Raw genomic sequence first — 115,343 nt, forward strand, 5'->3', positions numbered from 1 at the left:
CACAAGCCGCTGATGATCACCAAGGTGTTCGACAAGTCCTCGCCGCTGATCTTCAACGCCCTGACCTCCGGCGAGCGTCTGAACAAGTGCCGCCTGGAGTGGTACCGCACCTCGGCCACCGGCACCCAGGAGCACTACTTCACCATCGAGCTGGAAGACGCGGTGATCGTCGACGTGCAGTCGCGCATGCCCAACTGCCAGGACCCGGCCATGTCCCATTTCACCCACCTGGAAGACGTCTACTTCACCTACCGCAAGATCGTCTGGACTCACGAAGTTGCCGGCACCTCCGGTTCCGACGACTGGCGCACAGCCAACGTCGGCTAAAGCCAGGCACCCTTCGGCCTTTCCCCCCGCAGGCCGAAGGGGTTTTACGGACGATTCATTCACGGACGATCACGAGGTACCGCCCATGTTCGCGCCCGCCAATCACGCCCAGTTTCGCCTGAGCCTTCCCGGCGTCGGGCACGACTTCCAGGTGCTGGCCTTCACCGGCTTTGAGGCCATCAGCCAGCCCTATGCCTTCGAGCTGGAACTGGTCAGCGAGCGCGCCGATCTCGACCTGCCCAGCCTGCTGCATCAGCCGGCGTTTCTGGCCTTTGCTGCAGACGGCAGCGGCATCCACGGTGTGATCGAACAGCTTGCCCAAGGTGAAGCGGGCCCGCGCTTGACCCGCTATCGCATGACCTTGGTGCCGCACCTCAGCCAGCTGGCTTACCGACGCAACGCGCGCATTTTCCAGCAGCAGACAGTGCCGCAGATCATCGCCCAGTTGCTTGAAGCGCACGGCATTCAGGCCGATGCCTACCGGTTTCAGTTAGGCCCAACGGTTTATCCCGAGCGCGAGTACTGTGTGCAGTACGCCGAGAGTGACCTGCACTTTCTGCAGCGCCTGTGCGAAGAAGAAGGCATCCACTATCACTTTCGGCACAGCACACAAGGTCACGTGCTGGTGTTTGGCGATGACCAGACGGCGTTTCCTCAGCGGTGTCAGCCGACGGCCTATCGGCCCGGCAGTGGCCAGGTCGCGGATGCACCAGCCATCCACCGCTTCAGCGTACGCGTGACAAATCGCACTAGTCGGGTCAGCCGGCGCGATTACGATTTTGAAAAACCGAGTCTGGTTCTGGACAGCGCCGCCCTTCTCGACGGCAATAGGCTGCGTGAGGATTATGGCTATCCTGGGCGCTTCGTTGATCGCGAACGCGGCCGGCACCTCAGCCAACGCGCATTGGAACGCCACCGCTGCGATGTCCGCCAGGCCGAAGGCCAGAGCAATCAACCGCACCTGCTCAGCGGTCACTTCCTGGCGCTGAACGAGCATCCGCGCGATGTCTGGAACAATCTATGGCTGCTCACCGAACTTCATCACGAAGGCAAACAGCCCCAGGTGCTGGGAGAGTTTGCCTCTGGCGATACCGCAGCGGCCGATGGCTTCAACCAGGGCTACCGCAACCGCTTCACCGCCACACCGTGGGATCTTCCTTTCCGACCAGCGCTGCGCCATCCGAAACCACAGCTCTTCGGCAACCAGAGCGCTGTAGTCACCGGCCCCAAGGGCGAAGAGATCCACTGCGACGAATACGGCCGCATCAAGGTGCACTTCTTTTGGGACAGGGAACATGGAGACCGCGACAGCCCGGCCGACGACAAGAGCAGTTGCTGGCTGCGCGTGGCCAGTGGCTGGGCCGGCGAACGCTACGGCGCAGTTGCCATCCCCCGTGTGGGTATGGAAGTACTGATCAGCTTTCTGGAAGGCGATCCCGACCAGCCGCTGGTCACTGGCTGCCTGTATCACACCGAAAACCCGGTGCCCTATGACCTGCCGGCCCACAAAACCCGCACGGTGTTCAAAACGCTGAGCTCGCCCGGCGGTGGCGGTTTCAATGAGCTGCGTATCGAAGACCGCAAGGATGCCGAGCAAGTCTATATCCACGCCCAGCGTGACTGGGAGCAGCACATTCAACATAATCAGATTGTGCACGTCGGTCATGAACGCCACGACCACGTCGGCGCCAACAGCTACACCGAGCTGAACGCCGAAGAACACCGCCTCACCCATCGCACACGCAAAACCGAACTCAAGGCCGACGATCACCTCAGCGTCGGTCAGAGCCAGCACATCAAACTGGGCACCGCCCACCTGCTCAACGCTGGCCAGGAAATCCACCTCAAGGCTGGACAGAAACTGATCATCGAAGCCGGCGACGAACTGACCCTCAAGGCCGGTGGCAGCTTTATCAAGCTCGACCCCGGTGGCGTTAGCTTGGTTGGCCCCCAGGTGAAGATCAATGCGGGTGGGAGTGCGGGGAAGGGATCAGGGGTTGAGCTTTTATTGCCGACCCTTAATCAAGGTGCGACGCCTGATACTGCGCGCCTCACCGAGACTGGATATGGCGAATCCAATATCAACGCTCAGCCACCAACAATAACGCAGGGTAAAGTAACTTTTGATGCTGAAGGCAATAACAGCCCTGCATCTGGCTATTACAGCAGAGTCATTCATTGGCCAGGCAATAAACTTTCTGGAGTGACATTAGGTCGTGGCTACGATATGGGATCAAGAAGCGAGTCCGAAGTATATAATGACATGAGAATGGCTGGCCTAGAGCAAGACCAAGCGGAAAAAATATCCAAAGCTGCCGGTCTGAAGGGCAGCGCAGCCGAGAAATTTGTTCACGAACAGAAAGATCAAATCGGAGAAATAACACAAGATCAGCAAATGTCGTTATTTATCAACTCGTACCCTACCTACGTGTCACGGACGATTGATAATTACAACAAATGGACCCTGGGCGAAGCTGAACGAGTTGAGTGGCAGCATCTTGACCAGCCCATCAAGGATATCTTGGTTGACTTTGTCTACCAAGGATTCACCAAAGGACCGAACCCAATGAAAGCTGGCATGCGCAATAACATCACTGCGCTTATTCATTATATTGAAAACACGCCCGGAATTAGTCAATATGAGCCTGGCCGACATCGCGCTCGTTACCTTAGAAACAGCCAAGCAAGTACACAAAAATGAAATCAGTCATTCTAGTTTTTCTTGCAGCACTCCAATTACTGACATTGCAGGTGGCTCACAGCGAAAGCTCACTGAATCCTTGTGACAGTCTGAATAATAGCCATCAAGTTTTTATGTGCTCAGAGCACAGCAAGAAGCAAGCGGACCATAAGTTAAACGAGTCATATAATCGACTTCTAAGAAGGGTCGACACACAGTATTCACCCGACCCGGAAATTCGGATCAGTTTCATTTCAACAATCAAGAAATCCCAGCGAGCCTGGATAGTGCTACGCGACGCAAACTGCGCGGTCGAGTCTTTTGAAATCGAAGCCGACTCTGAAGCCCACACGACAACCATTAATAACTGCGTAGCAAGAATGAGCCAGGAGCGTGCCGACTACCTGGATAGAATATCCCCTCAAATTTGAGGAAGCAGTTGCAACCGTTCCCCTTACCCCAGCACCCACTCCAACCCCATCGCCACGTGTTCCTCGGCGCTGTCGATCAGCGCCAGCGGGCTTTCAACTCCTTCCAGTAACAACCCGATCTCGGTGCAGCCGAGAATGGCTGCCTTCGCGCCCGCCTGGCGCAGTTGCGCCAAGGTTTCGAGGTAGAAGTCACGGGTTGAGTCGATGAATTGGCCGCGACACAGTTCGGCAAAAATGCTGCGATCGATTTCATCCATGGTCAATGCATCGGGCAGTAACACCTCGACGCCGAAATGTTGAGTCAGGCGCTCGCGATAAAAATCTTCCTGCATGGTGAAGCGTGTGCCGAGTAATGCGGCGCGTTTGATCCCGCGTTGTTGCAGCGCTGCGCCGACCGCATCGCCGATATGCAGCAAGGGCACCTTAATCGCCGCTTCGATGGCCGGAGCGACCTTGTGCATGGTGTTGGTAGCCAGCAGCAACGCAGTGGCTCCGGCGTGTTGTAGCCCAAGGGCGGCAGCGGCGAGTTGGCGTCCCGCCTCGTCCCACTCACCTCGACTCTGCAAGTCGGCGATTTCGGCAAAGTCCACCGAGTGCAGCAGCAAGGGCGCCGAGTGCAGCCCACCACGGCGCGCGCGTACGCCCTGGTTCAACAAACGGTAATAACTCACCGTTGACTCCCAACTCATGCCACCCAGCACGCCCAAACAGTTCATGGTCACCTCCGCTTTCCTTTGATCAAGCGTAGCGCTGCAGCGCCGCTCACGATGCGCGTACTCACCCGAACAATCAAACTTAAAGGAATATAAATCTTCCAAAACAGTCTTAGACGCTCTAAGGAAATTCTTTTACCGTCCCTTGCCGCTATACAGCGCCTGTTCTACAACTCACTGTCAGGCCCCGCATGAAAATCCGCAGTCTGGACCTCAGCCCAAGTTCGCTAAATGCTGAACACGAAGCCTTGAGCCTGCCTCCCGTCGAAGCCCTTATTGCCCACCCGGCTAATCACCCGGTGTTACGCGCTGCCATGTGGAGCGCCGTGCTGATTCTGCTGGGCCTGCTGCTTTTTCTTGCCTGGCGGGTGTTCTTCGCCAACGGCCTCGACAACGGCTTCGCCATCGTTGACCGTGTGCTGCACAGCCCGGCGTTCTGGAGCGCGGTGGCCGTTGGTTTCCTGGCTCAGGTGATTGATGGCGCGCTGGGCATGGCCTATGGCATTACCGCCACCACCTTTCTGCTCTCCACTGGTGCCAGTCCCGCAGCAGCCAGTGCCAGCGTGCATATTGCTGAAGTGTTCACCACCGGGTTGTCAGGCATTGCCCATGTGAAATTGGGCAACGTCAACAAGTCGCTGTTCCTGCGCCTGCTGCTGCCCGGGATGATCGGTGCGATTCTCGGCGCGGTACTGATTACCCAGTTCGACGGCGCGGTCATGAAGCCCTTCATTGCCGCCTATCTGTTGCTGATGGGCCTGTACATCCTGAGCAAGGCCTACCGCCACATCGTGCAACGCAAGGAGCCCAGGCATGTCGGCAAACTGGCCCTGTTTGGCGGCTTCGTGGATGCCGCCGGCGGCGGTGGCTGGGGGCCGGTGGTGACCAGCAGCCTGATCGGCTCGGGCAGCGACCCGCGAACCACCATTGGCTCGGTGAACTTCGCCGAGTTCTTCCTGACCATCACCAGCGCCGCATCCTTCATTCTGCTCGCCGGTGAGCCCGATACCTGGGCCATGGTGGCCGGCCTGGTGTTCGGTGGCCTGTTCGCCGCGCCCTTTGCCGCGCTGCTGTGCAAGAAGCTGCCGGCGCGCACGCTGTTGATCATCGTCGGCGTGCTCATCACGCTGATGAGTGCCTACAACATTTACAGCGCGCTGAGCTGAGATAAAACCGGACCGGTAGCGGCGTTTGTAAAAGGTTCTAAGCAAACAGGCCGTTTATTGCTTTGAGCCATTGACCGATAGCGGACGTTTTCCCATGCTGGGCGCTTACTCTCTGCCGCAAGGAGCGTCGCATGAAAGCCGAAACCCTCGCTATCCACGCCGGCTACAGCCCGGACCCGACCACCAAGGCCGTGGCTGTGCCGATCTACCAGACCACCTCCTACGCCTTCGACGACACCCAGCATGGCGCCGACCTGTTCGATCTGAAGGTGGCCGGCAACATCTACACTCGCATCATGAACCCTACCACCGACGTGCTGGAGCAGCGCGTTGCGGCACTGGAAGGTGGCGTGGCAGGACTGGCCGTGGCCTCTGGCATGGCGGCCATCACCTATGCGATCCAGACCATCACCGGCGTGGGCGACAACATCGTCTCGGTGGCCAAGTTGTACGGCGGCACCTACAACCTGTTCGCCCACACCCTGCCGCGTCAGGGCATCGAGGTGCGTTTCGCGCCCCACGACGATATCGCCGCCCTCGAAGCACTGATCGACGACAACACCAAGGCGGTGTTCTGCGAATCCATCGGCAACCCGGCTGGTAACATCATCGACCTGCAGGCCCTGGCCGACGCCGCGCACCGCCATGGCGTGCCACTGATCGTCGACAACACCGTGGCCACACCAATCCTCTGCCGGCCGTTTGAGCACGGCGCTGACATCGTCGTGCACTCGCTGACCAAATACATCGGTGGCCACGGCACCAGCATCGGCGGCATCGTCGTTGACTCTGGCAAATTCCCCTGGGCCGACAACAAGGCACGCTTTCCGCTGCTCAACACCCCGGACCCGTCCTACCACGGCGTAACCTACACCGAAGCGTTCGGCCCGGCCGCGTTCATTGGCCGCTGCCGCGTGGTGCCGTTGCGCAACATGGGCGCCGCGCTGTCGCCGTTCAACGCCTTCCTGATCCTGCAGGGTCTGGAAACCTTGGCGCTGCGCATGGAGCGCCATTGCGAAAACGCCCTCAAGGTCGCCGAGTACCTTCAACAGCATCCGCAGGTTAGCTGGGTGAAATACGCCGGCCTGCCCGACAACCCGGAATACGAACTGGCGGTGCGTTACACCGCGGGCAAGCCGGCGGCGATCCTGTCCTTCGGCATTCAAGGTGGCATCGAGGCTGCGGCACGCTTTATCGACGCACTCAAGTTGGTGGTGCGCCTGGTAAATATTGGCGACGCCAAGTCCCTGGCTTGCCACCCGGCGTCCACCACCCACCGTCAGCTCAATGACGAGGAATTGGCTCGTGCCGGCGTATCCCGCGACCTGGTGCGCCTGTCCATCGGCATTGAGCATATCGACGACATCCTCGCCGACCTGAGCCAGGCGCTGGAGGCTGCGCGCGGATAAGCCGCGCTTGTGAAAGGCCGGGTCTCGTTTTGTAGCTACTCCGTTGCACTGGAAGTCAACGGATCAACCTCTGAATGAGACTCCGCCGCCGCATTCAGCCGCTTAGACCGATCGCCATCCTCCTGCAAGCTGAAATTCAACAAGGCACATGCAGGAAATAATCTGAGCTTTCGGACATTTCAATAGCAACATTGTGCACCGGAGCACACGTTCCAAGCGCGACTACCAAAGCGGCTCGGCCGCTCCATATACTCCCGGGTTTTGTATTTCATTAGGATGATGTCATACCGATGCTAAGCCGTCCTCTGGTTGTTGATCTTGATGGAACGCTCCTCAACAGCGACATGTTACTTGAAACGGGACTGGCCTATCTGCGTCAGTACCCCTTGTACTTCTACAGGCCCTTTCTGTGGTTATTGAAGGGGAAGGCACATTTAAAGTCCAAACTTGCTCAAGCCACCAATCTGGATGTCAGCGTTCTGCCCTACAATCCAGATGTTATTGCTCTTATTGAATCGGTACGTAAACAAGGCCGGCGCGTTATCTTGGCAACGGCAAGCCATCGGGTGTTGGCACATAACATTGCCGAGCATCTCGGTCTGTTCGACGACGTGCTGGCTTCGGATGAACAATGCAACCTATCGGCTGTAAATAAGCAGCGAACGTTGGTTGATGCTTTTGGAGAAAGGCAATTTGATTACATAGGCAATTCTGCGGATGATCTCGTCGTCTGGCGTTCAGCCCACTCTGCCGTTGTGGTCAGCCATCCAGACAGCCGTTTAGTACGGCAGGCCCAAGCTCACGGCAACACTGAACAAGTAATTACCCCGGCGAGAGTTCGAATTCGCCATTGGCTTAGAGCCTTGCGCCTACATCAGTGGCTCAAGAACTTGCTGATCATCGTTCCGCTTCTAGCCTCGCATCAGATTACCAATCTTGAGCTTTTATCACACTCCATACTGGCCTTCCTGCTGTTCGGTCTATGCGCCTCCAGTGTCTATATTCTCAACGACCTTCTGGATTTGGCCGACGATCGCCACCACCACCGTAAACGTCGTCGTCCGTTCGCTTCCGGTGATCTCTCCATCCAACGCGGACTCGTGGCATTTCCGCTGCTGCTCGCGCTCTCCTTCACTGGCGCGATACTTCTCCTGCCCTGGACATTTGCAGTGGTTCTAGCGGGCTATTACCTACTCACACTGGCATATTCGTTATTCCTGAAGCGTCAGATGAGCCTGGATGTCATCACCCTAGCCCTGCTCTACACCACACGCCTCGTTGCAGGAGCGGCTGCTTGCCAAATTGCCTTGACGTCGTGGATCTTGGCCTTCTCCATGTTCATTTTCCTCAGCCTGGCGCTGGTCAAGCGGCATACCGAACTCTTGGCCGAACGCAATAAGGGCAGCACAACCCGAACACGTGGGCGCGGTTATTACGCCAGTGATCTAGAAATAATCAGTGCACTGGGTGCCGCCTCAGGCTACTTATCTGTCATGGTGCTGGCCCTGTATATCAATGAGCCAACCACCGCCCTGCTCTACAGCCACCCACACATCATTTGGCTCGCCTGCCCGCTAATGCTCTTCTGGATCAGCCGCATCTGGATTCTTGCGCATCGCGGTCAGGTGCACGATGACCCGGTCGTCTTTGCCGTGAGAGATCGCACCAGCCTCGTGACTGGAATGATCCTGGCAGGTGTGTTTTGGCTGGCCGTATAACGCCATTAACTTTCAGGAGTCATACATGAGTCCCTTGTCGATCACCCTGTTGATAATGGCCATCATTGCTAACGCACTGGCAAGCATCCTGCTCAAGAAGTTTTCCACTCAGGGCGACGCCAGCCACCTGAGCATGTCGACACTGCTCCACTTGGGTGGCTCTGTATTCTTTTACGGACTCGCCTTCCTGGTTTACGCCGCGCTGTTGAAAACCTTGCCTGTCAGTAAGGCCTATACCCTGATGACTTTCGGAGCGCAAACAGCGCTGATTGTGTGCGGTATTTTCTTCTTTGATGAGAAATACAGCATGACAGCCTGGATAGGCCTGGGGCTCGTCGTCGTCGGGCTGCTACTCGTCAGCAAGGGTGCTTTGCAATGAGGAGTCTGCTAATTGATCGCTCGGCGAGCCCCTTCAACAATCTCACGTTAGCCCGGTCCTCTGACGTTGTTGCTCTCTTGCTCATCAGCACTGTTCTGCTTGTGATGGCGTTTATGATGAACCCCATCCGGACGGGCGATGGTCAGTATTACCTTGCGATGCTGGAAGGCCTAGCGAACCACTTCAGTCCGGCCATTACCCATGAGGTAGCCCAGACTGTATTTGACCGAACAGGATTAGATACCCAAGCAGGCATGGTGCTCCGGGGGACAGATGGCAATCTGTACGCCTGGCACTTTTGGGCGTATTCGCTCGCATGCGTACCCGCCTACTGGCTATTAAAGGCATTGGACCTGGATACACTCCAGGCCTTTCAAATAACCAACGCCTTTCTGATTATATGGTCGCTCCGTTTTCTCGTGCTGCGTTCCAGTCTTGGTAGGGCGGTGCGCTGGTTAATTGCCGGTGGCTTTATCTTGTCCACCGCCACGCTCTATTTCCAATGGACACACCCAGAGGTCTTCACGGCCTCATTACTGCTGATTGCCTCCGTTCTAGCGGCCAGTCGCCAATACTGTTCGGCGGCCCTACTGGCAGCCATCGCGTCGTTCCAGAATCCTTCGGCCAGCTTCCTGATTTTCCCCCTGGTCCTCGCTCAACTTGTTGAGCTTCGGCACACCGGGATTAGCAAGGACTCGCTTCGCAAGCTCGCCTACACCGCCTGCGCGGCATCCCTAACACTGGTGCCCTATGTCTGGAGCTTGTACCAGTTCCAGCTACTGAATCCTATCGCCGCAAGCGGCCACTACATTGCTTATTCGGATATCAACCTATCCCGGCTAATGTCGTTTATCTTCGACCTGAATCAGGGCCTGACGGTGGGTATGCCTATGCTGGCGTGGTCCTTCCCATTGGCCCTTCTTGCCAGACTCCGCCGTGATCGAGGTATCCGACTTCGCCAGGAAGACCTTCTGTTAGTCGCCTTCGTGATCATGGTGCTGCCCACCCTGGCACAGGCCAACTGGAACGCAGGGCAAAGTGTCTTCTTGCGCTATGCCGCCTGGGCAGGGATGCCAATACTGGTGTGGACGGGCATCACGCTTGGCCGAGCGACGTCCAAGAAAGGATGGTTGATCGCTGTAATTCCCGCCGTGTGCCTGCAGATCGCGCTGTTGGGATACAGTGGTGGCGCCTATGCCAAGAAACACCCGTCCTACGTCAAACTCGCTCCATGGGTACTGCCGCTCTGGAGCGTTAATCCTCATCTCTACCACCCCTTGCCGGAAATCTTCCGTGAGCGTGTTCTACGCAGTGATGGCGCTTCACAAAGCCCTGTCCTGCTTCGCAGTGCGCAAGGCAGCATCCTTCGAGTGCTCACCCAACAACCGACCCTGGAAGACGCGCAGGAGGAGGTGTGTGGCGCCGGCAGAACACTGATACCGATCGATACTCGGCCCACCAGCCAACCCCGCCTTCATAAAACCGAACATGACACCATCTACCTGACCGGCCGTCTCACCTGCTCGACATCATTCCCACTCACCGTGCAGGCGTCGCTTCATTCCGGGGGAGAGATCCAACTACTTTCAGGCTGGTCATTTCCCGAGTCCTGGGGCGTTTGGAGTGTTAATGAAACGGCCTCGCTCAAGCTTAACGTAAACATCCCGGACGTCCCTGGTACGGTCAATGTAACCCTCCAAGGTTGGGTCTTCGTAAATGACCAGCACCCCAAGCAAATGGTGTCGTTCTTCGTTAACGGCAACCTGATACAGCAGGCAACTGTCAATTGGCCCGAAACCACCTTGGAAGTTTCTACCCCCATTCCTCTTGAAACGTTGAACGACACTGTCTTCGGTTTCCACTTCGCGTCCCCGACGTCCCCTTACTCACTAGGTATGTCTAGCGACACGCGCCCGCTCGCCTTTGGGTTGCAGTCTATTAGGCTAGACCGATAGGTCGAGGTCCCCTTTTTTCGCTTCAGATCACTACCACACCGGCATAACAGCCATCCCGTAGCCCATCCATACAACCGCGGTCTCCATAACCTTGATATTCACCGCGGCGAGCGCCACATTCAGGCCATTCAACTGTGGAGCCCCTCATGTCCGAATCCCTGCTGGTCCCCTGCCCTCACTGCAACGGCATCAATCGTATCCCTACTACTCGCCTGGGCGACACGCCGCATTGTGGGCGTTGCAAAAACGACGTGTTGCCGGCTGCGCCGTTCGACCTGACTCAGGCCAGCTATGCCAGTCAGATCAAGGGCGACCTGCCGTTATTGGTGGATGTATGGGCGGCCTGGTGTGGGCCGTGTCGCAGCTTCGCACCTACCTTCGCGCAAGCCGCCACGCAACTGCAGGGCCGTTGCCGGCTGGCCAAGCTCGACAGCGAGGCCAACCCGCAACTTTCGGCGCAACTGGGCATTCGCTCGATACCCAGCCTGATCCTGTTCAAGGCTGGCCAGGAAATCGCCCGGCAAAGCGGCGCACTGCCGTTGCCCCAGCTACTGGCGTGGTTGCGTCAGCACGCCATCTGAGCGCATCGGTCAACATTCACGGGCGACTCGATCATTTGCTGGCCGCTTCGGGCCTCTTAGGCTGGGGACTGACTTATCAGCCGCGGAGCTGCACCATGTCCATGCCCATCGAGCTTGCACGTCAGTTGATTGAAGAACAGATCGCCTTTGTCCAGCGCAGTGGCCTCAAGGCCGAGGTGCTGGAGCCCGGCTTTGTGCGCCTGCGCATGCCTCAGGCCGGCAATCAGAACCATATCGGCAGCCTGTATGCCGGCGCCCTGTTCACGCTGGCCGAGGTACCTGGCGGCGCTTTGTACGTTACCAGTTTCGACGTGCAGCGCTTCTACCCCATCGTTAAGGCGCTGGACCTGCACTTTCTCAAGCCGGCGCTGGGCGATATCCAGGTCGACGCGCGTCTGGATGCGGCCACCGTCGAGCGATTGCAGGCAGAGGCCGCTGCGAACGGCAAGGCGGGATACCGTCTGGAACTCGAACTGACCGACCAGCACGGCGTTGTCGTAGCCCGCAGCAACGGTCTGTATCAACTGCGCAAACGCTGAGCCACGACAAGGCCGGCGACGGTCGCTGCTGCTAGGCTGTCGAATCATCCGCGCCAGAGGCCCTGCCCCATGCACATCCTAATCGCCCATGACCTGAGCCCCGAAGCCGACCTGGCCCTGCAGCGCGCCGCCCAACTGGCCGCTCAGCACAACGCTCGCCTGACGCTGCTACACATCGTGGACCGCCTGCCTGCCGACCCTGCCATCGAGCGCCAACTGACCGAACAGCTCGCGCGCTTCAACCTGCCCGACGCCCAGGTGCGCCTGGCCGGCGGCCAGCCCTCCCAGGCCATCGCCGCACAAGCCGACGGTATAGGCGCCGACCTGTTGGTCCTCGGCGCCCATCACAAGTCTCGGCCCGAGCTGTTCACGGGCACCACCCTGGAACGTCTGGCGCGCACCAGCACACTTCCAGTGCTGCTGGCGGTGAATCAGAACAGCGAGCCGTATCAACAAGCCGTAGTCGCTCTGGATTTTTCCCAGTGCGCCAATGCCGCCCTGCACCAGGCCCATCGCCTGTTGCCGGCCAGCGCCGAGCTGTTTGCGCTGAATATTTGCGAAGTGGCGCCGTCCCGCGCACCTGAAGATCAGGCCGAGCTGGAAATGCAGTGCCAATTGTTCAGCCGCATGGTTGCCGACGAACAAGCGCGGCTGGCTTCACCGGGCCGAGTCGTGCAGTACGGCATTCGCCATGGCGAACGGCAGGATTGCTTACAGGCGGTCATTGGCGAGCGAAGCCCGCAACTTCTCGCCCTCGGTCGCCACACGCGCAACCTGCTGAGCGAAGCGCTGCTGGGCAGCCTGACCCGGGACATGCTGCGCCAGCCGCCCTGCGATGTGTTGGTGGCGCGAGGGTGAAGACCCCGCCTTCGCTCCGGATACGCGCCCGCGCTAGTAGAAGTACCAGCGCGCTTGCACCTGGACTTCGGTGGCCGGCGCCGACCATTGGCCAAACTCGCGCTGCGCGCTAACCCTGACACCGAGGTTGTTACTCACCTCCAGATGCTGAGTGAGGCTGAGACGGCGACGCACTTCACCGTTATGGAAGTAGTCGCCCTGGGCTTCGAGCAGTAAGTTGCCGACCGCGTTCCGCCAGAGCAGACCGGTATCGAAACCGGCTGCCGGACTGAGTGCTGCGGCAAAGTCGCGATTGTGCTCAAGGCGCACGGTGCCCATGGCAAACCCGAGCAGCCCTTCGCCAAGGCTCCAGGAAAACCCACCTCCCCCGGTGAGATAGCCTGCCAGGCGTTCATCATCGCCGAACCCCGGCACCCGCTCGGCGCCTGTTGCGACCTGCCAGGACCAGGGCTTGAGCAGACGGGTGCGCGGCGTCAGCGAGCGAATGCTGATCAGGTCAAACTGCTGTACCTGCCAGTGGTTGCCCTCGTATTGGCGCAGCTTCAATTCACCCAGTTCGATCTGTGCCCCGAGCGGAAAACCGTCGAGGTTGTCGAGCAGGTCATGGTACGCCATGCGCAGACCGTACTCGGCGAAGGCGCGATCTCCACGGTTACCGACACCCAATTGCAAGGCTCGCGAGCGGTGGCCGTCCTCGGGCAACAGCGGCCGCTGAACATCCAGACGTGGCGGCGGGTTGCGGTTGATCGCCTGTAACAGGCGATAACTGCGCTCGGCGCTGGCGGCATCGCGCTCCGCACCGGTCTTCCGATAGCGCAGCAGGCGGTAGGCGCCATCCTGAATCATCGCGCGGCGCTCGGCCGGTAGGGCAAGGTACTCGGCATCCTGGAGCCAGGCGTCGTTTTCGGCCAGGCGTTGCACCCACTCCTGCTCGCGCGCATCCAGCGGTGCCACGCGTGCCAGCAGCTCGTGTTCACGGGAGGGACGATAGTCGATGCGCTCGATCAACCCGGCGTCCTTCACTGCACGCACGGTGTCGGCAGGAATGGCGGTCAGCGGAAATTGATCGGTCAGCTCAAGCCCCGGCCGGGCAATTTCCAGCAGCTCGAGCAACCGGTAGGAGCAGTTTTCGTCGAAGAAGAAATAGTCGAACTGGATCTGCCGCAACTCCCACACATGTTCGAGCATGCGTGCGGTTTCCACCGGGGTGAGGCTCAGGTGGTACTCCCACAGGTCGCGGTTTTCCAGGCGGCTGTACTCACCGATTTTCTCACGGTAGGGCATCAGCGAGAACAGGCCGGGATAGCCGCCCATCAGCCCTTTCCAGGCATACAGGATGCTGTTGTCCATGCCTTCGATATAGGCACCGAAGTTGATTGCATAACTCAGCAGCGGACTGCCTTCGCGGTCGATGTCCACGGGGTCGATGCGCAGCAAGGTATGGCCGAACATCGAGGACGGGCTGTTCAGGTAGGCCGCCGGGAACACCAGCACGGTGCTGTGCGGTGCGATGTCGGTGTACCAAGTGTCGTACTCCGCGCAATTTACCTTCGGCAAATCGTCCAGTGACAGCTGGTCGCGCAGCCAGCGGGTGCGGGCCGGATAGATACACTGCGGATGGCGGTTACCGAGCGCGGGGTCGCGGTACAAGGCCGGGACGGTCGCTTTCAACTCGGCAAGCGGGTCCTTCTCGCCCTGTTCGGCGAGGAAATATTCGTCATCGTCGACATAGCTGTGCCAGCCGCCCAGCGTGCCGCGCTCGTAATGGCCCAAAGAAAGCCAGAACGGTTCACCGGCCAGGGCCTGCAGACGGTCGGGGGCAATGTGCGGGGCAGCCTGCAACAGGCTGCAAGCGCCACTCAGCAAGAGTGGAAGCAGAACTCGAAACATGAAAAGCCAATGGCGAGGGCATAAAAGTATGCCCGCCGTGGCGGGCATACAAAAAAGAGTCGGGCGTCCGGAGAACGCCCGCAGCCTTGTTAGGCCTTGTCGGCGTACTGAGCCAGACGTGCGTCTTTCTTCAGCACGGCCAGGGTAGCGGCATGGACCTGCTCGGCGGTGACGTCGGCAGAAGTGAAGATCTGCTCGAAGTGGCTGTGGGTCACCGCGGAGAAGTGTGCGCGGTCTTCCGGCTGCACGCCCAGTACTACGGCGAAGGTGGTCAGCGCTTCGCCTTCACCCTTGGCCATGTCTTCGGACAGCTCGTTCATGATGCTGCCCAGAACCAGCATCGGCTTGCCGCCGTAGGTCAGGGTGCCATCGGCGGAGCAGCCGTTGGTGCCGGAGGTCATGCCGAAGGTAGCGTTGCCGGAGGTGCCGTTGGTGATCGAAGCCACTACGTGCGAGGGCAGGCCGCTCTGGCCTTCGAACAACATGTTGCCCCAGCCGCAGTTCGGGCCGCCCGGCGCTTCAGCGAAAGCGTTCAGGGAGGCGGCGGCGATCAGGGTACCGAGCAGAATCCGTTTCATGTTTTTTTCTCTTCTTCGAGGTATTCAAGGAGGCGTCGGCCAATCCGACTGCCGTTATAGCTTTCGGCAATAACCCTACAAGTGTCAAGGCTCATCCCGTGCGTATCACACGCCGTTCTCAGCCACGCTGCCGGGGCTTGCCCCTGATCAAAAAACCATACTACTTTAGCGGCGCGTCTGTGCCTCGCGGGTCACCAGATCAACGAACGCCTGGGCCAGAGGGGAATGTTCCAGGCGACGCTTTATCAACCACACCGCGGTCGTGGCCTCAGTGTCGAGCAGTGGGCGAAAGACTACTCCGTCGATGCGAATGCGCCGAAATGACGCAGGTAACACCGAGACCCCCAACCCCGCCGCAACCAGTCCGATAATGGTCAGCGCCTCATGGGCCTCCTGGGCAATGCGCGGCGTAAAGCCGGCCTGGCGGGCCAAGCCGACAAGCTGATCGTAAAGCCCTGTGCCATGGGTGCGCGGAAAAAACACAAAGGGTTGCTCAGCCAGCTCACTGAGCTGCAGACCAGCATCACCCGCCTCGGCCAATGGGTGATCGGCATGCACCAGGGCCACCAGCGGCTCAGTGAACAGCTCCACCGCTTCCAGCGTATCAGGCAACGCCAAGGGGCGGATCATGCCAATCTGCAAACGCTCGTCGAGCACCGCCTGGCTCACCTCGCGGCTGTTCATCTCTTCCAGATTCAGATGCACCGCCGGAAAGGCCTGCCGAAACGCAAAGATCGCCCGCGGAATAATCGACACAAACGGCGCCGACGCCGTGAAGCCGATCTGTAGCTCACCCAGTTCGCCCTGTTCCGCCCGCCGCGCCACGTCGACCGACTTGTTAACCTGCGCCAGGGTCTGCCGGGTTTCGTCCAGGAACAACCGACCCGCGTCGGTGAGCGATACGCGCCGGTTGGTGCGATCAAACAAGCGCACGCCCAACTCCTGCTCCAAGGCTTGAATCTGCTGGCTCAAGGGTGGCTGGGAAATCCCCAGCACCTCGGCCGCACGGCCAAAGTGCAGCTCTTCCGCAACCGCCACGAAATAACGCAAATGTCGCAGTTCCATCGCCACTCCAATAAGTCGCAAAACATATCAATTATGTCGAATAATATATTGGAAAGATTAAATCAAGCTGCTTATCCTTTACAGCCATAACCCACCCCTAAGCCGCCTACTGCAGCTGCGCGAGATCGTCGTGTGCCTGTTACGGACCGGCTGTGGCCGCCAAAAGCGCCCTAGAGAGGACCTTGTGAGCAACATCCAGAGTTCGCCCCGCGAACTGGTGTCACCCAACGAAATACCCACCCCTGCAAATCCGGCCGTGCAGCCCATCGAGACGTACACCGAAAAAGGCACCCGGCACTTTCTACTGACCGCCGTAGCCCTGTTCTGCGGTGGCTTTGCCACTTTTGCGCTGCTGTATTGCGTGCAGCCGATGATGCCGGTGCTGTCCGCCACCTTCGGCATCAGTGCGGTGCAAAGCAGCCTGGTTTTGTCTATTTCCACCATCACCATGGCGATCGGCCTGCTGATTACCGGACCGATCTCCGATGCCATTGGCCGTAAGCGAGTGATGGCCGTGTCGCTGCTCGCAGCCGCCGTGTTCACCATCATCAGTGCCTTCATGCCGACCTGGGAAGCCGTGCTGCTGATGCGCGCCCTGGTGGGCCTGGCGCTGAGTGGCCTGGCGGCTGTGGCCATGACCTACCTCAGCGAAGAAATCTATCCCAAGCACTTGGGCTTCGCCATGGGTCTGTATATCGGCGGCAACGCCATTGGTGGCATGAGCGGCCGCTTATTGACCGGCGTTCTGGTGGACTGGATGTCCTGGCACGCAGCCCTCGGCATTGTCGGCGGGCTCGCACTGCTGGCTGGGCTGCTGTTCTGGCACCTGCTCCCCGAATCCCGCAACTTCCGCCCACGGCCGTTGCGCCTGCGGGGCCTGATCGATGGCTACGCCCTGCATGTTCGTGACTCGGGCCTGCCCTGGCTGTTCGTGCAAGGCTTCTTGCTGATGGGCAGCTTCGTGACCCTGTTCAACTACATCGGTTACCGGCTGATCGCCGACCCCTTCCAGATGAGCCAAACCAGCGTGGGCCTGCTGGCCGTGGTCTACCTGTCGGGGATCTACAGCTCCGCACAAGTGGGCGCGCTGGCTGACCGGCTGGGGCGCGGCAAGGTGCTCTGGGTGGTCATCGGCCTGATGCTGGCCGGGCTGGTCTTGACCTTGTTCGACGCACTGCCCGCCGTGCTGCTCGGCATGCTGATGTTCACGTTTGGCTTCTTCGGCGCGCACTCCGTGGCCAGCAGTTGGGTCGGCCGACGCGCCAAGCAAGCCCGTGGGCAGGCCTCATCGCTTTACCTGTTCTGTTACTACGTGGGCTCCAGCCTGGCGGGTACCCTCGGCGGCGTGTTCTGGCAGGCGGCCGGCTGGGATGGGGTCGGTCTGTTTATCGGCTCGCTGTTGTTGATCGCGCTGCTGGTAGCCCTGCACCTGGCCCGCGTTCCAGCCTTGCCGGAAGCGGTGCAGCGCCCGGCGCACTGATTCGCACACTGCAGAATGCAAAACGCCCCGCAATGCGGGGCGTTTTAGTATCAGCCGATGACGCTATTCAGACGTGATACTGCGCGGACAACTCGTGAACTGCTTCGATAAAGGCACCCGCGTGGGCCGGGTCGACCTCCGGAGTGATGCCGTGGCCGAGGTTGAACACGTGACCATTGCCGTGACCATAGGCCGCGAGGATGCGCCCCACTTCCCCACGGATTGCTTCCGGCTTGGCATACAACACGCTGGGGTCCATGTTGCCTTGCAGCGCCACCTTGTCGCCGACCCGAGCGCGAGCAGCACCGATGTCGCAGGTCCAGTCCAGACCCAGCGCTTCAACGCCGGAATCCGCCATGGACTCCAGCCACAGGCCGCCGCCCTTGGTGAACAGGATCACCGGCACGCGGCGCCCGTCATGCTCGCGGATCAGACCATTGACGATCTTCTGCATGTAGGCCAGGGAGAACTCCTGATACGCCGCAGCCGACAAGCTGCCACCCCAGGAATCGAAGATCTGCACCGCCTGGGCACCGGCGAGGATCTGGCCGTTCAGGTAGCTGGTCACCGATTGGGCGAGTTTGTCCAGCAATGCGTGCATGGCCTGCGGGTTTTCATACAGCAGCGCCTTGGACTTGCGGAAGTCCTTGCTTGATCCGCCTTCCACCATGTAAGTCGCCAGGGTCCAGGGGCTGCCGGAGAAGCCGATCAGCGGCACGCGGCCGTTCAGCTCGCGGCGAATGGTGCGCACCGCGTCCATGACATAGCCGAGGTCTTTGTCCGGATCTGGGATCGGCAGCGCCTCGATATCCGCCATCGTGTTGACCACTTTCTTGAAACGCGGGCCTTCGCCGGTTTCGAAATACAAGCCCAGGCCCATGGCGTCAGGGATGGTGAGGATGTCGGAGAACAGGATCGCCGCATCCAACGGATAGCGTTCCAGTGGCTGCAGGGTCACCTCGCAGGCGAACTCGGGATTCATGCACAGGCTCATGAAATCACCCGCTTTGGCGCGGCTGGCGCGGTATTCCGGCAGGTAGCGACCGGCCTGACGCATCATCCAGACGGGAGTGACGTCGACAGGTTGCTTGAGCAGGGCACGGAGGAAGCGATCATTCTTCAGAGCAGTCATGTCCAGGTTCCAGCAAAAAAAGTGCCCGCATTGTCGCAAAGCCCACCACAAAAGGCACGGTGGGGCCCCCGCCTTTTGTCTTTGGCTTGATCCACGGCAAGCGGCAAGCCTAGGTCAGACGAATAATCCGCGAGGGAAATGGCGTGTTTTATAGCCACTTCCCGCCTTTTGGCGGGGCCGCCGGCGCTGCTCAGCGCGCCCTTATACGCCGAGGTAATCGAGGATGCCCTCGGCGGCGGTGCGCCCTTCATGGATCGCGGTGACCACCAGATCGGAGCCGCGCACCATGTCACCGCCAGCGAATATTTTCGGGTTGCCGGTCTGGAACTTGTACGGGCCCTGCTCGGGTGCGACAACGCGGCCCTGGGTGTCGGTAGCGATATCGAAGTCGCCAAACCAGGCCGCCGGGCTGGGGCGGAAACCGAAGGCAATCACCACCGCGTCGGCCGGCAGGATCTGCTCGGAACCGGGGATCGGCTCAGGACTGCGCCGACCACGGGCATCCGGTGCGCCGAGGCGGGTTTCGACGACTTTCACGCCTTCCACCTTGTCCTCGCCGACAATGGCGATGGGCTGGCGGTTGAACAGGAATTTCACGCCCTCGTCCTTGGCGTTCTTCACTTCCTTGCGCGAGCCCGGCATGTTCGCCGCGTCACGGCGATAGGCGCAGGTCACACTCTTGGCGCCCTGGCGGATCGAGGTGCGGTTGCAGTCCATCGCCGTATCGCCGCCGCCGAGCACCACCACCTTCTTGCCATTCATGTCGATGAAATCAGCAGGCGATTGCTCGAAGCCCAGGTTGCGGTTGACGTTGGCCACCAAAAAATCCAGCGCGTCATGCACGCCCGGCAGGTCTTCGCCGGGGAAACCGCCCTTCATATAGGTGTAGGTGCCCATGCCCATGAACACTGCATCGAACTCGTCGAGCAGCTGGGCCATGGTCACGTCCTTGCCCACTTCGGTGTTCAGGCAGAATTCGATGCCCATGCCGGTGAACACTTCACGGCGGCGGGTCAGCACGGTTTTTTCCAGCTTGAATTCCGGGATACCGAAGGTCAGCAAACCGCCGATTTCCGGGTTCTTGTCGAACACCACCGCACTCACGCCGTTGCGCGCTAGCACGTCGGCGCAACCCAGGCCCGCCGGACCTGCACCGATTACCGCCACACGCTTGCCGGTCGGCACGACCTTCGACAGGTCCGGGCGCCAGCCCATGGCAAAGGCGGTGTCGGTGATGTACTTCTCCACCGAGCCGATGGTCACCGCGCCGAAGCCGGTGTCATTCAAGGTACAGGCACCTTCACAGAGCCGGTCCTGCGGGCAGACGCGACCGCAGACTTCCGGCAGGGTATTGGTCTGGTGCGATAGCTCGGCCGCGGCAATGATGTTGCCCTCGGTCACCAACTTCAGCCAATTGGGGATGTAGTTGTGCACCGGGCACTTCCACTCGCAGTACGGGTTGCCGCACTCCAGGCAGCGGTGGGCCTGCTCGGCCGCTTGATCGGGCTTGAAGGGTTCGTGAATCTCGACGAACTCCTGCTTGCGGCGGCGCAGCAGTTTTTTCTTGGGGTCCTGACGGCCCACTTCGATGAACTGGAAGTCGTTGTGCAGACGTTCGCTCATTGCATAAACCTCTTAACGGCAGCGGCACTTCAAGTTGCCGCTGCAGGACAATCACGTTGAACCGGCAAACCCTGCGCTGCTTTTCGCTTGCACCGTGGGGGCTTGCCGCTTGCAGCTGCTTTATTGCGGGTTGGCCCGAGTGCTGGCGAGCAGCGTCTTCAGGCTCGCGGCCTTGGGCTTGACCAGCCAGAAGCGACGCAGGTAGTCGTCCAGGTTCTCGGCCAGCTCCGCGCCCCAAGGGCTGCCGGTTTCCGCCACGTATTCGGCGAGCACCTGCTGCAGGTGGCTGCGATAGCCTTCCATCGCCTCGCCGGTGATGCGCTGGATTTCCACCAGTTCGTGGTTCACCCGGTCAAAGAAGCTGTTGTCCTCATCCAGCACGTAAGCAAAGCCGCCGGTCATGCCCGAGCCGAAGTTGTAGCCGGTCTTGCCCAGCACACACACGAAGCCGCCGGTCATGTATTCGCAGCAATGATCGCCTGTGCCTTCCACGACGGTATGCGCGCCGGAGTTGCGCACCGCAAAACGCTCACCCGCCGTGCCGGCAGCGAACAGCTTGCCGCCGGTAGCGCCATACAGGCAGGTGTTGCCGATGATCGCGCTCTCCTGGGTCTTTAATCGGCTGCCGGCCGGCGGGGTGATAACGATCTTGCCGCCGGTCATGCCCTTGCCCACGTAGTCGTTGGCGTCGCCTTGCAGGTACAGGTTCAGGCCGCCGGCATTCCACACACCAAAGCTCTGCCCGGCCGTGCCCTTGAAGCGGAAGGTGACCGGCGCGTTGACCATGCCCTGGTTGCCATGGCGACGGGCAATCTCGCCGGACACCCGTGCGCCAATGGAGCGGTCGCAGTTGCAGATGTCCAGTTCGAATTCGCCGCCCAGCTTGTCGGAGATGACCCCACTCGCCAGCTCGACCATGTGCTCGGCCAACAGGCCCGGATCGAACGGCGGGTTGTTCTCGACCTGGCAGAACTGCGGCTTGTCGTCCGGAATATGCGCGCTGCCCAGCAGCGGCGACAGATCCAGCTGGCCCTGCTTGTCGGTCTCGCCGGGCAGCAGCTCGATCAGGTCGGTGCGGCCGATCAGCTCGCCGAGGCTGCGCACGCCCAGCCTGGCCAGCCACTCGCGGGTTTCCTCGGCGATGAAGGTGAAGAAATTCACCACCATGTCCGCCGTCCCGATGAAGTGCTCCTTGCGCAGGTTGTCGTTCTGGGTGGCCACCCCGGTGGCGCAGTTGTTCAGGTGGCAGATGCGCAGGTACTTGCAGCCCAGGGCGATCATCGGCGCGGTGCCGAAACCAAAACTTTCAGCGCCGAGAATCGCCGCCTTGACCACGTCCAGGCCGGTCTTCAGGCCGCCGTCGGTCTGTACCCGCACCTTGCCGCGCAGGTCATTGCCACGTAGGGTCTGGTGCGCTTCGGACAGGCCCAGTTCCCAGGGCGAGCCGGCGTACTTGATGGACGTCAGCGGCGAAGCACCGGTGCCACCGTCGTAACCAGAGATAGTGATCAGGTCCGCGTAGGCCTTGGCCACACCGGCGGCGATGGTGCCCACGCCCGGCTCAGCCACCAGCTTCACCGAGACCAGGGCCTGCGGATTGACCTGCTTGAGGTCGTAGATCAGCTGCGCCAGGTCTTCAATGGAATAGATGTCATGGTGCGGCGGTGGCGAGATCAGCGTCACGCCGGGCACCGCATAGCGCAGCCGGGCAATCAGGCCGTTGACCTTGCCGCCGGGCAACTGACCACCCTCTCCAGGCTTGGCACCTTGAGCAACCTTGATCTGCAGCACTTCGGCGTTGACCAAGTATTCCGGGGTCACGCCGAAACGGCCCGTGGCCACCTGCTTGATCTTGGAACTCTTGTTAGTGCCGTAACGGGCCGGGTCTTCGCCACCCTCACCGGAGTTGGAGCGCCCACCGATGCGGTTCATCGCCTCGGCGATGGCTTCGTGGGCTTCCGGCGACAGTGCGCCCAGTGAGATACCGGCAGCATCGAAACGCGTAAAGATCGATTCCAGTGGCTCGACTTCGTCGAGGGACAGCGGCTGGGGCGCTTCCTTGACCTTGAGCAGATCGCGCAGCATCGACACCGGGCGGTTGTCCACCAGTGCGGTGTATTCCTTGAACCTGGCGTAGTCGCTCTGCTGCACAGCCGCCTGCAGGGTGTTGACCACGTCCGGGTTGAAGGCATGGTATTCGCCGCCGTGCACGAACTTGAGCAGACCGCCTTGCTGGATGGTCTTGCGGGTATTCCAGGCTTCCAGGGCGAGCAGTTTCTGCTCGGCTTCGATGTCGACGAAACGCGCACCCTTGATGCGGTTGGCCACGCCCTTGAAGCTCAGCTCGACCACGTCGTCGGCCAGGCCGACCGCTTCGAACAATTGCGCACCGCGGTAGGACGCCACGGTGGAAATGCCCATCTTCGACAGGATCTTCAGCAGGCCCTTGGAAATACCCTTGCGGTAATACTTGAAGACTTCGTACAGGTCGCCCAGCACTTCGCCGCTGCGGATCAGGTCGGCCAGCACTTCGTAGGCCAGGTACGGGTACACGGCGGTGGCGCCAAACCCCAGCAACACGGCGAAATGGTGCGGGTCGCGCGCCGTGGCGGTTTCCACCAGGATATTGCAGTCGCAGCGCAGACCGGTTTCGGTCAGGCGATGGTGCACCACACCGACCGCCAGCGAAGCATGGGCCGGCAACGTGCCCGGCGCAATGTTGCGGTCGGACAGCACCAGCAACACCTTGCCGGCACGCACCGCCGCCTCGGCCTGATCCGCGATGCTGCGCACGGCCGCTTCCAGGCCGATGGACTCGTCATAATTGAGGTCGATGACGTGGCGATCGAAGCCGGGACGTTCCAACTCCATGATGGTCCGCCACTTGGCCGGGGAGATCACCGGGTTGCTGAGGATGGCACGGTTGGCGTGTTCGGGAGTTTCCTCGAACACGTTGCGCTCGGCGCCCAGGCAGGTTTCCAGCGACATCACAATGGCTTCACGCAGCGGGTCGATCGGCGGGTTGGTGACCTGCGCGAACTGCTGACGGAAGTAGTCATAGGTGGAGCGCACGCGACGCGACAGCACCGCCATCGGCGTGTCGTCGCCCATCGAGCCGACCGCTTCCTGGCCCTGTTCGGCGAGCGGGCGCAGCACCTGGTCACGCTCCTCGAAGGTGACCTGGAACATCTTCATGTACTGCTTGAGCTGCTCGCCGTTGTATTGCGGACCACCGTGGTCGTTGTCGTCCAGGGTCGACTGAATGCGCAGGGCATTCTGGCGCAGCCACTTCTTATAGGGATGGCGCGATTTCAGACGGCTATCGATATCCTCGGTGTGCAGCACTTCGCCGGTGTGGGTGTCGACGGCCAGAATCTGTCCCGGCCCGACACGGCCCTTGGCGATGACGTCCTCGGGCTGATAGCCCCATACGCCGACTTCCGACGCCAGGGTGATATAGCCATTGGTGGTGGTGACCCAGCGCGCAGGGCGCAGACCGTTGCGATCGAGCAGGCACACGGCGTAGCGACCATCGGTAAGTACGATACCGGCGGGACCGTCCCAGGGCTCCATGTGCATGGAGTTGTATTCGTAGAAGGCGCGGCGGTCGGCATCCATGATGTCAACGTTCTGCCAGGCCGGCGGCATGATCATGCGCAGGCCGCGAAACATGTCCATACCGCCCGTGACCAGCAGCTCGAGCATATTGTCCATACTCGACGAGTCTGAACCGACGCGGTTGACCAGCGGGCCGAGCTCCTGCAGATCGGGGATCAGATCATTGGCGAACTTCAAGCGGCGTGCCAGCGCCCAGTTGCGGTTGCCCGGGATGGTGTTGATTTCACCGTTGTGAGCCAAAAAGCGGAACGGCTGGGCCAGCGGCCACTTCGGCAGGGTATTGGTGGAGAAGCGCTGGTGGAACACCGCGATGGCGGTCTGCAGGCGCTCATCGCCCAGGTCCGGATAAAAGGCCTGCAAATCCTTGGGCATCATCAGGCCCTTGTAGATCAGGGTCTGCGCCGAGAAGCTGCACACGTAATGATCGCTGTCAGCGGCGTTGGCCACCGAGGACCGGCGACGCGCGCGGAACAGCTGTACGGCAAAGTCCTGGTCCGACAACCCGTCGCCGCCGACGAATACTTGTTCGATCTGTGGCAGACGCGCCAGCGCCAGCTCACCCAGCACCGAGGTATCCACCGGCACCTTGCGCCAGCCAATCACCTGCAAGCCAGCGGCGAGAATCTCGCGCTCCATGTTGGCGCGAGCAGCGGCGGCCTTCACCGGGTCCTGGTTGAGGAACACCATGCCCACCGCATATTGCGCCGGCAGTTCGACCGCGAAGGTGTCGCGCGCCACAGCGCGCAGGAACAAGTCAGGCTTCTGGATCAACAGGCCGCAGCCGTCCCCGGTCTTGCCGTCTGCGTTGATGCCGCCACGATGGGTCATGCAGGTCAGGGCCTGGATAGCGGTCTGCAGCAAGTGATGACTGGCCTCGCCCTGCATGTGGGCGATCAGGCCGAAGCCGCAGTTATCCTTGAACTCTTCCGGATGAAACAGACCTGCTTTCATAGGGGACTCTCGCCATGCAGCCTTAAAGGCAAATTACTTTAAATTCAATCACTTACATCGCTAAAACCTCTTCTTGAGAGGTCGTTTGCAGGGATCGCGGTCGGCCATATTACACAGCGACTTTAGGCCAAACAATAAAAAAGCGACTGAAATATGAAAGTTAATGTCGCAAAAGAGAACGATGACAGGACAGGTACGTGATAACCAAATTAACGATCCAAGGGCGTATTTTCGACAGCTGACCAGCCTTCTGGGCAGATTCCCAAGCGAGCTTGCTTTACCACTCCCCTTTCCGTCACGGGTGCACAGCGCCTATCTCTCGCTACGAACCCACAAAAAAAAGCCCCGCCGCCCTTCATCCAGATGCTGGACGGAGGGCGGCGGGGCCTTGGGTTTGACGCACCGCCGCGGGCGGGCGAAGCGGTGATTAGCGGCTCTGGGCGATTTCCTGCTGGATACCCGCGAAGGGACGTGCCCAGGGTTTGGCCTCACGCACCGTGGCGGGCAAATTGGCGATTGCGGCCCTGGCTGCAGCCTGGGACGGGAAAGTGCCCATGGTCACCACATACAGCGGCTTGCCCTGATGCAGTTTGCGGTAATAGCGGTACTGACTCCCTTGTGCGCGTACAAAATCACGGGCGGCCGCCTCGGTACTCAAGGCCAACACTTGCAACGCGTATTGCTTTCCGTTCTGCGCCAAATACCAATCACTGTCGAGTTCGGTTGCCACCGTCGATGGCAGCGGCAGCGGTGTGGTCTTGGCGACGGTAGGCGCAGGTGCTGGCGCCGGCGTAGGTGCTGGCTTGGCAACCGGTGCAGGAGCGGGAGCGGTAACCGGTGCCGGTGCCGGTGCTATGGCCTCTGCCGGTATCGATGGCAAGGGCAAGGCTGTGGTCGCCGATGCTTGCGGAGCGGGATCGATCGTCCACGTCTGTTCGTCCGGCGCTGGGGCATCGGCGACCACGGCGTTTGGCTGCGCCTCAATGTCGCTACGTGATGGCCGGGGCAACGGCAATGCCTGGCTGCTGGTCGCACTTACGGTACGCGGCGGTGCCGGTTGACGGTTATCGGCAAGCGGGGCAGTCGTCGGCGCTTGCTCGGCGTCATCGCCGCCCAACAACAACCAGCCCACCAGCACCACCAGGAGGATGCCGAGCAAGCCAAGTTGTTGTTGGCGTGGCAGGTTGAACGTGAATCCGGGCGGACGCAGCAGGCCGCGCTCGGTCTGCATATCTTCGATGAGAATTTCGTACGCGACCTGATTGATCGCGCCTGGCCAGCCGCCAGACCGTTCCTGGATCTCGGCCAGCTGTTCTGCACTGAACACGGCCAGACTTTGCCCGGCGCCTTCCAAGCGCTGCGCCAGATATTCGGCAGTCTCTTCCTCGGTGTAGGGTTGCAGCTCGATGGTGTGGAAGCGCTCTTCGTCCCCTTCCTCGCTGAGCGCCTGCAGCCGCTCGGCGGTGTCCGGCTCGCCGAACAGGAAGACATGGGCGCGACCTTCGCGGCGCTCCTGGGCCAGGGCAAGCAATTCGGCCAGTGCCTCGCTATCCAGCCGCTCCGCGTCATCGACCAGCAGATACACCTCCTGCCCGGTCAGCGCGCACTGCTCCACATGGGCGCGGATCGCCGCAGCGTCCGCTGCAGGCAGGCCCAGGACCTGGGACATCTGCAGCAACAAGCTCGCTGCGCTGCCCGCCTCACTGGCGCTGACCACCACCGGCAATACGCTCTGCTTGTTGGTACTGGCTACCAGGGCTTGGCGCAGCAAGGTCTTGCCACTGCCCAGCGGACCACTGACCAGCAGGAGCAACTGGCTGTAGCGCGCCAGATGGTGCAGTTGGCCAAGCACGGGTTTGCGCTGTGCCGGGAAGAACTTGAAGCCGGGCACCCGTGCGGCGAAAGGATCGTGACTGAACTGGTAGTGACTGAGGAAAACTTCCTCGGCATGTAGGCTGGTCATGATGGCTCAGGCATCTCCAAGCTGTTCGACGAGGGCGCGATAATCGGTACTCAGGGTAGCCTGCAATGCGTCCTGGGCATAATCGGCGGTGACCACCGCTTCCCCCAAGCGCTTGAGCAGAACCAGGCGCAGCTGTCCATCGAGTACCTTCTTGTCCACAGCCATGTGTTCAAGAAAATGTTCCGGGGTCATCTCCTCAGGCGGGACCACCGGCAAACCTGCGCGCTGCAGCAGACGAATGCCGCGATCACGCTCGGCGGCGCTGATCCAGCCCAGGCGATGGGACATCTCCAAGGCCATGACCGTGCCCGCGGACACCGCCTCACCGTGCAGCCAAACGCCGTAGCCCATGTGGGTTTCGATGGCGTGCCCGAAGGTGTGGCCCAGATTCAGCGTGGCGCGGATGCCTGACTCACGCTCGTCGGCGCCGACCACGCGCGCCTTGGCCTCACAGGAGCGGGCAATCGCCGTGGTCAGTGCGGCATTGTCGAGCTCTCGCAAGACATCCATGTGGGTTTCCAGCCAGCCGAGGAACGGCTCGTCGCAAATCAATCCGTACTTGATCACTTCAGCCAGGCCGGCGGAGAGCTCGCGAGCCGGCAGGGTGGACAGGCTGGCAATGTCGATGAGCACGGCTTGCGGCTGGTAGAAAGCGCCGACCATGTTCTTACCCAGCGGATGGTTGATGCCGGTCTTGCCACCCACCGAAGAATCCACCTGGGACAGCAGCGTGGTCGGCACTTGAATGAAGTTGACCCCACGCTGGTAACAGGCGGCGGCGAAGCCGGCCATGTCGCCAATCACCCCGCCGCCCAGGGCGATCACCGTGGTACGGCGGTCATGGCGAGCCTGCAACAGGCCATCGAAGATGCTCTGCAGGGTTTCCCAATTCTTATGGGCCTCGCCATCGGGTAACACGATACGAGTGACCTGATAGTCTTTCAGCGCTTGGGCTAGCCGCTCCAGATACAGGGGCGCCACCGTCTCGTTGCTGACAATCGCTACCTGCCGGCCAGCGATGTGCCGGGCCAACAACGCGCTGTCGTCAAGCAACCCGGAACCGATGTAAATGGGATAACTACGCGTGCCGAGATCGACCTGAAGAGTCTGCATGGAACCCCCATATTGGATAGGCCCCTAGGATAACCCAGTTCGCGGCGGCCTTTAACGGTGGGGCAAGTCATCCAGGCGGGCGAGAATTTCCTGCACCACCATGCGCGGTGGGCGCTCGTCGGTTTCGATGATGATGTCGGCAATCTCGCGGTACAGCGGATCGCGGATTTCCAGCAGGTCGCGCAGCACCTGACCCGGGTTGGCAGTGCGCAGCAGGGGCCGGTTGCGGTCACGGGCGGTGCGGGCGATTTGTTGCTCGACCGAGGTATGCAGATAGATCACCCGCCCGCCGGTCCGCATGGCCTGGCGGTTTTCGGGTCGCAGAATCGCACCGCCGCCGGTGGCGACCACCTGGCCTTGCTCCAGGCACAGCTCGGCAAGCACGCACTGCTCGCGGTCGCGAAACCCCTGCTCACCCTCGACGTCGAATATCCACGGGATATTCGCGCCGGTGCGCTGTTCGATTTCCTTGTCGGAATCCTTGAAGGCCAGCCGCAATTCCTTGGCCAACAGCCGCCCGATGGTGCTTTTTCCAGCCCCCATCGGGCCCACGATGATCAGATTCTGCACAACATTAACGACTCACTGCTATCGCCTGGTTGTGCATGATACGCGGAGTGAGGAAGACCAGCAGCTCGGATTTCTTGTCCTGCACGATATCGCGGCGGAACAGGCGGCCGAGGAACGGCAGGTCGCCCAGGAAGGGCACTTTTTCCACACCCTTGGTCTGGGTGTTGGAGAACACACCACCGATAACGATGGTTTCACCATCCGCCACCAAGACCTTGGCATTCACCTCGTTCTTGTTGATCGGCGGCACGCCATTGAGGGCATTGGCGAAGTCCGGCGCATCCTTGGTAACTTTCACTTCCATGATGATGCGGTTGTCCGGGGTGATCTGCGGTGTCACTTCCAGCGACAGCGCGGCTTCCTTGAAGGAGGTAGAGGTGGCGCCGCTGGAGCTGGCCTCTTGATACGGAATTTCGGCCCCCTTGAGGATCTTGGCGGTTTCCTTGTCGGCGGTGACCACCTTGGGCTGGGATACTACTTCGCCGTTACCGCTCTTTTCCATGGCTGTCAGTTCAAGGTCGAGGATCAGGTTGTCGGTCAGGTAACCAATGCCGAACCCTGCCGTGCGGTTGGCTACGCCCAGGTCGACGAAGGGGACGTTACCGGTCATGTCGTCTCCTGTATTACCGCCCTCATCGCCACGGTCATCGTTGCCGTAAAACAGGCCGCGGCCATTGGCGAACGTCTGGCTACCACCCCAACGCACGCCCAGGCTCTTGTCGTAGTCGACATTGGCCTCGACGATGCGCGCCTCGATCATCACCTGGCGTACCGGCACGTCGAGCAGGCTGACGATGCGACGCATCTCGTCGATGCGCTCCTGCGTCAAGGTCATCAGCAGGCTATTGGTGCGGTCGTCGTAGATCACCGAGCCGCGCATGTCGTCCTTCAAGGCGCCTTTCTGCGACTCGCTCTCATACAGCTTGGCAATGTCGGACGCCTTGGCGTAATTGAGTTGGATGACGTCCTTGCGCAGCGGCGCCAGTTCCGCCACCTGGCGCTGGGCCTCAAGCTCCTGACGCTCGCGGGCAGCAATCTCATCAGCCGGCGCGACCAGCAGCACGTTGCCGATCTGACGCTTGTCGAGCCCCTTGGTCTTGAGTACCAGATCCAGCGCCTGGTCCCAGGGCACATTCTGCAGGCGCAGGGTAATGCTGCCCTGCACCGTGTCACTGGCCACCAGGTTGAGGTCGGTGAAGTCGGCAATCAGCTGCAACACTGAACGCACGTCGATGTCCTGGAAGTTCAACGACAGTTTTTCGCCGGTGTAGGCAAAGCGTTCAGCCTTGCGCTTTTCCAGGTCATCGCGCGACAGCGGCTTGATGCTTACAGTCAGGCGGCTGTCCGTCTGAAACGCCATGTAGTCGTAATGACCGGTCGGCTCGATGAGCACCACCACACGATCACCCTGGCTACTGGCACTGACGAATTGCACAGGGGTGGCGAAGTCCTTGACATCCAGCCTGACGCGCAACGCTTCTGGCAGGTGGGTTTTGGCGAATTCCAGGCGGATCTTGCCGCCTTGTTCCTGAATGTCCGGAGCGGTGGTCGGGTCGCTCAGGTCAATGATCACATTGCCTTCACCTTCGGTGCCGCGCTGAAAGTCGATGCCGCGGATGGTCTTGCCCGCGACCGCCTGGCTCTGCGGCTGCCCCTGTGCCGGGGGTCTCACGGTTGTACTGGGTGCTGCCGAGGCAACGGCCGTATCACCCAGCACCAAGAAGAGATTATTGCCTTCGGCACGCGTGCTGTAAGGCGCCAGTCCCGACAGGTTGACGATCAGCCGCGTGCGGTCCTTGACCTCCACCACGGTGACACTGCGCGCGTTACCGATTCCCAGGTCACGGGTCTTCACACCCAGCTTGTTGCGTACCCCGGGCATGTCCAGGGCGATGCGCGCCGGCTGGTCGATGGTGTAGCCACGCGGCACGGCGACCGGCTCGTCGAAACTGAGCTTCAGCTCGACGCGGTTGCCCGGTAGCGTGGCAACATCCAGTGCCTGCAGATCGGCAGCCATCAGGTGCGGAGCAAGCAAAGCAGCCAGGAGTGGCAGGCCAAAGCGCGGCAGGGTGCTATTCATTGTGTACTTCCGTTGTGCAGACTGGCGTGTTGTTCTCATGTGTACTTCTCCGCCCAATTAGGAACGCTCCTTGAGCGTCATGCTTCGTGGGCGCTCCAACCAGCCCCCTTCTCCATCTGGAACAATTTCCAGCACATCGATCTTCGCCTCGTTGATGGCGATAATCTTGCCGTGGTTGCGCCCCAGATAATCACCAATACGGATCCGGTGAACCCCGCCCGCACCGCGCACCAGGGCGTACATGCCGTCCTCGTTGGACAGACTGCCGACCATCTCGAACAGCTCGATGTTGAACCCTTCGAGGAATTGGCGGATACGTGCCTCATCCGGCTTGATGTCCTTGGACCCTTTCTGCTGATTGGCCAGGTCGATACGGATGGGCGGCTGGAACGGGCTGCGTAGATTCGAGGCACCGTAGGTAAAGGCCTCATAGGGTTGGAAGGTGGGCAACGGCTCGATGGTGCCTTTGGGCCGTACGCGCACCTCATCCATGAAACTTTGCAGATCATTGAAGTCATGATTGCCGCTGCAACCGCTGAGCCCGAGGATCAGCGCCAGGCAGACCAGGCTGTGGAAGCGCTTCATTTCTGCACCCCCTTGTCGTTATAGCGGTAGGTTTTGGCTGTGATGCCCATGCGCAGCTTCGCAGCGCTGTCGGCTGACAGCGGCTTGATCTCGAAATCATGCAGAGTAACGATGCGTGGCAGGCTGGCCGCGCCACTGACGAAGGTGGCCAGGTCGTGATAGGCCCCCACCACGCTGATCTTGATGGGCAGTTCGATATAGAATTGCTGGGCGACCTCGGGCATCAGCTTGATTTCCTCAAACTCAAGCCCGCTGCCAAGACCCGTACGCGTGATGTCCTCAAGCAGGCCCGGCACTTCGGTGTCGCTGGGCAGTTGGCGCAGCATGGCGCCGAAGGACTCCTCCATCTCTACCATTTGCGCCTGGTAAGCCTCGAGGTTCGCTGCCTGAAACGCCTTGGTGGTGAACTGTTGCTTGAGGGTGACTTCCTCAGCTTCGCGCTGGGCCAGCTGCGACTGCAGGTCCTTGAGGTGAAAGTGGTAGCCCAAAAACAGCACCAGGATCAGCAGCAAAATGCCGGTGATGACCCTGACCGGCGCCGGCCATGAACCCAGATTATTGACATCGAGATCAGCAAGGTCGACCTTGCGCAGACTCTCTAGCGATGCGGCCAGATTCATTTCTTCTTGACTCCTTGCTCTGCAGGTACGGGCTGCGTTTGCTGCACAGTCAACTGGAAGTGGTTGGCCTGCTCGACTGCGCCGGAGGTGACCGCCTTGACCTCGGTGAGATTGGGCGCGGTCAGCCAATCCGAGGCGTCAAGGTTACGCATCAAGTTGGAAACCCGGTTGTTCGACTCCGCAGCACCCTTGATGGCGATGTTTTTGCCGGTCATTTTCAATTCAGAGAAATGCACGCCATCGGGCAGCGTACGCACCATCTGATCGAATACCCGGGCGATGATCGGCCGGTTGCCCTGCAGGTCCTGAATGATCTTCATCCGCTCCAGCAGTTGCTGGCGACGGGTGCGCAATTCGCTGATTTCCTTGATGCGTGCATCCAGGACGGCGATTTCCTTACGCACGAATTCATTGCGGGCAGTCTGGCGGTCGATGGCGGCCGAAAAATATTGATCGGTGAGGAAAACCACGCCGCCTGCTATCAGCAGCACGCCGATCAGAGAAGCGAGAAAACGTTGCTTGCGCTCTTCGCGAAGCTGCTCACGCCACGGCAATAGGTTGATACGCGCCATCAGTCGAAACTCCTCATCGCCAGGCCGCAGGCGATCATCAACGCCGGCGCATCACTGGCCAGCGCGCCAGCGTTGACCTTGCTGCTCAGGGCCATGTCGGCGAACGGATTGGCGATCAGAGTGGGTGTGCCGATTTTCTGCTCGACCAACCGATCCAGTCCGGGGATTGAGGCGGTGCCGCCGGCCAGCATGATGATGTCGACCTGGTTGAACTGGCCTGCTGCGAAGAAAAACTGCAAGGAGCGCGACACTTGCTGCACCACGGCGTCCATAAAGGGCTGCAGCACTTCCCGGGAGTAATCCTCAGGCAACCCGCCGCGCTTCTTGGCCAGGCCTGCCTCTTCGACGGACAAACCGTAGCGCCGCTGGATTTCCTCAGTGAGCTGACGACCGCCAAACAGCTGTTCACGGGTATAAAGCGTGCGCCCGTTGTGCAGCACGCTGAGCGTGGTCATGGTGGCACCGATATCCACCAGCGCCACGGTCAAATCATCGGCCTGATCACCCAGCTGGGCTTTCAGCAGGCTGTAGGTACGCTCCAGCGCATAGGCCTCGACATCCACCACCTTGGCCGTCAGCCCCGCCAAGCCCAGGGCGGCTTCGCGGACCTCGACATTTTCCTTGCGGCAAGCGGCCAGCAGCACATCGACCCGCTCCGGATTGCGCGTCGAGGCGCCCTGCACTTCGAAATCAATGGCGACTTCTTCCAGGGGGTATGGGATGTACTGGTCAGCTTCTAGGGTGAGCTGGGTTTCCAGCTCGTCATCGCTGAGGCCGGCATCCATTTCGATCAGTTTGGTAATGACCGCCGAGCCCGCCACCGCGACCGCAGCTGACTTGGTGGATACCTTGGCCTTGGCGAGCACGCGGGCCAAGGCCTGACCGACGCCGTCCAGTTCGATGATGTTCTTCTCGACGACTGCGTTGGCTGGAAGCGGCTCGACCGCGTAAGCCTCTACTTTGTAGCGGTTTCCCGAACGACTCAATTCGAGGAGCTTGACCGAGGTCGAACTAATATCGACACCCAGCAGCGTGTTCCCCTTCTTATTGAAGAGACTTAGCACGAGCGTATTCCTATAGCTATCGGTTACTTATGAAGTAATCGTGTTGTTTCACATTAAATAGCGCACTTGACACGGGCGTAAATGGTTCACAGGGATGAAAATGCTTATAATGTGACCAGCTTTCCTCTTTCGCCTTTAGCGATGTCCTAACTGCTTCTTGAACCTGGAAATCCGAACACTTGATCCGCCTGCTGAAATTCCTGTCCTGGTCATGTGTTGCTGTTGTGTGTGCCCTGGCACTCAGCATCAGCGGCGCTTTTCTGTATCTGAGCCCCACGCTGCCTTCAGCGGATGCACTGCGTAGCATCCAGTTGCAGATCCCTCTGCGCATCTACAGTAGCGACGGCAAGTTAATCGCCGAATATGGCGAAATGCGCCGGTCGCCTATCGAATTCACCGCTATTCCCAAAGAGTTCATCGATGCGCTGTTGTCAGCCGAAGATGACAACTTTGCGAATCATTATGGCGTCGATGTCACCGGCCTTATGCGCGCTGCCACGCAATTATTGAAGTCAGGGCATATCCAGAGCGGTGGCAGCACCATCACCATGCAGGTGGCGAAAAACTACTTTCTGACCAGCGAGCGCAGCTTCTCGCGCAAGATCACCGAGATCCTCCTGGCCCTGCAGATCGAGCGGGAATTGAGCAAGGACGAAATCCTCGAGCTGTACGTGAACAAGATCTATCTGGGGAATCGCGCCTATGGCATCGAAGCGGCGGCGCAGATCTATTACGGCAAGTCCATTCAAGAGCTGAGCCTGGCGCAGATGGCGATGATCGCCGGCCTGCCGAAGGCGCCGTCGCGCTACAACCCGGTGGCCAACCCGGAGCGCAGCAAAGAGCGCCGTGACTGGATCCTTGGGCGCATGTACCGCCTGGGCAAGATTGATCACGAGCGCTATCAGGCGGCACTTGCCGAGCCGGTAGAGGTCCGCCTGCAGTTGCAGGAACCGGAACTCATGGCCCCGTATATCGCCGAAATGGCGCGCGCGGAAATGGTCGGCCGTTTTGGCAGCGACGCCTACACCGAAGGCTTTCAGGTCTATACCACCGTGCCCAGCCAGCTCCAGGAGTACGCCAACACCGCGGTGCGCCAAGGCTTGATCGACTACGACCAGCGCCACGGCTATCGAGGTCCGGAGGCTCGCTATCGCGGCCAGTCCCTGGAAACCTGGAAGCACAAGCTGTCGGAACACCGCACTCAAGGCGGTCTGCAGCCGGCCATCGTCACTGAGTTGAATGACACCGGCATCCAGGTTCTGACGCAACAAGGCGAAGAGGAAAGCGTTGATTGGGAAACCATGAAATGGGCGCGCCCGTATCTAAATACCAACAGCGTCGGGGAATGGCCCAAGAAACCCGCCGATATCGTGCAGCCGGGCGACCTGATTCGCCTCCTGCGCGAGGACGATGGCCGTCTCGTCTTCAGCCAACTGCCCACGGCGCAAAGCGCGCTGGTATCACTCGATCCCTATAGTGGGGCGATCCAGGCGCTGGTCGGGGGCTTCTCCTTCGAGCAAAGCAATTACAACCGCGCCATCCAGGCCAAACGCCAGCCGGGCTCCAGCTTCAAACCCTTCCTTTATAGCGCCGCCCTCGACAAGGGCTATACCGCAGCGACCCTGGTCAATGATGCCCCCATCGTTTACCACGACTCGAGCATGGATGAAGCTTGGCGCCCGCGAAACGACAACAATACCTTCCTGGGTCCGATCCGCCTCCGGGAAGCGCTGTATCGCTCTCGCAACCTGGTATCGATCCGCCTGTTGCAAAACATAGGCATGCAGTACGCCCTGAATTACTTCAGCCGCTTTGGCTTCGACACCCAATCAATGCCTCGTGACCTGTCTCTGGCACTAGGCACCGCAGCGCTTACGCCACTGGAAATCACCAGCGGCTGGAGCGTATTCGCCAACGGCGGCTACAAGATCGAACCCTACCTGATCGAGCGCGTGGAAAGCCGTGACGGCGACATCCTGTTCGCCGCCAATCCTCCCCGCGCCCCCCGGTCCGCACCCGCTGCCGACGCCGTTCCGCATGAAGAAGGCATTGTTCCGGCCCAACCGGTGGCCTTCACAGAACCCGAAACCCAGCTGGCCGAGCAGATCGTCGACTCGCGTACCGCCTATATTCTCAACAGCATGTTGCAAGACGTGATCATCCGGGGCACCGGCCGCCGCGCACTGGCGCTGGAGCGCGACGACCTGGCGGGCAAGACCGGGACGACCAACGACTCCAAGGACGCGTGGTTCAGCGGCTACAACGGTGACTATGTGACTACCGTCTGGGCCGGTTTCGATCAACCGGAAAGCCTTGGCCGCTGGGAGTACGGCGGAACTGTCGCCTTGCCCATCTGGATGAATTTCATGGGTCCCGCCCTGCAAGGCCGTCCGTCGCACCAACTCGCCGAGCCCGAAGGCCTGCTCTCGCTACGCGTCGATCCGCTCAGTGGCCGCGCCGCCTCACCCAGCACGCCGAACGCTTACTTTGAACTGTTCAAGGCCGAGGACTCGCCACCACCCATGAGCGAATTCGACTCCGGCTTCGGTGTTCCGGGCAGCCCGCTGCCAGCTGACGAAGTCGCCCCCATCGACTTGTTCTAAAGCAGCCCCAGCGAGCCAATCGACCCCACAAAAAAACCGCCCTAAGGCGGTTTTTTTGTGGCGGCCGGTTTAACCGTTGAACACATCATCCACTGATTTCAGCGGATAGTTCGACGGGTAGGGGAGCGTGGCCACACCCGACTCGATCGCGGCCTTGGCAACCGCATCGGAGACCAGGGTGATCAGGCGCGGGTCCATCGGCTTGGGAATGATGTACTCGCGACCGAACTGCAATTCGCCCAGACTATAGGCTGCACACACATCCGCCGGCACCGGCAGCTTGGCCAGGTCGCGCAACGCCAATGCGGCTGCGATTTTCATTTCCTCATTGATGCGCGTTGCGCGCACATCCAAAGCACCCCGGAAAATGAACGGAAAGCCGAGCACGTTGTTAACCTGGTTCGGGTAATCCGAACGCCCTGTAGCCATGATTACATCGTCACGGGTGGCGTGGGCCAGTTCGGGGCTGATTTCCGGATCGGGGTTGGAGCAGGCGAAGACGATGGGATTGACAGCCATGCGCTTCAAACCCTCGGCGCTGAGCAGGTCTGGGCCGGACAGACCGACGAACACATCGGCGCCGTCCAAGGCATCTTCCAGCGTGCGCCGGTCAGTCTCATGGGCAAACGCTGCCTTGTACTGATTGAGGTCGTCGCGGCCAGCATGGATCACGCCCTTGCGGTCGACCATGAAAATGTTCCCGACCTTGGCGCCCATGCTGATCAACAGTCGCATGCAGGACGTCGCGGCCGCACCCGCACCGAGGCAGACGATCTTAGCGTCCTCAAGAGTCTTGCCGGCGATCTCCAGCGCATTGAGCATACCGGCCGCCGTGACGATGGCGGTACCGTGCTGATCATCATGGAACACCGGAATGTCGCATTGTTCGATCAGCGTCCGCTCGATCTCGAAGCACTCGGGTGCCTTGATATCTTCCAGGTTGATGCCGCCAAAGGTAATGGAGATGCGCTTGACCGTATCAATGAACGCTTGGGGGCTCTCAGCATCCACTTCGATGTCGAACACGTCGACACCTGCGAAACGCTTGAACAGCACGCCCTTGCCTTCCATCACCGGCTTAGAGGCCAACGGGCCCAGATTTCCCAGACCGAGAATCGCGGTGCCGTCGGAAATCACCGCAACCAGGTTACCCTTGCCGGTATAGCGATAAGCAAGCTCGGGATCGCGAGCAATCTCGCGCACCGGCTCAGCCACTCCAGGGCTATAAGCCAAAGCCAGATCACGGGCGGTGGCCGTGGGCTTGGTCAGCTCGACGCTCAGTTTCCCGGGGCGGGGCTGAGCATGATATTCGAGGGCGGCTGTTTTCAGATCTGACATGGTGGGAGTCCCGCTTTTTTTTCTAGTTAAACCGACTGATCAGCGAGCATACGCAAGATAAATACACCTCACAAGGTCGTCTTGACGCTGCTGCAACCACATGCAAAGGGCGGTCTGGCGCAGCCTGTGGCGTGGACGCAACAGTGCGACACAGCGTCGCTGCCAGCGTGCGTTCTAAAGCAACAGCACCATGATTTGGGACCAGACAAGCAATCAGCCCCGCTCCACTTGATAGCGCAATAATGGCTCGCCACATCCAGCTATCGGCCTCAATGTCCCCCAAGGCAACCCGACAACCCGCCGAAAACCACAAACGACAGGCACAAAAAAGGCGCCACCAGGGACGCCTTTTTCATCAGCCTGGAAAAGCCCATCAGGCTTTCCCGGCTTGCTGCGCTTATTTGGCGCTGAAGCCACCGAAACGCTGCTTGAAGCGGTCGATACGGCCACCGGTATCCAGCACTTTCTGCTTGCCGGTGTAGAACGGGTGGCACTCGGAGCACACGTCCAGGCTGATGTTCTTAGCAATCGTGGAGCGGGTCTTGATCACGTTACCGCAGGAGCAGGTAGCTTCGATCGCGACATAATTCGGATGGATATCGGCTTTCATAGCAAAGTCCTCAGTCGGCGCGCCGCCACCCGGCCCTATGCCGAATACCGCACGCAAAACAGGCGGCGGATAATACCAGACGATTGAATCGATGCAAATCTGTCTCGTCCGTGAAACTGACAAGATTTGCACCCGCTTCCTTGAAGTGCGATAAGGGTACCGGCGACATGACCATACGTCTGTAAAGTCTGAACGAAGTTGCCCGACCTTTTTTTTGGTTATATTTTATTCAGTTATTTCATAGCTAGCATTCAATTCGCCAATGAAGCCAACCATTTTACGCACGCCGCTGTATCCAAAAAGCCACCTGCTGGCGGCCAGCGGCGTAGCTGCATTGCTCAGCCTGGCTCTGCTGGTGTTTCCCTCGCGAGAAGTCGAAGCCAAGAAAACTTACCTGACCCAGGAATTGGAATTGGGTTCGGCTGCTTATCTCGAGAAAGACACCCTAGCCAATCCAGCCCCTGAGCTGACTACTGCGGACACCGCGCCCTTCTCGCACGACGCTGAAGCAATCGACCTGGCGAGCGACACGCCCACTGACCCGCTGCTAAGACAAGTTACCGTCGGCAGTGGTGATACGCTTTCCACTTTGTTCAGCGGCCTGGGCCTTTCTGCCAACACGCTGCATGAAATGCTCAACAGCAGCAAAGAAGCCAAGCAGTTCAGCCGTATCCGGGCAGGTCAGCAAATCGATTTTCGACTCACCCCTGACGGCCAACTGGAGTCGATAAGTTCATCGCTAAACAGCCTGGAAACCATTCGCCTGTCCAGAACGGACCAAGGTTACCAATTCGAGCGCGAGCGCCTCGAACCGGAAACCCGCCAGGCCTATGCTCACGCGACGATCAACAGCTCCCTGTTTGGCGCAGCCCAGCAAGTCGGCCTGAGCCATACCGTCATCATGGATCTGGCCAACGTCTTCGGTTACGACATCGACTTCGCCATGGACATTCGTGAAGGTGACGAATTCGACGTGCTCTACGAGGAGAAGGTACTGGACGGCAAACCTGTCGGCACCGGCAATATCCTCGCGGCTCGCTTCGTAAACCGCGGCACCACCTACACGGCGGTCCGTTATACCGACACCAAGGGGCAAACTAGCTACTACACCGCCGACGGCACCAACGTTCGCAAGGCATTCATCCGCACCCCGGTTGATTTCGCCCGGATCAGCTCGCGATTCTCCACGGGCCGCAAGCACCCGATCCTCAACAAGATCCGCGCCCATAAAGGTGTCGACTACGCAGCGCCACGTGGCACGCCGATCAAGGCCGCCGGTGATGGCAAGGTGATCTTGGCCGGCAACAAGGGTGGTTATGGCAAGACCGTGATCATTCAGCACGGCAGCCGCTACCGCACGCTGTACGCGCATATGCAGGGCTTCGCCAAGAACGTGCGCAACGGCAGCACGGTAAAACAGGGCCAGATCATTGGCTACATCGGTACCACGGGCCTGTCCACCGGGCCACATCTGCACTATGAATTCCAGGTCAATGGCACCCACGTTGATCCGCTGAGCCAGAAGCAGCTGATGGCCGATCCGCTCACCGGCAAGGAAAAAAAGCGTTTCCTGCAAATGAGCCAGCCGCTGGTTGCACACCTGAACCAGCAGCGCACCACTGTATTGGCTGAGAACAAGCAGTAAACCATGCCTCTTTATCTAGGCGTCATGTCCGGTACCAGCCTGGATGGGCTGGACATCGCCCTGATCGAGCAACTGCAACAACCCCGGCTGCTTGCCTCGCTGTATCGCCCCATGCCCGACACCCTTCGCCACGAGCTACTTAGCCTATGCGCCGCGGGCAATGACGAACTGGCGCGTGCCGCCCTGGCGGAGAACCGCTGGGCAGAATTGGCCGCCGAGGCGATCACCCACTTGCTGCAGCGCGAAGGCTTGGAGGCAACCGCTATCCGCGCCATTGGCAGCCATGGCCAGACCGTTCGCCATGAGCCAGCTCGCGGCTTCACGGTCCAGATTGGCAACCCCGCGCTGCTCGCCGAGCGCACCGGCATCAGTGTGGTTGCGGATTTTCGCCGCCGCGATGTAGCCGCCAATGGACAGGGTGCACCACTGGTTCCGGCGTTTCATCAGGCCGTGTTCGACGCGGGCGATATGCCCCGCGCAGTTCTAAATATCGGCGGCTTCAGCAACGTCACCCTCCTGCAACCCGAACAGCCTGTTTGTGGCTTCGATTGTGGCCCGGGCAATGCGTTGCTGGATGCCTGGATCGGGGTTCAGCGCGGCCTGGCCTACGATGACCGCGGCGCCTGGGCAGCCAGCGGCCACGTGGTCCCCGCCTTGCTACAGCGCCTGCTGGCAATGCCATTCTTCCAGACCCAAGGCCCGAAGAGTACAGGCCGTGAGCTGTTCAACCTGCCCTGGCTACAAGAGCACCTGAACGCCCTGCCGCCCATTGCAGCAGAAGACGTACAGCGTACGTTGCTGGAATTGACCTCACTCAGCATCGTTCACGCCCTGCAGGCGGCCCAAACCGATTGCCGGGAAGTCCTGGTGTGTGGGGGCGGAGCCCATAACCAGACACTCATGAGCCGTCTGGCCGAGCTGTTACCGGGTGTCCATGTGGCCACCACGGCACATTACGGCATTGATCCCGACTGGGTAGAAGCCATGGCCTTTGCCTGGCTAGCGCACTGCTGCCTGGAACGTATTCCCGCTAATCGGCCCAGCGTGACCGGCGCAAGTGGTCAGCGAATACTGGGCGCCATTTATCCCGCCTAACTCAGAGCCCCAACGGCTATTCAAGAGGCACTATCGGCGGTCGCTTCTTCCCTACGGGACTCGCACCACTTAACGCAGAGCCAAAAAAAACGCCGTGTCGAAACACGGCGTTTTTTAAGCAGGCAACGCGCATCAGATTGAGAATGACTGACCACAGCCACAAGTGGTGCTGGCATTCGGGTTGTTGATCACGAAACGTGAACCTTCCAACCCTTCCTGGTAATCCACTTCCGCACCGGCCAGGTACTGGAAGCTCATCGGATCGACCACCAAGCTGACCCCCTCGCGTTCGACGATGGTGTCGTCCTCGGCCACCTCTTCATCGAAGGTAAAGCCGTACTGGAAACCGGAACAACCGCCTCCCGTTACGAAAACCCGCAATTTTAGGCGGGGATTACCCTCTTCATCGACCAAGTTCTTCACCTTGCTCGCCGCACCCTGGGTGAATTGCAAGGGAGTGGGGGTGAAGGTTTCAACGCTCATGCTGTAGATCTCCCGGCAGCAAGCCAACTACATCGTGATGCGCATTATCCGCTTGTCCGACAAATTTGGTCAACTATTCCTCAACGAGCTCCGCATCCAGCGGTGCCGGCAGTTCTAAAGGAGCCGCGCCATCGCGGGTCGCAAACAAACGCCCCTCTACCTGAGCGCCGATGGTCATTTCCATCAGTCCGTAGTACAGGTTGCCGCGTACACGGGCGTCAGCGCCAAGCTCGACCTGCTCGCTGGCATGCACATCGCCAGTCACTTCGCCGTCCAGGATGACATGCTTTGCATGAATTTCCCCTTCGACCAGACCACCGGCACTGACACGCACCAGTCCGTCCTCAGCGATCAGATTGCCCTGCAAGCGACCATCCAACTGCACTGCACCTTTCACGCGCAGGTCACCAACCAACAGAGCACCCGCTGCAATGATGCTGGTCTTGCCATTGAACTGCTGCAGATCGGCAGCCACTTTCTTCTTTCCCCACCTAGACATTATTTTTTCTCTTCAATCCAGTTATATGTGCGTTCCAGAGGTTTGCGCTGTCCGGAGATCTCGGCCTGCACATTGACCTGACTGGGGGTGAAATCCTCAGGCAACTGCAACTCGGCGAATCGCCCCCCCTCGGGGATTGCCTGCATATGCTTGAAGGAAAAAGGTGTCGCACCCTGCCATTCCGGCGAGAGTTCGGCCATATCAAGGGTTACGGTTTTGCCGGCTTGCTTGCCGATCACCGTAATCTGTACCTTGCCCTTGAGCGGCTTGTTATCCTCACCAACTCGGCTGAGCAGCAGCTTGTAGCGGAAGTTCCGGGGCGAATCAGTGGCTTGCAGCTCAAAAGAGCGAATTCGCAGCCCTTCCTTGCGACTGGCCGGGGCCAGTACCCCCTTGTAGAACGCCAAATCCTGCTGCAGCTTGTAGATCTGCTCTTCCAGCGACTTGATGGTGAGGCGACTTTGTTCGTTGGCCTGACGCACGAGGCGCTCGCCACTGGCCAGCACCACTTGCATCTGCTGCGCCTGCTCCAGCTCATTGGCGCGTTCCTCGAACTGCTCCTGCATGGCTCGCAGCTCGAGCAGCTCGGCACGACTGTTGTGCCCACCCAGCCAGTACGCCACCGCAAACATGGCCGGAAGGGACGCTATCGCAAGCACGATCAATACCCTGACCTGACGCTGCCGGCGCGGGTTGCGCGCCCGTACTTCCCAATCAGCCATCAGGGCATCATCCCCGCATGGGCGAGCCCCATTCGCTCATCGAAACCAAACAGAATGTTCAGGTTCTGCACTGCCTGGCCGGAAGCACCCTTGACCAGGTTGTCGATCACTGACAGCACGACAACCAGATCACCACCCTGTGGGCGGTGTATGGCCAGGCGGCACACGTTGGCGCCCCGCACGCTCCGGGTTTCCGGATGGCTGCCAGCCGGCATCACATCCACGAAGGGTTCATTGGCATAACGCTGTTCGTACAACGACTGCAGATCGACGGATTTATCCGCCACAGTGGCATACAACGTGGCGTGAATACCGCGAATCATGGGAGTCAAGTGCGGTACGAAGGTCAGCCCGATATCGCCCCCAGAGGCGCGACGCAGACCCTGACTGATTTCCGGTAGATGGCGATGGCCCTTTACCGAATAGGCCATCATGCTTTCCCCGGCTTCGCAGAACAGCGAACCGACCTTGGCACCTCGCCCGGCCCCGCTGACACCCGACTTGCAGTCAGCAATCAGCCGTGAGGTGTCGGCCAACCCAGCCTCCAGCAAGGGCAGCAGCCCCAGCTGAGCCGCTGTCGGATAGCAGCCCGGCACGGCGATCAAGCGTGCTGCCTTGATCTTTTCCCGATTGACTTCCGGCAAGCCATAAACCGCCTCGCCCAGCAATTCGGGCGCACCGTGGGGCTGGCCGTACCAGTTGGCCCATTCTTCGGCGTCCTGCAGACGGAAGTCGGCAGACAGGTCGATTACCTTGGTGCCGGCGGCCAGTAGTTCACCTGCCAATGCGTGGGCAACGCCATGGGGAGTTGCAAAGAACACCGCATCGCAGGCTCCGAGGGTGGCAGCATCCGGCACGCTGAAGGCCAGTTGATCATAATGACCACGCAGATTGGGATACATGTCGCTGACCTTGATACCCGCTTCCGAGCGCGACGTAATGACCGCGACGTCGACCTGCGGGTGCTGCGCCAGCAAACGCAACAATTCAACCCCGGTGTACCCCGTACCCCCGACGATTCCAACCTTGATCATGTTGCGTACCTCAAATACGTGTCAGAAAAAACCGCTGATGATAAGACCGCTGCACACACCAGCCAACCGTTGAGGTGACGCCTGACAGCTTTGTCACTACTATCGGCCGCCCCCTGAAAAACCTTAGGACATCCATCATGCTCTACTTGTGGCTCAAAGCTCTGCACGTTATCGCCATGGTCTGCTGGTTTGCGGGCCTGTTCTATCTCCCGCGCCTGTTTGTCTACCACGCCATGAGCGACGACCAAATCAGCCGTGACCGTTTCTGCACCATGGAGCGCAAGTTGTACCGCGGCATCATGCTGCCGGCCATGCTCGCCACGCTGATTTTCGGCATTGCCCTGTTGGCACTCAATCCCACGCTGTTTCTCGGCGGCGGCTGGCTGCATGCCAAGCTGGCCCTGGTGGTGTTGCTGATCGGTTACCACCATGTCTGTGGTGCCCAGGTGAAACGCTTCGCCAAGGGCGAGACACCACGCAGCCATGTGTTCTACCGTTGGTTCAATGAAGTTCCTGTTCTGGTTCTGATTGCCATCGTGATTCTGGTCATCGTCAAGCCGTTCTGACTCCCCTGTCGGCCGCTTGCCTGCCGCAGTAGGGCAGGTCGGCCGCAGCACCATTACACTGAAGGCTCTTCTCGCGATTTGGAGCCTTCTGTGGAATGCCTCTTCTGCAAGATCATTACCGGTGAGATTCCGGCACGCATTTTCTACGAAGACGACCAGGTGGTCGCCTTTCATGACGTCAATCCACAAGCGCCTGTGCATTTTCTGGTCATTCCGAAAAGACACATCGCCACCCTTGATGACCTGGCTGATAACGACACCACACTGGCCGGCCATATTCTTCTAACCGCCCAACGCCTCGCCGCGCAACAAGGCTGCAGCCAAGGGTTTCGGGTGGTCATGAATTGCAACGAACACGGCGGGCAAACGGTCAGTCATATTCACATGCATGTTCTTGGCCAGCGGCAGATGCATTGGCCACCCGGCTGACCTGCCAGCCAGTCGTCCCTGATGCGGGTCAAATCACCGCCTCGACAATGGGGTAAACTGCCGTATCTGTTTCCGGAGGTGCCCATGGCCAGCGAACGCCACTATTCCCCTGCCGACCGCCTGCTGCTCCAGGCTGATGCCGCACTGCGCACCCTGTTGCCCTTCAGCGGCCCCTCGACCCGGCCTTCACCCGCCATTTTGCAAACAGAAGCGACGCTCGACCCGGAAACGGCCCGCCACGTCGCCGGCCTGATGCGCGTCAACCATACCGGCGAAGTTTGTGCCCAGGCGCTCTATCAGGGCCAGGCGCTGACCGCCAAGCTGTCGCATATCCGCGATGCCATGGAACACGCCGCCGATGAAGAAATCGACCACCTGGCCTGGTGCGAACAGCGCATCCGGGAACTGGGCAGCCATACCAGCCTGCTCAATCCCCTGTTTTACGGAATGTCCTTTGCCATCGGCGCGGGTGCCGGCCTGATCAGCGACAAAGTCAGCCTGGGCTTCGTCGCCGCCACCGAGGACCAGGTGGTCAAGCACCTGGACGAACACCTGGCGCAGATCCCCGCCGAAGATGCCAAGAGCCGCGCCGTGCTTGAGCAAATGCGCATCGACGAAGAACAACATTCCAGCAATGCCTTGGCGGCGGGTGGCTATCGTTTCCCCGCGCCAGTGAAATTCGGCATGTCGCTGATGGCCAAGGTCATGACCAAGACCGCCTATCGGATCTAGGCTCTGCATGAACGACAAAGGGCGCCCAGGCGCCCTTTGTCGTTCATGCAACAGCAGTCGTCTCAACCCAGCTCGACGATCTCATAGCTGTGGCCCATGTCTACGCCCGCACGACCGAGCATGATCGACGCCGAGCAATATTTTTCTGCCGACAGGTCCACCGCACGCTTCACCTGAGGTTCCTTCAAGCCACGCCCCTTGATTACAAAGCGCAGGTGAATTTTCGTGAACACCTTGGGGTCTTCATCAGCCCGCTCGGCCTCGAGAAAAGCCTCGCAACTTTCCACAGCCTGGCGTGACTTCTTGAGAATGCTCACCACATCGAAACTGGCACAGCCACCCAGGCCCAGCAGTAGCATTTCCATCGGTCGCACGCCCAGGTTACGACCGCCATTTTCCGGCGGACCATCCATGACCACCACATGGCCGCTACCCGACTCACCGAGAAACATCGCCTCGCCGGCCCACTGAATGCGCGCTTTCATCGCTACCACTCGCTCTCACCTGTTGAAAGGCGCGCAGCTTATCACAGCTGTTTGAGCCGCCCTGACCCGCGACTTTTGCCGAAACCAAGCGCAGGATGAGAGGCTGGTCACGAAATGCCGATACCAAAGCAAGGGTGACTGTTAAGTTGCCAGCTGTTAAATGGCACACTCCGCCTATAACTAGAACAAAGGGCTGTTCGCCAGAACGCACCTTACATTTTTGGGAACTTGAGCATGGTCGCTATCAGCATTCCGTCAAAAAACAAACACCTCGATAAACTTTTGGCACATTGCCACCGACGCCGCTACACCGCGAAAAGCACCATCATTTATGCAGGTGATCGCTGCGAAACCCTGTTTTTCATCATCAAGGGATCAGTCACCATTCTTATCGAGGATGATGATGGTCGCGAGATGATCATCGCCTACCTGAATACGGGCGATTTCTTTGGCGAGATGGGCCTGTTCGACCAGAACGGCGCCGAGCAGGAGCGCAGCGCCTGGGTACGCGCCAAGACCGAATGCGAAGTCGCCGAGCTGAGCTATACCAAATTCCGCGAACTCGTCCAGCAAGACCCGGACATCCTCTACGCCCTGGGTAGCCAGATGGCCGAGCGTCTGCGCAACACTACACGCAAAGTGGGCGACCTGGCATTTCTCGACGTGACCGGTCGCGTGGCGCGCACCTTGCTCGATCTGTGCAAGCAGCCCGACGCCATGACCCACCCGGACGGCATGCAGATCAAGATCACTCGCCAGGAAATCGGCCGCATCGTCGGCTGCTCCCGCGAAATGGTCGGTCGCGTGTTGAAGGCTCTGGAAGAACAGGGCCTGGTGAACGTCAAAGGCAAGACTATGGTGGTATTCGGCACACGCTGAGCCAACACACCAAAATAAAAAAACCGGCCAATTAGGCCGGTTTTTTTATGTCCGCTGCGCCACTTAGGGAAAGAACAGTCGCTTGAGCTCCGCACCCGGATCCTCGGCACGCATGAACGCTTCACCGACGAGAAAGGCATACACATCGTTGGCGGCCATCAACTCGACATCCGCACGCCCGAGAATGCCGCTTTCGGTTACCACCAGACGATCCGCCGGCACGCGGCTTTTCAGCTCCAGCGTGGTGTTTAGGCTGACCTCGAAGTTATGCAGGTTGCGGTTGTTGATGCCCAGCAACGGCGTGTCGATGCGCAAGGCACGCTCTAGCTCGTCACCGTCATGCACTTCTACCAGCACATCTAGATGCTGCTCTTTGGCCACCGCAGCCAGCTCAGCCATTTGTCCGTCTTCCAGGTTGGCAACGATTAGCAGCACGCAGTCCGCGCCCAGCACACGGGACTCGACGATCTGGTAGGGATCGATCATGAAGTCCTTGCGAATCACCGGCAGCGAACAGGCGGAGCGCGCCTGTTGCAGGTAGGCATCGTCGCCCTGGAAGAAGTCGATGTCGGTGAGTACCGACAGGCAGGCGGCACCGCCCGCTTCATAACTGCGGGCTATCTCGGCCGGCATGAAGCGTTCGCGAATGATGCCCTTGCTGGGCGAGGCTTTTTTTACCTCGGCGATCACCGCCGCTTCGCGACGGGCAACGCGATCACGCAGAGCCTGGGCGAAACCACGGGGTGCATCGGCCTGCTTGGTCAGCGCCTCCAGCTCGGCAAGACTGACCCGCGCACGACGCTCAGCAACCTCCTCAGCCTTGCGGGCCACAATTTTATTCAACACGGATGGGATGCTCATTGGGCATTCTCCTGACGGAATATGGCCGTGAAGGAGACCAGCTCCTGCAGCTTGTCCAGAGCCAGGCCGCTGAACAAGGCGTCATGAGCCATGTGCACGCCGTCTTTCAAGGTGCTGGCGATGTCGGCGGCATACAGCACCGCACCGGCATTGAGCACGATCATGTCGGCAGCCTTCTGACCGTTTTCAGTCTTGCGCTTGCCCAGGGCATCCTCGATCAGCGCCAGGGATTCCTGGGCATCGTTAACAGCCAGGCCAATCAGGGTCTGGCTCTTGATGCCGAAGTCCTCCGGCTTGATCACGTATTCGGTGACCACCCCATCTTTAAGCTCGGCCACGTGGGTCGGCGCGGCCAGGCTGACTTCATCCAGACCGTCCTGGGAATGCACCACCAACACATGCTTGCTGCCCAGACGCAGCAGCACCTCGGCAAGTGGCCGGCACAACGCCTTGCTGAATACGCCGAGCACTTGGTGCTTGACGCCAGCCGGGTTAGCCATCGGACCAAGGATGTTGAACAGGGTACGCATGCCCAGCTCCTTGCGGGCCGTGCCGGCAAAGCGCATGGCGCCGTGGTAGGCCGGAGCGAACATGAAGCCGACGCCAACGGTATCGATGCTGCGCGCCACCTGCTCAGGAGTCAGTTCCAGATACAGCCCCGCAGCCTCCAGCAGGTCAGCGCTGCCGCTCTTGCCAGACACCGCGCGATTGCCGTGTTTGGCGACCTTGCCGCCCGCAGCGGCGACCACGAAACTGGCGGCGCTGGACACGTTGAAAATGTTGGCGCCATCGCCGCCGGTGCCACAGTTGTCGACCATGCCTGCACCGACCAGCGGCATCGGCGTGGCCAGCTCGCGCATCACCTGCACGGCACCGACGATCTCGTCGATGGTCTCGCTCTTCATGCGCATGCCCATCAGGAAGGCGCCGATCTGCGCATCCGTACACTGGCCGGTCATGATTTCGCGCATCACCGACTGCATTTCCTCGGTGCTCAGATCCAGATGGTTCACCACCCGATTAAGGGCTTCTTTAATATTCATTGGCGCACGCCTCCGGATTGTTTGAGAAAGTTGGCAAAGAGTTCATGGCCTTGCTCGGTAAGGATCGACTCCGGGTGAAACTGCACCCCCTCGATGTTCAGCGTCTTGTGCCGCAGGCCCATGATTTCATCGACACCGCCGTCGTCGAGCTGGGTCCAGGCCGTCACTTCCAGGCACTCCGGCAGCGTATCGCGCTTGACCACCAGTGAGTGGTAACGGGTCACGGTGAGTGGGTTGCTCAGTCCGGCGAACACGCCGTGATGCTCATGGAATACCGGGCTGGTCTTGCCATGCATGGCCACGCGGGCGCGCACCACCTCGCCGCCGAAGGCCTGACCGATGCTCTGATGGCCGAGGCAGACACCGAGGATCGGCAGTTTGCCGGCAAAATGGCGGATGGCTTCCAGCGAGATCCCCGCCTGACTGGGCGTGCAAGGGCCGGGCGACACCACGATGCGCTCGGGTTGCAGCGCCTCGATATCCGCCACACTCAGTTGGTCGTTGCGCACCACATGGACATTCGCGCCCAGCTCGCCGAGGTACTGGACCACGTTATAAGTGAAGGAATCGTAGTTATCGATCATCAGCAGCATGGTTGCTCTCCTTCACGTGCCGTGTTGTTCGGCCAGGGCCACTGCGCGAAACATCGCGCGGCGTTTATTCAAGGTTTCTTCCCACTCAAGGGCGGGTTGTGAGTCGGCAACGATACCGGCGCCAGCCTGCACATGCAGCGCGCCGTCCTTTATCACTGCGGTGCGGATGGCAATCGCGGTGTCCATGTTGCCGTTCCAGGCCAGGTAACCGACCGCGCCACCGTAGACGCCGCGCTTGACCGGCTCCAGCTCGTCGATGATTTCCATCGCCCGTACCTTCGGCGCGCCGGACAGGGTTCCGGCCGGCAGGATGGCACGCAGCGCATCCATGGCCGTCAGCTCGGCCTTGAGCTGGCCGGTGACGTTGGACACGATGTGCATGACGTTGGAATAGCGTTCGATGACCATTTTCTCGGTGACTTTCACCGAGCCGGTGTCGGATACCCGACCCACGTCGTTACGACCCAGGTCGATGAGCATCAGGTGTTCGGCCAGTTCCTTGGCGTCGGACAGCAGGTCCTGCTCCAGCGCCAGGTCGGCCTCCTCGCTCGCGCCGCGCGGACGGGTGCCGGCGATCGGGCGTACCGTGACCGTGCCGTCCTCGACGCGCACCAGCACCTCTGGCGAGGAGCCCACCACGTGGAAGTCGCCGAAGTTGAAGAAGTACATGTAAGGGGTGGGGTTGAAGCAGCGCAGGGCACGATAGAGGTCGATGGGCGCAGCCTTGAAGGGAATCGACATGCGTTGCGAAATCACCACCTGCATGCAGTCACCGGCGAGGATGTAATCCTTGATCCGCGCCACAGCTCCCTCGAAATCGTCCCGGCTAAAACTGGAGCGGAACGTGGGCTCGGCACCGCCAATCTGAGCAAGATCCAGGCCCAGACGCGGCGTGATTGGCTGGCGCAGCGTGTCGCGTAACTTGCGCAGACGCGCCTGACCGTTCTCGTAGGCATTCGCCTCCGCCGGATCGACCAGCACGATGCAGTGCAGTTTGCCGGCCAGGTTGTCGAACACCACCACGGCGTCGGACACCATCAGCAGGATGTCCGGCGTGCCCAGCGGATCAGGATTCGGGCACTGCGCCAGCTTCTGCTCCACATAGCGCACGCTGTCGTAACCGAAGTAACCGACCAGACCGCCGTCGAAGCGCGGCAGGCCGCCAAGAGTCGGCACCCGGTAACGGGCCTTGAACTGTTCGACGAACGTCAGCGGATCGTCAACCTCGGCCTCTTCGATCAACTCGCCGTTCTCGCGAATTTCAGCGTGGTGGCCATAAACGCGCAACACGGTGCGGCTGGGCAGGCCGATGATCGAATAGCGGCCCCATTTCTCGCCGCCCTGCACCGACTCCAGCAGGTAGCTGTTGGGCGCATCGGCGAGCTTGAGATACAGCGACAGCGGCGTATCGAAATCCGCCAGGGTTTCGAACGCCAGGGGAATGCGGTTGTAGCCGTCGGCGGCCAAACGCAGGAAGTCTTTGCGGGTCATGTCAGCCTCGTGGTCGGAGGGATATACACATAAGGTCGGGCAAACGGGCCGGCGCCATCAGGGCCGGCGAGGCAAAAGTCAGGCGCGCCAGCGCCAACGGGCCAGGGCCTTGATGACTTTCATCCACTGTTTGCGGGTGACCACCACGATCTGAACTCTTTGGCGGGAAATGACATTGAGCCGCAACACTAGCTCAGCGCCGCAGCGCTGGCAACCAGCGCACGCAGGTCGTCAAGTACCAGCGCCGGTGATTCCTCGGCAATCGGTCGACCGTGGTTGTAGCCATAGGACAATGCCACGCAAGGCACGCCCGCCGCGTTGGCGGCGTGCACATCATTGCGCGAATCACCAATGAACAGTGCATCCCCAGCACTGACTCCGGCCTTGTCCATGACCCAGAACAGCGCCGCCGGATCGGGCTTCTGCTGGGGCAAGGTATCGCCGCCGACCAGCCAGCGGAAGTAACCGCCCAAGCCCTTCTCTTCCAGCAAGGGCGCGACGAACTCACTCGGCTTGTTGGTCACCACAGCCAACGGGATGTGCTTGTCCGCCAGCCAGTCCAGGCACTCGTGCACACCAGGATAGACCGTCGTCAGCACGTGACTGCCGGCATAGGCCTGCATGAATAGCGCCAGGGCCTGCTGCGCCAGTCCGTTGTCCACGTGATCGTGCTCAAGCTCTCCAGCCAGGGCACGGCGTACCAACACCAGCGAGCCGTTGCCCACCCAGTTGCGTACCCGCTCGATACCGGCCACCGGCCGACCGAGCTGGGCAAGCATGCTGTCCACCGCTGCCGTCAGGTCAGGCACCGAATCCACCAGCGTGCCATCCAGATCGAACATCACCAGGCGCGGCAGACGACCGTTGAACAGCTGTTCCAGACGCGTCATGAGCGGACCTGCGCCAGCTCGGCGCGCATGGCGTCGATCACTGCCTTGTAGTCGGGCTGATTGAAAATCGCCGAGCCAGCCACGAAGGTGTCGGCGCCCGCTTCGGCGATCGCGCGAATGTTCTGCACATTGACCCCACCATCGATTTCCAGGCGAATGTCGCGGCCGGACGCCTCGATCAGCGCGCGGGCTTCACGCAGCTTGTCGAGCGTACCGGGAATGAACTTCTGCCCGCCAAAACCGGGGTTGACGCTCATCAGCAGGATCATGTCGACCTTGTCCATCACGTACTTCAGGCTGTCCAGCGAGGTGGCCGGATTGAACACCAGGCCCGCCTTGGCGCCACCCGATTTAATCAGCTGCAGGGAGCGATCAATGTGCTCGGAGGCTTCCGGGTGGAAGGTGATATAGCTGGCGCCGGCTTCGAGGAAGTCGCCAATGATGCGGTCTACCGGCTTGACCATCAGGTGGGCGTCGATGGGCGCAGTGATGCCATATTTGCGCAGCGCCGCGCAGACCATCGGGCCGATGGTCAGGTTGGGCACGTAATGGTTGTCCATGACATCGAAATGCACGATGTCGGCACCGGCGGCGAGCACCTTGTCCACTTCCTCGCCGAGGCGGGCGAAATCGGCGGACAGGATCGACGGGGCGATGGCGAAGGGTTGCATGGGCGGCTCCTCGGGGCGAAAGCGGGATGCGACGCATTGTACCCCTCACCGCCTTCGGCGTGCTCATGGGCCGCTGGTCGCTGTACGCAGGCGTTCGTTACGTCCACGCAGCCATTCCAGCGTCAGCAGCAGCAACACGGAGAAGGCGATCAGCAAGGTAGCGGCGGCGGCAATCGTCGGGCTGAGGTTCTCGCGGATACCGGTGAACATCTGCCGAGGCAAAGTGGCCTGCTGTGGGCCAGCGAGAAACAACGTGACCACCACTTCGTCAAACGAGGTCGCGAAGGCAAATAGCGCGCCGGAAATCACTCCCGGCGCAATGATCGGTAACGTGATGCGGAAGAATGCCGTCAGCGGAGGCGCCCCCAGACTTGCGGCGGCACGCACCAGGTTGCTGTCGAACCCCTGCAACGTTGCCGTCACGGTGATCACCACAAACGGCACGCCGAGCACCGCATGCACCACAATCAGCGACAGGTAGCTGTTGACCAACCCCAGCGGTGCGAAGAACAGGTAACAGGCCACCGCCACGATGATTACCGGCACCACCATGGGAGAAATCAGCAGGCTCATCAGCAGTGCCTTGCCGCGAAACTCGCTGCGCGTCAGCCCCACCGCCGCCAAAGTGCCGAATATAAGCGCCAACAACGTCGCGCCTGGCGCGATGATCAGGCTGTTTTTCAGCGCGCGCATCCAGTCGGCCGAGCTGAAGAACTCCGTGTACCAGCGCAGGGAGAAGCCCTGCAGCGGATACACCAGAAAGGAGCCGGAGTTGAACGACAGCGGCACGATTACCAGCACCGGCAGGATCAGGAATAGCAGCACCAGGGCGCAAAAGATGCGCAGGCTGTAATGCCATACTCGCTCGATGGGCGAGGCGTAGGGGGTCAGCATATGGAGCTCCTAGTCCTTTATCCCAGGCGCAGCCGGCCGGCGCCCACAAGCCAGCTGTAGACGATATACAGCAGCAAGGTGGCGAATAGCAGCAGCCCACCCAGGGCTGTGGCCATGCCCCAGTTGATCGAGGTGTTGGTGTAGAACGCCACGAAGTAACTGATCATCTGATCGTTCGGACTGCCCAGCAGCGCCGGGGTGATGTAGTAGCCGATGGACAAAATGAACACCAGCAGGCCACCGGCACCGATCCCGGGCAAGGTCTGCGGGAAATACACCCGCCAGAAACTGGCGAACGGATGGCAACCGAGGGAGATCGCCGCGCGCATGTAAGACGGCGAGATGCCTTTCATCACGCTGTAAATTGGCAGAAGCATGAACGGCAGCATGATGTGCACCATGGCGATGTACACGCCACTGCGGTTGAACACCAGCTGCAACGGCTGCTCGATCAGCCCCAGTTTCAGCAGCGCGCCGTTGATCAGACCACCGGACTGCAACAGCACGATCCAGGCGGCCACGCGGACCAGAATCGACGTCCAGAAGGGCAACAGCACCAGAATCATCAACAAATTGCTTTGCCGGGTCGGCAACGTAGCCAGCAAGTAGGCCAGCGGATAGCCCAGCAGCAGACAACAGACGGTGACGACCGCCCCCATCCAGAAGGTGCGCGCAAAAATATCCAGGTAGATCGCTTGGTCAGGCGTGGTTGCCGATAGCTCACCCTGCTCGTCTATACGCAGATCGAGCGCAGCGAGCAGGTAGTAAGGCGTCACCCCGCGGGCGTTGCGGCGCATGACCTGCCAGTAGGCCGGATCGCCCCAGCGTGCATCGAGCTTGATCAATGCGTCCCGATAGCTCACCGGTTCAGGCTTAAGCGGCATGACACGCGCGGTTTTCGACAACAGGCTACGGTAGCCAGGCAATTCCAGATTCAGGCGCTTGGAAAGATCACCGAGCCGCTGTTGCCGGCGCGCCTGATACAGATCCTCGCCCAGCGCGCGATAGGCCCCTTCGCCTGGTAAGCCCTGGCCGTCCCAATCGGCGAGAATCGCCAGGGTTTCCGGCAGACCGCCCACCACTTCCGGGTTGTCGACACTGCGCATCAGCAACGCTCCGATCGGCACCAGAAACGTCAGCAACAGAAACAACAATAAGGGCAGGATCAGCGCCTGGGATTTCAGGCGCGTCAGCCGTTCGGCGCGGGCCAGGCGGCGCTTGAGCGACAGCCCGGCCCTGAGTGGCATCGGCGCGATGGCCATAGATCACTCCGTTTGATGAGCGGCCCGCCCGGTCATGGGCGAGGACGCCTGCTCAGCGTGCAGCCCAGGCGTTGAAACGCTGTTCCAGCTGCTCGCCGTAGTCCGCCCAGAAGGTCACGTCGATGGCCACTTGGTTGGCAATGTTTTCCGGGGTGGTCGGCATCAGCGGTAGGCGCGCCGGGTCCATCAGCTTGACGGCGCCCTTATGGGTCGGCCCGTAGGCGATGTTGTCGGAGAAGATCTTCTGCTGTTCGGGCCGTAGCGAGAAGGCAATGAATTCCAGGGCCTGCTCCTGATTCTGGGCGCCTTTGGGAATTGCCCAGGAGTCGAAATCATAGATACCGCCGTTCCAAACGACCTGCAGGTTGCTCTCGTTCTGCACAGCGGCAATACGCCCGTTGTAGGCCGAGCTCATCACCACGTCGCCAGACACCAGATACTGCGGCGGCTGCGCACCGGCTTCCCACCACTGGATATGCGGCTTGAGCTGATCAAGCTTGGCGAATGCCCGGTCAACGCCTTCAGGCGTTGCCAATACGTCGTAGACCTCCGCCGGGGCGACGCCATCGGCCATCAGGGCGAATTCCAGCGTGTATTTGGCCCCCTTGCGCAGGCCCCGCTTGCCGGGGAATTTCTGTACATCCCAGAAATCAGACCAGCCGGTCGGCGCGGCTTTCAATTTGTCGGCGTTGTAGGCGAGCACTGTGGACCAGACGAAGAAACCCACACCACAGGGCCGAAAGGTGCCGGGAATGAAGTCATCCGGATTGCCGAACCGCTCCAGGTCCAGCTCCACGAACAATCCCTCGTCGCACCCGCGCGCCAGCTCAGGCGACTCCACCTCCACCAGGTTCCAGGTCACGCTATTGGTATCGACCATGGCCTTGACCCGGGCCATTTCGCCGTTGTATTCACCGGCCAGGATGCGGTTGTCGGTGGCTTTCGCGAAGGGCTCATAGAACGCCTTGACCTGGGCCTGCTTGCTTGCCCCGCCAAACGACACAGCGGTCAAATCCACCGCCAGGGCGGGTCCCGCAGTCGCCAGAGTGGCGGCCAGGAATGTGATTCTCAGAGTGGTCATCATTGTTGTTGTCCCCGCTCGTTGTGTGGTTGGCATGTTTAATGGCCTGTTTGGCTAGTTCAGTTAGTCAATTTCGGCGCCCGAGGCCCCGATACTGCGTTGCCACTCCTCGCCATAGCCCTGCTATGACTCGTCGTGGCGCCTTGTCTCGGAACCTCAGGCATCCGAACTTGAGGGAACCAACTAACAGGCCACTAGCGTTTATTTATTCCGTCGTCAGGGGGTCGAGCGCACGCACATGCTCGACCTGCCAGCCCAACGGCACCACGTCGCCGACCCGCAACTCGGGATCGAGCTCGGCAATTGGCTGCTTGACGAAAAAATTATTTTGCCCGGCGACTTCCAGCCGCATCCGCACGTGGTCGCCCAGGTAAATGAACTCCATCACCCGCCCGGCAAAGCGATTGGCGCATGCGGCACTGTGGCCGTTGAGTAGCACCCGCTCCGGCCGCACGGACAGGCTCACCGGCTCGCCCGGCTGACCGACCTGTACCGCCAGCGCTTCGACGGTTTCGCCTTGGGGCAGTCGAACCACACAATGCTCGCCGCTGCGACTGAGCAACTGGCCATTGATGCGGTTGTTCTCACCAATAAAGTTGGCAACGAAGGCATTTTGTGGCTCTTCGTAAAGCACCCGCGGTGGCGCGACCTGCTGGATCTCGCCCTGATGAAAAACTGCCACCCGGTCGGACATCGTCAGCGCCTCGCCCTGGTCGTGGGTGACATACACCACGGTCACGCCCAAGTGCCTGTGCAAATGGCGTATCTCCATTTGCATGTGTTCGCGCAGTTGCTTGTCCAGTGCCCCCAGCGGTTCGTCCATCAGCACCAGCTGAGGCTCGAATACCAGAGCACGTGCCAGCGCCACCCGTTGCTGCTGGCCACCCGATAATTGCGCGGGGTAACGATGGGCAAAGGCATCCAGTTGCACCATGGCCAGCGCCCGGCTTACCCGCTCGGCGATTTCCGCCTTGCCTTGCCCTCGCACGCTGAGCGGAAAGGCCAGGTTTTCCCGCACCGTCATGTGCGGAAACAAGGCGTAATTCTGGAACACCATGCCGATATCGCGCTTGTGCGGCGGCACATGCTTGATTGAGCGGCCGTTAAGGAGGATGTCTCCGGCGGTGGGCGTTTCGAAGCCGGCGAGCATCATCAGGCTGGTGGTCTTGCCCGAGCCGGAAGGGCCGAGCAAGGTCAGGAATTCACCCTGGCGAATATCCAGGTTGAGGTCCCTGACAATCAGTGTTTCACCGTCGTAGCTCTTCTGGATGCCACGAAAGCTGACCAAGACTTCGCCTGTCGGTGCATCAACCATTGAAATGACCATTCGAAAGTTTGTAGTCCGGCGATTCAAAAGCCCGGTTTCGTCACCGAGCTGCCTGAAACCTGCCTTTAAAAGCGTAGCGTCAATCGGCAAAAGCGCACCTGACAGGGTTTCAATCAGGCATTCATTCGGTCCACGGGCGGCGTAACCTGACAACCTCTCGATTGGGCTTTAGACTCCCTATTTTTCAGCCCCCGGTCCGTTGCCATGCCGCGTAACCTTGCCGCCCTCCTTCCCCCGCTGACATTGGCTTTCTTCATGTCGGGAGCCATCGCCGAGGACAACCTCGACGAGGCCACGCAAGCCATTACTCAAGTCGAACAACCGGAAACTGCTGCGCCACGGCCCGCGCCTGACAGCCGCAGCGAAACGGCCGCCGTGGCGTTGCAACGTCAAGTGCCAATTCATCAGCAGTTGCAACTGGATGGCGGCAATGATGCATTCCTGGGCCTGTGGCAACCGGCTAACCAGGCGCAGGCCAATGGGCTGGTCATCATTCTGCCCGGCGAGGGCGAAACGGCCGACTGGCCGCGGGCAATCGGCCCGCTGCGGCGCCAGTTGCCGGATGCTGGCTGGAGCACGTTGAGCCTGACGCTGCCCGACGCGCCCAATGCCGGTATCGCCCCGCGCCGGGTAGCCGAGGCGCCGCTACCGCTGGAAAGCACCGCAGCCGAAGACGCAGCGCAAGCCCCGGAAACTGCAGAGTTCCCCGTTCCCGCCACGAATGAGGAGATGCAAGCGTCGCTAGAGGCAGAAAGCCTGGAGCTCGGTGACTATGCTGCCGAGCCTGTCGAGGAAGCGGTCATTGATGCCGATCAGGCCCACAGCGAGCAGATGCTAGCCCGCATCGACGCAGCCCTGGAATACGCCTACCAACAGCAACCGCGCACCATCGTGCTGCTTGGCCATGGCACGGGCGCCTACTGGGCTGCGCATTACCTGCGTGAAAAGCAGCCACACGGGGTTGCCAACCTGTTGCTGGTGGCGCCGCGCGCGCCCGAGGACGTTGTCCCTGGCCTTGATGAAGTTCTGCCCGACCTGCGCCTGGCGACCGGTGATTTCTATTACCGCAATATCCCCGCGCAGCGCAGCGCGGCCCGTGAGCGTCTGCAGGCCAGCAAGCGTCAGAAACACCCAAGTTACGTGCAAGTGGGCCTGCAAGCACTGCCTGGCGACGCACAAGCCGAACAAGGGCAACTGGTACGCCGCGTTCGCGGCTGGCTGGAGCTTGAGCCCCGCGCCAGTCGCTAGGACTGTTCGCTAACGATTGGCTCCCGCAACCGCTGGCTCAGCTTCTAAGAGTGGATGTCGAGTCGCGCATCCATTCATCCCCACCTAGTGGTCATGGTTCGTTGCGATGAGAAGCAACGTTTACTGAATGGCGCCTGGAATCAGAAGCCGTGGCGCTCGCGAACCAAAGCGTAGGCACTGTGCAGCTCACCGGTTTTCTCCGTGGCCAGGCGAACTTCGCTTTCGCTGGCGCCAGCGCCCGCTTGCTTATCGGGATGGTACTGACTGAGCAGGCGCCGATACGCGCGCTTAATTTCCTTTTCATCGCTGTTTTCGTTCACGCCCAACAGGTGCAACGCAGCTTCATAAGCGTTGCGTGCCCGCGTGGTGACGGTGGCCGTACTACCGCGCGTTTCATGTTGGGTGCGCTGATAAAGCGATAACACTTGACCCGGCGAACAACCGGCCCAGCGGCCCCAGAGCAGGATCAGGTCGCGCTTGCGGTCACTGACCTTGCCCTCTGCTGCGGCCAGGCGCCAGCAACTGCTGAGCAGACGGCGCACCAGCTCGGGTCGGTTGCGCAGGCGATGCAAGGGCAAGCGCAAGCCATCGCCGCCCGTTTTACCGCGCGTAAAGGCGGCGATAGCCTTTTTGCGACCTTCGGCATCCAGGTGCAGTCGGCGCATTTCCTCCCGTGTCTGGGCAATATGCGCCTCATCCACGCGCCCTTCACTCTTGGCCAGACGGCCAAGCAAAAGAAACTGCAGATCGTTGTCGGGCAGTTCTTCGGCCCAGCCCAGTCGCTTGGCCAGCCCCCCCCAGGATTTCAGGCGCAGGCGTCGATCAACGCTATGGCCCAGCACGCCGCCCAGCAGTGCGCCTGGAATACTGGCCAACGCCAGCCCGGCGACGGCGCCCAACAAAGTGACAGGCCAAAGCATGGGTCAAGATTCTCCAGTCAGCAGGCGCTCGACCTGCGCCAGTCGTTCATGAGTGCCGACATCGATCCAGCGCCCTGAATAATATTCACCGCTGGCCTGACCATCGGACAGCGCCTGGCGCAGCAACGGCGCCAGCTTGAATGCGCCGCCCGGGCACTGAGCGAACAAGCGAGGGTGCAAAACGGCGATTCCGCTATAGGTTAGACGCGAGATCGCCTCTTCGGTGGCCAATTGCCCAGCACTCCAGCCAAAATCACCGCCAGGATGATGCTCAGGGTTATCGACCAGAACCAGATGGGCTGAAGTCGACCATTCGCCGCGCAGCCGACTGAAGTCGTAATCGGTCCAGATATCACCATTGACCACCGCAAACGGTGCTTCTCCAAGCAGCGGCAGCGCGCGCTGGATGCCGCCACCGGTCTCCAGCGGTTCACCTTCCGGCGAATAGACGATACGCACGCCGAAGCGAGCGCCATCCCTCAGATAATCCTCAATCTGCGAGCCAAGCCAGGCGTGGTTGATAACCAGCTCGGTAAAGCCCGCCGCCGCCAGCGCCCGCACGTGGTACTCGATCAAGGGCATGCCGCCGACCCGCACCAACGGTTTGGGCGTATGCAGCGTCAACGGACGCAGCCGCTCGCCCTTGCCTGCGGCAAGAATCATGGCCTTCATCGCGAGACTTCCTCGGCGCGCAAGGTGGCGAGCAATTCACCCAGCTCCGCAAGCTCTGGCCGGCGGGCTACCACTTCGTCCAGATAGGCGAAGAAGCGCGGCACGTCACCGAGGTAGCGGGGCTTGCCATCGCGATGGCAGATGCGCGCGAAAATACCGATCACTTTCAGGTGCCGTTGCACGCCCATCAGGTCGCTGGCGCGCAAGAAATCCTCGAACTGCTCGGGCACCTTAATGCCCTGCGCATGCGCTTGCTGCCAATAGCGTTGCAGCCAGGCATCGACACGCGCTTGAGGCCAACTAAGGAAGGCATCTTTGAACAAACACGTAATGTCATAGGTAACCGGGCCGTATACCGCATCCTGAAAATCCAGCACACCAGGATTGGGCTCGCTGAGCATCAGATTGCGCGGCATGAAGTCGCGGTGTACCAACACCTGGGGCTGCGCCAAGGCGTTATCAATCAGCAACGTGCAGATCCGTTGCCAGGCAGCCAGTCGCTCGCCTTGCCATTCGATTCCCCGCTCATGCTTCAAGTACCAGTCGGGAAACAGTTGCAACTCTCGGCGCAGCAGCGCTTCATCGTAAAGCGGCAGACCCGGATCCAGGGGTAGCTGCTGGAATGCCAACAGCGCACGCACCGCGTCCTCGAACAGCACATCGGCATTCGTGTCGTCGATCACATCCAGATACGTTTGGCGTCCCAGATCGTCGAGCAGCAGAAAGCCGTGCTGCAGATCACTGGCGAGTACGCGCGGCACATGCACACCGGCGGTCGCCAGCAACGCAGCCACGTTGACGAAGGGTCTACAGTCTTCTTGAGGTGGCGGCGCATCCATGAGAATCAGGCTGCGTCCCTCGGCCTCCCAGCGAAAATAGCGGCGAAAGCTGGCGTCGCTGCTGGCAGGGGTCAAGGTACCCTGTGGTACGGTTCCCCAGCCATGCTCTGCGAACAGGTGCGACAATTGCTGGTCGAACCAGGCAGATAGTTGTTGCAGACGAACATCAGGTTCAAGCATTCAGGAGTCTCCGACGGCGCTGGCCGTTACGCAGGTCATGTTTTATCATCCAAAATCTTTATCAGCCCATTGAGAGGCGTGCGACGGCTCTTCGCAGGCCCTTCGAGCGCAGGAAGCCGGACCCGGAAGATGGCCGATACCCCCCCCGCATTTCGCAAAAAACTTCCGCTGCTGGTGACCGGAGGCATGCTCGCCTTGCAATCCGTTGCGGCTACATTCGTCAGCGCGGAAGAGCAGTTCGATTGTCGCGCGGTAAGCGCCGATGATTGGGCGTGCGCCCCTGTGGATGACGCCGAAACCGCCGACCTGCCGCCGCGTCCGCAGCATAGCAGCTCCGACCCTGAGCCGGCAGCGACACAAACGCCCCAATCCCAGGCATCCACCGCACTCGCACCCAATCCATACCGTCATCTCGACTGGGTACCCCGCGAGCAACTCAACGCCGCGCAACTGGCCGAAGTCGGCCCGTACTGCATGGGCAGCTACGTCGAACCACAACGCCCGGGCATGTATGACACCACGCCGCGCGACCAATCGCCGACCTACGCGTCGGCCAACGCCTCGGTGTACGAGCAGCGCGATGAACGCACGACCCTGACCGGCGATGTGGTCTTGCGCCAGGGCAGCATGCAGGTCGAGTCCGACACGGCGCACCTGAACCAGCTGCAAAACCGCGGCATTCTGGACGGCAATGTCCGCCTGCGTGACAACGGCATGCTGGTGCTGGGCGATCATGCCGAACTGCAGCTGGACACGGGCGCCGCCCAGGTGGATAACGCCGAGTACGTTATCCACCAGACCCATTCACGGGGCAGCGCACGCTATGCCAAGCGTGAGGAAACCGCCGTCGTGCGCCTCAAAGACGGCACTTACACGCGCTGCGAGCCGGGCGAAAACACCTGGCACCTGAGGGGCAACACCGTCACGCTCAACCCGGCCACCGGCTTTGGTACCGCCACCAACGTGACACTGCGGGTCAAGGACATTCCGGTGTTCTATACGCCGTACATTTATTTCCCAATTGATGAGCGTCGCCAAACCGGTTTCCTGGCCCCCAGCATCAGCACCTCGAGCGACACCGGCTTCAGCTTGCAAACGCCGTTCTACATCAACCTGGCGCCGAACTACGACGCCACGCTCTATCCGCACTATATGACCGAGCGCGGCTTGTTGATGGAAGGTGAATTCCGCTACCTGGGCAAGAACAGCGAAGGCCAGTTTGGCGCCGCCTGGCTGGATGACAAGGAAACCGAACGCGAACTGCAGTCCGAGTACGAATCCAACCGCTGGATGTACAGCTGGCAACACCGTGCCGGTCTGAGTTCACGCCTGCTGGCCGAGGTCGACTACACCGACATCAGCGATCCCTACTACTTCCAGGACCTGTCCACCAACCTGGGCATCGGCACCTCGGACTTTCTCAACCAGCGCGGCAGCCTGAGCTGGCGCGGCGACAGTTTTACCGCGCGCCTGGCCGCCCACGGCTACGAAATGACCTCGGTCACCGACGTGACACCCTACAATCGGATGCCGCAATTGACGGTGAATGGCCGCCTGCCGGTGCAGCCGGGCGGATTGAATTTCAGTTATGGCGCGGAATACGTGCAGTTTGAGCGCAGCCTGCGTAGCGGCCTGTTCACCGATATTGATGGTAACCAGACCCGTTGGTATGACGAGAACTTACGTGGCCTGAAGCGCGCCGAAGGCAGCCGCGTACATCTGGAGCCCAGCGTCAGCCTGCCACTCCAGTGGACCTGGGGATTCATCAAACCGACGGTCAAATACGCCCACACTCAATACGACCTGGATCTGGATACCAGGGGGCTTGCCACGCTGGGCACGGGCAATACATTTGACGATGCCCCGGATCGCGGCATCCCGATCTTCAGCCTCGATGCAGGCCTGTATTTCGATCGCGATACCCAATGGTTTGGCAAACCCTTCCGGCAAACGCTGGAACCACGCCTGTTCTATCTGTACGCGCCCCACGAAGACCAGGATGACATCCCAATCTTCGACACTGGTGAGAGCACCTTCAGCTATTCCTCCCTGTGGCGCGACAACCGTTTCTCTGGCAAGGATCGCATTGGCGACGCCAATCAGCTGTCGTTCGGGTTGACCAACCGCTGGATCCAGGCCAACGGCTTCGAGCGCCAGCGCTTTTCCATCGGGCAGATTTTTTATTTCCGGGATCGCGAAGTCCAGCTACCCGACATACGCTACGAAACCCGTGCCGATGCACTGTCGTCGGTGTCGCCTTACGCGCTGGAATATCAGTACCGTTTCAATCAGGACTGGCGCCTTAATTCGACCTTCAACTGGGACCCGGATGCTCACCGCACTCGCTCCGGCAGCGCCATGTTCCATTACCAGCCGGCTGACAATCCCAACAAGATCGTCAATGTGGGTTATCGCTACCGCAACGACATTACCCGTTATGACCCGGTTACGGGCTTGTATGGAACCAACCCGGACTTCGGCACGCCCGGCAGCCCCAACTACGTCAAGAACTACTACAAGATCAGCCAGCATGACTTCTCGACCATCTGGCCCATCGTGCCGCAGTGGAGCCTGATTGCCCGCTGGCAGCATGACTACAGTCGCAACCGCACCCTGGAAGCCATGGGCGGTTTCGAATACGACAGCTGCTGCTGGAAACTACGTCTGGTCAATCGTTACTGGATCGACTACGACGAGACCAGCCTCGACCCCGCCCAGAACGACGACCCAGACCGCGGCATCTTTCTGCAAATTGTCCTCAAAGGACTCGGCGGAGTTACCGGCAACAAGTTAGAGTCCTTCCTCGACCAAGGCATTCAAGGTTACCGAACACGTGAAGACCAAGCTTTCTGATTGTCTGCGCCCGCTGCTGTTGGGCGCGCTGTTGTTCACCGGCACGGTCACGGCCGACGTCCGCCCCCTGGATCGCGTGGTCGCCATTGTCGACAACGATGTGATCATGCACAGCCAACTGCAGCAGCGCCTGAACGAAGTCCAGCAAACCATCGCCAAGCGCGGCGCGGCCCTGCCCCCCGAACATGTGCTCAGCCAGCAGGTGCTGGAACGGCTGATCATTGAAAATATTCAGCTGCAGATCGGCGAACGCTCGGGCATCCGCATCGGTGATGAGGAGCTCAATGGCGCCATGGCCAGCATTGCCCAACGTAACGGCATGAGCCTGGCGCAGTTCCAGGCCGCCCTGGCCCGCGACGGCCTGTCCTATGAAGAAGCGCGCGATCAGGTGCGCCGCGAGATGATCATCAGCCGTGTGCGTCAGCGCCGTGTCGCCGAGCGCATCCAGGTTACTGACCAGGAAGTGCAGAATTTTCTCGCCTCCGACCTGGGCAAGCTGCAGCTGTCCGAAGAATTTCACCTGGCCAATATTTTGATCCCGCTGCCCGACGGCTCCTCCAGCGAAACCATCCAGGCCGCCGAACGCCAGGCACGCGAGGTTCACCGGCAACTACGTCAGGGCGCCGATTTCGCCCAGCTGGCGATTACCCGCTCGGCCAGCGAAACGGCCCTGGAAGGCGGCGACATGGGCTGGCGCAAGGCAGCCCAACTGCCGGCCCCCTTCGATTCGATGATTTCCTCCCTGCGCCCCGGCGATATCACCGAGCCCCTGCGAGCACCGGGCGGCTTCATCATTCTCAAATTGCTCGACAAGCGCGGCGGCGGCACCCTGGTGCGCGAAGAAGTGCACGTGCGGCATATCCTGATCAAACCCAGTGAAATCCGCAGCCTGGACGAAAGCCGTCGCCTGGCCGAGCGCCTGCATCAACGCCTGCAAGCCGGCGAGGATTTTGCCACCCTGGCCAAGCGCTTCTCCGAAGATCCGGGCTCGGCCCTCAATGGTGGCGATCTCAACTGGATCGACCCCAATGCCCTGGTGCCCGAATTCCGCGCGGTGATGGCCAATACGCCGGCCGGTCAACTGTCCAAGCCGTTCCAAAGCCCCTTCGGCTGGCACGTGCTGGAAGTCCTCGGCCGCCGCGCAACCGACAGTAGCGCCCAGTTCCGCGAACAACAGGCGCTCACCGCCCTGCGCAACCGTAAATACGACGAAGAATTGCAGACCTGGCTGCGCCAGATCCGTGACGAGGCGTATGTAGAGGTCAAACTGTAACAAAACCCTGAAAAGCCACCTGGCTCCAAAATCAGAACCAGGTGGGCCCGCTTGCAGCGCTGCCTTTGTGAGACGTCTGAGTCCCCCAGTTGGCCTCTGCCACAGCCACTGTGCCGGCGTGTCTGTTGTCCCGTCGTTTTGACCCTAGTGTCGCCCGACGCCTGCTATCGAGGTCTGTCATGTCCGAACCCCGTCGCTTTGCCCTGACCCCCGGTGAGCCGGCCGGTATCGGCCCGGACTTGTGCCTGCTCCTGGCCCGCCAGGCTCAACCGCATATTCTGGTGGCCATCGCCAGCCACGAGCTGCTGGAACAGCGCGCCGCCCAGCTTGGCGTACCGATTACTGTCATCGCTGTCGGACCCTCCGCATGGCCCAGCGCCCCTGCCTCGGCAGGCAGCCTGTATGTCTGGGACACTCCGCTAGCAGCCCCCGCGCAAGCCGGTCACCTGGACCCACACAATGCCGCTTACGTGCTGGAAACCCTGCGTCGCGCCGGCCAAGGCTGCCTGGACGGCGACTTCGCCGGCATGATCACCGCCCCGGTTCACAAGGGTGTAATCAACCAGGCAGGTGTCCCCTTTTCGGGACACACAGAATTTCTCGCCGAACTGACCCACACCGAGCAAGTGGTGATGATGCTCGCAACCCACGGCCTGCGGGTGGCCCTGGTCACCACCCATCTGCCGCTCAAGGATGTCGCCGCCGCGATTACCCCCGAACGCCTGGAACGGGTCACGCGCATCCTGCATGCGGACCTGGTGGAGAGGTTCGGGATCGCCCAGCCACGCATTCTGGTCTGTGGCCTCAACCCCCATGCCGGTGAAGGCGGCCACCTCGGTCGCGAAGAACTCGACATCATCGCACCCAGTCTGGCGCGCCTGCGCGACGAAGGTTTCGACCTGATCGGCCCGCTGCCGGCTGATACGCTGTTCACACCCAAGCATCTGGAGCAGTGCGACGCGGTGCTGGCCATGTATCACGACCAAGGATTGCCTGTGCTCAAATACAAAGGTTTCGGCGCTGCGGTCAATGTCACCCTGGGCCTGCCGATCATCCGCACCTCGGTCGACCATGGCACCGCCCTGGACTTGGCGGGCACGGGCCGGATTGATACCGGTAGCCTGCAGGTGGCCCTGGAGACGGCATACCAGATGGCTGGCAGCCGGCGTTAAAGCCGCAACCAGACCGCAAGAGTCTGTTTGTGGTGCAAAGATCTCCATCGCCCTGCGCCACAACAGCTGATGACGTGCAGCGTGAGGCAACGGTTCACTGGTAAACTGCGCCTCTTTCCTTTTTGTCTTGAGCGTTGCGCCTGCCGCGTGCAGCCGAAGCCTGGAGCTGCCCTGATGTCCGAATACCAACACCGCGCACGCAAGCGCTTTGGCCAGAATTTTCTGCATGATGCGGGCGTGATTCATCGCATCCTGCGGGGCATTTATCCGCGTGCCGGCGAGCATCTGGTGGAAATCGGTCCGGGCCAGGGTGCCTTGACCGAGGGTTTGCTGGACAGCGGCGCGCGATTGGATGTCATTGAACTTGACCTTGACCTGATACCGATCCTGCAGGGCAAATTCGGCAGCCTGCCGAACTTTCACCTGAACCAGGGAGATGCGCTCAAATTCGATTTCACCCGGCTCAGCGAAGATGCACACAGCCTGCGCATCGTCGGCAACCTACCCTACAACATCTCCACCCCGCTGATTTTCCACCTGCTCGATCATGCCCACCTGATCCGCGACATGCATTTCATGCTGCAGAAGGAGGTCGTTGAGCGCTTGGCCGCGGCCCCCGGCGGCGGCGATTGGGGCCGCTTGTCGATCATGGTTCAGTATTACTGCCGTGTGGAGCACCTGTTCAATGTCGGCCCCGGCGCTTTCAACCCGGCGCCCAAGGTCGACTCGGCGATTGTCCGCCTGACGCCCCATGAAACGCTGCCGCATCCGGCTCAGGACCCTCGCATGCTGGCACGCGTGGTGCGCGAAGCCTTCAATCAGCGCCGCAAGACGCTGCGCAACACACTGAAGAATCTGCTGCCTGCACCGGCCATCGAGGCCGCCGACGTGGACGGCGGCTTGCGTCCCGAGCAATTGGACCTGGCCGCTTTCGTGCGCCTCGCCGACCAACTGGCCCTGCAGACAACGCACGGCGAAACGCCCTAGACTCGAACCTCGCCTTACTGTGAGAGCCTTGCATGTCCGATAGCCGCCACCTCATCGACGTCAGCGTCGTCACCCGCTACCTGCCCGAGCGCTCCCAGCCGGATGCCCAGCGGTTCGCCTTTGCCTACACCATTACCGTGCTTAACAGCGGCGCTGTAGGTGCCCAACTGCTCAGTCGCCACTGGATCATCACCGACGGCGACGGCCAGGTGCAGGAAGTGCGCGGCGAAGGCGTGGTCGGCCAGCAACCTCACCTGCCGCCGGGGCACAGCCATACCTATACCAGCGGTACGCTGATGCACACCGAAGTCGGCAGCATGCAGGGCAGCTTCCACATGCTGGCCGACGATGGCCAGCACTTCGAGGCGATCATCGCGCCCTTTAGCCTGGCCGTTCCCGGAGCGTTGCACTGATGGCGCTGTATGCCGCTGGAGACGTGCAAGGTTGCCTGCAACCGCTGAAATGCTTGCTGGAGCGGGTCCACTTCGATCCGGCCCATGACCACTTGTGGCTGGTCGGCGACCTGGTCAACCGCGGCCCGCAATCGCTGGAAACCCTGCGCTTCCTGTATGCCATGCGTGATTCGGTGACCACCGTGCTAGGCAACCATGACCTGCATCTGCTGGCCATTGCGAATAACATCGAACGCCAGAAAAAGCACGACACCCTGCGCGAGATTCTCGACGCTCCCGACCGCAACGACCTGCTGGACTGGCTGCGCCGACAGAAGCTGCTGCACTACGACGCCGAGCGAGACATTGCCTTGGTGCATGCCGGCATTCCGCCGCAATGGACCTTGCAGGAAGCCCTGCAGCGCGCCGGTGAAGTCGAGGAAGCCCTGCGCGACGACGCCCGCCTGCCGCTGTTTCTCGACGGCATGTACGGCAACGAGCCCGAGCAATGGAGCGAGGAGCTGCACGGCGCCGCGCGCTTGCGCGTGATCACCAATTACTTCACGCGCATGCGTTTTTGTACCGCAACGGGCGCCCTTGATCTGAAAAGCAAGGAAGGCCTGGGTAGTGCACCGTCCGGCTACGCGCCTTGGTTCAGCCACCCTGGTCGCAAAACCCGCGGACAAAAGATCATCTTTGGCCACTGGGCGGCCCTGGAGGGCAACTGCAACGAGCCCGGCCTGCATGCCCTGGACACCGGCTGCGTCTGGGGCAACGCGATGACCTTGTTGAACGTGGACAGCGGAGAACTGCACCGCTGTGATTGCCCCAAGAAGCAACCACGCGGCAAAAATGCCAAAACCCAGACGCCTATAGCCCCGGCGTAAAATGGGGTGCTCTTGGGCATCGCTGCGATGCCCCTAAGGGTGCTCGAGGCCGGCATCGCACCAGCAGCCGGCCCAACATGCCCCCTCGCTTTCTACAGGAACCCGCCATGTCCGACACCTATGAACGCATCTCCCCCCAGCAAGCCCAGGCATTGCGCGCCCAAGGCGCCGTGCTGGTGGATATCCGCGATCCGCACAGCTACGCACGCGGCCATATCATCGGCGCCCAGCACCTGGACAATCACAACCTGGCCGACTTCATCGCCGGGGCCGATTTTGACCAACCTCTGATCGTCTCCTGCTATCACGGTATTTCCAGCCAAAGCGCAGCCGCCTACCTGGTCCACCAGGGCTTCAGCGCGGTGTACAGCCTGGATGGCGGCTTCGAATTGTGGCAGGCCACCTTCCCGCAGGACACCGCGACCGCCGGCACGGAATAGTTTTTCCGACGACAAACCGCGTCAGCGCTGGGCTGCTTCGTTACCGCTCACCCTCCCTTCGCTCGGCACGAAAGCAACGCACCTTGACCCTGCCGATAACGAACTATCCTTGACCTCAGACCATCCAAAAAGGGGAAAGCCGGACCACCGGCTTCCGGCGATAGCGACCTTTAGGTTCTGGGGGATTTACCTGATCGACGTGTCGACGGGTTGTCAGCACCCGCAAGAACGAGCCACGCCGGCTCCTTAAATCGAGCGAGGTGATGCGATGAGCATTTTTAGCCACTTTCAGCAACGATTCGAGACGACTCGACAGGAAGAGTATTCCCTGCAGGAATATCTCGACCTATGCAAGGAAGACCGTGCCGCGTATGCCAGCGCAGCGGAACGCCTGCTGCTGGCCATTGGTGAGCCGGAGTTGATCGACACATCGATCGATCCGCGCTTGTCGCGGATCTTTTCCAACAAGGTCATTCGCCGCTACCCCACCTTCGGCGATTTCCATGGCATGGAAGAGTGCATCGAACAGATCGTCTCCTTCTTCCGCCACGCCGCCCAAGGCCTCGAGGAAAAAAAGCAGATCCTCTACCTGCTCGGCCCGGTCGGCGGCGGTAAATCCTCACTGGCGGAAAAGCTCAAGCAGTTGATGGAGAAGGTCCCCTTCTATGCCATCAAGGGCTCCCCCGTGTTCGAATCGCCGCTGGGCCTGTTCAGCGCCACCGAAGACGGCGCCATTCTCGAAGAGGAATACGGCATTCCGCTGCGCTACCTGTCCGCCATCATGTCGCCCTGGGCCACCAAACGCTTGCAGGAATACGGCGGCGACATCAGCCAGTTCCGCGTGGTCAAGCTGTACCCGTCGATCCTCAACCAGATCGCCATTGCCAAGACCGAACCGGGCGATGAAAACAACCAGGACATTTCCTCGCTGGTCGGCAAGGTAGATATCCGCAAGCTCGAAGACTTCCCACAGAACGACGCCGATGCCTACAGCTATTCGGGCGCGCTGTGCCGGGGTAACCAGGGCCTGATGGAATTCGTAGAGATGTTCAAGGCGCCGATCAAGGTGCTGCACCCGCTGCTGACCGCGACCCAGGAAGGCAACTACAACAGCACCGAGGGACTGGGCTCGATCCCCTTCAACGGCATCCTGCTGGCCCACTCCAACGAGTCGGAATGGCACAACTTCCGCAACAACAAGAACAACGAAGCGTTCATCGACCGCATCTACATCGTCAAGGTGCCCTACTGCCTGCGGGTTACCGACGAGATCAAGATCTACGACAAGCTGCTGACCAACAGCTCGCTGTCCAAGGCCCATTGCGCGCCCGATACGCTGAAGATGCTGGCCCAGTTCTCGGTGCTGTCACGTCTCAAGGAGCCGGAGAACTCCAACATCTATTCGAAGATGCGCGTCTATGACGGCGAGAACCTCAAAGACACCGACCCCAAGGCCAAGTCGATCCAGGAATACCGGGACAACGCCGGTGTCGACGAGGGCATGAACGGGCTTTCCACCCGCTTCGCCTTCAAGATCCTCTCCAAGGTGTTCAACTTCGACCCCCATGAGATCGCCGCCAACCCGGTGCACCTGCTCTACGTGCTCGAGCAGCAAATCGAGCAGGAGCAATTCCCCGCCGAGGTGCGCGAACGCTACCTGCGCTTCCTCAAGGAATATCTGGCGCCGCGCTATATCGAGTTTATCGGCAAGGAAATCCAGACGGCCTACCTGGAGTCCTACAGCGAATACGGACAGAACATCTTCGACCGCTATGTGCTGTATGCCGACTTCTGGATCCAGGATCAGGAATACCGCGACCCGGAGACCGGCGAAATTCTCAACCGCATGGCCCTCAACGAGGAACTGGAAAAGATCGAGAAACCCGCCGGCATCAGCAACCCGAAGGATTTCCGCAACGAGATCGTCAACTTCGTGCTGCGCGCCCGCGCCAACAACAATGGCAAGAATCCCAGCTGGCTGAGCTATGAAAAACTGCGCGTGGTGATCGAGAAGAAAATGTTCTCCAACACCGAGGATCTGCTGCCAGTCATCAGTTTCAACGCCAAGGCGAGCAAGGAGGATCAGAAGAAGCACAACGATTTCGTGGTGCGTATGGTCGAACGCGGCTACACGGAAAAACAGGTGCGTCTGTTGTCCGAGTGGTACCTGCGAGTACGCAAATCGCAATAAGGCAGCGGCAAGCGGTGAGCGGCAAGCGGCAAGCGGGAACCCGGCACGCCCAAAGCGCGGCTTTTCACTTGCGGCTTGCAGCTAGAAGCTGACAGCTGCCCCTAAGGGGCACGACCTATGAGTTATGTGATCGACCGCCGACTGAATGGCAAGAACAAGAGCACGGTGAACCGCCAGCGCTTTTTGCGCCGCTACCGCGGCCATATCAAAAAAGCGGTGGAGGAAGCGGTTGGCCGACGCTCCATAACCGACATGGAACACGGCGAACAGATCAGCATTCCAGGCCGCGACATCGACGAACCGGTTTTCCACCATGGTCAGGGTGGGCGCCAGACCACCGTGCACCCCGGCAACAAGGAGTTCGTCGCCGGAGAACGCATCCCCCGCCCTTCCGGTGGCGGCGCAGGCGGTGCCGGCAGTGGTGCCAGCGACAAGGGCGAGGGGCTGGATGACTTCGTCTTTCAGATTACCCAGGAGGAATTCCTCGATTTCATGTTCGAGGACCTGGAACTGCCCAACCTGGTCAAGCGGCACATAACCGGCGCCGACACCTTCAAGACCGTGCGCGCCGGAATCAGCAACGAGGGCAACCCGGCCCGCATCAATATCATCCGCACTCTGCGCTCAGCCCAGGCCCGGCGCATCGCCCTGTCGGGCAGCAGCCGCCTCAAGCTGCGCGAGGCACGGGTCGAACTGGAGCGTCTGAAGCGCGAAGAGCCGGACAATTTCACCGATATCCAGGCCACCGAAGCACTGATCGGTAAATTGCGCGCACGCATCGACAAGATCCCGTTCCTCGATACCTTCGACCTCAAGTACAACCTGCTGGTCAAGCATCCCAACCCCAGCTCGAAGGCAGTGATGTTCTGTCTGATGGACGTGTCCGGCTCGATGACCCAATCGACCAAGGACATTGCCAAGCGCTTCTTCATCCTTCTATATCTGTTCCTCAAGCGAAACTACGACAAGATCGAAGTAGTGTTCATCCGCCACCACACCAGCGCCAAGGAAGTCGACGAGGAGGAATTTTTCTATTCTCGGGAAACCGGCGGCACCATCGTGTCCAGCGCCTTGAAACTGATGCATGAAGTCATGGCCGAGCGCTATCCGGTGAATGAATGGAACATCTACGGTGCCCAGGCTTCAGATGGTGATAACTGGAACGACGACTCGCCCCTGTGCCGAGACATGCTGATCGAGAAAATCATGCCCTACGTTCAGTACTTCACCTATGTCGAGATCACCCCGCGAGAACACCAGGCTCTGTGGTACGAATACGAAGCCGTGCGCGAGGCCTTTGAAGACAGCTTCGCCCAGCAGCAGCTGGTCTCTGCCAGCGATATTTATCCGGTGTTTCGCGAACTCTTTCAGCGGAGACTTAGCTCATGAATGCCAGAGAGCCGAGCAGCAGGGAGAAAAAGCGACAACCGCTGTCCGTAGGCTCGGAGTGGACCTTCGATTTGATCCAGACCTATGACCGCGAAATCGGCCGGCTGGCCAAGCGCTACGGCTTGGAAACCTACCCCAACCAGATCGAGGTGATCACGGCCGAGCAGATGATGGACGCCTACGCCTCCGTGGGCATGCCCATCGGCTATCACCATTGGTCCTACGGCAAGCATTTTCTGGCCACCGAGAAGGGCTATACACGCGGGCAGATGGGTCTGGCCTACGAGATCGTGATCAACTCGGACCCGTGCATCGCCTACCTGATGGAAGAGAACACCATGTGCATGCAGGCCTTGGTGATCGCCCATGCCTGCTATGGCCACAACAGCTTCTTCAAGGGTAACTACCTGTTCCGCAGCTGGACCGATGCCAGTTCGATCATCGATTATCTGGTGTTCGCCAAGCAATACATCGTGCAGTGCGAGGAGCGCCACGGCATCGATGCGGTGGAAGACCTGCTGGACTCCTGCCACGCGCTGATGAACTACGGTGTCGACCGCTACAAGCGCCCGTACCCCATTTCGGCCGAAGAGGAGCGCCTGCGCCAGAAAAGCCGCGAAGAGCATATCCAGAAGCAACTCAACGACCTGTGGCGGACCATTCCCAAGAGCGTCGACAAAGACAAGCGCAAGGACGACAGCAAGCGCTTCCCCGCCGAGCCTCAGGAAAACATCCTGTATTTCATCGAGAAGCACGCGCCGCTGCTGGAACCCTGGCAGCGCGAAATCGTACGCATCGTGCGCAAGGTCGCGCAGTACTTCTATCCACAGCGGCAAACCCAGGTCATGAACGAAGGCTGGGCCTCTTTCTGGCACTACACCCTGATGAACAGCCTGTATGACGAAGGCTTGGTCACCGATGGCTTCATGCTTGAATTCCTGCAGGCACATTCCAGCGTGATCTACCAGCCGGGTTTTGACAGCCCGTATTACAGCGGCATCAACCCCTACACTTTGGGCTTTGCCATCTACAGCGACCTGCGGCGTATCTGTGAAGCGCCCACCGCGGAAGACCGCCAGTGGTTTCCCGATTACGCCGGCAGCAACTGGCTGGAAACCCTCAAGTTCGCCATGTCCAACTTCAAGGATGAAAGCTTCATCCTGCAGTTTCTGTCACCCAAGGTGATACGTGACCTCAAACTGTTCAGCGTGCTGGATGACGACCAGAGGGACGAACTGCTGGTGCCCGCCATCCATGATAATGTCGGTTACCAGGCGATCCGCGAGCAACTGGCCGCCCAGTACAACCTCGGCAACCGTGAGCCGAACATCCAAGTGTGGAATGTCGACCGGCGCGGCGACCGTTCACTGACCTTGCGCCACCAGCAACACGAGCGAAAACCACTGGGCACCTCAACCCATGAAGTGCTCAAGCATCTGCACCGCCTGTGGGGGTTCGACGTGCACCTTGATACGGTGCGCGGTGACAAGATCATTCACAGCCAGCACATTCCCTCCCACAGTGGCGGTGGCGAAGGCGGCGAGGACGATTACCCGCACCTGGATCTTGCTCTGCCCCCGATCTGAACCTGCTTCAGGCACTGGAGGCTTGCCATGCGCACGTGTCTCACACTTACGACCAGCCTGCTGCTGATCGCCTGCAGTACAGCAGACACACCTCCACCGGTGGAGGTGCTCCACAGCGCAGCAGACTTCGGTACCGTGCATGACTACCAATTGGTGGCCCCCGATCAGGCCATCAATGGAGAGTTGCCCTATCCCGCCGGATATCCGCTGCTTGCCAAGAGCTTGCGCGAAGGCTTTGCCGACCGTGGTTACCAGGAAACCCGCGAGGGCGCCTTGCAGGTGTATTACTGGCTGGCGATCCGCGAAACCCCGCTGGACTATCACGTCGACATGCCACCACCCAACCCGCTGGGCCCCTACCAGGCGATCCATCGTTTTTCGGATGAAACCGGCACGTTGCGCCTGCGCATTACCGATGCCGGCGGCAAGGTGCTGTGGGAAGGGATCACCCGCACCGGGCTGAGCCCGACGCATCAGCGCAACGAGCTGCTCAAGCACGCTGTGGACGCTCTGCTCGAGGAATTGCCGCCCGCCCGGTGATCGTCCCTGACCGCGCCGGCTGTTATTCTGCGCGGCCACGGAGGTGACGATGCAAATTTATAAAGTTGGTGGCGCCGTACGTGATCGCCTGCTCGGCAGGCCGGTGACCGAGGTCGATTGGGTGGTGGTGGGCGCAAGCGCCGAACAGATGGGCGAGCTGGGCTATCGCCCGGTCGGTGCGGACTTCCCGGTCTTCCTGCACCCGCATACGGGTGAGGAATACGCCCTGGCGCGTACCGAACGCAAAAGTGGCCGCGGCTATGGTGGGTTTACCTTCCATGCCAGCCCGGATGTCACGCTGGAAGACGACCTGATTCGCCGCGACCTGACCATTAACGCCATCGCCGAAGACGAACACGGCCAGCTTTATGACCCCTACGGCGGCCAGCGTGACCTTGCCGCTCGCCTGCTGCGCCACGTATCCCCAGCCTTTGCCGAAGACCCACTCCGCGTGCTGCGCGTAGCGCGCTTCGCCGCCCGTTACGCCCCCTTGGGTTTTACCGTCGCCCCGGCGACCCTGGCATTGATGCGTCAGCTCAGCGAATCGGGCGAGTTGCGTGCTCTCACCCCCGAGCGCAGCTGGAAGGAAATTTCCCGCGCCTTGTTGGAACCGCGCCCGGACGTGTTCATTCAGGTGCTGCGTGACTGTGGCGCGCTGGCTGAGTTGCTGCCGGAAATCGATGTCCTGTTCGGCGTACCGCAAACAGCGGTGCACCACCCGGAAATCGACACGGGCGATCATGTTCTGCGCGTGCTGCTTCAATGCGCCGAGCATCAGCAACCGCTGACCGTGCGCTGGGCCTGCCTGCTCCACGACGTGGGCAAGGGCCTGACACCCAAGGCCGAATGGCCCCGCCATATCGCCCATGAAAACAAAGGCTACCGGCTGATCAAGGCCATCAACGAGCGCTGCAAGGTGCCCAGGGACTGCGCCGAACTGGCCCTGCTGGTTGGCGAATACCACACCCACAGCCATCGGGCCATTGAACTGCGTCCCAGCACGCTACTGGAGTTGCTCCAGCGCTTCGATGTCTTTCGGCGCCCGCAGCGTTTTGAAGAGTTCATCGCGGCCAGCGAGATGGACGCACGCGGCCGGCTCGGATTGGAACAACGCCCATATCCCCAAGCCGCTTATTTGCGCGGCGCCGCCGCTCGTGCGCGGGCCGTAGCCATCCAGCCGTTGCTGGAAAACGGTTTGCAAGGCGCGGAATTGGGCGAAGCTCTGCAACAGGAGCGGCTCAAGGCGCTCAAGCATTACAAACAGGACTACGCCGAAGCGCTGAAGAAAGGCGCTGAAACACAGCCATAGGATGTGAAAAAGCGACGGTGAGTAGGGTGGATTGAGGCGCGACCAGGATGACTCGGGTTGACCCGGTGGCACACGCCGATACCCATCAATGCCAACTGACACGATGGGTATCGCTCGCTCAAGGCCACCTTACGGGGCAGGCGGCGTCGGATAGGCTTGCAGCAAGTCCACAGGGGTCAATTCACTTCCCCGCCACTGGAAAGGTACCGGCCAGAGCTGTTGATCGATGCGTGCCTCACTCCACAATTCGGCAAAGGTCTTGCCCAGGCTGGGGTGCCGTGTCTGCGGTTCCAACAGCGCCAGCGGCCAGAGCACGAACGCATTCTTGAGAATTTCCGCGCGCGGCAGGATCAGACCATGGAAATTGCCAACCAGCTCGTCGTACAGCAGCACGTCGATATCCAGCGGCAAGCCCTTGCGATCCGGGGCGTAACGGCCATTGTCCGCCTCGACGAACTTAAGTTTACGGTCCAACTCGCCGAGCGGCAGGCGGGTCGTGCCGCTGACCGCCAGGTTGTAGAACGGGCCGCTCTTGATGCCCACCGGCAAACTCTCAAACACTGGCGAACAGTGCAGCTCGCCCAGTAGTTCGCTCAGCGCCTCGAGACCGGCATGCAGGTGCTCGGTACGCTGGATGTTGCTGCCCAGTCCGAGCACGACGCGGCTTACAGACATCCGCGCACGATCTCCACGCCAACGCCTGCAGCCGCCGGCACCGCGCCAGGCTTGGTCACCTTCAGACGCAGCCCAGGAATCTGGAATTCCTCCATCAACACGGCGGCCAGACGCTCGGCGAAGGTTTCCACCAACTGGAATTGTGCCTGGCTGGCAAAGTCTTGAATGCGCTCGGAGACCGCCGCGTAGTCGAGGGCATGGCTCAGATCATCGCTGGCAGCAGCCGCGCGAATATCCCAGGCGAAGGTCAGGTCCAGACGCAGGCATTGGCGAATGCCACGCTCCCAGTCGTACACACCGATGACGGTGTCCACGTCCAGACCTTCGATAAATATTCTGTCCAACTTGCTTGTTCTCCGCCGCACGACAAGGGCGCGACACCCCGTTAGAATCGGGACACCCTCGCCCCGGATTGGCTACCCATGTTCTGGCTGCTGACGCTTCTCGCCTACCTGCTCGGCTCCCTGTCCTTCGCTATCCTGCTCAGCCGGCTGGTGGATGGCCCCGACCCGCGCACCAGCGGCTCAGGCAATCCGGGCGCGACCAACATGCTACGCGTGGCCGGCTGGCGCCTGGCGGCCGTCACCCTGCTCGGCGATCTGCTCAAGGGCTATCTGCCGGTGCTGATCGCCTACCTGGCCGGTCTTTCGGCCCAACAGCAGGCCTGGGTCGGTCTTGCCGCAGTGTTGGGCCATCTGTATCCACTGTATTTTCGTTTTCGCGGCGGCAAGGGCGTGGCCACTGCCGCGGGCTTGCTAATCGGCATCTTCCCGCCGGCCGCCCTGCTCGCCGTGACCGCCTGGCTGCTGGTGTTCCTGCTGACCCGCACCAGTTCGCTGGCCTCATTGATTGCCACGCCCTTGATCCTGCCCTTGCTGGCCTGGCAGCACCCGGCGGTATTGCTGCCCATCAGCATGCTCACCGTGCTGATCGTTTGGCGCCACCGCAGCAATTTGCAGGACCTGCTTGCCAAACGCGAGCGGCATTTTTAAGCCGACATAGCAGCAAAGGTTGGCACGAACGCTCTCAGCCGCACGCTTGGCGCAATGTTTCAGACCGCCGGCAACTGCTCCATCGGCCAACGCGCCCGCACGGAGATCGCCGGGCCATCGCGCTGACCGGCCAGCAAACGCTGACAGCCCGCGTAGGCAATCATCGCTCCGTTGTCGGTGCAAAATCGTGGTCGGGCATAAAACACCTGGCCGTTCATGCCGCCCAGCATTTTTTCCAGCGACTGGCGCAGCGCCTGGTTGGCACTGACACCGCCAGCGATCACCAGCGATTTCAGCCCCGTCTGCTTGAGTGCGCGCTTACACTTGATGGTCAGCGTGTCGACCACCGCCTGCTGGAACGCCAGGGCCACGTCGCAACGACTCTGCTCGGTGTCGTCGCCCGTGGCCTGGCACTGTTGCCAGGTGTTCAAAGAAAAGGTTTTCAGGCCACTGAAGCTGAAATCAAGCCCAGGCCGATCAGTCATCGGACGCGGGAAGACGAAACGTCCCGGCGTGCCGTGCTCGGCCAGGCGAGCGATTTCCGGGCCGCCCGGATAAGGCAAGCCCATCATCTTGGCGGTTTTATCGAAGGCTTCGCCTGCCGCATCGTCCAGCGACTCGCCGAGCAACTGATAACGGCCGATACCATCGACCCGCACCAGCTGCGTATGACCGCCGGACACCAGCAATGCGACGAACGGAAAAGCGGGCGGCTGTTCTTCCAGCATCGGCGCCAGCAAATGACCTTCCATATGGTGTACTCCGACTGCCGGAATCCCCCACGCAAAGGCGAGGGCCTGTGCGCAGGACGCGCCGACCAGCAAGGCGCCCACCAGTCCTGGGCCCGCCGTATAACAGATCGCATCGATCTCGTTCGGCGCGCAGTCGGCCTCGTCCAGCACCTGTCGAATCAGCGGTATCATGCGCTTGACGTGATCACGCGAGGCCAGTTCGGGCACCACGCCGCCATACACACGGTGCTGCTCGATCTGACTGAACAGCGCATCGGCCAGCAGCCCCTTTTCACTGTCGTAAAGGGCGACGCCGGTTTCGTCACAGGAGGTTTCCAATCCCAGCACACGCATGGGCAAAAGCATTCCAGCTAGGCAATTTCGAAGCGCCGCATGATAAACTCCGCACTTCGCCCCGGCCAGCGCTTTTCGATTCAAGGGCTTTGCATTCCGGGCGCCGAACCGTTAACATCCGCAACCCTTGAAAACCGACGTCCTCCTGTGCCGATTGCCCGGAGTGCGTTCACCCCCGGTAATTAATTGAAGGTACGACCTGGATGCCCGCCGTCAAAGTTAAAGAGAACGAACCCTTCGACGTAGCTCTGCGTCGCTTCAAGCGCTCCTGCGAAAAGGCCGGTGTACTGGCCGAAGTTCGCAGCCGCGAGTTTTACGAGAAGCCGACTGCCGAGCGCAAGCGCAAGGCTGCTGCCGCAGTCAAGCGTCACGCCAAGAAAGTACAGCGCGAACAGCGCCGTCGCGAGCGTCTGTACTAAGTTACAGCCGCAGCGCGACACCGCAACGCCCGGCCAACGCCGGGCGTTGGCATTTCAAGCGCCACATTCTCCGCTTCGCAGTCTTGCGAATGGCGGAGCGTTTTCGTTTCCGTCTTCTGACTTCAGAGGCGTATGCTGAGAAACCATGGCCGGCTTGATTCCCCAGTCTTTCATCGATGACCTGCTGAACCGCTCCGACATTGTCGACGTGGTGAGTTCGCGCATCCAGCTGAAAAAGACCGGCAAGAACTACAGCGCCTGCTGCCCGTTTCACAAGGAAAAGACACCGTCCTTCACGGTCAGCCCGGACAAGCAGTTCTACTATTGCTTCGGCTGCGGCGCTGGTGGCAACGCCCTCGGCTTCGTCATGGACCACGACAACCTGGACTTTCCCCAGGCCGTCGAGGATCTGGCCAAGCGCGCCGGCATGGAGGTGCCCCGCGAGGAAGGCGGCCGCGGCCAGAAACCACGCCAGCCCACCGACTCGCCGCTTTATCCGCTGCTGCATGCCGCCTCGGAATTCTATCGCCAGGCCCTGAAAAACCATCCCGCGCGCCAGGCGGCGGTGAGCTACCTGAAAAAACGCGGCCTGTCCGGGCTGATCGCCCGCGACTTCGCCCTGGGCTTTGCTCCGCCGGGCTGGGACAGCCTGCTCAAGCACATGGGCAGCGACCCGCTGCAGCAAAAGGCGATGATCGATGCCGGCCTGCTGATCGAAAATACCGAAACCGGCAAGCGCTACGACCGCTTTCGCGACCGCATCATCTTCCCGATCCGCGACAGCCGCGGACGCGTGATCGCCTTCGGCGGCCGAGTACTGGGCGACGACAAACCCAAATACCTCAACTCCCCGGAAACCCCGGTGTTTCACAAAGGCCAGGAGCTGTACGGCCTGTATGAGGCGCGCAAGCACAACCGCAACCTCGACGAAGTCATGATCGTCGAAGGCTACATGGACGTCATCGCCCTCGCCCAGCAAGGCCTGCGCAACGCGGTCGCCACACTGGGCACCGCCACCAGCGAAGAGCATCTCAAGCGCCTGTTCCGCCTGGTGCCCAGCGTACTGTTCTGCTTCGATGGCGATGCCGCCGGACGCAAGGCGGCTTGGCGCGCCCTGGAATCCACCTTGCCCAGCCTGCAGGACGGCCGGCGCGCGCGTTTTCTGTTCCTGCCCGAAGGCGAGGACCCGGATACCCTGGTGCGCGCCGAAGGCACCGAGGCGTTTCAGGCGCGCATCCACCAGCAAGCCCAGCCCCTGGCGGATTATTTTTTTGAGCAACTCAGCCAGGAAGCCGACCCACGCTCCCTGGAAGGCAAGGCCCACCTGGCCACGCTCGCTGCACCGCTGATCGAAAAGATCCCCGGCGCCAACCTGCGCGCCTTGATGCGCCAGCGCCTGACACAAATCACCGGCCTGAGCGGTGAAGCGATATCCCAGGCACCCACTCCATCCAGCGCACTGCCAAGCGAGTATTCGCCCTATGATGAGGACGCTTATTACCAGGCCTCAGCCGGCTATGCCGATTACGAAACCGCCTCGCCCGCCCCTGCCTTTGAGCGTCCCCGCCCGCAAAAAAGCGAGTGGAAAAAAGATGGCAAGCGCTGGGAGAAAAAAGGCTCGCGAGACTTCCAGCCGCGCGCGCCGCGCACCGCCGTCAGTGTCGAGCCGCCCAACCTGAGCGCGCTACGCACGTTGCTGCATCACCCCGAACTGGCTCAGAAGGTTGAGGAAGCCAACACCTTCGCCGCCGAAGACGATACCTACGCGCAGCTGCTGGTCGCGCTGATCGAAGCCCTGCAGAAAAATCCCAACCTGCGCACCCTGCAACTCATCGCCCGCTGGCATGGCACCGAGCAAGGTCGCCTGCTGCGCGCCCTGGCAGAAAAGGAGTGGCTGATTTCCGCAGACAACCTTGAACAACAATTTTTCGACACTATAACTAGGTTAACGGCCCGCCAGCGGGAGCGTTGCCTTGAACAACTCCTGCAAAAAGCACGTCTAACCGAGTTGAACGCAGCTGAAAAAGACCAGTTACGCGAGCTGCTCAGCCGCGATGCCGGCATGCCCACACGCACATCTGGCGCGCGTGGTCAATAATCGGCTATAATCCTCGGCTTATTTTTAGCCCGCCAGACCGTCAGTGGATAGGGTGTTATGTCCGTAAAAGCGCAACAGCAATCTCGTTTGAAAGAGTTGATCGCCCGCGGTCGTGAGCAGGGTTACCTGACTTACGCTGAGGTCAATGACCACCTGCCGGAGGATATTTCCGATCCGGAACAGGTGGAAGACATCATCCGCATGATCAACGACATGGGTATCAACGTATTCGAGACTGCCCCGGATGCGGATGCCCTGTTGTTGGCCGAAGGCGACACCGACGAAGCCGCGGCTGAAGAAGCCGCAGCGGCACTCGCTGCCGTGGAAACCGACATCGGTCGCACCACGGACCCGGTGCGCATGTACATGCGCGAAATGGGTACCGTTGAGCTGCTGACCCGCGAAGGCGAAATCGAAATCGCCAAGCGCATCGAGGAAGGTATCCGTGAAGTCATGGTCGCCATGGCCCACTTTCCCGGCATCGTCGATGGCATTCTCGCCGAATACCAACGCGTCAGCACCGAAGGCGGTCGTCTGACCGATGTCTTCAACGGCTACATCGACCCGGACGACGGCACTGTGCCCGCCGAGGAAGTCGCGCCCGTCATCGCCAAGCCCGCCGCGCCTGCCGCAAAGGACAAGGACGACGAGGAAGAGGAAGAAACCGAGACCGAGGAAGCCGAAGAAGAAGGTGATGGCGGCCCGGACCCGGAAGAAGCCCTGCGCCGTTTCACGGCTATTGCCGACCAACTGGAAGTTGCCAACAAGGCCTTGAAAAAATACGGCCGTGGCAGCAAGCAGGCCAATGCCGAGCTGGACGCCCTGGGCATCTTGTTCATGCCGATCAAGCTCGTACCCAAGCAGTACGATCCCCTGGTCGAGACCGTGCGCAGCGCCCTGTACCGTGTGCGCCAGCAGGAACGCGCCATCATGCAGCTGTGCGTGCGTGACGCGCGCATGCCGCGTACCGACTTCCTCAAGCTGTTCCCGCACAACGAAGTCGACTTGACCTGGAGCGAAGGCCTGGCCAAGGGCAAGGCGAAGTACGCCGAAGCCATTGGCAACCTGCAGGACGACATAAAGCGCAACCAGCAAAAGCTGATCGACCTTGAAAACGAAGTCGGCCTGACGATTGCCGAGATCAAGGACATCAACCGCAGCATGTCCATCGGCGAGGCCAAGGCCCGTCGCGCCAAGAAGGAAATGGTCGAGGCCAACCTGCGTCTGGTGATCTCGATTGCCAAGAAGTACACCAACCGCGGCCTGCAATTCCTCGACCTGATCCAGGAAGGCAACATTGGCCTGATGAAGGCGGTGGACAAGTTCGAATACCGTCGCGGCTACAAGTTCTCGACCTACGCCACCTGGTGGATTCGCCAGGCGATCACCCGCTCGATCGCCGACCAGGCGCGCACCATCCGTATCCCGGTGCATATGATCGAGACGATCAACAAGCTCAACCGCATCTCTCGCCAGATGCTGCAGGAAATGGGCCGCGAGCCCACTCCGGAAGAGCTGGGCGAACGCATGGAAATGCCCGAGGACAAGGTCCGCAAGGTATTGAAGATCGCCAAAGAGCCGATCTCCATGGAAACCCCGATCGGTGACGACGAAGACTCGCACCTGGGCGACTTCATTGAAGACTCCGCCATGCAATCGCCGATCGACGTGGCGACCGTGGAAAGCCTCAAGGAAGCCACCCGCGACGTGCTCTCGGGCCTCACCGCCCGCGAAGCCAAGGTCCTGCGCATGCGCTTCGGCATCGACATGAATACCGACCACACCCTCGAGGAAGTCGGCAAGCAGTTCGATGTCACCCGCGAACGTATCCGCCAGATCGAAGCCAAGGCACTGCGCAAGCTGCGCCACCCGACACGAAGCGAGCACCTGCGCTCCTTCCTCGACGAGTGATACCAAAACCCCCGGCCCAAACCGGGGGTTTTGCATTGTGGACGACGGATGGCGCATCCCCGCCGACGCCGTTATAATCGCGCCTTCCTTCTGGGGGCCTATAGCTCAGTTGGTTAGAGCAGAGGACTCATAATCCTTTGGTCCACGGTTCGAGTCCGTGTGGGCCCACCACCTTCAAAGCCGCGCACTGCGCGGCTTTTTTGTGTCGATCAGACTAAAAGCCAGCCCGAGCTCTCACTCCACCCCCTCCAACCGCATCGTCGATCGCACCAATCGCTGCTCTTCTTGCTCGATCTCGCGCAGGTTGTCGCGCACGCTGTTGATATGTTCGCGGGCGGCGCGTTGGGCTTGTTCGGGCAGGCGTTCAATTACCGCGTGGTACAGGCGGGTGTGTTGGCGGTCGATCTGTCGTTTCTGCGGCGGGCGGTGGTAGAGGTTGTTTACCGAGGCAAACACCGTGCTCAGCATCAGTTCGCTCAGCGACTGTAACGTCAGCACCAGCACCGGGTTGTGGGAGGCCTCGCTGATGGCGCGGTGGAAGGCGTGGTCGCGGCGCGCGTGCTCGCGGGGGTCGAGCGGCTGCGGTTCGTCGTAGGCGGCGAGCATTTCTTGGTAGCGGCGCTTGATCAGCAGCAGATCGGCGTCGGTGGCGCGCAGCGCGGCCAAGCGTGCCGACTCCCCTTCCAGCAAGGCGCGTACTTCCAGCAGGTCGAATAAGGTACGCGGCTGCGAGCTGAACAGGTTCATCAGCGGTGTCGCATCGTTGCCCCGGTTCAGGTCGGCGACAAACGAGCCCCGCCCCTGCTCAGTGTCGATGATGCCGCGTCCGCGCAGGATGCGCAGGCCCTCGCGCAGCGCCGAGCGTGAGCAGCCGAGGGTTTCCACCAGGCGCCGCTCGGACGGCAGCGCCTGGCCGACTTTAAGCACCCCGTCGACGATCAGCCGCTCGATGCGCTCCGCCACCTGGTCGGCGATTCGGCTTTTACCCTGCTGATTACCCTTGGCATTTTCCATGTTTTAGCTCTCCAACTGGTAGGACCAGCATACAAGCATATGGCCAACAGCCGAAACCGTACCCGCATGGATACAGGGCTACCGGCCTTTCACCGGTGAGACGAGGACGAAACTGGTAGGACCAGTCCCGCCCCCCATGGACTCCTAAAAGCGGCCTGGGCCACTCTCAAGGTGCCATGGCTCAGCGAGCCCGACCGGTTACGCCTCTAGTGAAGCCAACCGGCGGACTCCGAGAACAATTAAAAAACCACCACCGTGTGAGCCCTATGAATATTCTTTACGACGAACGCGTCGATGGTGCGTTGCCCAAGGTCGATAAGGGCGCGTTGCTGGCCGAGCTGCAAGCGCGGCTGCCCGATCTGGAAATCCTCCACCGCACCGAAGACCTCAAGCCCTACGAGTGCGATGGCCTGTCAGCCTATCGCACCACGCCGATGCTTGTGGTGCTGCCCGAGCACGTCGAGCAGGTGCAAACCCTGCTCAAGATCTGCCACGAACGTGGCGTGCCCGTGGTCGCCCGTGGCGCCGGCACGGGCTTGTCCGGCGGTGCGCTGCCGCTGGAACAAGGCATTCTCCTGGTGATGGCGCGTTTCACCAAGATTCTCGAAGTCGATCCTGACGGTCGCTTCGCCCGCGTTCAGCCTGGCGTGCGCAACCTGGCGATTTCCCAAGCCGCCGCACCCTATGAGCTGTACTACGCGCCGGACCCTTCTTCACAGATCGCCTGCTCCATCGGCGGCAACGTCGCCGAGAACGCCGGTGGTGTGCACTGCCTGAAATACGGCCTGACCGTGCACAACCTGCTCAAGGTGGACATTCTTACCGTCGAGGGTGAGCACATGACGCTCGGCTCCGACGCGCTGGATTCGCCGGGTTTTGACCTGCTGGCGCTGTTTACCGGCTCTGAAGGCATGCTCGGGATCATCACCGAGGTGACCGTCAAGCTGCTGCCCAAGCCGCAAGTAGCCAAGGTGCTGCTGGCCGCCTTCGACTCGGTGGAAAAGGCCGGCCGCGCGGTAGGCGACATCATCGCGGCGGGCATCATCCCCGGCGGCCTGGAGATGATGGACAACCTGTCGATCCGCGCTGCGGAAGATTTCATCCACGCCGGCTACCCGGTGGATGCCGAGGCGATCCTGCTCTGCGAACTGGATGGCGTCGAGGCCGACGTGCATGACGACTGCACACGCGTCAGCGAAGTGCTCAAGCTGGCCGGCGCCACCGAGGTGAGGCTGGCACAAAACGAAGACGAACGCGCACGCTTCTGGGCCGGGCGCAAGAACGCCTTCCCAGCGGTCGGGCGCATTTCGCCAGACTACTACTGCATGGACGGCACCATCCCGCGCCGCGAGCTGCCGGGCGTGCTCAAGGGCATCGCCGACCTCTCCGAGCAGTACGGCCTGCGCGTGGCCAACGTATTCCACGCCGGCGACGGCAACATGCACCCGCTGATTCTGTTCGATGCCAACCAGCCCGGTGAGCTGGAGCGCGCCGAAAACCTGGGCGGCAAGATCCTCGAGCTGTGCGTCGAAGTGGGCGGCAGCATTACCGGGGAACACGGGGTGGGTCGCGAGAAGATCAATCAGATGTGCTCGCAGTTCAACGCCGACGAGCTGACCTTGTTCCACGCGGTGAAGGCGGCCTTCGATCCCAGCGGCCTGCTCAACCCCGGCAAGAACATCCCGACGCTGCATCGTTGCGCCGAGTTCGGCCGCATGCATATCCACAACGGCGAGTTGCCCTTCCCCGAACTGGAGCGTTTCTAATGTCCGTATTTGAAAACGACACCAGCGCCCAGTTGCTGGATCAGGTCAATCAGGCGCTCGCCAGCAAGACGCCACTGCGCATTCAGGGCAGCGGCAGTAAAGGCTTTCTCGGTCGTCCGGTCGAGGGCGAACTGCTCGACACGCGCTCACATCGCGGCATCGTCAGCTACGACCCTACCGAGCTGGTGGTCAGCGTGCGCGCCGGCACGCCGCTGGCGGAGCTGGAAGCCGCGCTGGACGCCGCCGGGCAGATGCTGCCCTGCGAGCCGCCGCATTTCGGTCCGGGCGCCACGGTCGGCGGCATGATCGCCACCGGACTTTCCGGTCCCCGTCGGCCGTGGAGCGGATCGGTCCGCGATTTCGTACTCGGCACGCGCATCATCACCGGCCAGGGCAAGCACCTGCGCTTCGGTGGCGAAGTGATGAAGAACGTCGCCGGGTACGACCTGTCGCGCTTGATGGCCGGCAGTTTCGGTTGCCTCGGCGTGCTCACCGAAGTTTCGCTCAAGGTGCTGCCCAAGCCGCGCCTGTGCAGCAGCCTGCGCCTGGAAATCGACCAGGAGCTTGCCCTGCTCAAGCTCGCCGACTGGGGCCAGCAGCCGATTCCGATCAGCGCGGCCAGCCATGACGGCCAGGCGCTGCACTTGCGACTGGAAGGCGGTGAAGGCTCGGTCAAGGCCGCCCGTGAACGGATCGGCGGTGAAGATCTGGATGCCGGCTACTGGAACGACCTGCGCGAACAGCGCCTGGCGTTCTTTGCCGACGCGCGCCCGCTGTGGCGCCTGTCCCTGCCCAACAATACGCCGGTGCTGGCACTGCCTGGCGAGCAACTGATGGACTGGGCCGGGGCCCAGCGCTGGCTGAAGAGCGATGCCGATGCGGAGATGATCCGTGGCATCGCCCGCGAAGTCGGCGGCCATGCCCAGTGCTACACCTTGGGCGTTACTGACAGCCCGTTCCAGCCGCTGCCGGAGCCGCTGCTGCGCTATCACCGCCAGCTCAAGGCGGCGCTCGACCCGCAGGGCATCTTCAATCCCGGCCACCTGTATTCCGAGGTCTGATGACGCTATGCAAACGAATCTGAGCGAAGCGGCCAAGCAGCTGCCGCGTGCCGAAGAAGCCGAAAGCATTCTGCGTTCCTGCGTGCACTGCGGTTTCTGCAATGCCACCTGCCCGACCTACCAACTGCTCGGCGACGAGCTGGACGGCCCGCGCGGGCGCATCTACCTGATGAAGGAGATGCTCGAAGGCGGCGAAGTAACCCAGAGCACCCAGCTGCACCTGGATCGCTGCCTGACCTGTCGCAACTGCGAAACCACCTGCCCGTCCGGCGTGAAGTACCACAACCTGCTGGACATCGGCCGCGATTTCATCGAGCGCCAGGTACCGCGCACCACCAGCGAGCGTCTGCTGCGCGGTGGCCTGCGCACCGTGGTGCCACGCCCTGCCCTGTTCAAGGCACTCTTGAACACCGGCAATGCGCTGCGCCCGCTGCTGCCGGCCTCGCTGCAAGCTCACTTGCCGCGCGAGATCCGCCCGGCCAAACCGCGCCCGCAGACCACCCACAGTCGCACCGTGCTGATGCTCGAAGGCTGCGTGCAGCCGAGCCTGTCGCCCAACACCAATGCCGCGACCGCGCGGGTGCTGGACCGTCTCGGCATCAGCGTCACGCCGGCCCGCGAAGCCGGTTGCTGTGGCGCGGTGGACTACCACCTTAACGCTCAGGATGCCGGCCTTGAACGCGCCCGGCGCAATATCGACGCCTGGTGGCCCGCCATCGAGGCGGGGGCCGAAGCCATCGTGCAGACCGCCAGTGGCTGTGGTGCCTTCGTCAAGGAATACGGCCACCTGCTCAAGGACGATCCGGCTTACGCCGCCAAGGCGGCGCGCGTCAGCGAGCTGGCCAAGGACCTGGTCGAGGTGCTGCGTGGTGCCGAGCTGGAAAAGCTCGGGGTCAAATCCACCATGCGCATGGCCTTCCATTGCCCGTGCACCCTGCAGCATGCCCAGAAGCTGAGCGGCGCGGTCGAAGACGTGTTGACCCGACTGGGCTTCCAGCTCACTACGGTGCCCGATGCGCACCTGTGCTGCGGTTCAGCGGGCAGTTACTCGCTGACCCAGCCGGAGATATCCAAGCAGCTACGCGACAACAAGCTCAACGCCCTGGAAAGCGGCAAGCCGGAGGTGATCGTCACCGCCAACATCGGCTGCCAGACCCACCTGGACGGCGCCGGGCGCACGCCGGTCAAGCATTGGATCGAGATTGTCGAGGAGTCGATGCAGTAAGGCTGAAGAAGCCGAGCGAACCTGAACACTTGCAACCCACCTGCGCATTGGCGCAGATCGAATTCGATAGGAGAAAGCATGAAAACCAAAGCCGTACTGGGCCAGACCGAAGTCACCGCCATCCTCGCCGCCGCCCGTGCCGAGGCGCAGGCCAATGGCTGGGCGGTGACCGTCGCGGTCGCCGATGACGGCGGCCACCTGCTGGGTCTTGAGCGTCTTGACGGCTGCGCGCCGATCGCTGCCTACATTGCCACCGAGAAAGCCCGCAGCGCAGCGCTGGGTCGTCGCGAAACCAAGGGCTACGAAGACATGGTCAACGGCGGCCGCAACGCCTTCCTGTCAGCGCCGGTGGTGTGCTCGCTGGAAGGCGGCGTACCGGTGATCGTCGACGGCCAGATCGTCGGCTCGGTGGGTGTGTCCGGCGTCACCGCCGCGCAGGATGCCCAGATCGCCAAGGCCGGCGCCGCCGTCCTCAACTGATTTTTCAGGCCAGACAACAAAGGAGAATAAGAGCATGACTGAGCGTGCAACCCTGGGTCGCCTGCGTGTAGCGACCACTCTGCAGCGTTTTATCGAAGACGAAGTCCTGCCGGGTACCGGCCTCGACGCCGCCGCCTTCTGGCAGGGCCTGGACGCCCTAGCCCATGATCTGGCGCCGAAGAACCGTGAACTGCTGGCCGTGCGCGACCGCATTCAGGTCGAACTGGACACCTGGCACAAGGCCAATCCCGGTCCGATCAAGGACATGCCGGCCTACCGCGCCTTCCTCGAGTCCATCGGCTACCTGCTGCCGGTGCCCGAGCAGGTGAAGATCGAAACCGCCAACGTCGACGTCGAGATCTCCAGCCAGGCCGGCCCGCAGCTGGTGGTGCCGATCATGAACGCGCGCTACGCGCTGAACGCCGCCAACGCCCGCTGGGGCTCGCTCTACGACGCCCTCTATGGCACCGATGCCATCAGCGAAGAAGGTGGCGCGCAGAAGGGGCCGGGCTACAACGAAGTGCGCGGCGCCAAGGTGATCGCCTTCGCCCGCAATTTCCTCGATCAGGCTGCGCCGCTGGCCGCAGGCAGCCATGCCGACGCGGTCAACTACCGCGTGCAGGATGGCCAACTGAAGGTCACGCTGGAGAACGGCAACGTCACCGCACTGGCCCAGCCGGAAAAATTCGTCGGTTTCCAGGGCGATGCACTCGAGCCCAAGGCCGTGCTGCTGAAGAACAACGGCCTGCACGTTGAGATCCAGATCGACCCCAACAGCCCGATCGGCCAAACCGACGCCGCCGGCGTCAAGGATCTGCTGATCGAAGCCGCGATTTCCACCATTCTCGACTGCGAAGACTCGGTCGCCGCCGTCGATGCCGACGACAAGGTGCTGGCCTACCGCAACTGGCTGGGCATTGCCAAGGGGACCCTCAGCGAGGAAGTGGTCAAGGGCAACACCAGCTTCGTGCGTCGCCTGAACCCGGACCGCGAATACAGCGCCCCGAACGGTGGCACCCTGAGCCTGCACGGCCGCTCGCTGCTGTTCGTGCGTAACGTCGGTCACCTGATGACCAACCCGGCGATCCTGCTCGAAGACGGCAGCGAGATCCCCGAGGGCATCATGGACGGCGTGTTCACCAGCCTGATCGCCAAGCACGACCTGGCGCGCAAGGGCAACTCGCGCACCGGCAGCGTTTACATCGTCAAGCCGAAGATGCACGGTCCTGTGGAAGTCGCCTTCGCCGATGAGCTGTTCAGCCGCGTTGAAGACCTGATCGACGTGCCGCGCCATACCCTGAAGATGGGCATCATGGACGAGGAGCGCCGCACCAGCGCCAACCTCATGGCCTGCATCGGCGCCGCCAAGCACCGTGTGGCCTTCATCAACACCGGCTTCCTCGACCGCACCGGCGACGAGATGCACACCTGCATGGAAGCCGGCCCGGTGATGCGCAAGGGCGACATCAAGAACACCCCGTGGATCAAGTCCTACGAGCGCAACAACGTGCTGGTCGGCCTGGCCTGCGGTCTCAAGGGCAAGGCGCAGATCGGCAAGGGCATGTGGGCCATGCCGGATCTGATGGCGGCCATGCTCGAGCAGAAGATCGGTCACCCGCAATCCGGCGCCAACACCGCCTGGGTACCGTCGCCCACCGGCGCCACGCTGCATGCGCTGCACTACCACCAGGTGGACGTGCAGGCCGTACAGAGCGAGCTGGAGAAGGTTGACCTGGCCGCCGAGCGCGAACAACTGCTCAACGACCTGCTGACCATTCCGGTCGTCGCCGAGGCCAACTGGAGCGCCGAAGAGAAGCAGCAGGAGCTGGACAACAACTGCCAAGGCATCCTCGGCTACGTGGTGCGCTGGGTCGAGCAAGGCGTTGGCTGTTCCAAGGTGCCGGACATCCACAACGTCGGCCTGATGGAAGACCGCGCCACCCTGCGCATCTCCGCCCAGCACATCGCCAACTGGCTACACCATGGCGTGGTGACGCGCGAGCAGGTTCAGGAAACCCTTGAGCGCATGGCCAAAGTGGTGGACCATCAGAATGCTGGCGATCCGCTATACCGCCCCATGTCCACCGACTACACGCAGTCGATTGCCTTCCAGGCAGCTGCGGACCTGGTGTTCAAGGGACGGGAACAGCCTGCGGGTTACACCGAGCCGCTGCTGCATGCCTGGCGTCGCCGCTTCAAGGAAGCCAACTGAGTAACACAAGGGCAATCACAGCTGCGCAACGCACTGCGCGTTCGCAGCCGTGACGATTTACAAGCCCCAGACAGCCTAAGCTGCCTGGGGCTTTCAAGCATCGGGCTGTAGGTATTCGCATCTGCCAACTTGCAACCCAGGCTTCGTCCACACGACGGGGTTATGCAAAACGCCGGGTACATCCAGGCATTACTGAAAGTGGTTCACAACAAAAAAAAGGGACCCAAGCATGAGTCAAACACTACTGTCCATTCTGGCCTTCGTGCCACTGGTGCTAGCGGGTGTGCTGCTGATCGGCTTTCGATGGCCCGCCAAGTATGCAATGCCGCTGGTTTTCGTCCTGACGGCGGTGATCGGGCTGCTGGCCTGGGACATGACGCTCAACCGGGTCATTGCCTCAACGTTGCAAGGCCTGATCCTCACCGCCGCGATTCTCTGGATCGTCTTCGGCGCGATCCTGCTGCTCAACACGCTGAAGCACTCGGGGGGGATCAGCGCGATTCGGCGCGGCTTCTCCAACATCAGCCCTGACCGCCGCGTTCAGGCGGTGATCGTGGCGTGGCTGTTCGGCTGCTTCATCGAAGGCGCATCCGGCTTCGGTACACCGGCCGCCGTGGTCGCTCCGCTGATGGTGGCACTGGGCTTCCCCGCCATGGCCGCCGTCGTGCTGGGCATGTTGGTGCAATCCACGCCGGTGTCCTTCGGCGCAGTCGGTACGCCGATCCTGGTGGGCGTGGGGGCCGGCCTGGACAAAAGCGGGATCAGCGAGCAGCTGGTCACGCTGGGCAGCAGCTGGGAGGTGTTCTTCCACCTGATCTTCTCGCGTGTCGCGATCATTCATGCCCTGTGCGGGATTCTCATGCCGCTGATCATGATCAGCATCATGACTCGCTTCTTCGGCAAGAACCGTTCCTGGACCGAAGGCCTGGCCATCGCGCCGTTCGCCATCTTCACCGGCTTTGCCTTCGTCATCCCTTACGCGGCGGCTGGCGTGTTCCTCGGCCCGGAATTCCCCTCGATGATCGGTGCCCTGGTAGGCCTGGCCATTGTGGTACCGGCCGCCAAGGCAGGCTTCCTAATCCCCAAGCAGAGCTGGGATTTCGCGCCGGCCAGCGAGTGGCCAGCCGAGTGGATGGGCAAGATCGAAATGAAGCTGGACGATATGTCCGGTAAAAAAGCGATTTCCGTGCCCATGGCGTGGGCGCCCTACGTGCTGCTGGCTGTGCTGCTGGTGCTGACGCGCAACGTACCTGAGCTGAAGGCCTGGCTGTTGTCCCTGAGCTTCGGCTGGAAGGACATCATGGGCGAAACGGGCGTATCCGGAACCCTGGAACTGCTCTACCTGCCGGGTGGCCTGCTGTGCATCGCTGCGCTGGGGACCTTCTTCATGCATCGCATGCGGGTAAGTGAGCTGGTGACTGCGTTCAGCGAGTCCAGCAAAACGCTGCTGGGTGCTGGCTTCGTGTTGATCTTCACCATCCCGATGGTGCGCATTCTGATCAACTCCGGGGTCAACGCGTCGGACCTGATCTCCATGCCGGTGGCCATGGCGCGTCTGGTGGCCGACAGCGTAGGCGATGTGTATCCGTTCTTTGCACCGGCAGTCGGTGCGCTCGGCGCGTTCATTGCCGGCTCCAACACCGTGTCCAACCTGATGCTGTCGCAGTTCCAGTTCAACGCCGCTGAGCTTCTGGGCATGTCCGGTGCGTTGATGGTAGCGCTGCAATCCGTCGGTGCGGCGGCGGGCAACATGATCGCTATCCACAACGTGGTGGCGGCCTCGGCGACGGTAGGTTTGCTGGGACGTGAAGGCATCACCTTGCGCAAAACCATGCTACCGACCCTGTACTACCTCATCCTGGCCGGTGGTATCGGGTTGATTGCCGTGTTCATCATGGGCATTACCGACCCCTTGGTGATCGCCAGCAACTGAGCTGCATCGACTCCGAGCTCTAACTGAAAATGATAAAGCACAGCGCCGGTTTAACCGGCGCTGATGCATAGCAAGAGGCTTCAGATGACTACTGACTTCAAACAAGCCGCGCTGGATTACCACGAATTCCCCACCCCCGGCAAAATCAGCATCGCACTGAGCAAACCCGCCGATACCGCCGCCCACCTCGCCCTAGCCTACAGTCCCGGTGTAGCCGAGCCCGTTCGCGCGATTGCCGCCAACCCTGAAAATGCCTACCGCTTTACCGGCAAGGGCAACCTTGTCGCAGTGATCAGCGACGGTAGCGCCATCCTCGGTCTCGGCGACCTCGGGCCGCTGGCCAGCAAACCGGTTATGGAAGGCAAGGCCCTGCTGTTCAAGCGTTTCGCAGGCATTGATTCGGTGGATATCCAGGTCAAGTCGGAAAGCCCCCAAGCCTTCATCGACACGGTTGCGCGCATCGCCGATACCTTCGGCGGCATCAACCTGGAAGACATCAAGGCGCCCGAGTGCTTTGAGATCGAGAAGATCCTGATCGAGCAGTGCGACATCCCGGTGTTCCACGACGACCAGCACGGCACCGCCATCGTCACCGCCGCCGGCATGCTCAATGCGCTGGAAATCCAGGGCAAACTGCTTTCTGACGCACGCATCGTCTGCCTCGGCGCCGGCGCGGCGGCCATCGCCTGCATGAAGCTGCTGCTCAGTCTTGGTGCCCGTCGCGAGAACCTGTACCTGGTCGACCGCCAAGGTGTGATCCGTTCCGACCGTGGCGATCTCGTCAGCCACAAGCAAGCCTTCGTTAATGACGGCGGCCCCCGCACCCTGCTGGACGCCATGCAAGGCGCCGACGTGTTCATCGGCCTTTCGGGTGGAAACCTGCTGACGGCAGACGCACTGCTGGCCATGGCGCCCAAGCCGATCGTCTTTGCCTGCTCGAATCCCGATCCGGAAATCCAGCCGGAACTGGCCATGAGCCTGCGCGACGACCTGATCCTGGCCACAGGCCGCTCCGATTACCCGAACCAGGTGAACAACGTACTGGGTTTCCCCTTCATCTTCCGCGGCGCCCTGGATGTACGTGCTGCGCGAATTAACGAAGAGATGAAGATCGCAGCCGTTGAAGCCCTGCGCCAGTTGGCCAAGGAGCCGACGCCGGTCGAAATGCTGCAAGCATTCAACATCGACCGCCTGGAGTTTGGCCCTGACTACATTCTGCCCAAGCCGCTGGACGCGCGACTGCTGGGTGCCGTGGCCGGTGCCGTGGCTAAAGCTGCGGTCGATTCGGGTGTTGCCCGCTTGCCCTACCCTGCCCACTACCCGCTGTGATCGACCGCCTTGGGTAGCGGCTAGCGTGCTGGCGATGGGGGGAGTAACCGTAGGGTGGATGTCGCTTTTCACATCCACCACCACCGCTCGGTGGAAAAAAACGTTGTCCACCCTACTGACTTATCCCCTCTTATTCGCTCACCTCTAATTCAACCCAGGTCGGTGCATGGTCACTGGCGCGGGGCTGATCGCGCACCCAGCGATCGACACCGGCGTTCTGTAGCCGTGGCGCCAGGTCGGGGCTGAGTAGCAGGTGGTCGATGCGCAGGCCCGAGTCCTTTTCCCAGTGCTGGCGAAAGTAATCCCAGAACGTATAGATGCGCTCTTGCGGAAAGCGCGCACGCAGGGCATCCGTCCACCCCTGAGCCAGCAACCGCTGATAGCACGCACGGGTTTCCGGTTGGAGCAGCGCGTCCTTACGCCAGGAGCGCGTGTTGTAGATGTCGTCGTCGGTGGGCACCACGTTGTAATCACCGGCCAGCACCACCGGGTGTCCGCTGGCATACAGCGAGGCGGCGTGCTGGATCAGCCGTTCGAACCAGGCGAGCTTGTAGTCGAACTTGGGTCCTGGCTGCGGGTTGCCATTGGGCAGGTAAAGGCTGGCGACAATCACACCCTTCACTGCGGCCTCGAGGTAGCGACTGTGGGTATCGTCAGGATCACCCGGCAAGCCGCGACGAATCTCCAATGGTTCCGCATCCCGGGCCAGAATGGCCACACCGTTCCATGACGCCTGGCCGTGCCAGATGGCGCCATAGCCGGCCGCTTGGATATCCAGGATGGGAAAGGCCACATCCGCAGCCTTGAGTTCCTGCAGGCAGGCCACGTCCGGCTGTTCGCACTCCAGCCACTGCAGCAACGCCGGCAGGCGTGAGCGAATACCGTTGATATTGAAGGTGGCGATTTTCAAGGTCTGCACGCGGGGCCTCGCTGATCGACAGGACGCAGAGCCTGTTCCGCGCGAGCGTGGAAGCAGGTGGGCTTAACAATAGAAGCCTCGGCACACCATCGGTTCTACCCCCGCGATGTACAACCGTTGTAGAGCACAGCAAAACCTACCTGGACAGCTGCGCACAATGTGTTCGCTCGTGGCTATGCGCGGCGCCTCGTCTGCACCTATATACCGCCTGAATTGCTCCTGCTGAGGGAACCGCGGCAAGGTTCAACAGTCAGATTTCCGCGCCAGCCGCGCGGGCATTTATTCACCTGATGACTGCACCCCTGACGTCGTGAAACTGTAACGAAGCTGCCGTAAAAAATAGCTGTTAACTCTTCATTACACTGTATTGACGACCAACATGACCACGCTTATCGAATTGGCCCAACACATCGAAAACCTGTATCCCTTGAAGGATAAGCAGGCCGGCACCCGCTACCGCATCGTCAATCAGTTGGCCGGCCTGACCGAGCTGGAAGAGTTAGGCGGAAAACCCCGTTACGTGCCTTCCCATGCCTTGCAGGACGGCACGCTGTGGGATGCGTCTTCTGTACAACTAACAGCCGCCCGCTGATACAGGCGGCTGTCCGCTTAATAGCTCAGGTTCAGGGACAGACTTGCGCCATGCTGGCGCTCTTCCGCATCCCGCAGGTGATAGGCCGCACGAACCGTCACGGTATGCCCCAACGACAGTCCTAGCCCCAGGGTCGCCAGCGTCTGGTCCTGATAGGGCGTGATGGTCTGTAGGTCATAGTCGAAACCCGGCATTGAATTGAGCCCCATGCGCAGGGTTTGTGGATCGTCCTCGTACTCACGCTCGCGCGCCACTTCGCCGAACACCTGCAAAGTGCGGCTCAGCTGCAGGTTGGCTTCCAGACCCACCCCCAGTCGCTTGCTATCACGGGTCTGCTCGGCATAATGCAGCGTCGTGGAGTTTTCCCCATCCTCGCGATACGCGTCGATTTCCACGCGCACATAGTCGGCACTCACAAAGGGACTGACCTGCCAACTGCCCCGCCGCCCCAGCGCGTAGCCCAGTCGCAGGGTGGCGGCCGCAAGCTGGCCATCGGTATCGCCTCGTTCGATGCGCTCGGCGATGCCCAGGTCGAAACGCCGTTCCAGGTCGTGGTAATTCAAGTGGCCCGCCGTCACACCGACATCGGCCCACAGGCGTTTTTGCCGGTACTGCGCAAAGGTGCTGAGCAGATAGCCCCGCAGGTCATAATCGGACTGGCTGTGGTCCATCTCCAGGCTTTGCTCCTGCAAGCCCAGGGCAAAGCCCAGGCGCCAGCGCTCGCTCAGCCGATAGGTCGCGCCCAGGTTCACGCCCAGGGTTTCACTTTCGCCGGGCGCCACGGCCAGATGCTCGTCGAAATCCCGCCGCTGACCGGTTGCCGCCGTAAAGCTGCGCCAGTTGCCCCGCGTCTGCCAATCACCCCGGTCAGCCTGCCACTCACTGCGCAGGTGCTGTTGGTGCGTGTTCAAACCGGACAGGGCCATGTCCGGCAGCAGGCCGATTTCCCACGGGGCCGACAGAAGCGAATAGACGTAGTCGGCGCTGATCTGTTGCACCGCCGCTGTGGGGTGAACGCCATCATAGAAAATCAACTTGTCCGGATCTGCAGAAGCACTGCCCTGGCCCCAGGTCGGATCGGGCTGGCATCGGTCCCCGTTGAAGCACACGTCCATCTGCGCAACATTGGGGTCGAAGCCAAAGCGCGCCGGGTCGGCGAGCATTTCACTGAACAGCGCCCGGTTATTGAGCCGAATGACGTTACCGCCCAGCGCCAGCAATTGCCGGTCCAGTTCGGCATTGAACAGCCCACTCAGACCTGACCATGCGTCGCGTTGCCCACTGGCGAAGCCCGCCGGACTCAGGCCCACGTTCGGCAAGTCCGAAACGATGATGTAACGCGCCCCGGCACGCTGCAGTGCAGCCACGCCAGCGACCAGATCCGCGGCGGCGGAAGCCGCGCTGGCCTGATCGTTAATTCGTCCCTGAAGAATGTCGTTACCGCCGCCATTGACGTAAAACAGCGTCGAGGCACTCACCCGCGGCACATCAACCAAGTAACCGTCACGGGTGCGCGAAACTAGCCCGGCATCAACCTCCGAGCCATCTTCATCGATGATCGATGCCAGGATTTCATCGGTGCGACTCCCCCCTACCGCATAGTTGGTGCCGTCCGGATTGCCGGTAAGCTCCTCGGGAAGGATCGGCGTCGAGGGGAGTGCCTGCAGCCCAAGCCGCCCGGCCAGCCGCTGGGAGGCGACAGCGGCATACGGCTCATCCCGACCATCGATATAGTCGGGCCCAATGCGGTTGGTAAAACGTATCCCATCGGTGGGAAGGCCATTTTGTGTGGCGCCACCTAGATCTGGAAATTGCCCACTGTCACTGAGCGAATCGCCAAAGATCACCAGTTGCGAATACGGCGAGGCGGAAGAAAGAGCGGGAAGACCGGCAAACAACAGCGCGATGCCCAAGGTGTGGCGTCGAAACGTCATAGAGGACTCCTGTCATTGTTGGTGTTGTAAAAGCACCCTCAACGACTCTAGACCTCGTTTCGTTAGGTCACTGACCGATTGCCGGTTAGTTGACCCAGGCGGACCTCACACTCGTCTGTTTATTGCGGCGTCTCGAGAAGGTTTATCCCAAGGAATGCTTTAGGAGACGGTCAGGTGAATAAATATCGCCTACCCCTCCGCCATTGCCTGCGCCACAAACCAACCACAAAAAAGCCCCGCCCGGATCACTCCGGGCGGGGCTTTTCAGTTCAGCTCAGCCGATCAGACCTTGCTGCGCTCGAAGCGCTTGCGGTCGTTTTCGTTGAGGTACTTCTTGCGCAGGCGAATCGACTTGGGGGTCACTTCGACGAGTTCGTCGTCGTCGATGAACTCCAACGCCTGTTCCAGGGTGAACTTGATCGGCGGCACCAGGGCGATGACTTCGTCCTTGCCCGAGGCACGCATGTTGTCGAGTTTCTTGCCCTTGGTGGGGTTGATGGTCAGGTCGTTGTCGCGGCTGTTGATGCCGCACAGCTGGCCTTCGTAGATATCCTGGCCGGGCTCGAGGAACAGCTTGCCGCGGCTTTGCAGGGTTTCCAGCGAGTAGGTGAGCGCCTTGCCGGTGGCCATGGACACCAGGACGCCGTTCTGGCGGTTGGCGACTTCCCCCGACTTGACCGGCCCATAGTGGCTGAAGGTCGAGGTCAGGATGCCGGTACCCGAGGTCATGGTCAGGAAGCTGTTGCGGAAACCGATCAGGCCACGGGCCGGGATGGTGTATTCCAGGCGCACACGGCCCTTGCCATCCGGGACCATGTTGGTCAGATCGCCCTTACGCAGGCCCATCTGTTCCATCAGCGGACCCTGGTGGGTTTCCTCGATGTCGATGATGACGTTCTCGTAGGGCTCCTGCTTCTCGCCGTCGACGTCCTTGATCACCACTTCCGGACGGCCCACGGCCAGTTCGAAGCCTTCACGGCGCATGGTTTCGATCAGTACCGACAGGTGCAGTTCACCACGGCCGGAAACCTTGAACTTGTCGGGCGAGTCGCCTTCTTCGACGCGCAAGGCGACGTTGTGCAGCAGTTCCTTTTCCAGACGCTCCTTGATGTTGCGGCTGGTGACGAACTTGCCTTCCTTGCCGCAGAACGGCGAGTCGTTGACCTGGAAGGTCATGGACACGGTCGGCTCGTCCACGGTCAACGGCGGCAGGGCCTCGACGTGGTTCATGTCGCACAAGGTGTCGGAGATGTACAGCTCGTCCATGCCGCTGACGCAGACGATGTCACCGGCTTCAGCTTCGGCAACTTCAACGCGCTGCAGGCCGGAGTGGCCCATGACCTTCAGGATACGGCCCTGGCGCTTCTTGCCGTCGGCGCCAATGGCGACCACCGGGGTGTTGGTCTTGATCTTGCCGCGCTTGATGCGGCCCACGCCGATCACACCGAGGAAGCTGTTGTAGTCCAGCTGGGAGATCTGCATCTGGAACGGACCGTCCACGTCGACGTTGGGCGCCGGCACGTGATCGACGATGGCCTGGAACAGGGCGTCCATGTTGTCGGCCAGGTTCTCATGATCGAGACCGGCCAGACCGTTCAGGGCGCTGGCGTAGACAATCGGGAAGTCCAGCTGCTGCTCGGTGGCGCCGAGGTTGTCGAACAGGTCGAAGATCTGATCGACAACCCAGTCCGGACGCGCGCCCGGGCGGTCGATCTTGTTGACCACGACGATCGGGTTCAGGCCGGCCTGGAAGGCTTTCTGGGTCACGAAGCGGGTTTGCGGCATCGGGCCGTCGATGGAGTCGACCACCAGCAGCACGCAGTCGACCATGCTCATCACACGCTCGACTTCACCGCCGAAGTCGGCGTGGCCGGGGGTGTCGACGATGTTGATGTTGTAGTCCTTCCACTTCAGCGCGGTATTTTTCGCCAGGATGGTGATGCCACGCTCCTTTTCCTGGTCGTTGCTGTCCATCACGCGCTCGTTTTCCAGCTCCTTGCGGTCCAGGGTGCCGGACAGGCGCAGCAGCTTGTCAACCAGGGTGGTCTTGCCATGGTCGACGTGGGCGATGATGGCGATATTGCGAAGATTCTCGATCACAGTTTTGTCTCGATATTAAGCTCGTGGCTGAAGGCCCGAGCTGGGAAGCTGATTCCCGCGGTTGTTGCCGCACGGGATGGATGGAAGCGGCGGCGCGAAGGCCGCTCTCTTCCGGGCTCGCTACGCGTCGCGGGACGCGCCAGAGTCGGGAGGTCGGTGGCGGATACTGCCACCTAGCAGCCCAGGCTGCTTCACGGACCTGTCAGGTCGGACGATAAACGCGCACATTGGCATGCCCCTCGGACAGAAGATGATGAGCATGCAGGCGGCTCATGACACCTTTGTCGCAATACAGCAGGTACTGGCGATTGTCATCCAGTTCCTTGAAGCGGTTGTTGACCGCGTAGAACGGCAGCGTCTGAATTTCGATCCCCGGCAACTGCAGCGGTTCATCGTCCACCGCGTCGGGATGGCGAATGTCCAGGACGATCTGCCCAGGCAGCGCTTCGCTGACGACTTCCACCGGCACATCTTTACCCAGCTCTTCGATGACCTTGTCCACGGTGATCCGCGTGGCGCGCTCGATCGCGCGCTCGAGAATCGCCATGTCGAACTGTTCTTCTTCATGCTCGATGCGCCCGCGCTTGGCGCGGGTGGTCGGGTTGACCGAAATCACCCCGCAGTATTCCGGCATGTTCTTGGCGAACTCGGCGGTGCCGATGGCGGTCGCGGTGTCGATGATGTCCTGCTTGTGCGCGGCAATCAGCGGGCGCAGCACCAGGGTGTCGGTAACCGAATCGATCACCGACAGGTTAGGCAGGGTCTGGCTGGACACCTGGGAGATGGCTTCACCGGTAACCAGCGCATCGATGTTCAGCTCGGCAGCGATGCGGCTGGAGGCGCGCAGCATCATGCGCTTGAGCACCACGCCCATCTGGCTGTTGTCGACCTTGCCAAGAATCTCGCCGACCACTTCCTCAAAAGGCACGCTGATAAACAGCACGCGATGGGACGAGCCGAATTTTTGCCACAGATAGTGGGCAACTTCCATCACCCCCAACTCATGGGCACGACCACCGAGGTTGAAGAAGCAAAAATGGGTTAGCAGACCGCGTCGCATCATCTGATAGGCGGCCACGGTAGAGTCGAAACCACCGGACATCAGCACCAGCGTCTGCTCGATGGAGCCCAGCGGATAACCGCCCAGGCCCTGATGCTGCGCATGAATGATATACAAGCGGTCGTAACGCACCTCGAACCGCACCTCGACCTCGGGGCGCTTAAGGTCGATGCCGGCGGCGCCGCACTCCTGGCGCAGGCGGCTGCCCACGAAGCTGGCCAGCTCTACTGAGGTGAACGAATGGGTGTTACCGGAACGCTTGCAGCGCACGGCGAAGATCTTGCCCGGCAACTGTGCGCCAAAATGCTCGCGGCATTTTTCCAACACATCGTCGAAATCGACGTAGGGGTAGTCGTGCACTTCCAGGCAATGCGCGATGCCCGGCGTGTTGCGCAGGCGCTCCAACATCTCGGCCAGTAGCTTCGGCTCAGTCTGCCGGGTTTCCAGCTCCAGGTTGTCCCACTCGCCCTGCACATCCAGTTGCGGATCGAGATCCTTGAGCACCATGCGGATGTTCTTCGCCAGCTGCCGGATGAACTGCTTGCGCACCGGACGGCTCTTGATGGTGATTTCGGCGAAGGGCTTGACGATGACTTTCATGGAAGGCGGGACTGGGCGGGCAGCCAGAAAAAAGAGGGGCGCGAATTATACCGGAAATTGTGCAAGCTTTGATCGATTAATTGCAGCGCGCCCGATTGTCATTGAAAACGCAGCCGTTCAGATGAATCGACTGTCCCAATCGGGTGTGCAGGTCGTAAACGCAGCGGGGTGCCGACAGAGGGTCGAGGCGAAGCACTAGATGAGGCGCAACTCGCAACTCGCAACTCGCACCACTTTGTATCGAAGTGGGCGAGCACGCACTGTTTTGGTGCAAAAGCACGGCTGCAAGCAGAACGAAGCTCCGTAATCAGCGCCATTCATGGCATGTCGGGACACTGGCACACTCATTGCTGTCTTGTGGTGGAGGGTGCCCTGGCGGATCATGCCGCCCCAGCATTACCTAATTCTCTGGGAGTCAGCCGCATTCGGCGTGTACCCCGGTTTGCTTTCCCTTGGAGGACACTATGTCGAAATCGCTGCAACTGATTAAAGACCATGATGTGAAGTGGATTGACCTGCGTTTTACCGATATCAAAGGCCAGCAGCACCACATCACCATGCCGGCGCGCGATGCCGACGACGATTTCTTCGAACACGGCAAGATGTTTGATGGCTCCTCCCTGGCCGGCTGGAAAGGCATCGAAGCCTCCGACATGATTCTGCTGCCGGACGACGCCACGGCCGTACTCGACCCGTTCACCGAAGAGCCGACGCTGATTCTGGTCTGCGACGTGATCGAGCCCTCCACCATGCAGGGCTACGACCGCGACCCGCGCGCCATCGCTCGCCGTGCCGAAGAGTTCCTGAAAAGCACCGGCATCGGCGACACCGTGTTCGTCGGCCCGGAGCCGGAATTCTTCATCTTCGATCAGGTGAAGTTCAAGTCCGACATCTCGGGCTCAATGTTCAAGATCTACTCCGAGCAGGCGTCCTGGAACACCGACGCGGACTTCGAGGGCGGCAACAAGGGTCACCATGTCCCGGTCAAGGGTGGCTACCTGCCGACCCCGCCGAAAGACTATGACCACGAAATCCGCACCGCGATGTGCAACGCCCTGGAAGAGATGGGCCAGTTCGTTGAAATCCATCACCACGAAGTGGCGACGGCCGGTCAGAACGAAATCGGCGTGCGTTTCAATACGTTGGTCACCAAGGCCGACGAAGTTCAGACCCTCAAGTACTGCGTGCACAACGTCGCCGATGCCTACGGCAAGACCGCGACCTTCATGCCAAAACCGCTGTACGGCGACAACGGCTCGGGCATGCACGTGCACCTGTCGATTGCCAAAGATGGCAAGAACACCTTTGCGGGCGAAGGCTATGCAGGCCTGTCCGACACTGCGCTGTACTTCATTGGCGGCATCATCAAGCACGGCAAGGCGCTGAACGCCCTGACCAACCCGTCGACCAACTCCTACAAGCGCCTGGTGCCGGGCTTTGAAGCACCGGTGATGCTGGCCTACTCGGCCCGCAACCGTTCCGCCTCGATCCGCATTCCGTACGTGTCCAGCCCGAAGGGTCGCCGTATCGAAGCGCGTTTCCCGGACCCGGCCGCCAACCCCTACCTGGCCTTCTCCGCCCTGCTGATGGCCGGTCTGGACGGTATCCAGAACAAGATCCACCCTGGCGACGCTGCCGACAAGAACCTGTACGACCTCCCGCCGGAAGAGTCCAAACTGATCCCGCAGGTGTGTGGCAGCTTGAAGGAAGCCCTGGAAGCCCTCGACGCCGACCGCGACTTCCTGCTCAAGGGCGGCGTGTTCAGCAACGACTTCCTCGATGCCTTCATCGAACTGAAAGCCGCTGAAGAACTCAAGGTGCGCACCTTCGTGCACCCGCTGGAATACGACCTGTACTACAGCGTCTAAGCCAGCGCCGACCGCTGTCGGTGTAGCAAGCAAGAGGCCTCCTTCGGGAGGCCTTTTTAGTTTGGGCTGTGTCTGCGTGATGCAAGCACTTTAGCCGGCACAGAGGCCGTTGCCGAAATGAATTCGGCCCTACAGGCGAATACCCCACTAGTTGGTAGGCCTGCCTTAACTGTGGGGCCGAATTTACTTCGGCGGCGATGCTCGGCCCGCCGTAGCCTGTGCTCCAGCGCTAACACCCAAGAGGCCCCTAAGGCCTCTCCGTTACCGCAAGAGTGATACCCAAGGCATGGGCCAGTATTACCGCCGCAGCCGAAATAAATTTGGCCCTACAGGCTGAATACCCCACTAGTGGGTGACACATTCCTACAACCAAACCGCGTCCCAGTGCGGGTACTCACTGATTCGCTCCACCAGGCCCGCCCTCAGCGGGTTCGCCACGATATAACGCGCCAGGCTCGTCAGGTCTTCATCGTGGCGCACCGCACGATCATGAAACCCACGCTGCCAAAGCGGCACCTGCCGGTTAACACGGCGCCGGGTTGAGCTTGCAACGCGCCCTTTCAACGTCTTGATCAGCACCGAAAGGTTGCTGCCTGCCTGCACATGAAACATCCAATGCAAATGGTCCGGCATGAGCACCCATGCCAGCGAATCAAGCCGACGCTCGTCCTGTAGCCGGCGCATTTCGCGAATCACGAGACGTGCAGTATCGAAATCATCAAACCAGGCAAGCCGCTGGTAGGTGCAGATCGTCACGTGATAAACCTGATGGGGTAGCGAAACACGTCCTCGACAGAGGTCTTGATAGGGCATGTCCTTTGCCTTTGGATAATGATACCCAGGGCACTTTAGCCAGTATGGGCGCCGCAGCCGAAATGAATTCGGCCCTACAGCTGGACATCCTGCGGTGTGCACAAAGCAGATACCTTCACCTGTGGGGCCGAATTTACTTCGGCGGCGGTGCTCGGCTCGCCGTACAAGCATGTGCCACAGCTCCAACATCCAAAAGGCCCATATAAGGCCTGTCCGTTACCGGAAGAGTGATACCCCAAGGCACTCGAGCCAGCATTACCGCCGCTGTCGAAATGAATTCGACCCTACAGCCTAGACATCCTGCAGTGAGCATAAAACCGATACCTTCGCCTGTGGGGCCGAATTTACTTCGGCAGCGATGCTCAGCTCGCCGTACAAGCATGTGCCACAGCTCCAACATTCAAGGGGCCGATAAGGCCTGTCTTGTTACCGGAAGAGTGATACCCAAGGCACCTGGGCCAGCATTACCGCCGTTGCCGAAATGAATTCGGCCCTACAGCTGGACATCCTGCGGTGTGCACAAAGCAGATACCTTCACCTGTGGGGCCGAATTTACTTCGGCAGCGCCCAACCCGTCATCGAACCCTTTCCTGGCTCGCACCCAACATTCCATGCACAACCCCACGTCCCGTGAGCCTGCCACTTGCCAGCTGCAAGGTCCGGTGCAAGTCTTGCCGGATTGCCACGGAGGGAACATCCCCATGCGCCTGCTCACCTGCCTGCTTTGTGCTCTGGCTCTGCCGGCCAGCGCCGAGATCTACAAATACACCGACGCCCAAGGCAAAACGGTGTTCACCAACCAGCCTCCTGAAGGGCAGCCGGTCGAGCGCATCGAGTTGCCCCCCACCAACACGATCCAATCCTCCGTTCCTGAGGGCGCCTCTACGCCACCCGCCGCTTCGTCACTCGTTTCCCGCTATCGAATCTTGCAGTTGGCCGGTCTTCCGGATGACGAAGCCTTGCGCGCCAATAACGGCACTTTCACCGTCAGCGTGCAGATCGAGCCGCCCTTGGCGCCAGGGCACAGCCTGCAATTGCTGCTCGACGGCAGCCCCCATGGCCCAGCCAGTACCACTACACAGCTGCAGATAAATCAGGCCGACCGCGGTACCCACAGCCTGGCCGTACAGGTGCTGGCCGATAGCAAAGCACTGCAGCAAAGCGATGTACTGACCTTTACCGTCCAGCGCATCAGCGTCAACAGCCCGGCTCGCAAGGCTGCACCTTGATGCGCCTGGCATTTCTGGGGTTGGCGCTTGTCAGCCTGCCGCTTTACGCGCAGATCTATACGCATGTCGATGCCGAGGGCAACCGGGTCTTCAGCGGTCGCCCTTTGCATGAGCACTCTCAGCCTGTCGCCCTTCCTCCCATCAATCGCTTGCCGCCTGCACTGCCGGTTGAGGCGCAACCTCGCCCCGCCGCTCCGTCTGAATACAGTCAGGCACAGACCTATCAAATCGTCCGCATCCTGCATCCCGCAGCGGATGCGACCTACCGGGATGGCGCCGGCGATCTCAGCGTGCTCGCCAGCAGCGAGCCAGCCTTGCACCCTGGTCATGCCTACCAGCTACTGCTCGATGGCCAGCCGCTGGGCAGCGCCGCCTCACAACCCCGCTTCCAGCTGCATAATCTGGATCGCGGCAGTCATCGCTTGGCGGTGGAGATTGTCGATGCCATCGGCACAAGCCTGATCCGCAGTGCCGAGCAAACCGTGCATATCCACCGCCCTTCCCTGGCTCAGAAGCGGCGGGTCAGGCCCTGCCAGCGTGACGATTATGGGCGTCGCCTGGAATGCCCGATGCGCGACAAACCCGTCGAGAAGCGCGACATCCCTTACGTCCCCTTCTTCTGACTTTCCGCATCTCGATTCCATCGCACTCACCCGTTTACGCACCATACTGGTGCATGGAAGCGCTAATCACGGCACACTTTTAAGGCAACCGGGCCGCAGAAAGCCGCCAGGTGCCCCATCGCTCGTGCCATACGCCGCCTGGTTTGCTTCTTGCATTTCAATGCCGCCAGAAGATGGAACCTACCCATGATGATGAACACTAACGCCACGCATCGGCTGTTGCTGGATAACCTGAACACCGCCATCGTGCTGCTTAACGACAGCCTGCGCCTGGAATACATGAATCCGGCCGCCGAAATGCTGCTGGCCGTCAGTGGTCAACGCAGCCAGGGGCAGTTCATCAGCGAGTTGTTCACCGAATCGCCCGAGGCCTTACCCGCGCTGCGTCAGGCCGTTGAAGAAGCCCATCCTTTCACCAAGCGCGAAGCCCTGCTCACCACCCTGAGCGGCCAATCGCTGACCGTGGATTACGCCGTAACGCCGGTCATCAATCACGGCACCACGCTGCTGTTGCTGGAGATCCATCCACGCGACCGGCTGTTGCGCATCAGCAAGGAAGAGGCCCAGCAATCGCAGATCGAAACCACCAAAGTACTGGTGCGCGGCCTGGCCCACGAGATCAAGAATCCACTGGGTGGTATTCGCGGTGCGGCGCAGTTGCTGGCACGCGAGCTGCCGGGCGAAGCGCTCACGGATTACACCAACGTGATCATTGAGGAGGCCGATCGCCTGCGTAACCTCGTCGATCGCATGCTGGGCTCCAACAAGCTGCCGTCGCTTGCTTACACCAATATCCATGAAGTACTGGAGCGAGTCGCTAGCCTGATCGAAGCGGAAAGCCAGGATTGCACCATGTTGGTGCGCGATTACGATCCAAGCCTGCCGGACGTCTTAATCGACCACGAACAGATGATTCAGGCCGTGCTCAACATTGCCCGCAATGCCCTGCAGGCACTGGCCGGATATACCATGACCGAACCGGCGCGCATCACCCTGCGCACTCGCGCGCTGCGTCAGTTCACCATTGGTCACGTCCGGCACCGCCTGGCAATCAGACTGGAAATAATCGACAACGGTCCGGGCATCCTGCCCGACCTGCACGACACCCTCTTTTATCCCATGGTCAGCGGCCGTCCGGACGGTACCGGGCTGGGCTTGGCGATCACCCAGAACATCATCAGCCAGCATCAGGGGCTGGTCGAATTCGAGAGCCAGCCTGGGCGCACCGTCTTCGCCATCGTCCTGCCACTGGAACAAGGAATTTCTCCGTCATGAACCGAAGCGAAACTGTCTGGATCGTCGACGACGACCGCTCCATCCGCTGGGTGCTGGAAAAGGCGCTGCAACAAGGCGGACTCACCACGCAAAGTTTCGACAGCGCCGACAGCGTGCTCAGTCGCCTGGCCCGCCAGCAACCGGACGTGATCATTTCCGATATCCGCATGCCCGGCGCCAGCGGCCTGGACATGCTGGCGCAGATCCGTGCACAGCACCCCGGCCTGCCGGTGATCATCATGACCGCGCATTCGGACCTGGACAGCGCGGTGGCCTCCTACCAGGGCGGCGCCTTCGAATATTTGCCCAAGCCGTTCGATGTCGACGAGGCGGTTTCGCTGGTCAAGCGCGCCCACTTGCACGCCCAGGAACAGCAAAACCAGGCGGCCCCCGAACCCCAGCACGCCACGCCGGAAATCATCGGCGAAGCACCGGCGATGCAGGAAGTATTTCGCGCCATTGGCCGGCTCAGTCAGTCCACAATCACCGTGCTGATCAACGGTGCGTCCGGTACCGGCAAGGAGCTGGTTGCTCATGCGCTGCATCGTCACAGTCCGCGCGCGGCCTCGCCGTTCATTGCCTTGAACATGGCGGCGATTCCCAAGGACCTGATGGAATCCGAGCTGTTCGGCCACGAGAAAGGCGCCTTTACCGGCGCCGCCAACCAGCGTCGCGGGCGTTTCGAGCAAGCCGATGGCGGCACGCTGTTTCTCGACGAGATCGGTGACATGCCGGCCGACACCCAGACGCGTCTATTGCGGGTGCTGGCCGACGGCGAGTTTTATCGGGTCGGCGGCCATATCCCGGTCAAGGTCGACGTGCGCATCATCGCCGCCACCCACCAGGACCTGGAAAACCTGGTGCGCGACGGCAGGTTCCGCGAGGACCTGTTCCATCGCCTGAACGTCATTCGCATTCATATTCCGCAACTGCGCGATCGCCGCGAAGACATCCCCGCACTGGCCCGGCACTTTCTCGGCCGGGCTGCCCGTGAGCTGGCGGTAGAGCCCAAACTGCTCAAGCCGGACACCGAGGAGTACCTGTGCAACCTGCCCTGGCCAGGCAATGTGCGCCAGTTGGAGAACACCTGCCGCTGGATCACCGTGATGGCGTCCGGTCGCGAGGTGCACCTGGATGAGTTACCGCCGGAACTGCTGACCCACAGTCAGGATGCCGCGCCCGCCATCAACTGGGAACACGGTTTGCGCCACTGGGCCGACCAAGCCCTGGCCAGCGGGCAGTCGAACATCCTCGACAGCGCCGTGCCGGCGTTCGAGCGGATCATGATCGAGACCGCCCTCAAACACACCGCCGGCCGCCGGCGCGACGCCGCCGTGCTACTCGGCTGGGGCCGCAATACCCTGACACGCAAGATTAAAGAACTGGGCCTGAACATAGGCGGCGGTGACGAAGAGGATGGTGAAGAAGGCGGCTAGCGGCCTCTACGAGCACTGCCTGCCTGTGGCGAACATGTCCACTTCGCACGCTTCGAGGTAGCGGCGAATTTATTCGCCGGGCCCTGCGTCTTGCGACGAGGACTGGGATGCCACTAACCGGGGAATTGGAAACGTTGGTGTCCGTCACAAGGCTCATGCAGCTTGAACGTTATGTGCCAGGCGAAGAATTCGCCTCTACATCCGTACACCCGACCAAGGCTGTCATAAAACATAAACATCCCTGGTTTATTGTCCAAGGACTCCAGTTTTCGGGGCCCCTGGTTCAGGCAGGATTGGGGAACCCCTCTTTTATTCCGTGGCGAGGCTGATGACTAGCCGCCACGTCTCCCCCTCCTCAAGGCCCTGCCACTGCGCGGGCAAAGGGCGGGTAGCGACCAGGTAGACCAGCAGGCCCTGCGCCGAGGGCATCACCCGCCACTTCACGTCGCCACCGGCCAGAGAAAGTGTGCCTTGTTCGGCAGCGCCCTGCGCCTGAATCAACAGGGCATAGGCTCCTTCCACATCCTGGGCCTGCACGGCCGGCTCGCGGTCAAAGTACAGCTCGAGGCCATTTGCCGTGGCCTGCACAGCCAGTAACTGCACATCTCCGGGCGCCATTAGCCTGCCCAGCATCAGCCCGACCAGCAGTCCGCTTACCGCCAAGCCAAGCAGAAACAGGGGCCACACGCGCCGCCGAGGGTCTGTCGGAGGAGTAGAATGCTGCCCGTCTTCGTGCTGAGTACCGCGCATGTTTCACGTCATCCTTTTTCAACCGGAAATTCCACCCAATACCGGCAACATTATCAGGCTGTGCGCCAACAGCGGGTGTCAGTTGCATCTGATCGAGCCCCTAGGCTATGAGTTGGACGACAAGCGCCTGCGCCGCGCCGGGTTGGACTATCACGAATACGCGCCGCTCAAGCGCCACCCCGACCTGAAGCACTGCCTGGACAGCCTTGACCTACGCCTCGGAGCGCCCATCGATGCCGAGGCGCCCCGCCTGTTTGCCTTTACCACCAAGGGCTCGCAACCCTATCACCAGGTGCACTACCGCGCCGGTGATGCCTTTTTGTTCGGCCCGGAAAGCCGTGGCTTGCCCGCAGAGATACGCGATGCCCTGCCTGAGGCGCAACGCCTGCGCCTGCCGATGCGCGAAGGCAACCGCAGCCTCAACCTGTCCAACACCGTCGCCGTGGCCGTCTATGAGGCCTGGCGGCAACTGGATTTCGCGCAGGAGCAGTGAGAGCCGCCGCACTCGCCGCTCGCTCCGCCCAATAAAAAAGCGCCCGAAGGCGCTTTTTTATTACTTCTTGCCGCAGCATGAAAACTTACTGCTGCGTAGCCGTCTGGGCTTCGGCATTGATGCGTTGCAGCTCTTGGGCGTACAGGGCATCAAAGTTCACCGGCGCCAGCATCAGGGCCGGGAACGAGCCACGGGTGACCAGGCTGTCCAGCGCTTCGCGGGCATAGGGGAACAGAATGTTCGGGCAGAACGCGCCAAGCGTGTGGCTCATGGACGCGGCGTCCAGGCCCTTGATCAGGAAGATGCCGGCCTGTTGCACTTCGGCAATGAACGCCACTTCTTCACCGGTCTTGACCGTTACCGAGAGGGTCAGCACCACTTCGTGGAAGTCGCCTTCCAGGCTCTTCTGACGGGTGTTGAGGTCCAATGCGACATTCGGCGCCCACTCCTGACGGAAGATTTCCGGGCTTTTCGGCGCTTCGAAGGACAGGTCCTTCACATAGATGCGCTGCAGGGAAAACTGAGGGTTCTCGCCGTTCTGCGCGGCACCGTTGTTTGCTTGTTCAGTCATGGCTGAGCCTTATTGTCGTGCTTGTTGAAATCAGCTTTGGAGCAGCGCGTCCAGCTTGCCAGCGCGCTCCAGAGCATACAGATCGTCGCAACCGCCTACGTGCCGCTCGCCGATCCAGATCTGCGGCACTGAAGTTCGTCCCGCCTTGTCGCGCATTTCGGCACGCACTGCAGGCTGACCGTCCACGGCGATTTCTTCATAGACCACGCCCTTGTGATCGAGGAGCTGCTTGGCGCGGATGCAATACGGGCACCAGGCAGAGGTATAGATCAGGACGTGGGCCATATCATTTCACCACTGGGAGATTGTCACCGCGCCAACTGGCCAGGCCACCCGACAGCTTGGCAGCGGTGTAGCCTGCCTTCTGCAGTTCGCGGCACACCGTGCTGGAGTGTTGGCCCATGGCGTCGACGACGATAATGGTCTTGGCTTTATGTTTGTCCAACTCGCTAATGCGCGCAGCCAGTTTTTCGTAGGGCATGTGCAAGGCATCGACGATATGTCCGGCGTCAAAATCCTTTTTCGCCCGCACGTCCAACACGATGCCCTGCTCGCTGTTGACCAGCGCGGTCAGCTCACGGGTGCTGAGACTACGGCCGCCGCGGCTCAGTTCATTGAGCGCGAAAAGGACCACCAGAACGACGAAAATACCGCTCAATACATAGTGGTTAGTGACAAATTCAATCAACGTGGCAAGCATCTAGATGTTCCCGGACGGTAAAATGCCGGCAGTATACACAGGGCCCCGAGCCGGCGGCACCCTGACGCGCCGTGACGCATCGCTCGCCAACGCTTAGAATCCCCGGCCCTTTTCCATTGACCCCATCAAGCGGAACGAGTCGATCTTATGCCTGCCACGCCCAAACCCCTGGTCCTGATGATTCTCGATGGCTTCGGTCACAGCGAAAGCCCCGACTACAACGCCATCCATGCGGCCAATACGCCGGTTTACGATCAACTACTCGCTACCCAGCCCCACGGTCTGATTTCCGGCTCGGGCATGGACGTCGGTTTGCCGGACGGTCAGATGGGCAACTCCGAAGTCGGCCACATGAACCTCGGCGCCGGGCGCGTGGTGTACCAGGACTTTACCCGCGTCACCAAGGCCATTCGCGACGGCGAATTCTTTGCCAATGAGGCGATCAACGCGGCCGTGGACAAGGCCGTGGCCGCCGATAAGGCCGTCCACATCATGGGGCTGCTCTCCGATGGTGGCGTGCACAGTCATCAGGATCACCTGGTGGCAATGGTCGAATCGGCTGCCCGCCGTGGCGCCACTCACATCTACCTGCACGCCTTCCTCGACGGCCGCGACACGCCGCCAAAAAGCGCCCAGCCGTCCATCGAGCTGCTCGAAGCCTCCTTTGCCAAGCTCGGCAAGGGCCGTATCGCCAGCTTGATTGGCCGCTACTTCGCCATGGACCGTGACAACCGCTGGGACCGCGTCGAGCAGGCCTACAACCTGATCGTCCAAGGCCAGGGCCACTTCCACGCCGCCACCGCCGTGGAGGGCCTGAACGCCGCCTATGCGCGCGAGGAGAGCGACGAGTTCGTCAAGGCCACCACCATCGGCGCCCCGGCCCGTGTGGAAAACGGCGATGCGGTGATCTTCATGAATTTCCGCGCCGACCGCGCCCGCGAACTGACCCGTGCGTTCGTCGAGGCCGACTTCACCGGTTTTACCCGTGCCCGTGTGCCTCAGCTGTCCGGCTTCGTCATGCTCACCCAGTACGCCGCCAGCATCGACGCGCCCTGCGCCTTCAAGCCGGAGCCGCTGACCAACGTGCTCGGCGAGTACCTGGCCAACAACGGTAAGACTCAGCTGCGCATTGCCGAAACCGAGAAGTACGCTCACGTCACCTTCTTTTTCTCCGGCGGCCGCGAAGAGCCCTTCCCCGGCGAGGAACGCATCCTGATCCCTTCGCCGAACGTCGCCACCTATGACCTGCAGCCGCAGATGAGCGCGCCGGAAGTCACCGACCGCATCATCGAAGCCATCGAGCAGCAGCGCTATGACGTGATCATCGTCAACTACGCCAACGGCGACATGGTGGGCCACACGGGTGTGTTCGACGCTGCCGTGCAGGCCGTGGAGTGCCTGGATGCCTGCATGGGCCGGATCGTTACCGCGCTGGACAAGGTGGGTGGCGAAGCCTTAATCACTGCTGACCACGGCAACGTCGAGCAGATGGAAGACGTCGTCACTGGCCAAGCGCATACCGCGCATACGTGCGAGCCAGTGCCTTTCATTTATGTAGGCAAACGCAACCTGAGCATTCGCGAAGGCGGCGTGCTGGCCGATGTCGCACCGACCATGCTGAACCTGCTGGGACTGCCGCAACCCGCAGAAATGACCGGCACCAGCATCGTCGAGCTGCACTGATCATTTTTTTGAGAGCCACCTGCTAAGCTGCTCGCCAGGGACGAATGGAATCGTCCCCAGCGGCATATACCCTGCCCATGATTGGCGACATCCGTAGCCGTACGCGGGAAACCGACCCAGCCAACCATCCGACAGTCTGCCGCCTGGCCTGCAGCTCGCCGCTGCTTTTTTGGGCATACTTGCCCAGTCTTTTGTTCCAGGTGCCGTACGCCCCATGTTTCGAGCCCTTGCCCTTATTCTGCTGAGCTGCCTGCTGGCTCCAGCCTTCGCCGATCAGAAGGCGCAGACCCAGCAACAACTCGAAGCGGCCCGCAAAGATGTGGCCGAACTGAAGAAGATGCTGGAGAAGCTGCAGCAGGAAAAATCCGGCGTGCAACAACAGCTTCGCTCCACCGAGCAGGAGATGGGCGAGCTGGAAAAACAGGTTCGCGAGCTGCAACAGCAACAGAATCAAAGCGAGGCGCAGCTCAAGCAACTCGATCAACAGAAAAAAAAACTCCAGCAATCACGCGCTGAACAGCAACGTGTGATCGGCACTCAAGCGCGCGCTGCGTACCAGAACGGGCGCGGCGAATACCTCAAGCTGCTGCTCAACCAGCAAAATCCCGCCGCCTTTTCCCGCGTCCAGACCTACTACAGCTACCTGAACCAGGCGCGTCTGGAACAGCTTCAGGGGTTCAACGACACGCTCGCGCAACTGCACCAGGTAGAAAGCGACCTGGACGCACAGCAGCAGCAACTGGCCAAGCAAAAACAGGCCGTGGCCGAGCGCCAGGCGCGTCTTGGCGAGGTTCGCAAAGAGCGCCAGCAGGCGCTGGTCCAGTTGAATCAGGATGCAAACAGCCGCAATCAGAAGCTCAAGGCCCGCCAGCAAGACCAGGCCGAACTGCAAAACGTCCTCAAGACCATCGAAGCCACCCTCGCCCGCCAGGCCCGCGAAGCCGAACAGGCTCGCCAGCAGGCCCTGGCCGAAGAGCGCCGCCAACGCGAACGGCAGCGCCCCAGCGGCGCACCGGTCAGCGGCGAGGCATTGGTTTCCAGTAGCGGCTTCACCTTTGGCGGCCCCTTCGCCGACGCGCGGGGCAAATTGCCCTGGCCCGTGGATGGCCGCCTGTTGGCCCGCTATGGTGCCCAGCGTGGCGAAGACGCGCGCAGCACCTGGGATGGCGTCCTAATCGGCAGCCGTGCCGGCCAACCAGTGCGCGCCGTGCACGGTGGCCGGGTCGTATTCGCCGATTGGTTGCGTGGCGCCGGCATGCTGGTCATTCTCGATCACGGCGGTGGTTACCTCAGCCTCTACGGGCATAACCAAAGCCTGCTGAAAACGGCCGGTGACATCGTCAAGGCCGGTGATACCATTGCCACGGTTGGCACCAGCGGCGGCCAGGAAATTCCGGCGCTGTATTTTGCTATTCGTCAGCAGGGTCGCCCCAGTGATCCTGCACAATGGTGCCGCGCGCAGGGTTAGCGCGCCTTTTCATTATTCCTGGAGTTCAACATGCTGCATCTGCGCCCTTTCGCTATCGCCCTCTCGCGCGGACTGACGCTATGCCTGGCGCTGGCCTTCAGTCATGCCTGGGCACAGCAGCCCGCAGCCAGCGGCGAGCGGGTCGCCTTGCCCCAGGCGCCATTGCCACTGGAAGATCTACGCACCTTTGCCGAGGTGTTTGACCGCATCAAGGCGGCCTATGTCGAGCCGGTGGATGACAAGACGCTGCTGGAAAACGCCATCAAGGGCATGCTCAGCAACCTCGACCCGCACTCGGCCTATCTCGATCCGCAGGCGTTCCAGGAACTGCAGGAAAGCACCAGCGGCGAATTCGGCGGCCTGGGTATCGAAGTCGGCATGGAAGACGGCTTCATCCGCGTGGTCTCGCCTATCGACGACACCCCGGCCGCCAAGGCCGGCATCGAGGCGGGCGATCTGATCATCATGATTGACGGCCAGCCCACCAAGGGTCTGTCGATGCAGGAAGCCGTGGACAAGATGCGTGGCAAGGCGGGGACCAAAATCACCCTGACCCTGGTACGCGACGGCGGCAAACCCTTCGATGTGCAACTGACCCGCGCCGTGATCAAGGTGCAGAGCGTGCGCTCTCAGATGCTTGAAAGCGGTTATGGCTACTTGCGCATCACCCAGTTCCAGGTCAATACCGGCAGTGAAGTCGGTCAAGCGCTGGCCAAACTGCGCAACACCAATGGCGGCAAGCTGGAAGGCCTGGTGCTGGACCTGCGCAACAACCCCGGTGGGGTTCTCCAGTCGGCCGTAGAAGTCTCCGATCATTTCATGACCAGGGGCCTGATCGTCTATACGGAAGGCCGTATCGCCAATTCCGAGCTGCGCTTTTCCGCCAATAGCGCCGACGCCAGTGAAGGCGTACCGCTGGTGGTGCTGATCAATGGCGGCAGTGCCTCGGCCGCGGAAATCGTCGCCGGCGCTTTGCAGGACAGCAAGCGCGCCGTGGTCATGGGCACCGACAGCTTCGGCAAGGGCTCGGTGCAGACCGTGCTGCCGCTCAACAATGACCGCGCCCTGAAGCTGACCACCGCGCTGTATTACACGCCCAATGGCCGCTCGATCCAGGCCCAGGGCATCGTTCCGGACATCGAGGTGCGCCGCGCCCGTCTGACCCGCGACAGCAATGACAACGAGAACTTCAAGGAGGCCGATCTGCTCGGTCATCTTGGCAACGGCAATGGCGGGGCTGACAAGCCCAGCAGCCAAA

General features: G+C 61.0%; 100 protein-coding genes, 1 tRNA gene and 1 pseudogene (1 of these 102 running past the window's edge). 54 read left to right on the forward strand and 48 right to left on the reverse strand.

The window, feature by feature from the left end; all coding sequences use genetic code 11:
• The 3 genes and pseudogenes from tssD to ACTV8E_RS06690 all read left to right on the forward strand — a co-directional run.
• Nucleotides 1-327 (forward strand): type VI secretion system tube protein TssD (tssD, locus tag ACTV8E_RS06680; protein ID WP_443198980.1); only part of this gene is annotated, 327 nt, incomplete at its 5' end.
• An 85-nt stretch (nucleotides 328-412) separates the two neighbouring features.
• Nucleotides 413-2,374: pseudogene (gene tssI / locus ACTV8E_RS06685) on the forward strand (type VI secretion system tip protein TssI/VgrG); the annotation flags it as partial.
• Between the two features lie 767 nt (nucleotides 2,375-3,141).
• Nucleotides 3,142-3,438, forward strand: coding sequence for a lysozyme inhibitor LprI family protein (locus ACTV8E_RS06690; protein WP_443199177.1), 297 nt, complete (start codon nucleotides 3,142-3,144; stop codon nucleotides 3,436-3,438).
• Between the two features lie 23 nt (nucleotides 3,439-3,461).
• Here the strand turns inward: ACTV8E_RS06690 and ACTV8E_RS06695 are convergent, their stop codons facing one another.
• Entirely contained in the window at nucleotides 3,462-4,154 is a 693-nt protein-coding gene (locus ACTV8E_RS06695; RefSeq protein ID WP_251834697.1) for an aspartate/glutamate racemase family protein, read from the reverse strand.
• A 188-nt stretch (nucleotides 4,155-4,342) separates the two neighbouring features.
• Here ACTV8E_RS06695 and ACTV8E_RS06700 point away from each other — a divergent pair, with 188 nt between their 5' ends.
• The 8 genes from ACTV8E_RS06700 (at nucleotide 4,343) to ACTV8E_RS06735 (ending at nucleotide 12,756) form a co-directional block, all read left to right on the forward strand.
• Nucleotides 4,343-5,317 carry a sulfite exporter TauE/SafE family protein gene (locus ACTV8E_RS06700; protein ID WP_251834696.1) on the forward strand — a complete coding sequence of 325 codons (975 nt, stop codon included), beginning with the start codon at nucleotides 4,343-4,345 and terminating at the stop codon, nucleotides 5,315-5,317.
• A gap of 131 nt (nucleotides 5,318-5,448) precedes the next feature.
• A complete protein-coding gene (locus ACTV8E_RS06705; protein WP_443198981.1) occupies nucleotides 5,449-6,726 on the forward strand; it encodes a bifunctional O-acetylhomoserine aminocarboxypropyltransferase/cysteine synthase in 1,278 nt (425 codons plus the stop codon).
• Nucleotides 6,727-7,016: 290 nt separating this feature from the next.
• The gene (locus ACTV8E_RS06710; protein WP_251834694.1) at nucleotides 7,017-8,444 is read left to right on the forward strand and encodes a UbiA family prenyltransferase; all 1,428 of its coding nucleotides are present in this window, start codon (nucleotides 7,017-7,019) and stop codon (nucleotides 8,442-8,444) included.
• Between the two features lie 25 nt (nucleotides 8,445-8,469).
• Nucleotides 8,470-8,823 carry an SMR family transporter gene (locus tag ACTV8E_RS06715; RefSeq protein ID WP_251834693.1) on the forward strand — a complete coding sequence of 118 codons (354 nt, stop codon included), beginning with the start codon at nucleotides 8,470-8,472 and terminating at the stop codon, nucleotides 8,821-8,823.
• Nucleotides 8,820-10,778 carry a hypothetical protein gene (locus ACTV8E_RS06720; RefSeq protein ID WP_251834692.1) on the forward strand — a complete coding sequence of 653 codons (1,959 nt, stop codon included), beginning with the start codon at nucleotides 8,820-8,822 and terminating at the stop codon, nucleotides 10,776-10,778. Before ACTV8E_RS06715 ends, ACTV8E_RS06720 begins: the two co-directional genes overlap by 4 nt.
• Before the next feature lie 146 nt (nucleotides 10,779-10,924).
• Nucleotides 10,925-11,359 carry a thioredoxin TrxC gene (trxC, locus tag ACTV8E_RS06725; RefSeq protein WP_251834691.1) on the forward strand — a complete coding sequence of 145 codons (435 nt, stop codon included), beginning with the start codon at nucleotides 10,925-10,927 and terminating at the stop codon, nucleotides 11,357-11,359.
• A gap of 95 nt (nucleotides 11,360-11,454) precedes the next feature.
• Entirely contained in the window at nucleotides 11,455-11,898 is a 444-nt protein-coding gene (locus ACTV8E_RS06730; RefSeq protein ID WP_251834690.1) for a PaaI family thioesterase, read from the forward strand.
• A gap of 69 nt (nucleotides 11,899-11,967) precedes the next feature.
• Nucleotides 11,968-12,756, forward strand: coding sequence for a universal stress protein (locus ACTV8E_RS06735; RefSeq protein ID WP_251834689.1), 789 nt, complete (start codon nucleotides 11,968-11,970; stop codon nucleotides 12,754-12,756).
• 33 nt (nucleotides 12,757-12,789) lie between these two features.
• Here the strand turns inward: ACTV8E_RS06735 and ACTV8E_RS06740 are convergent, their stop codons facing one another.
• The 3 genes from ACTV8E_RS06740 to ACTV8E_RS06750 form a co-directional block, all read right to left on the reverse strand.
• Nucleotides 12,790-14,646: an Lnb N-terminal periplasmic domain-containing protein gene (locus ACTV8E_RS06740; protein ID WP_251834688.1), complete on the reverse strand. Its 1,857-nt coding sequence runs from the start codon at nucleotides 14,644-14,646 to the stop codon at nucleotides 12,790-12,792.
• A gap of 89 nt (nucleotides 14,647-14,735) precedes the next feature.
• Nucleotides 14,736-15,224 (reverse strand): DUF3015 domain-containing protein, encoded by a 489-nt coding sequence (locus ACTV8E_RS06745; RefSeq protein WP_443198982.1) that lies wholly within the window; start codon nucleotides 15,222-15,224, stop codon nucleotides 14,736-14,738.
• A gap of 165 nt (nucleotides 15,225-15,389) precedes the next feature.
• Complete coding sequence (locus ACTV8E_RS06750) at nucleotides 15,390-16,289, reverse strand: LysR substrate-binding domain-containing protein (protein ID WP_443198983.1); 900 nt, start codon at nucleotides 16,287-16,289, stop codon at nucleotides 15,390-15,392.
• Nucleotides 16,290-16,482: 193 nt separating this feature from the next.
• Here ACTV8E_RS06750 and ACTV8E_RS06755 point away from each other — a divergent pair, with 193 nt between their 5' ends.
• Nucleotides 16,483-17,769, forward strand: a complete 1,287-nt coding sequence (locus tag ACTV8E_RS06755) for an MFS transporter (protein WP_443199178.1) — start codon at nucleotides 16,483-16,485, stop codon at nucleotides 17,767-17,769.
• Nucleotides 17,770-17,836: 67 nt separating this feature from the next.
• On the opposite strand, the gene hemE is transcribed toward ACTV8E_RS06755, so the two are convergent.
• From hemE to ACTV8E_RS06810, 11 genes are all read right to left on the reverse strand, one after another.
• On the reverse strand, nucleotides 17,837-18,901 hold the full coding sequence (gene hemE / locus ACTV8E_RS06760; protein WP_443198984.1) for a uroporphyrinogen decarboxylase: 1,065 nt from the start codon (nucleotides 18,899-18,901) through the stop codon (nucleotides 17,837-17,839).
• Between the two features lie 201 nt (nucleotides 18,902-19,102).
• On the reverse strand, nucleotides 19,103-20,524 hold the full coding sequence (locus ACTV8E_RS06765) for an FAD-dependent oxidoreductase (protein WP_443198985.1): 1,422 nt from the start codon (nucleotides 20,522-20,524) through the stop codon (nucleotides 19,103-19,105).
• Nucleotides 20,525-20,644: 120 nt separating this feature from the next.
• Nucleotides 20,645-25,093, reverse strand: coding sequence for a glutamate synthase large subunit (gene gltB / locus ACTV8E_RS06770; RefSeq protein ID WP_443198986.1), 4,449 nt, complete (start codon nucleotides 25,091-25,093; stop codon nucleotides 20,645-20,647).
• 427 nt (nucleotides 25,094-25,520) lie between these two features.
• Nucleotides 25,521-27,056 (reverse strand): SPOR domain-containing protein, encoded by a 1,536-nt coding sequence (locus ACTV8E_RS06775; RefSeq protein ID WP_443198987.1) that lies wholly within the window; start codon nucleotides 27,054-27,056, stop codon nucleotides 25,521-25,523.
• A gap of 6 nt (nucleotides 27,057-27,062) precedes the next feature.
• Entirely contained in the window at nucleotides 27,063-28,169 is a 1,107-nt protein-coding gene (aroB, locus tag ACTV8E_RS06780; RefSeq protein ID WP_443198988.1) for a 3-dehydroquinate synthase, read from the reverse strand.
• A gap of 51 nt (nucleotides 28,170-28,220) precedes the next feature.
• Nucleotides 28,221-28,739 (reverse strand): shikimate kinase AroK, encoded by a 519-nt coding sequence (gene aroK / locus ACTV8E_RS06785; RefSeq protein ID WP_251834680.1) that lies wholly within the window; start codon nucleotides 28,737-28,739, stop codon nucleotides 28,221-28,223.
• A gap of 4 nt (nucleotides 28,740-28,743) precedes the next feature.
• Complete coding sequence (pilQ, locus tag ACTV8E_RS06790) at nucleotides 28,744-30,819, reverse strand: type IV pilus secretin PilQ (protein ID WP_443198989.1); 2,076 nt, start codon at nucleotides 30,817-30,819, stop codon at nucleotides 28,744-28,746.
• 57 nt (nucleotides 30,820-30,876) lie between these two features.
• Nucleotides 30,877-31,404, reverse strand: a complete 528-nt coding sequence (gene pilP / locus ACTV8E_RS06795; RefSeq protein ID WP_273536414.1) for a type 4a pilus biogenesis lipoprotein PilP — start codon at nucleotides 31,402-31,404, stop codon at nucleotides 30,877-30,879.
• Entirely contained in the window at nucleotides 31,401-32,024 is a 624-nt protein-coding gene (gene pilO, locus ACTV8E_RS06800; protein WP_443198990.1) for a type 4a pilus biogenesis protein PilO, read from the reverse strand. The genes pilP and pilO overlap by 4 nt, the downstream gene beginning before the upstream one ends.
• The gene (locus ACTV8E_RS06805; RefSeq protein WP_443198991.1) at nucleotides 32,021-32,596 is read right to left on the reverse strand and encodes a PilN domain-containing protein; all 576 of its coding nucleotides are present in this window, start codon (nucleotides 32,594-32,596) and stop codon (nucleotides 32,021-32,023) included. The genes pilO and ACTV8E_RS06805 overlap by 4 nt, the downstream gene beginning before the upstream one ends.
• Nucleotides 32,596-33,660 (reverse strand): pilus assembly protein PilM, encoded by a 1,065-nt coding sequence (locus tag ACTV8E_RS06810; protein ID WP_251834675.1) that lies wholly within the window; start codon nucleotides 33,658-33,660, stop codon nucleotides 32,596-32,598. Before ACTV8E_RS06810 ends, ACTV8E_RS06805 begins: the two co-directional genes overlap by 1 nt.
• A gap of 371 nt (nucleotides 33,661-34,031) precedes the next feature.
• Between ACTV8E_RS06810 and ACTV8E_RS06815 the strand changes: the two genes are divergently transcribed.
• On the forward strand, nucleotides 34,032-36,263 hold the full coding sequence (locus ACTV8E_RS06815) for a penicillin-binding protein 1A (RefSeq protein WP_443199179.1): 2,232 nt from the start codon (nucleotides 34,032-34,034) through the stop codon (nucleotides 36,261-36,263).
• Between the two features lie 69 nt (nucleotides 36,264-36,332).
• Here the strand turns inward: ACTV8E_RS06815 and ACTV8E_RS06820 are convergent, their stop codons facing one another.
• The gene (locus tag ACTV8E_RS06820) at nucleotides 36,333-37,601 is read right to left on the reverse strand and encodes a malic enzyme-like NAD(P)-binding protein (protein ID WP_273536411.1); all 1,269 of its coding nucleotides are present in this window, start codon (nucleotides 37,599-37,601) and stop codon (nucleotides 36,333-36,335) included.
• Between the two features lie 397 nt (nucleotides 37,602-37,998).
• Nucleotides 37,999-38,211, reverse strand: a complete 213-nt coding sequence (gene rpmE / locus ACTV8E_RS06825; protein ID WP_251834672.1) for a 50S ribosomal protein L31 — start codon at nucleotides 38,209-38,211, stop codon at nucleotides 37,999-38,001.
• Nucleotides 38,212-38,473: 262 nt separating this feature from the next.
• Here rpmE and ACTV8E_RS06830 point away from each other — a divergent pair, with 262 nt between their 5' ends.
• A complete protein-coding gene (locus ACTV8E_RS06830) occupies nucleotides 38,474-39,856 on the forward strand; it encodes a peptidoglycan DD-metalloendopeptidase family protein (RefSeq protein ID WP_443198992.1) in 1,383 nt (460 codons plus the stop codon).
• Nucleotides 39,857-39,859: 3 nt separating this feature from the next.
• Entirely contained in the window at nucleotides 39,860-40,951 is a 1,092-nt protein-coding gene (locus tag ACTV8E_RS06835) for an anhydro-N-acetylmuramic acid kinase (RefSeq protein ID WP_443198993.1), read from the forward strand.
• A gap of 132 nt (nucleotides 40,952-41,083) precedes the next feature.
• On the opposite strand, the gene erpA is transcribed toward ACTV8E_RS06835, so the two are convergent.
• The 4 genes from erpA to argC form a co-directional block, all read right to left on the reverse strand.
• Nucleotides 41,084-41,434, reverse strand: coding sequence for an iron-sulfur cluster insertion protein ErpA (gene erpA / locus ACTV8E_RS06840; protein WP_251834669.1), 351 nt, complete (start codon nucleotides 41,432-41,434; stop codon nucleotides 41,084-41,086).
• A 73-nt stretch (nucleotides 41,435-41,507) separates the two neighbouring features.
• Nucleotides 41,508-41,933 carry a bactofilin family protein gene (locus ACTV8E_RS06845; RefSeq protein ID WP_443198994.1) on the reverse strand — a complete coding sequence of 142 codons (426 nt, stop codon included), beginning with the start codon at nucleotides 41,931-41,933 and terminating at the stop codon, nucleotides 41,508-41,510.
• Nucleotides 41,933-42,655 (reverse strand): DUF6776 family protein, encoded by a 723-nt coding sequence (locus ACTV8E_RS06850; RefSeq protein ID WP_251834667.1) that lies wholly within the window; start codon nucleotides 42,653-42,655, stop codon nucleotides 41,933-41,935. The genes ACTV8E_RS06845 and ACTV8E_RS06850 overlap by 1 nt, the downstream gene beginning before the upstream one ends.
• Entirely contained in the window at nucleotides 42,655-43,689 is a 1,035-nt protein-coding gene (argC, locus tag ACTV8E_RS06855) for an N-acetyl-gamma-glutamyl-phosphate reductase (protein ID WP_251834666.1), read from the reverse strand. The genes ACTV8E_RS06850 and argC overlap by 1 nt, the downstream gene beginning before the upstream one ends.
• Nucleotides 43,690-43,826: 137 nt before the next feature.
• On the opposite strand from argC, the gene hemJ reads away from it, so the two are divergent.
• From hemJ to coq7, 3 genes are all read left to right on the forward strand, one after another.
• Nucleotides 43,827-44,255, forward strand: a complete 429-nt coding sequence (gene hemJ, locus ACTV8E_RS06860; protein WP_273536407.1) for a protoporphyrinogen oxidase HemJ — start codon at nucleotides 43,827-43,829, stop codon at nucleotides 44,253-44,255.
• Nucleotides 44,256-44,345: 90 nt separating this feature from the next.
• Nucleotides 44,346-44,684, forward strand: a complete 339-nt coding sequence (locus ACTV8E_RS06865; RefSeq protein WP_273536406.1) for a histidine triad nucleotide-binding protein — start codon at nucleotides 44,346-44,348, stop codon at nucleotides 44,682-44,684.
• Nucleotides 44,685-44,768: 84 nt separating this feature from the next.
• Nucleotides 44,769-45,416 (forward strand): 2-polyprenyl-3-methyl-6-methoxy-1,4-benzoquinone monooxygenase, encoded by a 648-nt coding sequence (coq7, locus tag ACTV8E_RS06870; protein ID WP_443198995.1) that lies wholly within the window; start codon nucleotides 44,769-44,771, stop codon nucleotides 45,414-45,416.
• A gap of 62 nt (nucleotides 45,417-45,478) precedes the next feature.
• Here coq7 and ACTV8E_RS06875 read toward each other — a convergent pair whose 3' ends face one another.
• Complete coding sequence (locus ACTV8E_RS06875) at nucleotides 45,479-45,901, reverse strand: OsmC family protein (protein WP_251834662.1); 423 nt, start codon at nucleotides 45,899-45,901, stop codon at nucleotides 45,479-45,481.
• Between the two features lie 234 nt (nucleotides 45,902-46,135).
• On the opposite strand from ACTV8E_RS06875, the gene crp reads away from it, so the two are divergent.
• Nucleotides 46,136-46,780, forward strand: coding sequence for a cAMP-activated global transcriptional regulator CRP (gene crp, locus ACTV8E_RS06880; RefSeq protein WP_251834661.1), 645 nt, complete (start codon nucleotides 46,136-46,138; stop codon nucleotides 46,778-46,780).
• A gap of 63 nt (nucleotides 46,781-46,843) precedes the next feature.
• On the opposite strand, the gene trpC is transcribed toward crp, so the two are convergent.
• The 10 genes from trpC to ACTV8E_RS06930 form a co-directional block, all read right to left on the reverse strand.
• Nucleotides 46,844-47,641 carry an indole-3-glycerol phosphate synthase TrpC gene (gene trpC, locus ACTV8E_RS06885; RefSeq protein ID WP_443198996.1) on the reverse strand — a complete coding sequence of 266 codons (798 nt, stop codon included), beginning with the start codon at nucleotides 47,639-47,641 and terminating at the stop codon, nucleotides 46,844-46,846.
• Nucleotides 47,638-48,684 (reverse strand): anthranilate phosphoribosyltransferase, encoded by a 1,047-nt coding sequence (gene trpD / locus ACTV8E_RS06890; protein WP_443198997.1) that lies wholly within the window; start codon nucleotides 48,682-48,684, stop codon nucleotides 47,638-47,640. Before trpD ends, trpC begins: the two co-directional genes overlap by 4 nt.
• Nucleotides 48,681-49,277, reverse strand: coding sequence for an aminodeoxychorismate/anthranilate synthase component II (locus ACTV8E_RS06895; RefSeq protein WP_251834658.1), 597 nt, complete (start codon nucleotides 49,275-49,277; stop codon nucleotides 48,681-48,683). The genes trpD and ACTV8E_RS06895 overlap by 4 nt, the downstream gene beginning before the upstream one ends.
• Nucleotides 49,278-49,289: 12 nt before the next feature.
• The gene (trpE, locus tag ACTV8E_RS06900; protein ID WP_443198998.1) at nucleotides 49,290-50,768 is read right to left on the reverse strand and encodes an anthranilate synthase component I; all 1,479 of its coding nucleotides are present in this window, start codon (nucleotides 50,766-50,768) and stop codon (nucleotides 49,290-49,292) included.
• 188 nt (nucleotides 50,769-50,956) lie between these two features.
• Nucleotides 50,957-51,658, reverse strand: a complete 702-nt coding sequence (locus ACTV8E_RS06905) for a phosphoglycolate phosphatase (protein WP_443198999.1) — start codon at nucleotides 51,656-51,658, stop codon at nucleotides 50,957-50,959.
• A complete protein-coding gene (gene rpe / locus ACTV8E_RS06910; RefSeq protein WP_251834656.1) occupies nucleotides 51,655-52,329 on the reverse strand; it encodes a ribulose-phosphate 3-epimerase in 675 nt (224 codons plus the stop codon). The genes ACTV8E_RS06905 and rpe overlap by 4 nt, the downstream gene beginning before the upstream one ends.
• A 63-nt stretch (nucleotides 52,330-52,392) precedes the next feature.
• A complete protein-coding gene (locus tag ACTV8E_RS06915) occupies nucleotides 52,393-53,223 on the reverse strand; it encodes an ABC transporter permease (RefSeq protein WP_443199000.1) in 831 nt (276 codons plus the stop codon).
• 17 nt (nucleotides 53,224-53,240) lie between these two features.
• Entirely contained in the window at nucleotides 53,241-54,485 is a 1,245-nt protein-coding gene (locus ACTV8E_RS06920; RefSeq protein WP_443199001.1) for an ABC transporter permease, read from the reverse strand.
• A 52-nt stretch (nucleotides 54,486-54,537) separates the two neighbouring features.
• Entirely contained in the window at nucleotides 54,538-55,569 is a 1,032-nt protein-coding gene (locus ACTV8E_RS06925; protein ID WP_443199002.1) for an ABC transporter substrate-binding protein, read from the reverse strand.
• Nucleotides 55,570-55,771: 202 nt separating this feature from the next.
• Nucleotides 55,772-56,881: an ABC transporter ATP-binding protein gene (locus ACTV8E_RS06930; protein ID WP_251834652.1), complete on the reverse strand. Its 1,110-nt coding sequence runs from the start codon at nucleotides 56,879-56,881 to the stop codon at nucleotides 55,772-55,774.
• Between the two features lie 216 nt (nucleotides 56,882-57,097).
• Between ACTV8E_RS06930 and ACTV8E_RS06935 the strand changes: the two genes are divergently transcribed.
• Entirely contained in the window at nucleotides 57,098-58,141 is a 1,044-nt protein-coding gene (locus ACTV8E_RS06935; RefSeq protein WP_443199003.1) for an alpha/beta hydrolase family protein, read from the forward strand.
• 140 nt (nucleotides 58,142-58,281) lie between these two features.
• Here the strand turns inward: ACTV8E_RS06935 and ACTV8E_RS06940 are convergent, their stop codons facing one another.
• The 3 genes from ACTV8E_RS06940 to ACTV8E_RS06950 are packed head-to-tail and all read right to left on the reverse strand — an operon-like array spanning nucleotide 58,282 to nucleotide 60,752.
• Nucleotides 58,282-59,061 carry a DnaJ domain-containing protein gene (locus tag ACTV8E_RS06940; RefSeq protein WP_251834650.1) on the reverse strand — a complete coding sequence of 260 codons (780 nt, stop codon included), beginning with the start codon at nucleotides 59,059-59,061 and terminating at the stop codon, nucleotides 58,282-58,284.
• A gap of 3 nt (nucleotides 59,062-59,064) precedes the next feature.
• Nucleotides 59,065-59,733, reverse strand: a complete 669-nt coding sequence (gene murU / locus ACTV8E_RS06945) for an N-acetylmuramate alpha-1-phosphate uridylyltransferase MurU (RefSeq protein ID WP_443199004.1) — start codon at nucleotides 59,731-59,733, stop codon at nucleotides 59,065-59,067.
• Nucleotides 59,730-60,752: an aminoglycoside phosphotransferase family protein gene (locus ACTV8E_RS06950; protein WP_443199005.1), complete on the reverse strand. Its 1,023-nt coding sequence runs from the start codon at nucleotides 60,750-60,752 to the stop codon at nucleotides 59,730-59,732. Before ACTV8E_RS06950 ends, murU begins: the two co-directional genes overlap by 4 nt.
• Before the next feature lie 129 nt (nucleotides 60,753-60,881).
• Between ACTV8E_RS06950 and ACTV8E_RS06955 the strand changes: the two genes are divergently transcribed.
• The 12 genes from ACTV8E_RS06955 (at nucleotide 60,882) to ACTV8E_RS07010 (ending at nucleotide 75,771) form a co-directional block, all read left to right on the forward strand.
• Complete coding sequence (locus ACTV8E_RS06955) at nucleotides 60,882-63,605, forward strand: LPS-assembly protein LptD (protein ID WP_251834647.1); 2,724 nt, start codon at nucleotides 60,882-60,884, stop codon at nucleotides 63,603-63,605.
• Entirely contained in the window at nucleotides 63,586-64,878 is a 1,293-nt protein-coding gene (locus ACTV8E_RS06960; protein ID WP_251834646.1) for a peptidylprolyl isomerase, read from the forward strand. Before ACTV8E_RS06955 ends, ACTV8E_RS06960 begins: the two co-directional genes overlap by 20 nt.
• A gap of 179 nt (nucleotides 64,879-65,057) precedes the next feature.
• On the forward strand, nucleotides 65,058-66,050 hold the full coding sequence (gene pdxA, locus ACTV8E_RS06965) for a 4-hydroxythreonine-4-phosphate dehydrogenase PdxA (RefSeq protein WP_443199006.1): 993 nt from the start codon (nucleotides 65,058-65,060) through the stop codon (nucleotides 66,048-66,050).
• 174 nt (nucleotides 66,051-66,224) lie between these two features.
• On the forward strand, nucleotides 66,225-67,037 hold the full coding sequence (gene rsmA / locus ACTV8E_RS06970; RefSeq protein WP_443199007.1) for a 16S rRNA (adenine(1518)-N(6)/adenine(1519)-N(6))-dimethyltransferase RsmA: 813 nt from the start codon (nucleotides 66,225-66,227) through the stop codon (nucleotides 67,035-67,037).
• A gap of 32 nt (nucleotides 67,038-67,069) precedes the next feature.
• A complete protein-coding gene (gene apaG / locus ACTV8E_RS06975) occupies nucleotides 67,070-67,450 on the forward strand; it encodes a Co2+/Mg2+ efflux protein ApaG (RefSeq protein WP_251834643.1) in 381 nt (126 codons plus the stop codon).
• A complete protein-coding gene (locus tag ACTV8E_RS06980; protein WP_443199008.1) occupies nucleotides 67,450-68,316 on the forward strand; it encodes a symmetrical bis(5'-nucleosyl)-tetraphosphatase in 867 nt (288 codons plus the stop codon). The genes apaG and ACTV8E_RS06980 overlap by 1 nt, the downstream gene beginning before the upstream one ends.
• A 107-nt stretch (nucleotides 68,317-68,423) precedes the next feature.
• Complete coding sequence (gene glpE / locus ACTV8E_RS06985) at nucleotides 68,424-68,756, forward strand: thiosulfate sulfurtransferase GlpE (protein ID WP_251834641.1); 333 nt, start codon at nucleotides 68,424-68,426, stop codon at nucleotides 68,754-68,756.
• Between the two features lie 268 nt (nucleotides 68,757-69,024).
• Nucleotides 69,025-70,947, forward strand: a complete 1,923-nt coding sequence (locus ACTV8E_RS06990; RefSeq protein ID WP_251834640.1) for a PrkA family serine protein kinase — start codon at nucleotides 69,025-69,027, stop codon at nucleotides 70,945-70,947.
• A 117-nt stretch (nucleotides 70,948-71,064) separates the two neighbouring features.
• The gene (locus ACTV8E_RS06995) at nucleotides 71,065-72,336 is read left to right on the forward strand and encodes a YeaH/YhbH family protein (RefSeq protein ID WP_443199009.1); all 1,272 of its coding nucleotides are present in this window, start codon (nucleotides 71,065-71,067) and stop codon (nucleotides 72,334-72,336) included.
• Complete coding sequence (locus tag ACTV8E_RS07000) at nucleotides 72,333-73,922, forward strand: SpoVR family protein (RefSeq protein ID WP_443199010.1); 1,590 nt, start codon at nucleotides 72,333-72,335, stop codon at nucleotides 73,920-73,922. The genes ACTV8E_RS06995 and ACTV8E_RS07000 overlap by 4 nt, the downstream gene beginning before the upstream one ends.
• Before the next feature lie 27 nt (nucleotides 73,923-73,949).
• Complete coding sequence (locus ACTV8E_RS07005; RefSeq protein ID WP_443199011.1) at nucleotides 73,950-74,462, forward strand: DUF4136 domain-containing protein; 513 nt, start codon at nucleotides 73,950-73,952, stop codon at nucleotides 74,460-74,462.
• A gap of 49 nt (nucleotides 74,463-74,511) precedes the next feature.
• Nucleotides 74,512-75,771 (forward strand): multifunctional CCA addition/repair protein, encoded by a 1,260-nt coding sequence (locus ACTV8E_RS07010; protein WP_443199012.1) that lies wholly within the window; start codon nucleotides 74,512-74,514, stop codon nucleotides 75,769-75,771.
• A 129-nt stretch (nucleotides 75,772-75,900) separates the two neighbouring features.
• Here the strand turns inward: ACTV8E_RS07010 and folK are convergent, their stop codons facing one another.
• Entirely contained in the window at nucleotides 75,901-76,446 is a 546-nt protein-coding gene (folK, locus tag ACTV8E_RS07015; RefSeq protein ID WP_443199013.1) for a 2-amino-4-hydroxy-6-hydroxymethyldihydropteridine diphosphokinase, read from the reverse strand.
• Nucleotides 76,437-76,790: a dihydroneopterin aldolase gene (gene folB / locus ACTV8E_RS07020; RefSeq protein ID WP_251834634.1), complete on the reverse strand. Its 354-nt coding sequence runs from the start codon at nucleotides 76,788-76,790 to the stop codon at nucleotides 76,437-76,439. Before folB ends, folK begins: the two co-directional genes overlap by 10 nt.
• 78 nt (nucleotides 76,791-76,868) lie before the next feature.
• Here folB and plsY point away from each other — a divergent pair, with 78 nt between their 5' ends.
• The gene (gene plsY, locus ACTV8E_RS07025; RefSeq protein WP_251834633.1) at nucleotides 76,869-77,438 is read left to right on the forward strand and encodes a glycerol-3-phosphate 1-O-acyltransferase PlsY; all 570 of its coding nucleotides are present in this window, start codon (nucleotides 76,869-76,871) and stop codon (nucleotides 77,436-77,438) included.
• Nucleotides 77,439-77,497: 59 nt separating this feature from the next.
• Here the strand turns inward: plsY and tsaD are convergent, their stop codons facing one another.
• A complete protein-coding gene (tsaD, locus tag ACTV8E_RS07030; protein WP_251834632.1) occupies nucleotides 77,498-78,523 on the reverse strand; it encodes a tRNA (adenosine(37)-N6)-threonylcarbamoyltransferase complex transferase subunit TsaD in 1,026 nt (341 codons plus the stop codon).
• 203 nt (nucleotides 78,524-78,726) lie between these two features.
• Here tsaD and rpsU point away from each other — a divergent pair, with 203 nt between their 5' ends.
• The 4 genes from rpsU (at nucleotide 78,727) to ACTV8E_RS07050 (ending at nucleotide 83,122) form a co-directional block, all read left to right on the forward strand.
• The gene (rpsU, locus tag ACTV8E_RS07035) at nucleotides 78,727-78,942 is read left to right on the forward strand and encodes a 30S ribosomal protein S21 (RefSeq protein WP_003085057.1); all 216 of its coding nucleotides are present in this window, start codon (nucleotides 78,727-78,729) and stop codon (nucleotides 78,940-78,942) included.
• Between the two features lie 145 nt (nucleotides 78,943-79,087).
• Nucleotides 79,088-81,040: a DNA primase gene (gene dnaG, locus ACTV8E_RS07040; protein WP_443199014.1), complete on the forward strand. Its 1,953-nt coding sequence runs from the start codon at nucleotides 79,088-79,090 to the stop codon at nucleotides 81,038-81,040.
• A 57-nt stretch (nucleotides 81,041-81,097) separates the two neighbouring features.
• The gene (rpoD, locus tag ACTV8E_RS07045) at nucleotides 81,098-82,951 is read left to right on the forward strand and encodes an RNA polymerase sigma factor RpoD (protein ID WP_443199015.1); all 1,854 of its coding nucleotides are present in this window, start codon (nucleotides 81,098-81,100) and stop codon (nucleotides 82,949-82,951) included.
• 94 nt (nucleotides 82,952-83,045) lie between these two features.
• A tRNA-Ile gene (locus ACTV8E_RS07050) sits at nucleotides 83,046-83,122 on the forward strand.
• Between the two features lie 63 nt (nucleotides 83,123-83,185).
• Here ACTV8E_RS07050 and glcC read toward each other — a convergent pair.
• On the reverse strand, nucleotides 83,186-83,965 hold the full coding sequence (gene glcC / locus ACTV8E_RS07055; protein WP_251834629.1) for a transcriptional regulator GlcC: 780 nt from the start codon (nucleotides 83,963-83,965) through the stop codon (nucleotides 83,186-83,188).
• A 266-nt stretch (nucleotides 83,966-84,231) separates the two neighbouring features.
• On the opposite strand from glcC, the gene glcD reads away from it, so the two are divergent.
• The 7 genes from glcD to ACTV8E_RS07090 all read left to right on the forward strand — a co-directional run bounded on the left by glcD (nucleotide 84,232) and on the right by ACTV8E_RS07090 (nucleotide 93,971).
• Nucleotides 84,232-85,731 (forward strand): glycolate oxidase subunit GlcD, encoded by a 1,500-nt coding sequence (glcD, locus tag ACTV8E_RS07060; protein WP_443199016.1) that lies wholly within the window; start codon nucleotides 84,232-84,234, stop codon nucleotides 85,729-85,731.
• Entirely contained in the window at nucleotides 85,731-86,792 is a 1,062-nt protein-coding gene (gene glcE / locus ACTV8E_RS07065; protein WP_251834627.1) for a glycolate oxidase subunit GlcE, read from the forward strand. The genes glcD and glcE overlap by 1 nt, the downstream gene beginning before the upstream one ends.
• A 7-nt stretch (nucleotides 86,793-86,799) precedes the next feature.
• The gene (gene glcF, locus ACTV8E_RS07070; RefSeq protein ID WP_443199017.1) at nucleotides 86,800-88,017 is read left to right on the forward strand and encodes a glycolate oxidase subunit GlcF; all 1,218 of its coding nucleotides are present in this window, start codon (nucleotides 86,800-86,802) and stop codon (nucleotides 88,015-88,017) included.
• 78 nt (nucleotides 88,018-88,095) lie between these two features.
• Complete coding sequence (locus ACTV8E_RS07075; RefSeq protein WP_443199018.1) at nucleotides 88,096-88,497, forward strand: heme-binding protein; 402 nt, start codon at nucleotides 88,096-88,098, stop codon at nucleotides 88,495-88,497.
• A gap of 34 nt (nucleotides 88,498-88,531) precedes the next feature.
• Entirely contained in the window at nucleotides 88,532-90,709 is a 2,178-nt protein-coding gene (locus ACTV8E_RS07080; RefSeq protein ID WP_443199019.1) for a malate synthase G, read from the forward strand.
• 229 nt (nucleotides 90,710-90,938) lie between these two features.
• Entirely contained in the window at nucleotides 90,939-92,642 is a 1,704-nt protein-coding gene (locus ACTV8E_RS07085) for an L-lactate permease (RefSeq protein WP_443199020.1), read from the forward strand.
• An 84-nt stretch (nucleotides 92,643-92,726) separates the two neighbouring features.
• Nucleotides 92,727-93,971: a malic enzyme-like NAD(P)-binding protein gene (locus ACTV8E_RS07090; protein ID WP_443199021.1), complete on the forward strand. Its 1,245-nt coding sequence runs from the start codon at nucleotides 92,727-92,729 to the stop codon at nucleotides 93,969-93,971.
• A gap of 130 nt (nucleotides 93,972-94,101) precedes the next feature.
• On the opposite strand, the gene ACTV8E_RS07095 is transcribed toward ACTV8E_RS07090, so the two are convergent.
• Complete coding sequence (locus ACTV8E_RS07095) at nucleotides 94,102-94,890, reverse strand: exodeoxyribonuclease III (protein WP_443199022.1); 789 nt, start codon at nucleotides 94,888-94,890, stop codon at nucleotides 94,102-94,104.
• A 379-nt stretch (nucleotides 94,891-95,269) separates the two neighbouring features.
• Between ACTV8E_RS07095 and ACTV8E_RS07100 the strand changes: the two genes are divergently transcribed.
• A complete protein-coding gene (locus ACTV8E_RS07100; RefSeq protein WP_443199023.1) occupies nucleotides 95,270-95,482 on the forward strand; it encodes a hypothetical protein in 213 nt (70 codons plus the stop codon).
• A 17-nt stretch (nucleotides 95,483-95,499) separates the two neighbouring features.
• Here the strand turns inward: ACTV8E_RS07100 and ACTV8E_RS07105 are convergent, their stop codons facing one another.
• From ACTV8E_RS07105 to thiI, 3 genes are all read right to left on the reverse strand, one after another.
• Nucleotides 95,500-97,416: an autotransporter domain-containing protein gene (locus ACTV8E_RS07105; protein WP_443199024.1), complete on the reverse strand. Its 1,917-nt coding sequence runs from the start codon at nucleotides 97,414-97,416 to the stop codon at nucleotides 95,500-95,502.
• Between the two features lie 282 nt (nucleotides 97,417-97,698).
• A complete protein-coding gene (typA, locus tag ACTV8E_RS07110) occupies nucleotides 97,699-99,516 on the reverse strand; it encodes a translational GTPase TypA (protein ID WP_251834618.1) in 1,818 nt (605 codons plus the stop codon).
• A 202-nt stretch (nucleotides 99,517-99,718) separates the two neighbouring features.
• Entirely contained in the window at nucleotides 99,719-101,176 is a 1,458-nt protein-coding gene (gene thiI / locus ACTV8E_RS07115; protein WP_251834617.1) for a tRNA uracil 4-sulfurtransferase ThiI, read from the reverse strand.
• 464 nt (nucleotides 101,177-101,640) lie between these two features.
• Between thiI and glnA the strand changes: the two genes are divergently transcribed.
• Nucleotides 101,641-103,044: a type I glutamate--ammonia ligase gene (gene glnA, locus ACTV8E_RS07120; RefSeq protein WP_251834616.1), complete on the forward strand. Its 1,404-nt coding sequence runs from the start codon at nucleotides 101,641-101,643 to the stop codon at nucleotides 103,042-103,044.
• A 363-nt stretch (nucleotides 103,045-103,407) separates the two neighbouring features.
• Here glnA and ACTV8E_RS07125 read toward each other — a convergent pair whose 3' ends face one another.
• On the reverse strand, nucleotides 103,408-103,857 hold the full coding sequence (locus ACTV8E_RS07125; protein ID WP_443199025.1) for an REP-associated tyrosine transposase: 450 nt from the start codon (nucleotides 103,855-103,857) through the stop codon (nucleotides 103,408-103,410).
• Between the two features lie 701 nt (nucleotides 103,858-104,558).
• Between ACTV8E_RS07125 and ACTV8E_RS07130 the strand changes: the two genes are divergently transcribed.
• The 4 genes from ACTV8E_RS07130 (at nucleotide 104,559) to ntrC (ending at nucleotide 108,420) form a co-directional block, all read left to right on the forward strand.
• The gene (locus tag ACTV8E_RS07130; RefSeq protein WP_443199026.1) at nucleotides 104,559-105,086 is read left to right on the forward strand and encodes a DUF4124 domain-containing protein; all 528 of its coding nucleotides are present in this window, start codon (nucleotides 104,559-104,561) and stop codon (nucleotides 105,084-105,086) included.
• On the forward strand, nucleotides 105,086-105,709 hold the full coding sequence (locus tag ACTV8E_RS07135; RefSeq protein WP_443199027.1) for a DUF4124 domain-containing protein: 624 nt from the start codon (nucleotides 105,086-105,088) through the stop codon (nucleotides 105,707-105,709). The genes ACTV8E_RS07130 and ACTV8E_RS07135 overlap by 1 nt, the downstream gene beginning before the upstream one ends.
• Nucleotides 105,710-105,901: 192 nt before the next feature.
• A complete protein-coding gene (gene glnL / locus ACTV8E_RS07140; RefSeq protein WP_443199180.1) occupies nucleotides 105,902-106,984 on the forward strand; it encodes a nitrogen regulation protein NR(II) in 1,083 nt (360 codons plus the stop codon).
• The gene (gene ntrC, locus ACTV8E_RS07145; RefSeq protein ID WP_443199028.1) at nucleotides 106,981-108,420 is read left to right on the forward strand and encodes a nitrogen regulation protein NR(I); all 1,440 of its coding nucleotides are present in this window, start codon (nucleotides 106,981-106,983) and stop codon (nucleotides 108,418-108,420) included. Before glnL ends, ntrC begins: the two co-directional genes overlap by 4 nt.
• A gap of 309 nt (nucleotides 108,421-108,729) precedes the next feature.
• On the opposite strand, the gene ACTV8E_RS07150 is transcribed toward ntrC, so the two are convergent.
• Nucleotides 108,730-109,170: a hypothetical protein gene (locus tag ACTV8E_RS07150; protein ID WP_443199029.1), complete on the reverse strand. Its 441-nt coding sequence runs from the start codon at nucleotides 109,168-109,170 to the stop codon at nucleotides 108,730-108,732.
• Here ACTV8E_RS07150 and ACTV8E_RS07155 point away from each other — a divergent pair.
• Nucleotides 109,169-109,663, forward strand: a complete 495-nt coding sequence (locus tag ACTV8E_RS07155) for a tRNA (cytidine(34)-2'-O)-methyltransferase (protein ID WP_251834610.1) — start codon at nucleotides 109,169-109,171, stop codon at nucleotides 109,661-109,663. The genes ACTV8E_RS07150 and ACTV8E_RS07155 overlap by 2 nt on opposite strands.
• A gap of 85 nt (nucleotides 109,664-109,748) precedes the next feature.
• Here the strand turns inward: ACTV8E_RS07155 and secB are convergent, their stop codons facing one another.
• From secB to ACTV8E_RS07170, 3 genes are read right to left on the reverse strand one after another with little or no spacing between them, the layout of a single operon-like run.
• Nucleotides 109,749-110,234 carry a protein-export chaperone SecB gene (gene secB, locus ACTV8E_RS07160; RefSeq protein ID WP_251834609.1) on the reverse strand — a complete coding sequence of 162 codons (486 nt, stop codon included), beginning with the start codon at nucleotides 110,232-110,234 and terminating at the stop codon, nucleotides 109,749-109,751.
• Between the two features lie 30 nt (nucleotides 110,235-110,264).
• Nucleotides 110,265-110,519, reverse strand: a complete 255-nt coding sequence (gene grxC / locus ACTV8E_RS07165; protein WP_251834608.1) for a glutaredoxin 3 — start codon at nucleotides 110,517-110,519, stop codon at nucleotides 110,265-110,267.
• A 1-nt stretch (nucleotide 110,520) separates the two neighbouring features.
• Entirely contained in the window at nucleotides 110,521-110,934 is a 414-nt protein-coding gene (locus ACTV8E_RS07170; RefSeq protein WP_443199030.1) for a rhodanese-like domain-containing protein, read from the reverse strand.
• A gap of 147 nt (nucleotides 110,935-111,081) precedes the next feature.
• Here ACTV8E_RS07170 and gpmI point away from each other — a divergent pair, with 147 nt between their 5' ends.
• The 3 genes from gpmI to ACTV8E_RS07185 all read left to right on the forward strand — a co-directional run.
• Entirely contained in the window at nucleotides 111,082-112,617 is a 1,536-nt protein-coding gene (gene gpmI / locus ACTV8E_RS07175; RefSeq protein ID WP_251834606.1) for a 2,3-bisphosphoglycerate-independent phosphoglycerate mutase, read from the forward strand.
• A gap of 214 nt (nucleotides 112,618-112,831) precedes the next feature.
• Complete coding sequence (locus ACTV8E_RS07180; protein WP_273536241.1) at nucleotides 112,832-114,085, forward strand: murein hydrolase activator EnvC family protein; 1,254 nt, start codon at nucleotides 112,832-112,834, stop codon at nucleotides 114,083-114,085.
• A gap of 30 nt (nucleotides 114,086-114,115) precedes the next feature.
• On the forward strand, nucleotides 114,116-115,343 hold the 5' portion of the coding sequence (locus ACTV8E_RS07185) for a S41 family peptidase (RefSeq protein ID WP_251834604.1). Its footprint extends 95 nt past the window's final position; only the first 1,228 of its 1,323 coding nucleotides appear in the window; the start codon lies at nucleotides 114,116-114,118; the stop codon falls past the right edge of the window.

The organism is Pseudomonas sp. B392_1p (assembly GCF_052245235.1).
GTDB lineage: Bacteria > Pseudomonadota > Gammaproteobacteria > Pseudomonadales > Pseudomonadaceae > Serpens > Serpens gallinarum.

Coding starts and splice junctions, on each gene's coding strand:
- ACTV8E_RS06690 (WP_443199177.1), top strand. CDS start 3,142: ATGTGCTCAGAGCACAGCAAGAAGCAAGCGGACCATAAGTTAAACGAG.
- ACTV8E_RS06695 (WP_251834697.1), bottom strand. CDS start 4,154: ATGAACTGTTTGGGCGTGCTGGGTGGCATGAGTTGGGAGTCAACGGTG.
- ACTV8E_RS06700 (WP_251834696.1), top strand. CDS start 4,343: ATGAAAATCCGCAGTCTGGACCTCAGCCCAAGTTCGCTAAATGCTGAA.
- ACTV8E_RS06705 (WP_443198981.1), top strand. CDS start 5,449: ATGAAAGCCGAAACCCTCGCTATCCACGCCGGCTACAGCCCGGACCCG.
- ACTV8E_RS06710 (WP_251834694.1), top strand. CDS start 7,017: ATGCTAAGCCGTCCTCTGGTTGTTGATCTTGATGGAACGCTCCTCAAC.
- ACTV8E_RS06715 (WP_251834693.1), top strand. CDS start 8,470: ATGAGTCCCTTGTCGATCACCCTGTTGATAATGGCCATCATTGCTAAC.
- ACTV8E_RS06720 (WP_251834692.1), top strand. CDS start 8,820: ATGAGGAGTCTGCTAATTGATCGCTCGGCGAGCCCCTTCAACAATCTC.
- trxC (WP_251834691.1), top strand. CDS start 10,925: ATGTCCGAATCCCTGCTGGTCCCCTGCCCTCACTGCAACGGCATCAAT.
- ACTV8E_RS06730 (WP_251834690.1), top strand. CDS start 11,455: ATGTCCATGCCCATCGAGCTTGCACGTCAGTTGATTGAAGAACAGATC.
- ACTV8E_RS06735 (WP_251834689.1), top strand. CDS start 11,968: ATGCACATCCTAATCGCCCATGACCTGAGCCCCGAAGCCGACCTGGCC.
- ACTV8E_RS06740 (WP_251834688.1), bottom strand. CDS start 14,646: ATGTTTCGAGTTCTGCTTCCACTCTTGCTGAGTGGCGCTTGCAGCCTG.
- ACTV8E_RS06745 (WP_443198982.1), bottom strand. CDS start 15,224: ATGAAACGGATTCTGCTCGGTACCCTGATCGCCGCCGCCTCCCTGAAC.
- ACTV8E_RS06750 (WP_443198983.1), bottom strand. CDS start 16,289: ATGGAACTGCGACATTTGCGTTATTTCGTGGCGGTTGCGGAAGAGCTG.
- hemE (WP_443198984.1), bottom strand. CDS start 18,901: ATGACTGCTCTGAAGAATGATCGCTTCCTCCGTGCCCTGCTCAAGCAA.
- ACTV8E_RS06765 (WP_443198985.1), bottom strand. CDS start 20,524: ATGAGCGAACGTCTGCACAACGACTTCCAGTTCATCGAAGTGGGCCGT.
- gltB (WP_443198986.1), bottom strand. CDS start 25,093: ATGAAAGCAGGTCTGTTTCATCCGGAAGAGTTCAAGGATAACTGCGGC.
- ACTV8E_RS06775 (WP_443198987.1), bottom strand. CDS start 27,056: ATGACCAGCCTACATGCCGAGGAAGTTTTCCTCAGTCACTACCAGTTC.
- aroB (WP_443198988.1), bottom strand. CDS start 28,169: ATGCAGACTCTTCAGGTCGATCTCGGCACGCGTAGTTATCCCATTTAC.
- pilQ (WP_443198989.1), bottom strand. CDS start 30,819: ATGAATAGCACCCTGCCGCGCTTTGGCCTGCCACTCCTGGCTGCTTTG.
- pilP (WP_273536414.1), bottom strand. CDS start 31,404: ATGAAGCGCTTCCACAGCCTGGTCTGCCTGGCGCTGATCCTCGGGCTC.
- pilO (WP_443198990.1), bottom strand. CDS start 32,024: ATGAATCTGGCCGCATCGCTAGAGAGTCTGCGCAAGGTCGACCTTGCT.
- ACTV8E_RS06805 (WP_443198991.1), bottom strand. CDS start 32,596: ATGGCGCGTATCAACCTATTGCCGTGGCGTGAGCAGCTTCGCGAAGAG.
- ACTV8E_RS06815 (WP_443199179.1), top strand. CDS start 34,032: ATGCGCCGGTCGCCTATCGAATTCACCGCTATTCCCAAAGAGTTCATC.
- ACTV8E_RS06820 (WP_273536411.1), bottom strand. CDS start 37,601: ATGTCAGATCTGAAAACAGCCGCCCTCGAATATCATGCTCAGCCCCGC.
- rpmE (WP_251834672.1), bottom strand. CDS start 38,211: ATGAAAGCCGATATCCATCCGAATTATGTCGCGATCGAAGCTACCTGC.
- ACTV8E_RS06830 (WP_443198992.1), top strand. CDS start 38,474: ATGAAGCCAACCATTTTACGCACGCCGCTGTATCCAAAAAGCCACCTG.
- ACTV8E_RS06835 (WP_443198993.1), top strand. CDS start 39,860: ATGCCTCTTTATCTAGGCGTCATGTCCGGTACCAGCCTGGATGGGCTG.
- erpA (WP_251834669.1), bottom strand. CDS start 41,434: ATGAGCGTTGAAACCTTCACCCCCACTCCCTTGCAATTCACCCAGGGT.
- ACTV8E_RS06845 (WP_443198994.1), bottom strand. CDS start 41,933: ATGTCTAGGTGGGGAAAGAAGAAAGTGGCTGCCGATCTGCAGCAGTTC.
- ACTV8E_RS06850 (WP_251834667.1), bottom strand. CDS start 42,655: ATGGCTGATTGGGAAGTACGGGCGCGCAACCCGCGCCGGCAGCGTCAG.
- argC (WP_251834666.1), bottom strand. CDS start 43,689: ATGATCAAGGTTGGAATCGTCGGGGGTACGGGGTACACCGGGGTTGAA.
- hemJ (WP_273536407.1), top strand. CDS start 43,827: ATGCTCTACTTGTGGCTCAAAGCTCTGCACGTTATCGCCATGGTCTGC.
- coq7 (WP_443198995.1), top strand. CDS start 44,769: ATGGCCAGCGAACGCCACTATTCCCCTGCCGACCGCCTGCTGCTCCAG.
- ACTV8E_RS06875 (WP_251834662.1), bottom strand. CDS start 45,901: ATGAAAGCGCGCATTCAGTGGGCCGGCGAGGCGATGTTTCTCGGTGAG.
- crp (WP_251834661.1), top strand. CDS start 46,136: ATGGTCGCTATCAGCATTCCGTCAAAAAACAAACACCTCGATAAACTT.
- trpC (WP_443198996.1), bottom strand. CDS start 47,641: ATGAGCATCCCATCCGTGTTGAATAAAATTGTGGCCCGCAAGGCTGAG.
- trpD (WP_443198997.1), bottom strand. CDS start 48,684: ATGAATATTAAAGAAGCCCTTAATCGGGTGGTGAACCATCTGGATCTG.
- ACTV8E_RS06895 (WP_251834658.1), bottom strand. CDS start 49,277: ATGCTGCTGATGATCGATAACTACGATTCCTTCACTTATAACGTGGTC.
- trpE (WP_443198998.1), bottom strand. CDS start 50,768: ATGACCCGCAAAGACTTCCTGCGTTTGGCCGCCGACGGCTACAACCGC.
- ACTV8E_RS06905 (WP_443198999.1), bottom strand. CDS start 51,658: ATGACGCGTCTGGAACAGCTGTTCAACGGTCGTCTGCCGCGCCTGGTG.
- rpe (WP_251834656.1), bottom strand. CDS start 52,329: ATGCAACCCTTCGCCATCGCCCCGTCGATCCTGTCCGCCGATTTCGCC.
- ACTV8E_RS06915 (WP_443199000.1), bottom strand. CDS start 53,223: ATGCTGACCCCCTACGCCTCGCCCATCGAGCGAGTATGGCATTACAGC.
- ACTV8E_RS06920 (WP_443199001.1), bottom strand. CDS start 54,485: ATGGCCATCGCGCCGATGCCACTCAGGGCCGGGCTGTCGCTCAAGCGC.
- ACTV8E_RS06925 (WP_443199002.1), bottom strand. CDS start 55,569: ATGATGACCACTCTGAGAATCACATTCCTGGCCGCCACTCTGGCGACT.
- ACTV8E_RS06930 (WP_251834652.1), bottom strand. CDS start 56,881: ATGGTTGATGCACCGACAGGCGAAGTCTTGGTCAGCTTTCGTGGCATC.
- ACTV8E_RS06935 (WP_443199003.1), top strand. CDS start 57,098: ATGCCGCGTAACCTTGCCGCCCTCCTTCCCCCGCTGACATTGGCTTTC.
- ACTV8E_RS06940 (WP_251834650.1), bottom strand. CDS start 59,061: ATGCTTTGGCCTGTCACTTTGTTGGGCGCCGTCGCCGGGCTGGCGTTG.
- murU (WP_443199004.1), bottom strand. CDS start 59,733: ATGAAGGCCATGATTCTTGCCGCAGGCAAGGGCGAGCGGCTGCGTCCG.
- ACTV8E_RS06950 (WP_443199005.1), bottom strand. CDS start 60,752: ATGCTTGAACCTGATGTTCGTCTGCAACAACTATCTGCCTGGTTCGAC.
- ACTV8E_RS06955 (WP_251834647.1), top strand. CDS start 60,882: ATGGCCGATACCCCCCCCGCATTTCGCAAAAAACTTCCGCTGCTGGTG.
- pdxA (WP_443199006.1), top strand. CDS start 65,058: ATGTCCGAACCCCGTCGCTTTGCCCTGACCCCCGGTGAGCCGGCCGGT.
- rsmA (WP_443199007.1), top strand. CDS start 66,225: ATGTCCGAATACCAACACCGCGCACGCAAGCGCTTTGGCCAGAATTTT.
- apaG (WP_251834643.1), top strand. CDS start 67,070: ATGTCCGATAGCCGCCACCTCATCGACGTCAGCGTCGTCACCCGCTAC.
- ACTV8E_RS06980 (WP_443199008.1), top strand. CDS start 67,450: ATGGCGCTGTATGCCGCTGGAGACGTGCAAGGTTGCCTGCAACCGCTG.
- glpE (WP_251834641.1), top strand. CDS start 68,424: ATGTCCGACACCTATGAACGCATCTCCCCCCAGCAAGCCCAGGCATTG.
- ACTV8E_RS06990 (WP_251834640.1), top strand. CDS start 69,025: ATGAGCATTTTTAGCCACTTTCAGCAACGATTCGAGACGACTCGACAG.
- ACTV8E_RS06995 (WP_443199009.1), top strand. CDS start 71,065: ATGAGTTATGTGATCGACCGCCGACTGAATGGCAAGAACAAGAGCACG.
- ACTV8E_RS07000 (WP_443199010.1), top strand. CDS start 72,333: ATGAATGCCAGAGAGCCGAGCAGCAGGGAGAAAAAGCGACAACCGCTG.
- ACTV8E_RS07005 (WP_443199011.1), top strand. CDS start 73,950: ATGCGCACGTGTCTCACACTTACGACCAGCCTGCTGCTGATCGCCTGC.
- ACTV8E_RS07010 (WP_443199012.1), top strand. CDS start 74,512: ATGCAAATTTATAAAGTTGGTGGCGCCGTACGTGATCGCCTGCTCGGC.
- folK (WP_443199013.1), bottom strand. CDS start 76,446: ATGTCTGTAAGCCGCGTCGTGCTCGGACTGGGCAGCAACATCCAGCGT.
- plsY (WP_251834633.1), top strand. CDS start 76,869: ATGTTCTGGCTGCTGACGCTTCTCGCCTACCTGCTCGGCTCCCTGTCC.
- tsaD (WP_251834632.1), bottom strand. CDS start 78,523: ATGCGTGTGCTGGGATTGGAAACCTCCTGTGACGAAACCGGCGTCGCC.
- rpsU (WP_003085057.1), top strand. CDS start 78,727: ATGCCCGCCGTCAAAGTTAAAGAGAACGAACCCTTCGACGTAGCTCTG.
- dnaG (WP_443199014.1), top strand. CDS start 79,088: ATGGCCGGCTTGATTCCCCAGTCTTTCATCGATGACCTGCTGAACCGC.
- rpoD (WP_443199015.1), top strand. CDS start 81,098: ATGTCCGTAAAAGCGCAACAGCAATCTCGTTTGAAAGAGTTGATCGCC.
- glcC (WP_251834629.1), bottom strand. CDS start 83,965: ATGGAAAATGCCAAGGGTAATCAGCAGGGTAAAAGCCGAATCGCCGAC.
- glcD (WP_443199016.1), top strand. CDS start 84,232: ATGAATATTCTTTACGACGAACGCGTCGATGGTGCGTTGCCCAAGGTC.
- glcE (WP_251834627.1), top strand. CDS start 85,731: ATGTCCGTATTTGAAAACGACACCAGCGCCCAGTTGCTGGATCAGGTC.
- glcF (WP_443199017.1), top strand. CDS start 86,800: ATGCAAACGAATCTGAGCGAAGCGGCCAAGCAGCTGCCGCGTGCCGAA.
- ACTV8E_RS07075 (WP_443199018.1), top strand. CDS start 88,096: ATGAAAACCAAAGCCGTACTGGGCCAGACCGAAGTCACCGCCATCCTC.
- ACTV8E_RS07080 (WP_443199019.1), top strand. CDS start 88,532: ATGACTGAGCGTGCAACCCTGGGTCGCCTGCGTGTAGCGACCACTCTG.
- ACTV8E_RS07085 (WP_443199020.1), top strand. CDS start 90,939: ATGAGTCAAACACTACTGTCCATTCTGGCCTTCGTGCCACTGGTGCTA.
- ACTV8E_RS07090 (WP_443199021.1), top strand. CDS start 92,727: ATGACTACTGACTTCAAACAAGCCGCGCTGGATTACCACGAATTCCCC.
- ACTV8E_RS07100 (WP_443199023.1), top strand. CDS start 95,270: ATGACCACGCTTATCGAATTGGCCCAACACATCGAAAACCTGTATCCC.
- ACTV8E_RS07105 (WP_443199024.1), bottom strand. CDS start 97,416: ATGACGTTTCGACGCCACACCTTGGGCATCGCGCTGTTGTTTGCCGGT.
- thiI (WP_251834617.1), bottom strand. CDS start 101,176: ATGAAAGTCATCGTCAAGCCCTTCGCCGAAATCACCATCAAGAGCCGT.
- glnA (WP_251834616.1), top strand. CDS start 101,641: ATGTCGAAATCGCTGCAACTGATTAAAGACCATGATGTGAAGTGGATT.
- ACTV8E_RS07125 (WP_443199025.1), bottom strand. CDS start 103,857: ATGCCCTATCAAGACCTCTGTCGAGGACGTGTTTCGCTACCCCATCAG.
- ACTV8E_RS07130 (WP_443199026.1), top strand. CDS start 104,559: ATGCGCCTGCTCACCTGCCTGCTTTGTGCTCTGGCTCTGCCGGCCAGC.
- ACTV8E_RS07135 (WP_443199027.1), top strand. CDS start 105,086: ATGCGCCTGGCATTTCTGGGGTTGGCGCTTGTCAGCCTGCCGCTTTAC.
- glnL (WP_443199180.1), top strand. CDS start 105,902: ATGAACACTAACGCCACGCATCGGCTGTTGCTGGATAACCTGAACACC.
- ntrC (WP_443199028.1), top strand. CDS start 106,981: ATGAACCGAAGCGAAACTGTCTGGATCGTCGACGACGACCGCTCCATC.
- ACTV8E_RS07155 (WP_251834610.1), top strand. CDS start 109,169: ATGTTTCACGTCATCCTTTTTCAACCGGAAATTCCACCCAATACCGGC.
- ACTV8E_RS07150 (WP_443199029.1), bottom strand. CDS start 109,170: ATGCGCGGTACTCAGCACGAAGACGGGCAGCATTCTACTCCTCCGACA.
- secB (WP_251834609.1), bottom strand. CDS start 110,234: ATGACTGAACAAGCAAACAACGGTGCCGCGCAGAACGGCGAGAACCCT.
- grxC (WP_251834608.1), bottom strand. CDS start 110,519: ATGGCCCACGTCCTGATCTATACCTCTGCCTGGTGCCCGTATTGCATC.
- ACTV8E_RS07170 (WP_443199030.1), bottom strand. CDS start 110,934: ATGCTTGCCACGTTGATTGAATTTGTCACTAACCACTATGTATTGAGC.
- gpmI (WP_251834606.1), top strand. CDS start 111,082: ATGCCTGCCACGCCCAAACCCCTGGTCCTGATGATTCTCGATGGCTTC.
- ACTV8E_RS07180 (WP_273536241.1), top strand. CDS start 112,832: ATGTTTCGAGCCCTTGCCCTTATTCTGCTGAGCTGCCTGCTGGCTCCA.